Below are 113761 nucleotides of genomic sequence, written 5' to 3'. Positions count from 1 at the left end.
CCGGTGGGCCAATGGTGGTCTGGTCATCCTGCCCAAGCTGGTGACCTACTTGTTCCGGAACATCACCCGGAGCCGGAGAGTGATGCTGGAGGGATTCATACGCGCGCACTATCTTGTGTCCCCCGCCACTGTGAACACAGCCCTGCTCGTACTGTTCGCCTATCCCTTCGACGACGATGTGAGCACCTACTGGCTGCCGATTCCCGCGGTTTGCTACTTCTATCTGTATGCTCGGGATCTGTCGATGGTCGGACGCCGATTCAGCGACATCATCGGCGTCTACGTCTTCAACCTCATGCTGATTCCGATCCAACTCGGTGGCGTGGCCAAATCGATACAGCAGATCATCACGGGAGCCAAGACACCGTTCGGCCGGACCCCCAAGGTCGCCGGGCGGACGGCGGCACCCAGACTCTACATCTGCGCGCAACTCCTACTGCTGTTCTTCTTCCTGTCCATGAGCATCCTGGACGGGTTGCTCGGCAACTGGATGCACGGAATCATCAGCTCCGTCAACGCGGTGGTCTTCTGCTACGTGATCACCCGACTCGTCGGCATCAGAGAAAGCTTCGACGACCTCCGGGCCATCCCACCGTCGACAACCAGCGAAAGGCCGGCTCCGGAACGCCTGGCTGTTTGAGGAGGCTCCTCCGCCCGGGTGGGCCACCGTCGCTCATCAGTCGAGCTGCGGGCGCACCTGCTCGAAGAACAGCCGGATCTGCTCACGGCTGTCACCCTGCACCGGCCAGAAGACGAACGAGTCGAACCCGAGCCGGTCGCGGTAGTCGCGCAGCGCGTGCGCCCAGTGCTCGGCCGGCCCGACCAGCAGCTGGTCGTTGCGCCGAGGGGCGGAGTCCGAGATCGTCCCCATGACGTTGAAGACCCGGCCGATCTCATCGGGCTCGCGCCCGGCCGCGCCGGCGGCGTCGTCGATACGGCGCTGCATGTCCGGCACGTCGGCCAGGTCGAGGTACGCGTTGGTGGGCAACCAGCCGTCGGCGTGCCGGCCGGTGATGGCCAGCATCCGCGGCTTGAACGAACCGACCCAGACCGGTACCGGCGGCTCCGGCGGCGGCCCCGCACTGGCCTGCTTGAGCCGAAAGTACCGGCCGTCGTGGTCGACCGGTGCCGGGCCCCACAACCTGCGGATCAGCGGAATCGCCTCGTCCAGCGCACTGATGGCCTCCCCGACGGTGGGCCACGCCCCGCCGAACGCCGGAATGCGCTCGTACGGGCCGCCGACCCCGATGCCGAGCACGAACCGTCCGGCACCTGCCTGTTGCAACGTCGACGCCGACTTGGCCAGCATCGCCGGCGGGCGCAGCGCGAGCGGGGTCACGTTCGGCGCCACCAGCACCCGTTCTGTACGCGCGAGCAGCAGCGACAGCAACGGGAACGCGTCCAGTTCTCCGGGCAGGTACGGGTGGTCCGAGACCGTCACGAGGTCGGCTCCGGCCTCCTCGGCGATGGTCGCCGCCTCGAGTGCCTCGGACAGCCGCCGCTGAGACGCCGGCAGTGCCACTCCGAACCGTGCTCGCCCCGTCATGTCGCCTCCTCGCATCGTGGCGCATCCGCTCTCCGTCAGTACACGACCTCAACCAAGATCGAGGTCAAGCCGCCGTCCGGCTGCGCCCGGCGAGCAGCGTCTGGGCCGTCTCGGCGACGCGTCGCCCCTGGTGGCGGGCGGCGTCGAGCACGGCGTCCCCGAGAGCGCCGTCCTCGACGCTCGCACTGACGCCGTAGGGGTTGCCGCCCGCCCCAAACACGGATTCGTCGGTGTAACCCGGCGGCACGATGAACGAGCCCCAGTGCATGAACGTCTGGTAAAGGCTCACCAGCGTCGTCTCCTGGCCGCCGTGCGTGTTGTGCGCCGCGGTGAACCCGCTCGCCGGCTTGTCCGCGAGCGTTCCCTCCTGCCATAGCGGGCTGAGCGTGTCGAGGAACTGCCGCAGCTGGGCGGCGACATTGCCGAACCTCGTCGGCGTGCCGAACAGGAACCCGTCGGCCCACTCGAGGTCGTCGTGCGTGGCGAACGGCACGTCCTTGGTCGCCTCAAGGTGCTCGGCCCACTCGGGAACACTGCGCACGACGTCGTCCGACGCCAGTTCGGGCACACGTCGCAGTCGCACCTGCGCACCCGCCTTCTCGGCGCCCTCGACGACGGCGTTGGCCAGGGCGTGGACGGTGCCGGTCGAGCTGTAGTACACGACGGCGATCTTCGGGTCGGACATGACAAGCGCTCCTTGGTGCAGTCGGAATCGATAACCGGAAGAACTTCCACATAGAATAATCGGAGACTTTTCCGGATACAAGCCCGGTGGTGCGCTGCCACCGTCGTTACGTCCTAGGCTGCTCACCGAACCGGCCACTGATCGGGACGGAGGCGCACGATGACCGGACCGGGCGATTCCGCGCGAGCCGCTGACCTGCCGGGCGCTGACCTGCGGATCGCTGACCAGCCACGTCCCGAACGCGCCGACGCCGCACGCAACCGGCGGCTACTGATCGACGCCGCCGAGCGGCTCGTCCGCGAGCACGGCGTCGCGGCGCTGTCGATGGAGGCGGTCGCCGAGGCGGCCGGCGTCGGGGTCGGTACGGTGTACCGACGCTTCGGCGACCTCGCCGGGCTGGCGTACGCGCTGCTCGACGCCCAGGAACGCGTCTTCCAGGAAGAGGTGCTGCACGGCCCGCCTCCCGTCGGCCCCGGAGCCCCGCCGGCCGAACGGCTGCACGCCTTCGTGCACCGCTACGTCGAGCGGCTCGACAATCATGGTGAACTGCTGACCACCGCCGAGACCATGCGCTACCAGGCCGGCGCCTACCGTCTCCAACACCTGCATCTGAGCACCCTGATCAGCGAGATCGACTCCGGCCTCGACGCGGAGTACCTCGCCGGAGCGATCCTGGAGACCCTCGCCGGGCGGCTGTTCGTCCATCAGAACACCGACCGGGGGTTCAGCGCCGAGCGCATTAAGGCGGGGCTCGATCAACTGCTGCGCGGCATCACCGGCTGACCGCCCGCCGACCGGCGTCGTCTAGCCTCGATCACATGAGCGAAGCAGCGCCCCGACCGCGCCTGGCCGAACTGCTCGACCTCTCGCCGCACCCGGAGGGCGGCTGGTTCCGCGAGACCTGGCGCTCGCCCATGGAGTTCGCCCCGGACGGATACGACGGCACCCGGGCCGCGGCCACCTGCATCTACTTCCTGCTCCCCGCCGGTGAGGAGTCGCGGTGGCACCGGGTCCGCTCGACCGAGATCTGGCTCTGGCACGCCGGCGGGCCGCTGTCGTTGTTCCTGGGCGGCACGGGCGAGACGCCCGACGCCGAGCCGCACACGATCACGCTCGGCGGCGACGTCGCGGGCGGGCAGGAACCGCAGGCGATCGTGCCGGCAGGTGCCTGGCAGGCGGCCCGGCCCGCCGGCAGCGACGACGTCCTGGTCTCGTGCGTCGTCTCGCCCGGGTTCGACTTCGCCGACTTCGAGCTGCGGTGACCGCTCAGCCGTCGTCGCGTCCCCATGGCGTGTCCGCCCACGGGTCGTAGTCGACCTCGAGCGGTTCCTGTGGCGGCCGCTCACTCTCCGGGACGTGCTGCAGGTTCACCCGGATGCGGTACCAGAGCGAGCTGCGGCCGCGCATCCCGTCGACCAGGATGTCGGCCGGCTCCAGGTGCGGCACCACGGCGGCATGCCTGGACTTCCAGCGCTCCAGGCCCGCCAGCGCCTCGTCCTTCGTCTTCGCCCGCGCGATCTCGACCAGCGGCATCGTCGACTGCCGACGCCCGGCGCCCTTCGGCGGCTTCTCGGCGGGGCCGAGCCGCTCGGCCAGCGCGAGCAGGGCGTCCAGCCCGCCAGCGGTGCCGTCGATGCCGGCCCACGGGTCGCCGATCGCCGCGAACCGGTCCAGCACAGCCGGCAGCGTGAACGCCGACGGGTCACAGCCGGGCACCTCGTCCCAGGTCAACGGCGTCGACACCCGCGCGTCCGGTTTCGGGCGTACCGAGTACGCCGACGCGACCGTGCGGTCCTTCGCGTTCTGGTTGAAGTCGACGAACACGCCCTGGCGCTCCTCCTTCCACCATTTGCTGGTGGCGAGGTCCGGGACGCGGTTCTCCACCTCACGGGCCACCGTCTCCGCGGCCAGGCGCACGTCACGGAACTCCCACCGCGGTTCGATGCGGGCGTAGATGTGGAACCCGCGGGATCCGGACGTCTTCGGCCAGCCGGTCAGGCCGTGATCGGCCAGCACCTCCCGCACCACCAGCGCGACGTCCACGATCTGCGGCCACGGCACTCCGGGCACCGGGTCGAGGTCGATGCGCAGCTCGTCCGGCCGGTCGAGGTCGTCGGCGCGGACCGGGTGCGGGTTCAGATCAACGCATCCGAGGTTCACAACCCAGGCCAGCGCCGCGGCGTCCCGGACGACGACCTCGTCAGCGGATGTCCCGGAGCGGTACCGAAGGGTGGCGACGTCGATCCAGTCCGGCCGCTTCTCCGGGGCCCGCTTCTGGAAGAACGCCTCCTTCTCGATCCCCTTGACGAACCGTTTGAGGATCATCGGCCGGTCGACGACGCCGCGCAGCGCCCCGTCGGCCACCGTGACGTAGTACCGGACCAGATCGAGCTTGGTGAGCCCGTGTTCAGGAAACACGACCTTGTCCGGGTGCGTGACGGTGACCTCGCGTCCAGCGACCTCCACCATCCGCGACGTCGACACGCCCTCACCATAAGCGACCCGCCCCTGCGCCCCGCGTCGGCGGCGTACGGTGTCGTGCAGTGCCAGGTCGAGAGGAGGGTCCGCCGTGACCGGCGAGTTGCGCGACCTGGACCCACCGGCCGGTGGGTGGACTACCGACGACCTCGACGAGCTGCCCGAGAGCCACCGTCGCTACGAACTGATCGACGGCACACTTGTCGTGTCGCCGTCCCCGACGAACGTGCACCAGACGCTCGCGGCGCGGCTCGGCGTCGCTCTCGAAGACAACTGCCCGCCGGAGTACGACGTCACGCAGGCGGTAGAGATCCGGGTGAGCAAGCGGCGCTCGTTCGTCCCGGACCTGCTGGTGACGACGGCCGACGCCGCGGCCGGGCAACCGGCAAAATTCGCTCCCGACGATGTCCACCTGGTGGTCGAGGTGGTCTCCCCCGGCGAGTTCGACGAATCCGTCACCACGGACGAGCCGTGGCCGGTCGACGTCGCGATCTCGCGCATCACCCCGCGGCACTTCCGCCCGGGATCCGCCTGACCCGTCATCCGGCTGTCGGGGACGCTTCCGACGATCACGGGATGTGCTGCACACCCAGACGGTGGCGGAAGGTCCAGTACACCCAGCTCTGGTACGCCAGCACGGCCGGCACGAACGGCACGGCCACCCAGGTCATGACCGTCAGCGTGTAGTCCGACGAGGACGCGTTGTCGACCGTCAGCCCGTCCGCCGCCGACAACGTCGACGGCAGGACGTCCGGGTACAGCGACGCGAACAGCATGGCGCCGAACGCGACGACACCGGTGAAGGTCGCCGCGAAAGCCCGGCCCTCCCGGCCGCGAGCGTTCGCCACGGCTCCGGCGGCGACCGCCACCACCGCCGCGGCCGCGCACACGCCCGTCACCCACCGCGAGGCGCCGGCGTCGGCGTAGCCGAGAACCGTCCAGCCGCCGAACACGGCCACGACGGCGGCTGCCGGTAAAGCCAGCCGGCCGGCGAGGCGGCGCGCCCGCGTCCGGATGTCGCCGACCGTCTTCACCGCGACGTAGTGGGTGCCGTGCAGCAGCGACACCGTCAGCGTCAGGACGCCGCCGAGCAGGGTGTACGGCGTCAGGATGTCGTTACCGGCGCCGGCGAAGTCGTGGTTCGCGTCCAGCGGGAGCCCCTGTGCGAACCCGGCCAGCAGCACGCCCCAGCTGAACGCCGGCACCAGCGAGCCGGCGAAGATCACCAGGTCCCAGCGCCGGCGCCACCGCTCGGTGTCGCCCTTCGCGCGGTACTCGAACGCCAGGCCACGGCCGATCAGGGCGAGCAGGATCAGCACCAGCGGCAGGTAGTACGCCGACCACGCGGTGGCGTACCACTCCGGGAACGCCGCGAACGTCGCGCCCACGGCGGTGATGACCCAGACCTCGTTGCCGTCCCAGACCGGCCCGATGATGTTGATCAGCACCCGGCGCTCGGTGTCACCACGAGCGAAGCGCCTGGTGAGCAGGCCGACGCCGAAGTCGAAGCCCTCGAGGGCCAGGTAACCGATCCACAGGACGGCCACCAGCACGAACCACACCGTGGCGAGTTCCATCGCGCGCTCTCTTCCTCCCGTGGCATCCGTCAGTAGGCGAACGTGAGCGGCCGGTCGGCGTCCGCGTCGTCGGCGTCGTCCGCCCGTCCGGCGCCGCCGGACGCGTCGTCGCTCCCGCCCCGCTCGCCCCACCGCGCCTCCGCGGACACGTCCGGCAGTCCGGGTCGCGCGTGTTTGAGCAGCAGCCAGACCCACAGCCAGCACAACCCCGCGTAGAGCACCGTGAACGCGGCCAGCGAGGCGGCGACCGTTCCCGCGCCCACACCCGGGGACACCCCGGCGCCGGTGCGCAGCAGGCCGAAGACGAGCCATGGCTGTCTGCCCATCTCGGTGAAGATCCAGCCGAAGGCGTTCGCGGCCAGCGGCAGCACCGGCAGCGCCGCGGCTGCCCACAGCGCCCACCGCGACGTGGGTGCCCGTCCTCGTCTGGTGGACCACAGCAGCCAGAGCGCGACGGCCGCGGCCAGCCCGCCGGCGGTGATCATCATGCGGAAGGTCCAGTACGTCACCGGGATGTTCGGTGCGTACTCGCCGTCGCCGTACTGCTCGGTGTACTGCTCCTGCAGGTCGTTGATGCCCTCGACCTCGGCGTCGAACGAACCGGTGGCGAGGAACGACAGCAGCTGCGGCACCTCGAGCTGGTACACCGGCTCGCGCCCGTCCAGCGTGCCGATGGTGAGCAGCGAGAACGGCGCCGGCTGCTGCGACTCGTACAACGCCTCGGCGGCGGCCATCTTCATCGGCTGCACCTCGGTCATGACCTTGCCCTGGGTGTCGCCCGTCACGGCGACCCCGACGCCGCCGATCAGCACCGCCACCGCACCGATGCGCAGCGACGTGCGGAACGCGCCCGCGTCGCTCGACGCGTCCGGCTCGGCCAGTTCCGGCTGCCGCGCCCCGCGGACGAGGTGCCACATCGACACCGCGCCGACGACGGCGCCGCCGACCATCAGCGCCGCGAAGATCGTGTGCGGGAACGTGATGAGCAGCACCTTGTTGGTGAGGATCGCCCAGATGTCGGTCATCTCGGCCCGTCCGGTGGCCTCGTCGATCTCGTAGCCGACGGGGTTCTGCATGAACGAGTTCGCCGCGAGGATGAAGTACGCCGACAGCAGCGTCCCGACCGCGGTGACCCAGATCGTCGCGAGGTGCACCTTCGGCGGGATGCGTCCCCACCCGAAGATCCACACGCCGACGAACACCGACTCCAGGTAGAACGCCAGCAGCGCCTCCATGGCCAGCGGCGCGCCGAACACGTCGCCGACGAAGCGGCTGAAGTCGCTCCAGTTCATGCCGAACTGGAACTCCTGGACGAGGCCGGTGACGACGCCGACCGCGAGGTTGATCAGCAGCAGCTTCCCGAAGAACCGGGTGAGCCGCAGCCAGCGCGTGCTCCTGGGGGGAGTGGCGCGCATCCAGATGGTTTGCATGATCGCGACGAGAAACGCCATCGAGATGGTGAACGGCACGAAGAAGAAGTGCACGACGGTGGTGATCCCGAACTGCCACCGCGCCAGCTCCAGTACGTCCATCGGTTCGCTCCCGCCACGTCTACGACGTCTCGTCGTAGATACTACGACATGGCGTAGTACTACTGTCGGTCGGTAGGATCGTCGGTGTGGTTGGACGCACCCGGCTCGGCGAACTCGAACGCGTGATCATGGACCAGTTGTGGACGCTGGACTCGCCGGCAACCGTGCGCCAGGTTCACGAGGCACTGAGCGACTCGCGCGACGTCGCGTACACCACCGTGATGACCGTTCTCGACCGGCTCGCCCGGAAGGGTTCCGTCGAGCAGATCCGGGACGGCCGCGCCTACCGCTACCGGCCCGCGGTCTCGCGCGACGAGCTCACGGCCGAACTGATGCACCAGGCCCTGGACACCGTCGACGGTTCCGACCGGATGGCGGCGCTGCTGCGGTTCGTCGGCTCGGCCAGCGCCGACGACGCCGACGCGATCCGGGCGGCGCTGGCCGAGCTGGAGAACGGCCGCCCGGAGCAATCACCGGGGCGCGCCGAGTCCGACCGGACCGACGGAACCGCCGGATCGCCACCATGACCCATTCGACCCCCACCGTCCTGCTCACGCTGGCGCTGCTGCTCGCAGGCCCGGCCCCGGCGCTGCTCAGCCGGGCCCGCTGGCCATCGCGGGTGCCGCGCGCGGCTCTGGTGCTCTGGCAGTCGCTCGCGCTGTCCGCGTTGCTGTCCGCGCTGGGGGCGGGCGCGTCGGCCGGCGCCATGGTCGTCGCTTACGACCACCCGAGCGTGGTGCTCGTCGTGCTGCACGCCAGTGCGCTGCTGCTGACACTGGTGGTGCTCGCCCGGCTGTTGTGGTCCGCGCACGTGCTGGGCATGACACTGCGGACGCGACGGCGCCGGCAACGTCACCTCGTCGACCTCGTGGCGCGCACGGACGGGCGTGCGCCCGGCGTGCACGTTCTGGACGCCGGGCGGCCGCTCGCCTACTGCATCCCCGGCCTGCCGTCCAGGCTCGTGGTCTCGTCGCCGGCGCTCGATGACCTGGCCGACGACGAGATGACCGCCGTCCTCGAACACGAGCGCGCCCACGGGCGGGCCCGGCACGACCTCGTCCTCGAAGGGTTCGGCGCGCTGCACAACGCGTTCCCGCGATTCGTACGCAGCCGCACCGCGCTCGACAGCACGTCCGGGCTCGTCGAGATGCTCGCCGACGACGCCGCCCGCCGTCGCGCCGGCGACGTCCCGCTGGCCCGCGCCCTCGTGCGACTCGCCGACGCTCCGGCCCCCGCCGGGGCGATGGCCGCGGGCGCCGTCACACCGGCGGCGCGGATCCGCCGGCTGACCGAGTACGAGCTGACCCGGCGCGAACTGACCGACGCGCCGGTCGTGACGTCGCTCGCCTATCTCACCGCAGCGGCGCTGGTGATCGTGCCCACCGTCGCCGTCGCCGCCCCCTGGCTCGCCGCCGTCGCCGCTGCCCTTTGATCATTCTCGGGAGGGCTTGGCGGCGACGACGGCGTCGAACACGTCACGCTTGGGCAGGCCGAGCTCACGCGCCACCGACGCGATCGCCTCCTTGCGGCGTTCCCCGGCCGCTTCGCGGTCGGCGACCCGGGCCGCGGCGTCCGCAGCGGACACGACCTCCGGTTCCGCCGACGCTCCCTCGACGACCAGTGTGATCTCGCCCAGCGGCGTCTCGCTTTCGGCCCAGTCGACCAGCTCGTCGAGGCTTCCGCGCCGGACCTCCTCGTGCGTCTTGGTCAGTTCGCGGCACACCGCGGCCCGGCGCGACCCGCCGAACGCCTCGGCCATCGCCCGCAGCGTCGCCACCAGCCGGTGACGGGACTCGAAGAACACCATCGTGCGCTGTTCGCCGGCGGACGCCGCGAACCACCGTGCGCGCTCGCCGGGCCGGCGCGGCGGGAACCCCTCGAAGCAGAACCTGTCGACCGGCAGCCCGCTGACGGCCAGCGCGGTCAGCACCGCCGACGGCCCTGGAACGGCGGTCACCCGTACTCCCGCCTCGACCGCCGCCGCCACCAGCCGGTATCCGGGATCGGACACGGACGGCATGCCCGCATCGGTGACCAGCAGCACCCGCGAACCGCCGCTCAGCGCCGTCACCAGCTCCGCGGTGCGCGCGGCCTCGTTGCCCTCGAAGTACGACACCACGCGCCCTGGAACCGTCGCCCCCAGCGACGACACCAGGCGCCGCAGCCTGCGGGTGTCCTCCGCGGCCACCACGTCGGCGGTCTCGAGCTCGCGCGCCAGGCCGGCCGGCGCGTCGGCCACGGCCCCGATGGGTGTGCCGGCCAACACGAGCACCCCTGCACCGTCCGTCGTCGTCACCGGTCAATCCTCTCGCATCCGGTTCATCGGCTTCTCAGGCGGCGCTCGTAGGATGACCCGGTGGCCCAGACGGTAGACGCCCCCGAGACGACGGACGCCGGCGGACTCGCCGGCACGTTGCGGGCTCGCCTCAACCGGCCGATGCCCACCGACCGCGTCTGGGGGTGGATCGGCCCGCTGCTGGTCGGGGCGGTGGCCGCGGTCCTGCGGCTGGTCGACCTCGGACGTCCGCACAAGATCATCTTCGATGAGACGTACTACGCGAAGGACGCGCTGTCCCAGCTGAAGTTCGGCTACGCCCGCTCGTTCGTCGAGGACGCGGACGAGCGGATCCTGAACGGCAACCTGGACGTCTTCACCGACGAGGCGTCGTTCGTCGTGCATCCTCCCGTGGGCAAGTTCCTCATCGCCCAGGGCATCCGGCTGCTGGGCATGGAACCCGCCGGCTGGCGCCTGGCCACGGCGCTCGCCGGCGTCGTCACGGTCATTCTGGTGGCCCGGGTGGGCCGGCGGATGTTCCGCTCCACCCTGCTCGGCTGCGTGGCCGGCCTGCTGCTGGCAGTCGACGGGCTGTCCATCACCATGAGCCGTACCGCGGTGCTGGACGGGATTCTCACGATGTTCGTCGTCGCGGCGTTCGCGTGCCTGCTGGTCGACCGCGACCGGATGCGGGAGAAGTTCGCCGCCTTCGCGGCCAGAGCGAGCGGCCCGCTCGGTGACGGTCCGGTGTTCGCGTGGCGGCCCTGGCGACTGGTGGCCGGCATCGCCCTGGGCCTGGCCTGCGGAACCAAGTGGAGCGGCATCTACGCCGTCGCCGTGTTCGGGCTCATGACCGTGCTCTGGGAGGTCGGCGCACGCCGCGCGGCAGGCATCCGCAGCCCGGTGCTGAACACGCTGCTGCGCGACGGCCCGGTCGCGTTCGTGACGATGATCGGCCCGGCGCTGGCGACGTACATCGCCTCGTGGTCCGGCTGGATCACCTCGGACAACGGATGGGGCCGGCAGTGGGCGGAGTCGAATCCGGCCACCGGGCTGGGCGTCCTGATGCCGGACTGGCTGCGCAGCCTGTGGAACTACCACGCCGACATGTGGAACTTCCACACCGGGCTGAGCAGCGAGCACGACTACGCCTCACAAGCCTGGAGCTGGCTGTACCTGGGCCGCCCGGTGTCGTTCGACTACCAGGGACTGGACGCGGGCCAGTCCGGCTGTGAGGCCGACCGCTGCAGCCAGGCCGTGCTCGCGCTGGGAACCCCGCCGCTGTGGTGGGGGGCCTGTGCCGCGCTGGTGGCCTGCCTGTGGTGGTGGTTCTTCCGCCGCGACTGGCGGGCCGGGGCCATTCTGGCCGGCGTTGTCGCCACCTGGGTGCCGTGGCTGTTCTTCACCGACCGGACGATCTTCTACTTCTACGCGGTGCTGATCGCGCCGTTCCTCGTGCTGGCTGTGACGTTCGCGCTCGGGAAGATCCTCGGCGAGCCGGACGCGTCCCCGCGGCGACGTGCGTTCGGCGCTGCCGTGGCCGGCGGTTACGTCCTGGTCGTCGTCGCGATCGCGGCCTGGTTCTACCCGATCCACGTCGATCAGGTGATCCCGTACGACGACTGGCACCAGCGGATGTGGTTCGACAGCTGGATCTGACCCGGGCGCTGCCGGGCGGCAGCGCGCCGGAGCTAACGTGGGGTTCGATGAGAGTCGCGACGTGGAACGTCAACTCGGTGAAGCAGCGGGTTCCGCGGTTGCTGCCGTGGCTGGACCAGCGCCGTCCCGACGTGGTCTGCCTGCAGGAGACCAAACTGGCCGACGACGCGTTCGTCGACCTGCTCGGCGACGAGCTGCACGAGCGCGGCTACGAGATCGCCGTGCACGGCGAGGGCCGCTGGAACGGCGTGGCCATCCTGTCCCGTGTCGGCGTCGACGACGTCGTGACCGGCGTTGCCGGCGCACCCGGATTCCCGCATCAGGAGGCGCGGGCGGTCGCGGCGACCTGCGGCGGCGTCCGGGTGCACTCGCTGTACGTGCCGAACGGCCGCGAGCCCGACTCGGAGCACTACCACTACAAGCTCGCGTGGCTGGCCGCGTTGCGCGACGTCGTCGAAGCCGGACCCGACCACGCGCTGCTGTGCGGCGACATGAACATCGCGCCCACCGACGCGGACGTGTTCGATCCCGATGCCTACGCGGGGCACACACACGTCACGCCGCCAGAGCGCAACGCCCTGGGCGAGCTGCAGGCACTGGGCCTGCACGACGTGGTCCGTGACCGCTGGCCGGACGACCGCGTCTTCACGTACTGGGACTACCGCGCGGGCATGTTCCACAAGGACCTGGGCATGCGCATCGATCTGATGCTGGCCGGCGACCCGGTGGCCGAGCGTGTCCAGGCTGCGTGGGTGGACCGCTACGCCCGCAAGGGCTCCGGGCCCAGCGATCACGCGCCGGTGATCGTCGACCTGGACGAAGCACCCGACGGCGACATCGGCCCGATGGTGCCACCCCCGTCCGCACCCGCGGTCAAGCGCGGCTCGGTGAAGCTGCCACAGTCCCGCTGATCCGGGCTCGACTACGAGGTGGTCTCCGCGGTTCGTGGCCTGAGAATCGGCGGTCACCTCAGCGATTCACGGGCACACGACGTGCTGACCGATTTCGATGATCTGCCCGTCGAACGATGGTGGGCGTCGGACGCTTTTCGTCGCCGGACATTGCACCTGGGACACAACCTGTCCGCCTACGACGCCTCGTACGTGGCACTGGCCGAAGCGTTGGACTGTCCGCTGGTCACGCGCGACGCCCGCGTCGGCCGAGCCAGTGGGCACCACGCCCGCGTCGAAGTGCTGTAAAAGCCGCCTACGTGACCTCCACCAGGCCCTCGATCAGCATCCACACGCCGAACAGGGCGAACAGCGCGGCCGCGCCGTAGCGGATCAGCTCCTCGGACAGCTGCCGATGCAACACCCGCCCGACGACGATGGCCAGGGCGTCGGCGGCGACCATCCCGATGGTCGACCCGATCCACACGCCCACCCAGTCGTGCTGGGTGGCGAGCGTGATGGTGGCGAGCATGGTCTTGTCCCCCAGCTCGGCCAGGAAGAACGCGGTGCCGACGGCGACGACGGCCATCCGGGTGGTCCGCGCGGCACGTTCCTGCTCGGCGTCGGTCAGCGTGTCGCCGCGCCACGTCCACGCGGCGAAACCGAAGAACGCGACCGCCGCAATCAGCGAGATCCACCCGGTGGGCAGCGCCGAGCCGACCCCGAATCCGATGGCCACGGATGCCAGGTGCACCAGGGTGGTGGCGATGGTGATGCCGGCCAGCACGTGCCACGCGCGGTACCGGGTGGCGAAGGCCATCGCCATCAGTTGCGACTTGTCGCCGAGCTCGGCGACGAAGACCACGCCGAAACTGAGCAGGAACGCCGCCCACAGGTCGGCCATCCACGTCCTTCCGATCACGTACCGGACCGGAAGTGCACGAGACTTCGGCCCGGCACTACTGCCAGGGCCGAAGGTCTCGCCCGCCTCTCGCGGAGGCCGCGCGGCCGGACGCCACGAGGGCGTCAGTCTGTCGACCGCGACATTGGGGGCTACTCCCCTTCGCTGTGCTCGACTCTACCGGCCGTGCCGGTCCGCGGGCCAGCTGACGTGGCTGTTCTCACATCGGTGTCAGCCGATCGGACGCCGCCCCGCGAACCACGACGACCGCGGCGATCGCGACGAGGCCAGCACCGGCGACCGCGGGCACGTTGACGTCCGTGGCCTCGGCGAGCGTCCCGGCCAGCAGTGCGCCCAGCGGCGCGCCGCCGACGGCGACGGTCCGGCTGGCGGCGCTGACCCGCCCGAGCATCTCCCCGGGCACGCGGCGCTGGATCAACGTCACCGTGTGCACGTTGACGAGCATGCCCGCGAACCCGAAGGCGGCGAGCCCCGCGGCTGTCGCCACCGCGTGCGCCACGGTGCCGATGCCCGTCAGGCACGCCACCTGGACGACCAGCGCCAGCACGAGCACCCGGACGCCACCGACCCATCGGCCCAGCCGCGTCGCCACCAGGCCGCCGAGAACCGCGCCGGCGCCGTACGCGGCGACGACCACGCCGAATGTCGTCTCCGACGCACCCGCCCACTGGGTGACGATGAGCACCAGCAACGCCGTGAGCCCACCGACGACCATGTTGGCGAGCAGATTGGCCGTGCAGATCGCCCGCAGCAGGCGGTCACGCCACAACCGGCGAAGCCCTTCCGCGATCTGTGTTCGCAGTGTCGTGCCACCCGGCGGTGCGGCGGGCACGGCGGGCCGCGGCAGTGAGGCGATCAGCGCCGCCGCGACGAGGTACGTCGCCGCGTCCACGGCGAACGGCACCGCGGGGTCGGTGGCGATCAGCACCCCAGCCACCGGCGCGCCCAGGAACGTCCCCGCGAGTGACTGCGCGGTCATCAGCCGGGCGTTGGCCGACGACAGCGCGCCGCGCGGCACGAGCGTCGGCAGAATGGCCGTCGCGGCGTTGTCGAACAGCGTCTGCATCGTCGTGAGGCTGAACGCGAAGGCCATCAGCACCGCGATGTGCGACTCACCCACCACCAGCGACACCGCGAACACGGCGACCAGGACGCCTCGGATGACGTCGACGGTCCACATCGCGCGCCGCCGGTCGACCCGGTCGGCCAGCGCACCGCCGAGCAGCCCGAACAGCAGCCACGGCAGATACCCGGCCGCGGAGACCAGCGACAGCACGAACGGCGACGTGGTGAGACCGGCCGCGACGACGGGCACGGCGACGTTGCGGACGGCGTCGCCGAACCGCGACAGCACCGCCGCCGACCACAACCGTCCGTATCCGCCCCGCCAGCGCAGTGTCGACACGGTGTCGTCGGCGGCCACGGTCATTCAGCATCTCCTCCATCCGACTCGGAGGACGGACGCTACGTGCCGGCTCCGACAGCGTCGGTTCGGCGGACTGGATCAGCTCCAGTCGATCCGCAGGGCGGTCGTCGCAGCGAACGGGTCGGCGCCACGATGCGTGGCCAGGATGGATTCGGCGACCGGCCCGGTCATCATGGTGGCCAGACCGGTGCTCACCCAGCGGTTCCACGCGTGGACGAACGCGTTCACCCGGGCGCTGCTGCTCGAGAACCCGGCCGGAACCGCGTGATAGACGATCGCATTCGGCTCGGCCGTCCTGCGCAGCCAGGCAAGCCCGGCAGCGCGCACCGCGTCGTCGTCCGGCAGCGGATCGGTGACGAACCGGGCGATGACCCACCGGGGCGCGGTCAGCGGCGCGAACACCTCGTCCAGCGCGGTCGTGAACCGGCGCGACGTCTCCATGTCCACGCCGTTGAGCGCGATCGTGTACGAGCCGTCCGCCTCGACGACGCCGCTGACGGCGTCGGCTCCGCGCTCCGAAAGCCCCAGGTCCTGCATGGCGTCGGCCACCGCGTAGCCGAACGCGAGCGGATCCGGACCGTCGGCCAACGCGGCCAGTTCCCGCCCGGCCGCCAGGCTCGCGGCACGGAGGGCGGACACCCAGCGCCACCACGCCGCGGCGGGCACCGCCGCCATTGCCACCGGGAGCCACCACAGCCCTGCCACCACCCCGACGGCGCCGACAATCAGCGCGACGGCGGTCGCCAAAGCGGCGAGACCTCGACGCGGCGGCGCCGGCCCGGCCCCGAGGTCCGGCCAGGGCCTTCTCGCTGCTTCCCGTGCGGACACCCACGAGGGAGGCTGCGGCGCGCCTGGTTCCGGTTCCCGCGGCGCGGTCCGCCGCGCCTGGCTGGTCGGGATGACGCGGATCGTGTGCACCAGCTCGTCGCGGTACGGGGTGCCGACCTGCCACAGCTCGCGCACTCGCGCGCGGTTCTGCGCCCGGGCGCACATCGCCTCGTTCTCGTCGGCGAACGTGCTCGCGGGCGGAGGCGCGTACGGCGACAGCCACGGGTCGACGTGGCCGACGCCGGAGGCGATCTCGCCGTTGTCGGTGACGGCGAAATAGCCGTGATGCTTGCGGACGAACCGGTGCCAGTCGCCGGCCCCGCCGGGGTGTTCCTCGGACACGCAGACGACGGTCCAGGTGTTGGCCACCTTCTCCGGCCACTCCGGGTCGACGCGCAGGGCCCGCCCGCGGGTCTGGACCACCGCGGTCGGCGTGGTCGCCGTCGTCAGGTCCACCAGCGTGTTCACGCCGCGCGCGTCCCACCCCTCGCCGAGCAGCGCGCGGGTGCCGACCAGCACCTGCGCGGCGCCGGTCTCGTAGAACCGGGTCACCAGCGGCACCCAGCGGCGGGAACTCCACTGTCCGGTCACGTCGACCGCGCCGACGGCGTCCGGCAGGATCTCGTCCAGCTCGATCTCGGGTGCGTGCTCGGCGACGAACGCCACCAGCTTGCGGGCGGTCCCGGCGTCGGCGGCGACGGCGCGGCCGGTGATCAGCACCGGTTCCAGCGCAGCGGTCCGTGGATCGGCCAGCAGGTTCGACAGGACCAGCCGCGCCGAACCGGCCTCGGCGTCCAGCACGCCGCGCAACCGGGCCGGTAGCGTCGCCGACGCACGTTCGTGGTCGCACAGCACCAGGCCGCGCAGCCGGGATCCGAGCGCGTCCGATTCGGCGGCCATGATCTCGGCCGCCGCGTCGGTCTTCGCCTCGCTGCGGGCGAGCACACGGTCGACCGGCGACCGGCCGCGGCGGATGCCGCGTTTGGTCAGCTGGTAACCGACGCTCGGCAGCGCCGCCCGGATCTTCTCGACCACCGCCTGGTCGTCCGGGTCCGACGACGGCAGCAGCCGCGCCGTGAGGTACTCACCGAGCAGCGCGACCCAGTCGTCCGCCGTCGGCTCGACCCGGTGTTCCTCGCGCAGGGCCGCCCCGGGCGGCAGCGCCAGCAGGCCGGCGTGGTGGAACCGTAGTGCGGCGGCCGCTCGCTCGGGCTCGTCGCGTTCGACCCTCGACCAGGCCACCGCCGGGGATTCGGCTCCGAGCCCGCTGACCGGCCGCGACACGAACCGGCGGTCCAGCCACGGCAGGAACTCCGTGTCCGCCTCGAGCAGGTCGGTGCGGAGCTCGGCGAACCGCTCGGCCTGCGCGGCCAGCCACTGTGACTCGGTCGGGGTCGGCTCGGTGAACCACGCGAGCTCGGCGAACGGCGCGAGGTTGCCTTCGCGCACCACCGACGGGATGGACGTGCTGTAGAGCGGGGAGCCGAACAGCTCGTCGACGAGCCGGGACTGCTCGGCCGTCAGGGTGTCCGGCGGCGTACCGGTCAGGCCGATGACGTGGGCCTGCGGGAGGTCCTCGAGCAGTTCGGCCAGCAGCCGCCCCCACACCTCGAGCAGGTGGTGACACTCGTCGAGGACGAGCGTGACCGGACCGGCGTTCTCGAGCGCCTCCACCAGGGCGCGCCCGTTGTCGTGCAGCCGATCGCGTAGCCCGCCGCGACGCTTGCCGCCCGCCTTCGGCAGGTGCGCACGGCCGTCCTCGTCGACCTCGGCGTCCGGGTCGAAGTTCGCCAGCGACTGGTAGGTCAGCGCGGTGACCGGCGCGGACAGGTCGCGCGCGGTGCCGGCCGGCAACGCCGCCGGCGTGAACTCCCGCCAGGCGGCGAGCCACTGGCCCTGGATCGCGGTGTTCGGCCCGAACGCCACGATCGGCCGGCCGACGCGACGCGCGGCTTCGAGCCCGACCAGCGTCTTGCCGGCGCCCGGTGGCAGCACGACCCAGGCCCGGCGCGCACCGGACGCGACAGCCGTGTCGATGGCATCGAGCGCCTGTCGTTGGTGCGTGCGGAACTGCCGCGGATACGTCACGGTCGCCCACGCTGCCGCCGGCGCGGGATCCGGCTCGGCCGGTGGCGCGGACTCGGGCATCCGCCACATCATGCCGCATTACGATCTCGACCACATCGACGCACTGAAGCGCGCCCGACGACCTGAGGCACGCGCCTCGAGCCTCGCGAAACCGGCTCCGCGCGCGACGCCAAGGCTTGCGGCCGCATGTCGAGGGGGCGACACAGCTGGCATTCGTTGCCAGCAGCGTCACCATGCAGGAAACGCTGGCCGTCTCCCGCAAACAAAACGCGTACGGCGTACGGTGATCGACATGCCTGCAGAGTCGGTCATCCCTGGACTGCCGTGCCGGGGACCTGAAAGACGTCCTCCCCTTCCACACCGCCCTCGGGTTCGAGGTGACGTGCCGCCAGCAGCGCCCGACCCCGTACGCCGGCGGCCTCCGCGCCGAGTTCGGAAAGGTCCCGACGTCGGGCATTCCACGGATGACCCGACCGCGGATCAAACAGGGCACCGCGACCAGGACGCCGCAGCGGACCTGATCACACGGATCGGTGCGCTGGAGCTGTCCACGGCCGAGTGCGACACGCTCGCCACCGATCTCGCCATCGCCGCCGAACTCACCATCGAGCTGCGCCGCTGAGACTCGCGGCACCCGTGCCGCTCGGGGCACTGTGGGTAAGGGACGAACCACGCCCGACGCCCCGGGAGGATCCCATGTCCATCGAACTGAACCACACCATCGTCGCCGCTCACGACAAGAAGGTGTCCGCGGAATTCTTCGCGGCGATCCTCGGCCTACGAGTGGGCGCACCGTACGGCCCGTTCCTGCCGGTCGAGACCAGCAACAGTGTCACACTGGACTTCGTCGACACCGACGCGGAGATCACCTCGCAGCACTACGCGTTCCTCGTGTCCGAGGCCGAGTTCGACGCCATCTTCGCGCGCATCGAGGAGGCCGGCATCACGCACTACGCCGACCCCGGACACCGCGAGCCGGGCCGGATCAACCACAACGACGGCGGGCGCGGCACCTACTTCGACGACCCGAACGGGCACAACCTGGAGATCATCACCCGTCCCTACGGCAGCGGCGGATGAGAGTGCGCTGCATCCTCACTCGTCGTACGGGCGATCCTGCGGACCGCTGCCGACGCTGACCAGACCGGTCTCATAAGCGGTGATCACGGCTTGGACCCGGTCGCGGAGGCCGAGCTTCGCGAGGATGCGGGTGACGTGCGTCTTGACGGTCGGTCCGGACAGACAGAGACGTTCGGCCAGCTCCGCGTTGCTCAGGCCGCGCGCCAGCAGACCCAGCACCTCGAGTTCGCGCGGCGTCAAGGCGCCGAGATCACGGTGCAGTGAGGCTGCGTCGCCGTCGCGGTGCGCGAATCGTTCAACCAGGCGACGGGTGATGGCCGGCGCCAGCAGCGCGTCGCCGACCTGCACGCTGCGCACGGCGGAGGTCAGCGCCTCGGGTGTGACGTCCTTGAGGAGGAAGCCGCTGGCTCCGGCCGAAAGCGCCGCGTACACGTAGCGGTCGAGGTCGAACGTCGTCAGGATGACGACCCGGGGTGCGTCCGCCGCACCGGTGAGAATACGGCGAGTGGCCTCGAGCCCGTCCAGCTCGGGCATCCGGATGTCCATCAGGACCACGTCGGGGCGGGTCCTGCGCACCGCTTCGACCGCCTCGGCTCCGGTCGTCGCCTCGGCCACGACGTCCATACCATCAGCGTCGAGAATCATCCGGAAACCCGTGCGCACCAAGGTCTGATCATCGGCGATCACCACGCGCACCGGTTCGGTCATGCCCCCTCCAGGGGAATCGACGCGGCCACTTGGTACCCGCCGGCGCCGGTGCGCCCCGCGACCAACGTTCCTCCGTACACCGCCAGGCGTTCACGCAGGCCGATCAGCCCTCGACCGTTGCCGGACGACGCGGCCTCGCCCGCGGTGCCGGCGGTGTCGACGACGGCGACGAGCAGTTCGTCGTCACCGTAGTCGACGGTCACGCCGGCCCACGCGCCGGACGCATGTTTGGCGGTGTTGGTCAGTGCCTCCTGCACCACCCGATATGCGGCGAGCTCGATTCCGCCCGGCAATGGACGTTCGCGCCCGCGCACCGTCAGATCGACGTCCATGCCGGCATCCCGAAGGCGTGTCACGAGGTTCGACAGCGACGCCAAGGTCGGTTGCGGCGCCAGCTCGGCCGCTTCGTCGTCGCCGTTGTCGGTCGTCAGCAGGCCCATGACCTGACGCAGCTCCGCCAGCGCCGCCCTGCCGCCGGATTCGACGGCCAGCAGCGCCTCGCCGGCCCGTTCCGGCGCCGCCTCCATGACCTTGCGCGCGGCTCCGGCCTGGATGACCATGACGCTGACGTTGTGCGTCACGACGTCGTGCAGTTCACGGGCGATCCGCGCGCGTTCGTCCTCGGCGGCACGCCGCAACGCCTCGGCCTGCTCGCGTTCGAACTCGGCCAGCCGAGCACTGCGTTCGTCGGCCCGCAGCTTCCAGCGCCGCAGCCCGTCGGCGGCCACGGCGATCGGCACCAGGACGATCAACGGGGCGTATTCCGCCGGCACGACGGGGAAGACCGAGTCGACGAACACGCCGAACAACACCGCTGCTCCCGCCACACTCGCCAGCGTCGGCACCCGGTACGGGCTGTACGCCGCGGCCGAGAACGCCGCGATCACACACGCGAGGAACGTGAGGCTCGGCTCGTCCGTGGACGCGGTCATGGTGGCGGCGAGCACCACCCACAGAACCGCCAGCGGGTACCGCCGGCGGAACACCAACGCGGCGGCGGCGACGACCGCCACCACGACCGCGCTCGTCGTCTGGTCGGGCGGGGACGGTGGGATGCCGGGCTCCGTGCCGACGACGAACGCGACGTCCTGGTCGCCGACGCCGACGTGGGCGTACAGAACGGTAGCGACGCTCATGGCGAACGCGAGGCCGATGTCGAAGGCCAGACTGCGGCGGCTCGGCTGCGGTCGCGGCCCGGTTGCCCTCGTCAGGGCAACCGCCACGGCACGCAGCAAGGGTCGCATCAGCTGATTGTCCACGACCACACTTCCGGCGGCATCCGACCGTGAGACACCAGGGCGTACATCCACCGACTACATCTCGCGGATGACGTGAGCCGGTGTCACCCGAACGCGGTAGTGGAAATACCCCTGCGGACAGACGTGCCCGACCGGCGGCCGCACCTAGCGTCACGGGACGAAGCGCCGAGTCACACCGACGAGAGGGCCGAGTACTCACCATGGGCGACACACCAAACGAGCCGCGTCCGGACGACACGACCGACAGCAGCACCGGCTGGCGGCGGTGGCTGAGCCGCAGACGCATCGTCGCCGCGGGGGTCGCCCTCGTGGTGGTCGCCGGTGTCACCGCGGTCGGCCTCAGCCGTGACGACCCGCCCACCGAGGCCGGAGGAGCCACCGACGAAGCCGAGGCTGCCGCGTACGAGTTCGCGACGTGCATGCGCGAGCAGGGCATCGACGACTACCCGGACCCGAAGGTCGAATCCGACGGCAGCATCTTCTTCGAGGGCGTCTCCGAGCTCGCGTCCGGCGAGCGCATGGATGCTGCGCGGTCGGTCTGCGAACCCATCCTCGATCGTGTGCGTCCCAGCGACCCCGGTGGTTCGGTCGAGCCCGGCGAGCAGAAGACGGTCGCCCCGGCCGCGGCGGGCTGGGAAGAGATCGTCCCGGGCGGCGACTGCAACTGCGCCGACGGCTCCGAGTTCAGCTTCTACGCCCGCGAGGCGGACCCGGAGAAGGTGGTCCTGTTCCTCGACGGAGGCGGCGTCTGCTGGTCGGCGGAGACGTGCCGGCCGGGCGGAGCCAACGAGTACCAGCGCACGGTCGACGGGCCGGACGGCGAGGGCGTGTTCGACTTCGCCGACGAGCGCAATCCGTTCGCCGACCACTCCTTCGTGTTCGTCCCGTACTGCACCGGCGACCTGCACATCGGCGACACCACCACCGAGTACGCATCGGATCTCACCGTCGAGCACAAGGGTTTCGTCAACGGCACCGCCGCCCTCGACCACCTGACGGCGACCTTCCCGGACGCCACCGAGATCGTCGTGATCGGCGCCAGCGCCGGCTCGACGACCGCGCCGGTCTACGCCGGGATGTTGGCGGACCGGCTGCCGGAAGCCACGATCACGTCGATCGCGGACTCGTCCGGCTCCTACCCCGACGTTCCGGAGATCAACGACCTGCTGAGCGGAAGCGGCAGCGGGTGGGGTGTGGCCGGTGCCGTCCCCGGCTGGGTCGAGAACTCCCGCGCGGGCACCGGCCGTTTCAGCCTGCCCGGGTTCGTCATCCGCAGTGCGCGACACGCCCCGGACGTCACGTTCGCCCGCTACGACCACGCCTACGACGAGAACCAGGCACGGCACCTCGACCTCACCGGAGTGCCCTTCGACGACCTGCTCACCTTGATCGACACGAACGAGGCACGGATCGAGGACGCGGGGGTGAACCTGCACAGCTACACCGCCCCCGGCGACGGCCACGTCGCGTTCGGCGACGGCTCCTTCTACACCGAGACCGTCGACGGCACCGCGCTCGCCGACTGGGCCGCCGACCTGGTCGCCGGTGAGCCCGTCGACGACGTGCATTGCACCGACTGCACCGCGGGTTGACGAACGCGACCCGTCCGCGTGGCCGGCGCGGCCGCCGCGAGCACCGCGATCGACATGACGGCGCGCCCACGGCGCGTCAGTACGTGGCCGTCGATACCAGAGAAGCCACCGCCAGCCCGAAGAACGCCCCGGGGAAGGCGATGTTGTAGAACACCCGGGCCCGAACGTGGGCGATGAGCGCGCCGACGTAGAACAACACCAGCCCGGCGGCGGCCATGGCCGCGACGACAGGCAAGTCCAGGAACCCGAGCAGTAGGCCGGCCGCGCCCGCGCCCTTGAGCGCGGCCAGCCCGGGAAGCCACGACTCGGGGACACCGACCTCCGCTCCGTTGGCGAGCACGAACTTCGCCCGTGCCAGGTCGGCGACCGCGATCGCGGCGTTCGCGGCGATCGTGACCGAAATGACCACGATGGCAATAGTCGGCATGCACACTCCCCAGTTGTTCTCGTCCGGTCACGGTCATGACGGCGCAGGGTCGGTGAATGTCAGGTGACACAGTTCACGGACGAGCGACCTGACACATCGTGCGGCTGCTTCGTCTGTACTGTCGTGAGGACTCCATCGACGGAAGCGCGGACGATGAACACGCAGGTGGGCGACCGGGCGTTGCTGCTCAACGTCGCCTACCGGCTGCTGGGGTCCGCGTCGGACGCGGAGGACGCGGTTCAGGAGGCGTACGCCCGCTGGTACGGCATGTCGCAGCGACGCCGAGACGACGTGCACGCACCCACCGCCTGGCTCGTCACCACGGTGAGCCGGATCTGCCTGGACCTCCTGAACTCGGCGCGGGCGCGGCGCGAACGCTACGTCGGTGAGTGGCTGCCCGAGCCGGTGTCGGCCTCGACGTTCTGGACCAGTCACGCCGCTCTCGAATCCGTGGGCGATCCGGCGGAGCGAGTCTCGCTGGACGAGTCGCTCAGCATGGCGCTGCTGGTCGTGCTCGAGTCCATGACACCTGCCGAACGAGTCGCGTTCGTCCTGCACGACGTCTTCGGTTATCCGTTCACCGACGTCGGCGACATCGTCGGCCGCTCACCCCAGGCCTGCCGACAGCTCGCCTCGGCAGCGCGACGGCACGTCCGTGAACAACGTCAGCGGCGCGTCCGCCCGGAAGACCATGCGCACGTCGTCGCGGCCTTCAGGACGGCGTGGCAGGCGGGCGATCTGACCGGACTCATCCGGTGGCTGGACCCCGATGCGACCGCGATCGCTGACGGCGGCGGTCAGGTGAGCGCCATGCTCAACCCGGTGCACGGCGCGGAGCCGATAGCGAAGCTGCTGCTCGGTGTCGGCCGGCGGCAGCACGACCTGACCATCGACACGACCACCGTCAACGCCGAGCCGGGCCTCGTCGCACGTGATGCCGCGGGATCCGTCCTGGCGGTCATGTCCGTCGCCGTGCTCGACGACCACATCGACCGCATCTGGGTGATGCGGAACCCGGCCAAACTCACCACCTGGCGCTAGCGCAGCCGTTGTTCGTAGCACGGCGACGCTCGAGGATGTCGGCAACGCGTCGCGAGCCGACTTCGATACCGCCAGATGCACCGGGCGAGCGGATCAGCCACGAAACGCAACCTGCGGTATCGAAGTCCCCGATGGACACGATGCGGCCGATCCTGTGCCGGCGTGTCTGCACGCCGACCGGAGAACGACACCACCAGCGCCATTCCGGGCCTAGTATGACGACGGATGCGGTTCTTGGTGCTGGGGCCGGTGGGCGTCTTCGCAGGCGGACGCCGGATCACGCTCGCGCGTGGGCAGCAGCGGACCATCCTGGCGATGCTGCTCGCGGGCAACGGCGAGGTCGTCACCACCGACCGGCTCGTGGACACGCTCTGGGGGTCGGCGCCTCCGCACACCGCCCGGAAATCGCTACAGAGCCACGTTTCCCGGCTGCGCCACCTGCTGCTGTCGATGGCGCCCGGTGAACGGGACCCCCTGGAGAGCGCGCCCGACGGGTACCGCATGGATCTCGCCGTCCACGAGTTCGACGCACACCTGTTCCGGGACCTGGTGGAGCAGGCGAAGCTCTGCAGCGACCCCCGGGAAACGCTCAGCCTGCTCGAACGTGCGGAAGGCTGCTGGGACGGCCCCGCGTTCGGCGACCTGGCCGCACACCCCGGACTGGAGGCACCGGCCCGCCACCTCGACCAACAGCGCAACGCGGCAGCTGCCGAGCGGCACGAGACCCTGCTCACGCTCGGCCGGCACGACGACGCCGCCCGGGCACTGTCCCGGGTCGTGGAGGCCGAGCCGTTCGACGAGCGGGCCCACGGACAGTTGATGCGCGCCCTCGTCGCCACCGGCCGGCGGGCCGAGGCGCTCGCCACCTTCCGGCAGGTGCAGACCCGCCTGCGCGACGAGCTGGGGGTCGATCCGTCATCCGAATTGCGAGGGCTGCACGAACACATCCTGCGCCAGGACACGGAGTCCTCCGTGCCCGCGCCTCCCCCGAACCGGACGGCCGAGCTCGTCCGGCGGTCGGACCCCCTGCTGGGCCGCGAGCGCGACCTCGAGACCGTGGGCACCTGGCTGCGGAGCGCCTCGCTGGTCACGCTCACCGGGCCCGGCGGCATCGGAAAGACCCGCCTGGCCGAGCGCCTCGTCGAGCACACTCGCGACATCTGGCGCGACGGCGTCATCTCCTGCGCCCTGGCGCACGTGCGGGACGCCGAGGGCGTCGGTGGTGCGCTCATCACCGCGCTGGCGATCCAGCCGTCCGGCGGGCACTCGGTGACCGACGCCCTGGTGTCCGGGCTCGGCGACCGGCACCTGTTGCTGTTCCTCGACAACTGCGAGCACGTTCTCGATGCCGTGACGCCGCACGTGGAAGCGATCGTGGATGCCTGCCCGGGCACCACGGTGCTGGTCACGACACGCGAACGGCTGCACCTGCGGAACGAGCGGGTGTGGCCGGTGACTCCGCTCGACGTCCCACCGGAAAACGCACGGCCCACCGACGTGACGGCGACCTCGGCCGGCAGCCTGTTCCGGATGCGTGCCTTGGCCGTGGACCCGGCCTTCCGGCTCAACGACGCCAACGCGGGCGCCGTGGCAGAGCTGTGCCGCCGCCTCGACGGCATGCCGCTGGCCATCGAGCTCGCTGCCGCCCGCACCCGGGCGCTGACGCCTGCTGCGCTGGCGCAGCGGCTCGACCAGCGCTTCGCCGTGCTCGCCGGCGGACCGCGACACGAGGGTGGGCGCCACCGCACGCTCGAGGCGGTGGTGGCGTGGTCGTACGAGCTTCTGGCGCCGGAGGAGGCCGACCTGTTCGACCGCCTGGCCGTGTTCGCCGGTGCGGTGCCGCTGGCGTCGGTCGAAGCCGTGTGCTCCGCCGGACACCTCCCGCACACAGCGATCGCGGGCCTGCTGGGCGAGCTCGTCGACAAGTCGATGGTCGTGGTGCAGCGCGACGGAGAGGACGTGCGCTACCGGCTGCTCGACACGATGCGGGACTTCGGCCTGCGAAGGCTCGAGGACCGCGGTCTCGCCGATGCGCTGCGCCGCGCCCACGCCGCCCACCACGTGACGCTGGCCGAGACCCAGGCCCGCCGGTCTCGTGGTCCCGAGGAGCCGGAGGCCGCGGAGGTGATCACCCGGGCGATGGACGACCTGCGCGCCGCGCATGCGTGGGCTGTCGCCGCAGAAGACGTGGACACCGCGCTGCGGCTGCCGGCCGCGCTCGCCGACGAGGTCTTCTTCCGGCTGCGCGACGAGGTGACCACCTGGGCACGTCGGGCGGTTGCCCTCGCGGGGGCGGGCGATCACCCGGCCCACGCAGGGGCACTGGCCACGGCGGCGTGGGGTGCTACCAGCCGGGACGAGTGCGAGCGAGCTGTGCGTGAGGCGCAAACGTCGCTCGCCGAGGTCGAGCCGGGCGGCGCGGTGGCGTTGCTCGCCCTGGGCGCGCTCGGCACGGCGGCCCTGTATCAAGGACGCCTGGCGGAGGTGCTCGCGCTCACCGATCGCCAGGAGGTGCCGGCGGTGGCACTGGACGACGACTTCCGCCTGACCTACGCATGGGTCTGCCGGGTCCTGGGCCACCTCTACCGGGGTGAGACCGAGGAGGCCGCCGCCGGAGTCCCCCAGCTGCGGCGGATCGCCGAGCGTTCCGGCAGCCCGACGATGCGTGCCTTCTCCCGTTACTGCGACGGCGAGGTCCACCTGGAGCGGGATCCGGACCGTGCCACGGCGAGCCTGGAGGAGGCAGTTGCCCTGGCCCGCAGCGTGAACAATCGCCTCATCGAGGGCGTCTCGCTGGTGTGCCTCGCCTCCTCCCAGGGACGCCGCGGACAGGTGCGTGAGGCGTTGCACGCCTTCCGGGACGTCGTGGTGCACTGGCGCCAGGTCGGTGATCACACCCACCAGCTGACGGCCGTGCGCAACCTCGTGGAGCTGCTCGCCGAGATGGAGGCCGACGAACCCGCGGCCGTCCTGTACGGGGCGGTCACTTCGGGCGACACTCCCACGTACGGCCTCGAGGCGCAGCGCCTCACCCGAGCGTGGCAGCGGGTCGAGGAGCGTCTCGGTCACGAGACGGCGGATGCACTGGCCGAGCGTGGCCAGCGGCTCGGCGTGCGCCGCGTGGGCGACGAGGCACTCGCCCGGCTCGACGTCCTGCTGGAAACCTGAGGCACAGCGGCGCGACGCCGCGGCGTGACCACCTCCACAGCTCTCCTGCAGCCGAGCCGCAGCCCGGCCACAACCGGCGGCTCGCATCGTGACGGTGTTCGTCACCATCACACACCGAGGAGTCGTCATGATGCTCTCGCGCAAGACATCGACGTTCGGCCTGCTCACCGGCGTCCTCGTCGTTCCGCTGGCAGCCTGCGCTCAGTCCGCCGGAGGGGCGGCCCGACCGGCCGAGGAGCCGCCGGTTCCGGCCGTGCACCAGGAAGCCGCGGTGAACTGGCACCCACAGCAGAAGCCGGCCGGCAACGAGGGCAGGGTCGAGGACGCGTGGGTCGCCCTGACACGCCACGAGGGAGGAGCGTCGTACCAGTTCCACGCCCGCGACCTGGAACCCGGCCATGCCTACACGCTGTGGCTGATCACGGTGAACGACCCGGACGCGTGCGAGGGCACTCCGTGCACGGGGCCGGAGCTCTTCGACCCGGATGTCGACGCGGACGCCCAGGTGCGCTTCGGCGCCGGGCACGTCGTGGGCCGCAACGGCCGGGCCACGTTCGCCGGACACGTGAAGGAGGGCCCGCTCACCGGCTGGCTGCCGGACCGCTCTCTCGACGACGCGACGAGCGCGCAGTTCCTGTTCACGCTCAACGACCACGGGCCGGCTCTCGCCGACCACATGCCCGGGATGATCCACACCTACCGCGGCGGGTGCGCCGACGACAGCCCGTTCCCGTCGATCTTCCCCGCCACCGCCCTGGCCGACGGCGAGCCCGGCCCGAACCAGTGCCTGCTCTCGCAGTCCGCGGCCTTCCCGACGCCGTGATCACCTACAACAGATGGGAAGCACCATGACCACTGTGACTCCAGCACCGGAGATCAAGGACCAGGCGGCGATCCTGCTCGGCCAGGTGGCCGGATACACCGGGCACCGCACCGTCGGGATCGGCCTTCGTTCGGGGCTCGTCCGTGCCCTGGCCGACGCAGCGACAGGCGCGACTGCCGACGATCTGGCCGCGCGCACAGGTCACGATCCGTTCTACGTGGGCGTGTGGTGCCGTTCGGCCTTCGCCGGCGGCGTCTGTGAGCGGGACGGCGACACCTACCGCCTGGCACCGCACATGGCGACCCTGCTGCTCGACGAGAGTTCCCCGGCCTACGCAGGCGGCATCTTCGCGGTCTTCGAGCAACACGAGCTCTTCGACCGTTTCGAACAGGCACTCGGCACCGGGGAGCGGCTGTGGTGGAACGACTGCAGCCCAGCGTGGATCGACGGGGTGTCCAAGTCGGGCCGCCCCTTCTACACCCGGCTGGTGCCCGGTGGGCTCGAGCAGATTCCGGGGTTGGCGCAGCGACTGGCCGACGGCGGTGTGATCGTCGACACCGGCTGCGGCGCCGGGCTGGGACTGGTACGGCTGGCCGAGCACTACCCCGCCTGTGAGCTGATCGGGGTGGACGGCGACGCCCACTCGATCGAGTTGGCCCGGCGCACCGTCGAGAAGGCGGGCCTCGCCGACCGGGTCCGGTTCGTGACCGAACCGCTGGAGGAGTTCACGATCGACCGCCCGGCCACGCTGGTGGTCAACAACATCACCATGCACGAGTGCCGAGACATCGACAGGGTCACCCAGCGGGTCGTGGACGCGCTCGAGCCGGGCGGGCTGTTCGTCATCTCCGACTTCCCGTTCCCGGACGACGACGAGGCACTGGCCACGGTGCCCGGCCGGGTGATGGCCGGCATCCAGTTCTTCGAGGCCCAGATCGACGACCAGCTGCTGCCACGCCGCACCTACGACGCGCTGCTGCAGCGGCACGGGTTCACCGACCTCGGCACCGCATCGTTGACCCCTGTGCACGCTCTCACCTGGGGCCGCGTCTGAGCGTGCCGGGACCGCGAGCCGGGGAGACGAACGGCGCCGCACCTCGCGAGGGAAGCGGCGCCGTTCGCGTGATCGCCCGGTCCGACACCGAAACCGTCCGGCAGGATCAGATCATCACGGCTGATCGGTGAGGTAGGCCAGGACGGCTCGCACGCGGCGGTTGTCCTCTCCTGGCGGCAGGTCGAGCTTCGTGAAGACGTTGGCGACGTGCTTGGAGACCGCGCCTGCCGACAGAACGAGCTGCTCGGCGATCTGGGAGTTGCTGAGTCCACGCGCCATGAGCTCGAGCACTTCACGTTCGCGGGCGGACAGAACGTCCAATGCGCCACGGCCGCCCGAGACCAGCAGTGCGGCGACCTCCGGGTCGACGACGACACCACCCGCGGCCACGAGCTGGAGGGAGTCGATGAAGTCCGCGATCCGCGCTACTCGTTCCTTCAGCAGGTAACCCAGGCCACCAGCGCCGTCGGCCTCCGGCCCCGCGCGCCTCGATCGACCGTCGAAGAGTTCGCTCGCGTACGCCGGCGCCACGTACTGCGAGAGCACCATGATCCCGATCCGCGGGTGCTCGGCGCGGATCCGCACGGCAGCGTCCAGCCCGTCAGCAGCCATCGCCGGCGGCATCCGGACATCGGTGAGGACGACGTCGGGCAGGCGTCCGTGCGCGACCGCATGGTCGACGACCGCTTCGAGTTCCGGTGCGGTTGCCGCTCGGCCGAGTACCTCGTGTCCCTGCCGCTCGAGCAGCCCGGCCAGGCCTTCGCGCAGCAGAGCGGCGTCGTCCGCGACGATGAGCCTCATCACCCGGCCGCCTGCGGCCCGGCCGGTGCGCCCACCACGACACCCGGCTCACCCTCGGGCAGCAGGAGCGGCACGCGGGCAGCGAGAGAAGTGGGACCGCCCGACGGGCTGGTGACGTTCAGGGTGCCACCGAAGGCTGCGAGCCGTTCCGCCATGCCGGCGAGCCCGTGACCGGGCCGGATGTGGGCGCCGCCGGGTCCGTCGTCGACGATGGACAGGTGGAGCTGGTGATCGGCGCCGAGCAGGACGGTGACCTGCGCGTCGGGCGCGTGCTTGGCGACGTTGGTCAGTGCTTCGGAGACGAGGAAGTACGCGGCGGCCGCAACCGCGTCAGGGATGGACGGGAGCGGGTGCGGGACGCGGACCACGGCCCTCAGCGTCGAACGGTGTGCCAGATCGCGGACGGCGGAGTCGAGCCCCAGGTCGGAAAGGACCTTGGGATGGATGCCCGCAACGGTGGTGCGCAGCGTGGCCAGGGCAGACTCGGTCGCCTCCTGCGCCTGGGTGAGCAGGTCGGTCGCCTGCCTGAGTTCGCGGGTCTCGTGACCCGTGGCGCTGAGCAGCAGCACCGCCTCACCGATCTTCAGCGACGATGCGACGATGTGCTGCTGCGCGCCGTCGTGCAGGTCTCGCTCGATCCGGCGGCGCTCGATCTCGAAGGCATTGACGATCGCCATCCGCGAGGAACGCAGCTGGCCGACATGGTGCGCCCATTCCGGCCCGCTCCGGGGCGGCACCACGAGCGACTTACGCCGCTCCAGGGCAAGCTGAAGCGCAATGCACAGTCCCAGCCACGACGCCACGACGATGAGCATCGGGATCGGTGCCCAGGTCCGTGCCGAGGCCGCCCAGAGACAGATGACAGCACCGACGCCTTCTCGCCACCCCGTACATGATCGTCTTCCCGGTGGAGACCTTCGGCGTCGTGCTCGTCCTCGTCACCGTCGCCTGCGGGCTGTTGCTGACGCTCGCGGTCGCGGAGGCCTGCCGGCCTCTCCAACGCGCCGTGCTCGAACAGGCCCACCGCCGCAACGACTGAGGAACTCCAAGGCGACGGAGCTCGCCACGATCGTCGACCTGACGTGCCACGGACCACACCGCCACCGGCGTCGACCCGGATAGGCTGGAGAGCTCGGCCAACCCGGATTCGCACCGACGTGCAACGGGAGAAGAGATGTCCGACACAACTCGGCCTCCGGACCGGAGTGCCCAACACGATCAGCGCCTGGTGACGGTCAACGGAGTCAGGCTGCTGGTGCGAGAGGCCGGTAGCGGCGAACCACTCGTGCTGGTGCACGGGGGCTTGGACGACCACCGAGTCTGGGAGCCCGTCGAGCAGGAGCTCGCGGGCAGCTTCCGCGTGATCACCTACGACCGGCGCGGCCATTCCGGCAGCGAGAACGGCCCCGAGCCCGGACTGCGCAGCGACGACGAGGACGACCTCGCCGAGTTGATCCAGTCGCTGGGCCTGGCGCCGGCGAACGTGGTCGCCAACTCGTTCGGCGCCTCCATCGCACTCGGGTTGGCGGCTCGGAGGCCCGAGCTGATCGCCACGTTGTGCGTTCACGAACCGCCGCTGCTCGATCTCGCGGCGGACGATCCGGCGGTCGCCGACGTCCGCAGGTCCTTGCAGGCGATCCGCGAACGGATCGAGCGTGGAGATGCCGAGGGCGCCGTCCACGACTTCATCGACAACGTCGCGCTGGGCCCGGGGGCATGGGAGACGATGAGCCCCGAGGAACACGCGGAGACGGTCGCCGCCGCCGGCACCTTCGCCGAGGAACTTCGAGACCCCGGTTGGGCCTCACTCGATCCCGCCGCACTCGATCCCACCCGGTTTTCGCTGCTGCTCACGCGGGGTGACGAGAGTCCCGTGTTCTTCACGACGATCACGATGCGCCTCGCGGACACGGTCGGAGCGGCGGCGCCGCACATACTGCCCGGCGCTGGCCACCTCCCACATCTGACCCATCCCGCGGACTACGCGTCGACGGTCGCCCGGTTCGTCCCGGCCAGAACGACCGGACCGTGAACACCGACGTCTCGCTCGGCGCTCAGCTCGCGTCGACCAAGGGGGCGTACGAAAGGCCGCGCAGGGCTTCGGGGTCCGGCTGTCGATGGCCGAGCAGCTGCTGGATCAGAGTGGTGAAGAGCCAGGCCTTGTAGTCCGGAACCGTCCAGCCGGCGTCCAGGACCAGGCCTCGGTACACGTCGTGGCCACACAGCACGACCACGATGTCGGTTGCCCGTCCGACATCCAACTCGGAGCGGAGACCTCCGAGCTCGGCGATGCGAGCCACGAAAGCATGCTGGCCGGACCTGCGGTTCGCGGCGACACCGCGCCAGTACTCGTCGACCTCCGGGTCCGCCGCGGCCGCCGCGTTGACGGCCGGCCACAGCACCGCGACCCGCTCGTAGATCCCGCTCCCGTGCTCGACGACGAGCGCGATGGTCCGCTGCGTGGACGGCACCGCCATCGCCTCACGCATCCACGCCCGGCGGCTGACCGGCACCGGGTCGTCCTCTCCGGCAGCGGTCACCTCTGCGACCTCGCAGAGCAGCGCCCCCTTGGTCTTGAACGTGTAGTAGACGGTCTGTACCGCGACACCCGCGTCGGCGGCGATCTGCTTCATCGTGGTATCGGCGTACCCCTGCGAGACGAACAGCTCGCGCGCGGCATCGCGCATCCGTCTCCGGGTCTCCCGGGCGCGTTCTGCGCGAGTGCGGGCCTTGACGTCGGTCATGTTCCGGAGTCTACTAAAGGCATCACTAGTGTTTACTCTAGTCAGGGGGTTCTCATGGCGGTCATCCGCAACTCCGTGGTGATCAGGTGCACGCCGGCCGAGGCGTTCGATTACCTGTCCGACCTCCGCTCGGAGCACGAGTGGAACCCCGACTGTCAGATGGTGGAGAAGCTCACCGAGGGGCCGATCGGCGTGGGCACGACGTACCGGGCGAAGTGGAGGCACGGCGGCCCGCCGATCGAGCCCGAAGTCGTCGCCTACGACCGCCCGCACATGTGGAGGACCCACAACGGCGGCCCGCTCGAGGTGACCTTCACCGGCCGGGTCGAAGGCGTCGCCGAGGGCACACTGCTGTCCATCGAGTTCGCGCCCCGGCCACACGGCTGGTTCCGGCTGGCCTTCCCACTGTTCCTGGTGTCGATCCGCCGTGCTGAGAAGAACCACATGCGCCACATCCGCGAGGCACTGGAACGGCGCTCCCAGTCGCCGTCGAGAACCTGAGACCAGCGACGCACCACCAGTCACGCCCGGCCGGCACCGGACCACGACGTCGGGCGTGAGCCGACTTCGATACCGCCCGTGGCGCCCGACGGTCGGAATCAGCCGCGAATCGCCTCCGGCGGTATCGAAGTCCACTGGTCGGGTCTCGTCATGCTTGACACTTTTCCGAGCGTTACCGAATGTCGGGGCATGTCGAGAACGACAGCGCCCGGCATGTCCGGCATGACGCTTCAGGTATCCGTGCCCAGCGAGGCCCGCGCCGCGGCGCGCGCGTTCTACAGCGACCTCTTCGGCCGCCCTCCGCAGTTCGAGCCGCACGACGACTTCTTCGAGTGGGCACCGATCTCCGGTCAGGAGTGCTGGCTCCAGGTCGTGGCCCGCACCCCTGCCCAGCCGTTGCAGAACCGGATCAGGTTTCGGGTGAACGACCTGCTGCAGGCGACGGCGTTCCTCGACGAACGCGACATCCAGCACTCCGAGCCGTCACAGCTACCGGGCGTCGTGGCGTTCCTCGACTTCCACGACCCATGGCACAACCGGCTCGGCTACTACGAGGACCTCGCCCCCTCCGGAGCCGGCACGACCTATCCGGGCACCTCCGTGCAAGACCAGGTGCTGTTCACCCAGCACGAATAGAGGACCGAAAAACGCCTCACGACGCACGATCCCGGCGCCGAGGACCGGCGGTCGCGAGGGCGTGATCTCGGCGCTTCGGGGCGCAGCCCACAGGGCGAATCGTGATTTATTAACGCATCCGCAGGATAGCGACCATCCGGCCGGACCCGGACCATGACGTCATGATCCATGCCCCCGGGGTTGCGAATGTGTGAGCGACCCAGCCCGCCAGATGACGACGCCGGCTCCGATGCGGACGCACCGACGGATCCACCCGACGAGCCGGAAGCCGGTACGGACGACGACGCGGGACCCGGCCGCGAACCTCACGACCCCTACCGACCCCTGTAGCCCCGGCAGACGGGCACCGTGCCGCGCGCCCGTCTCGATGGAGCGTACGAGAGGACCCCCGGATGAGACTCCTACCCGTCTTGACGTCGCTGGCCGTGGTGGCCGGACTGACGGTGGGCGCGCCGCCGTCGTCGGCCGCCCCGAGCCAACCTGACCCGAACACGCGGACACAGCAGGACTCGGCCGCCGACACGCCTGCCCCCGACGAGAAGATCGAGCCGAGGTTGCAGCGGTCGCTGAAGACCGACGAGGCCGACTACTGGATCCGGTTCGCCGACGAGGCCGATCTGTCCGAGGCGCGGCAGATCGACGACTGGGCCGAGCGCGGCCGGGCCGTCTACGACGCGTTGCGCACGTCGGCGACGAAGGCCCAAGCCGATGTCGTCGCCGAGCTCGACGAGAACGGCGTCGACTACGAGTCGTACTGGGTGAGCAACGCCATCCTGGTCCAGAACGGCTCGGCCGAGCTGGCGACCGACCTCGCGCTGCACTCCACAGTGGCGGAGATCAGCGAGGCCGAGGAGTTCGAGCTGGAGGAACCGAAGGTCACCGATACGGCGACGTCCGCCGACGCGACCCCCGAGTGGGGCGTGCGCGACATCAACGCCGACGACGTCTGGGCGACCGGGATCACCGGCGAGGGCATCACCGTCGCGGGACTGGACACCGGTGTGGACGGCGATCACGCCTCCCTGATGGACGCGTACCGCGGGTACGACCCGGCGACCGGCAGCTTCGACGACGACTACAACTTCCTCGACGTCGCGGACGTCTGCCCGGACGGGGCCGGCCCGTGCGACCTGGACGGGCACGGTTCACACACGATCGGCACGGTGCTGGGAGACGACGGAGAAGACAACAAGATCGGCGTCGCCCCGGCCGCGGAGTGGATCGCGGCGAACGGCTGCGAGACCTGCTCCACGGAGGACATGATCGCCTCCGCGCAGTGGATGCTCGCGCCGACCCGCGCGGACGGCAGCGACCCCGACCCAGCCAGGCGCCCGCACGTCATCAACAACTCGTGGGGCTCGGAGGCGCCGACCAACGAGCCGTTCATGGAGGACATCATCACCGCCTGGAATGCCGCAGGCATGTTCTCGGTGTGGTCCAACGGCAACAACGGTCCGCAGTGCCAGACGTCGGGCAGCCCGGGGTCGCGGATCCTCACCTACTCGGTGGGTTCCTACGGTGAGAACGGCGAGATCGCCCCCGGTTCCTCCCGCGGTCCTGGCCAGGACGGCGAGATCAAGCCGAACATCGCCGCGCCCGGAGTTCAGGTCCGGTCGGCCTGGCACGACGGCGGCTACAACACCATCGGGGGCACGTCGATGGCGGCACCGCACGTCACCGGCGCCGTCGCGCTGCTGTGGTCTGCTGTACCGGCCCTCGTGGGCGACATCGCCAGCACCCGCGCCCTGCTCGACGACACCGCACGCGACGTCGACGACACCACCTGCGGTGGCACCGCCGACGACAATCCCACCTGGGGCGAGGGAAAGCTGGACGCCCTCGCGCTCGTGAACGCCGGCATCGAAGCCGGCGGAGCCGGTGACCTGACCGGCACCGTGACCGGCCCCGACGGCGAACCGCTCACCGGCGCCACCATCTCGGCCGAGGGCACGCACGCGCGCACCACGACGACGGGCGAGGACGGCACCTTCTCGCTGCGGCTGCTCGCCGGCGACTACGAGGTCACCACGACGAAGTTCGGCTACGTCTCCTCGACCACCGACGTGACGATCACCATCGACGAGGGCACCACGTCCGACGCGACCCTCGAGCCTGCCGAGCGGCACGACGTGACCGGCACGGTCGTCACCGACGACGGCGAGCCGGTCCCCAACGCGGACGTCACGGTCGAGGACACGCCGCTGTCCACCGTCCACACCGGTGACGACGGCACGTTCGCGATCGCCGACGTTCCGGTCGGCGACTACACCATCGCCGTGAAACCGAACGCCTGCTTCTCGCCCACCGACGTCGCGCTGACAGTCGACGGCGCGGAGTCCATGACCGTCCCGGTCGAGCTCTTCGTGGACGGCGGCGGGTACAGCTGCGCCGTGTCCGAGGGGGACTACCGGCGCGGCACGGACAAGGTCGAGTTCAGCACCTACGGCGTCTGGGGGGACGTGGATCTGCCGTTCCCCGTCGCGTTCTATGACGGCTCGTTCGACTCCCTCAAAGTCGGGAAGCGGGGCCTGATCACCCCCGAACGGACGGCGAAACCTGGCGGGCCGGAACGGGCGGTCTTTCCCTTCTACACCCACCGCGCGTTGGACCTCGGCGAGGGCGGCATCTACACGGCGGCGACCACCGTGGACGGTGAGGACGCGTTCGTGGTCGAGTACCGCGACGTCGTCATCGAGGCCACCGACAACGTCACGGAGGCGGTGATCAACTTCTCGGTCACGTTCACCCGGTCGGGCACGGTGATCATCGGCTATGGCGACGGCGTGGGCGCGGACGGGCCGCTCAGCGCGGGCTCCACGGCCACCACCGGCATCCAGGGTCCCGGCGACGTGGCCGGGATCCGGTTCTCGCACCAGGCGCCCGTGCTGCACGACGGGCTCGTCGTCACCTACGACATGCCCGACTTCGGCTATCTCGACGCCACAGTGATCGACGAGAACGACGGGTTGCCCGTGGAGGGTGCCCAGGTCTCGATCGCGGACGACAGCGGCGTCATCGAGAGCCTCACCATCGACGCGACCGGAGCCTTCCACCGTCAGCTGCCCACCGGCGATTACACGATGACCGTCTCGGCGGACGACTACGAAACCGCGACGTACGAGTTCTCGCTGGACGAGCTCTACGCGTCGACCCAGGTCGAGGCCAGGCTCACGACCGGCATCACCGACGTGACCACCGACGGCCTGGACGCCGTGCTCGGCACCGACCAGAAAGGCGCGGGGTCGCTGACCCTCACCAACTCCGGATCCGCCCCCGTCACGTTCGACCTCGCCGAGGTGGGCCGCCACCCCGAGCTCGACGACTCGGAGGTCGTGACGCGCACCGCCGAGGGCGGGCAGACCAGCATCGACCTCGAGCGCTGGGCAGCCGACGCACCGGACGCACCTGATGCACCGGACGGGCACGCGCCGTCCGACGCGGACGACGGCACCCACAAGCCCGCCGGTAACGCCGCGGAGACCGAGGACACCTTCGGCACGCTCGCCGGCGGCGACGTTCTCGCCCGCTTCAAGCCGATCCCCGACGGCGAGGGCGAACCGACCGGCCTCGGCTACGACGGTGACGTGTGGGTCCACGACTACGACTCGGAGACCAACACCGAGTTCACGGTGACCGGCCAGAAGACCGGTAAGGAGTTCGCGGCGGCGTGGAACCCCGACTTCAAGGCGTTCGACATGGCACTCGACACGCTGACGGGCGACATGTGCCAGATGGAGGACAGCCCGGCCAGCTACATCCACTGCTTCGACCGGGAGACCGGCGAGAAGACCCGCGAGATCAAAGGCGAGTGGTCCAGCATCCAACTGACCGGCCTCGCGTACAACGCGGACCGTGACGTGTTCTACGTCGGCGGCCGGCGAAACGGCCGGATCGGCACGGTCGCCGGCACCTCGCACGAGACACCGGGCGCGCTGCTGTCGCACTGCGTTCCTCCCGAACGCGCGGTGATGGGCCTGGCCTACAACGCCGCGTCGGACACCATCTGGTACTCCGACCGGGACAACTACCGCAGCCGGCTGTGGCAGATCAATCCGGACGACTGCTCCCTGGTCAATGCCTGGTGGTTCCCGGACACGAAAGGCGGGCAGGGTGGCGGCCTCGCCACCGACGTCACCGGAGCGCTGTGGGCCGTCGACCAGATCGCCGACGAGGTGCTGCTGGTCGACGTCGAGGACGACCTGACCACCGACCTGCCGTGGCTCTCGTTGTCCGCGACGGGTGGCACGCTCGACCCTGGTGAGTCGATGACGGTCGACGTCTCCCTCTCCACGCAGAACGCCGATCCCGGCGTCCTCGCCGCGAACATCCTGGTGACGTCCGATGCCGGCCGTCAGTCCAAGGAGTACGTTCCGGTGACGCTCACGACGACCGAGTACCAGGTCGGCGTGAACGCCGGTGGGCAGGCGTTCACCGACGGCGTCGGCTTCGCGTGGTCCGCGGACCAGGCCTACGCCGAGGGATCGTGGGGTCATCAGGGCAAGACCAGGACGATGACCACCGACGATGCCGTGGACGGCACCACCGACGACGCGTTGTTCCAGGCTCAGCGCGCCGCCCGGGGTCAGGACACGACCTACGTGTTCGACGACGCCCCCGAGGGCACGTACGTCCTCGATCTCGGCTTCGCGGAGATCCGGCACGCCGCCGAAGGCAAACGCGTCTTCGACGTGCTCGTGAACGGCGAACTGACCCACTACGCCTACGACGCCGCGAGCAACGTCGGCACGGCAGCCGCGGACGTGCGCACCACCGTCGTCGAGCATTCCGGTGGTCCGTTGACGGTGGAGCTCAGGGGTTCCAAGGGGATGCGCGCCCCGAGCATCGCGTCCCTGCGCGTGACGCTCGACCCGCGCGGCGCCGCCGAGACACCCGACCCGGAGCCCGAGCCGGAGGAACCGGAGGAGGTACCCGTCGTACCCGCGGGCCGTTCGTACGAGATGGAGGTCACGACCGGCCTGTACCGCGAGGGCACGACCAGGACGGGCTGGGCCGGCTCCTTCGGGTGCGGAGTGCTGTGGTTCGAGTTCGACTTCCCCTTCTACGACACGACGTGGGACGGGGTGTGCGTGTCCCCGACCGGCATGCTGACCTTCGATCGGAGCCGGACCAACGCGAACAACAAGGACCTTCCGACGCGTGGCGCCGACGCGATCTATCCGTTCTGGGACTACCTGCACATCGACGACGAGGGCGGCATCTACATCGGCACGACCGAGGTGGACGGCCTGGACGCGCAGGTCATCGAGTACCGCGACGTCACGTTCGACGACGCACCCGAGCAGCGGGTGAGCTTCTCGGTCACCCTCGTGGCCGACGGACGCATCCAGATCGGGTACGGAGACGGCGTCGGCGGCGAACACCCCTTGACCAAGGGCGCCTCGGCGACGGTCGGTATCGAGAACCTCGCCGGAGACTCCATCGTCCATTCCTTCGACGAGCCCGTGCTGACGGCCGGCACGGGTCTGGAGTTCACCCTCCCGGCGTCGGGGATGATCGAGGGCGCGGTCACCGACGCGAACGACGGCGAGCCGGTCGCCGACGCAACCGTCACGCTGACGACCGCAGATGGTGACACCCGCACGGCCACGACCAACGAGCAGGGGCTCTGGAAGGCCCAGATGCTGCTCGGCGAGCACACGGTGGAGGTCTCGAGTCCCGGTTACGTCGCGACCACCGAGACGGTCACCTTCACCGAGCGGGGGCAGTCCGAGACGCTCGACACGGAACTGGCCACGGGCGTCGCGGAGGTCAGCGGCGACAACCTCGACTGGCTCCTCGGCCCGGACCAGACGGCCACCGCCGAGATGACCGTGACCAACACGGGCTCGGCCCCGCTCGACGTCACGGTCGCCGAGCATCAGCGCAGCGACGGGGACGGGCCGGGTGAGCCCGCCGACCTGCCGTGGCTCTCGCTCACCGGCGACGCTGTCGCGGGCGAGATCGAGCTCAGCGTGGGTGAGTCGACCACGGTCACGGCGACGGCCGACACCTCGGCCGTGGAACCGGGCCTGTTCACCGGAGCCGTGCTGGTGTCGTCGAACGCGGGCAGGACGCCGGACCAGCCGGTGCCCGCTCGCCTGGGCTCGTCGGCCTACTGGGTCGGCGTCAACGCAGGCGGCCCGTCGCTCACCGGCACGGACGGCTTCGTGTGGTCCGCGGACCAGGCCCTGGCGAACGGGTCGTGGGGTCATGTCGACGGCACCGCCGACTCCACGAGCGCCGACATCGCGGGCACCGAGGACGACGACCTGTTCCGCACCCAGCGGACCGGTCGGACCTTCTCCTACGTGTTCGAGGACGCACCCGCCGGCAGGTACGTCATCGGGCTCGGCTTCGCCGAGATCGCGAACGTCAAGGCCGGCGAGCGTCCCTTCGACGTGCTGGTGAACGGCGAGGTCGTGCTGTACGACCACGACGTTCAGACGGAAGCGGGTGCACTCGCCGCCGACACACACACCGTCACCGTCGAGCACACCGGCGGTGACCTGACGGTCGAGCTGATCGGCGAGAACGGGGAGCGCGACCCGATTCTCAGCACGCTGAAGGTCCTGGAGGACCCGCGCCCGGGGACGTAGCGGTCCTCGGCAGTTGACGAAGGGCCCGATCGGCGCCTCCGGGATCTCCCTGATCCCGGAGGCGCCGTCGTCATGGGTTGTCCAGCCTGCGTGTCAGCGAAGGATGACATGGCGGTCGACAGTTGCCTTCCCAGTCACCCCGGGCACACACACCTCACCCAGGGGAAGATCGAGGGCGTTCCCCGATGTGTCCCGTCGCCTGCTCGGGCCAGACTCGTCGCCGACGACCCACTCACCGGGAGGACTGGATGAAGCGAGCGTTTCGGGCGTTGGTGGCCACGACGACGGCGTTGGCGGTGACCGCGGCACCGGCCGCTGCCACAACTGCCGCGCCGGATGAAGCCGACCGTGCCGAGCTGCGGGAACGGCTGGACGGCGTCGTTGCCGCCGGCGCTGTGGGCGCCCTGGCGGAGGTGCGTGACGAGCACGGCGTGTGGCGTGCCACCAGCGGCACCGCCGAACGGGACAAGCCGCGGACCGTCCCGGTCAACGGCCGATTCCGGGTGGGCAGCATCACGAAGACGTTCGTCGCCACCGTCACTTTGCAGTTGGTCGACGAGGGCCGGCTGCGGCTGGACGACACGGTGCAGACGTGGCTGCCCGGAGCCGTCCCGGACGGTGATCGCATCAGCGTGCGCCAGCTGCTCGATCACACCAGTGGGCTGTACGACTACCAGGACACGCTGCCGATGCCACCGGAGTCGGACTTCATCCTGGACAACCGCTGGCGAACCTGGGACCCGACCGAACTGGTCGAGCGCGGCGTGGCCCACCCGCCGGCGTTCGAACCACCGGGCAGCGACTTCTCGTACTCGAGCACCGGCTACCTCCTGCTCGGCCAGATCATCGAGGCGGTCACCGGCCGGACCTACGGCGAGCAGATCGAGCGCCGGATCATCCGGCCGTTGCGGCTGCACGGCACCTCGGTCCCGGGGACGTTCCCGCGGATTCGCGGGCCGCATCCGCACGGCTACCTCCCGGTGCTGCGCGACGGCGAATTCGACCTCGTCGACTTCACCGAGATGAATCCGTCGTTGTTCGGCGCGGGCGGCGAAATGATCTCCACGACGAGGGACCTCAACCGGTTCGTCGACGCACTGCTCGGCGGGCGCCTGCTCCCGGACCACCTGCTCGACGAGATGCGGACGCCGGGCATCGAGGGCGGAACGTACGGTCTCGGACTGGCCTGGCAGGACACCTCGTGCGGAGTCCGCGTCTACGGCAACGACGGCGACGCCCTGGGGTACCAGTCCTGGTCGTACTCCACACCGGACCGGCGCCGTCAGGTGACGATCGCGCTCACGCCCGACTTCAGCGGTGAGACCGACGCCGCCGTCGACGCGTTCCTGGACGAGGCCTTCTGCGGCTGACTCGTGCGCCTTCGGCGCCGGATCGGGTGATCCGGCTTCTGACGTGGGTGGAGCTGAGGGGATTTGAACCCCTGACCCTCTCGTTGCGAACGAGATGCGCTACCAGACTGCGCCACAGCCCCGTGCAGACCGACGTGACTTTATCACCCCGAGGCAGTGGATTTCGAATCGGCGGGGCACGGCCACGACGGCGCACGGCGGGGCCGGAATCTCCTCCCGGCACCCGCTGTTGCCACCAGTGTGAAGGCGATGACGTACGCCCGCTACGGCGGTCCCGAGGTCCTGGAACTCACCACCGACCGGCCGAAGCCGAAGGTCCCGCCGGGTTTCGCCCTCGTCCGGGTGGTCGCGTCGGCCGTCAACCCGGTCGACTGGAAGCTCATGGCCGGCGGCCTCGACCCGCTCATGGACGTGCACTTCCCGGTCGTCCCGGGGTGGGACGTCGCGGGCGTCGTCGAGGAGCTCGGCGTCGACACCTACCAGTTCGAGGTCGGCGACGAGGTCGTCGCCAACGGCCGCCGCGACGAGGTGCAGCACGGCACGGCCGCGGAGTACGTGTCGTTGCCGGCGCGGGTGCTGGCTCGCAAACCGGCGTCGCTGAGCTGGGAGCAGGCGGCCGGACTGCCGCTGGCGGGCCTCACCGCATACCAGACCGTCCGGCGCCTCGGCGTCGGCGCCGACGACACCGTGCTGATCCACGGCGGCGCGGGCGGCGTCGGCCAGACAGGCGTCCAGGTGGCCAGGGCACTGGGTGCCCGCGTCATCGCCACCGCGAGCGAGCGCAACCACGACCACCTGCGCGCCCTGGGTGCGGAGCCGGTCAGTTACGGCGACGGGCTGACCGAGCGGGTCCGTGGCCTCGCGCCGGACAGCGTGACGGTGGTGGCGGATTTCGTCGGTGGTGTCCTGGACACGACGCTGGCGGTGCTCGCGCCCGGCGGCCGGCACGCGTCGATCGCGGACGCCGAGGTCGAGCAGCACGGCGGCCGCTGGATCTGGGTGGTCTCCGACGGCGCCGACCTCGCCTCGCTGGGCGAACTGGCCGACGCGGGCAAGCTCACCGTAGACGTGTCGTCGACATACCCGCTCGAGCGGCTGGCTGATGCGTACCGCGAGAGCATGGGCGGGCACACCCGCGGCAAGATCGTCGTCACCACCGGCGACTGAGCGGGTCGCGGTGTCGAAGCACGGTTTCAGCCGTGATGGGGGCGTGGTTACTGGTGCTATCACCCCACTAGCCACGCCCCCATCACGTCGCTCGCAGCGGAGGGGCAGTCAGTCGCCGACGGCGCGGCGGTGCTCCGGAAGGTCCGACACGGCGGCGTCGCTTTCCGCCGCGGCATCGGACGTGTCTGCCGTCGCGGTGCCCGGCACCGCGGTGTCCGGCGCCTCGGGTGCCCGCTCGTCCGGGGCACGACGCGGCAGCTCGACCGAGCCGACCGGGTCGAGACGACCGGACGTCCACGACCCTTCCTGGCCGAGGTCGATCCGGCGGCTCTGGCGCGGGGCCTTCGCCTTGGTGAGGTAGGTCGGCAACGGCACCGGGACGGGCTGCCAGCCGTCGGCGTCGTCGGCGCTCTCGACAGGGTCCGGCAGGACCAGCCGGCGCCCGGAGATGCCGTCGTCCACGGCGTGCTCGCCCTCGTCCGCGGAGTCGTCGTCAACGGCATGGGCGGCGCCGCCGGATTCCGCCGGAACCCGTCGTGCGGCCTCGCGCCTGCGTTGTGCCTGCAGCACCGCGGCGCGGCGGGCCAGCACCAGGAACACCCCGGTCAGCCCGACCGTCATCGCCGGCGTCCAGGCGGGCGAGATCCCGGCCAGCGCTGTCACGGCCGCGACGGCGGTCGCCACCACGAGCACCGCGAGAATCCGCCGCCGCCGTAGCGCCGCCGCGCCGAAGAGCGCGTCCAACTGGTCCGGGGTCAGTTCGGCGGGTTCTTGTGTTCTCGCCGGCCGGTCGGTGTCGGCCGCCGGGGTCTGGTCGTCCGGCGCCTCGCGCTGGCCCTCGGCGGCCCGGTGTGGCGCGTGGATGGACCCCGAACGTCGCCGCAGCACCCTGACGCCGCGCGCGGTGTCGGCCTCGCGGGCGCGTTCGACCTCCTCGTTCCGGCGCACCCACCGGGGCACCAGAAACGCGGCCCACGCAGCGACGATCGCCGCGTAGATGAGACCGCTGTACCCCATGCCACAGACGCTACGGCGTGCACGATGTCACACGGCGGAACTACATCGGTGTGTCGCCGGTAACGGGTGTGACGGGTGTGACGTTCAGGTCGTGCGGACGGCCTGCGCGCGGATCTCGATCTGGACCTTCTGCGACACCAGCCAGCCACCGGCCTCGAGGGCGACGTTCCAGGTCATGCCGTACTCTTCGCGGTCGATCTCGCCGTTGGCGGTCAGCGCGAGGCGCTCGGCGCCCCAGGGGTCGGAGGTCACCCCGTCCACCACGACGTCCAGATCGAGCGGTCGGGTCACTCCCTTGATCGTCAGGTCTCCGCTCACCGTGAAGTTCCCGGCGGAGCCACGACGACGCCGCACCATCGTCCCGTCGACGAGGGCGAACTTCGGCCCGGTGTCGCCGCCGGCGACCCGGCGCGACACGTAGTGGATCTCCGGGAAGGTCTCGACGTCCAGGAAGTCGGCGCTGCGCAGGTGCCCGTCGCGGTCCGTGGCGCCGGTCACGATGCTCGCCGTGTCGAGCCGGGCCTCGGCGGTGGTCTCGAGCGGGTCCTCGGCCACCCGGACCGTTCCGGTTACGCCCTCGAACCTGCCGCGCACCTGCGTCACCATCAGGTGCCGGGCGACGAACCCGGCCGTCGTGTGCGCCGGGTCGACCTCGAAGACGCCCGGTGTCGGTAGTTGCGTGCCGCGCCACATGCGCACGCCGACCGGCTCGGCCATGACCATTCCCCCGTGTCGTTCACCATCGCGTCACCGCGAAGAAGATACCGGGACAATAATCCCACAAACAACGATCGGGTCTCACATCTGTTCCCGCCGAGCCACACGGCCGTCGACGAATCCCCGCGTCAGGGCGGCGAGAACCGTTGAGCACGATGCCGCGAGAGCAGCCCCTCGGGGACGTCCTCGACCGTCAACGCGAACGAGCGATGGTCGCGCCACTCGCCGTCGATGTGCAGCAGGCGCGGCTTGACGCCCTCTTCGCGGAACCCCAGCTTGTCGACCACGCGCAGGGACGCGCGGTTCTCCGGGCGGATGTTCACCTCGAGCCGGTGCAGCCCGACGGTGAAGAAGCAGTAGTCGACAGCCATCGCCACCGCTGTCGGCATGATGCCGCGCCCGGCCAGGTCGACGTCGAGCCAGTAGCCGATGCTGCCCATGCGCGCCGACCCCCAGACGATGTTCGACACGTTGAGCTGCCCGGCCAGCCGGTCCTCGTACGTCACCGCCCACGGCAGCGCCTCGTCGGCGCGCCCCTGAGCGGCGTGCAGACGCACCATCTGCCGGAAGCTCATGGCGAACGGCGGCGCCGGCGGCGGAGGCGTCGCCTCCCACGGGCGCAGCCACTCCTCGCTGCGCGCGCGGATCCGCGTCCACGCCCGCATGTCCTTGCGCTGCAACGGCCGCAGCCCGACCGGACCCTCGTGCAGTTCGACCGGCCAGCCGAGGCGCCCGGAACGCCGCGACCTCACGTCGCGCCCCTCGGGTGGTCACCGCCGTGAATCTGCTCCACGGCATGGGTCAGCACCGTCGACAGCACCACCAGACCGTCCCGGACGCCGCCCGTCGACCCGGGCAGGTTCACCACCAGCGTCCGTCCCGCCCGTCCCGCGACCCCGCGCGAGAGCGCCGCCGTGGGCACCCCCTGGGCGATGCCGTGCGCGCGGATCGCCTCGGCCAGCCCGGGCACCTCCGCGTCCAGCACCCGGCGGGTCATCTCGGGCGTCACGTCCGTGGGGTTCAAGCCGGTCCCGCCAGTCGTCACGACCGCGTCGTACCCCTCGGCGACGGCGTCGCGCAGCACGGTCTCGACGCCGTCGCCGTCCGGCACGACCACCGGCCCGTCGACCGACGCGCCCAGCTCACGCAGGCCGTCGACCACCAGCGGACCGCCGCGGTCGTCGTACACGCCGCTCGCGGCCCGCGACGAGACCGTCACGACCATCGCTCTCACCGACGCCGCCAGGTTCCCGAGCGGCCGCCGGTCTTCTCGTCGACCCGGATGTCGGTGATGACGGCGCCGCGGTCCAGCGCCTTGACCATGTCGACCACGGTCAGCGCCGCCGCCGACACCGCCGCCAGTGCCTCCATCTCGACGCCGGTGCGGTCCGCCGTGCGCACGGTCGCGGTGATGTCCACGGCGTCGTCGGCGACGGTCAGGTCGACGTCCACGCCGTGCAGCGCCAGCGGATGGCACAACGGCACGATGTCCGGCGTGCGCTTGGCCCCCTGGATACCGGCGATGCGAGCGACGGCGAGAGCGTCGCCCTTCGGCACACCCTCGCCGCGCAGCGCCTCGACGACCTGAGCCGCGACCAGCACCCGCCCCGACGCCGTCGCCGTGCGGACCGTGACGTCCTTGGCCGAAACGTCGACCATCCGCGCCGCGCCCTCGTCGTCGACGTGGGTCAGCCGGCCGTGCCGCTCGGCCGCAGGGGTGTCGCCGGGCACGCTCACTCCCTCCGCCGCTCGAGCAGGACCGTGTCGACCACCTGTCCCGCGGCCACCTCGGTGACGTGCTCGGGCACGACGATCAGCGCGTTGGCCGCGGCGAGATCACCGATCAGGTGCGACTGCTGCGCACCGAGCGGACGTACCTGGTGCGAGCCGTCGTTGGCCGACTGCACCTGGGCGCGGGCGAACTGCCGGCGTCCGTCGGGCGAGTACAGCCGCTCCTGCAGCACGGCCTTGACACTCGGGCGGTGCAGACGCGGCGAGCCGAGCATCTTGCGGATGGCGGGACGGACGAAGACCTCGAAAGACACGAACGCGCTGACGGGGTTGCCCGGCAGCGTGAAGATGGGCGTGGCGTCCTCGCCGATGGTGCCGAACCCCTGTGGCTTGCCGGGCTGCATCGCGACCTTGTCGAAGTTCACCGTGCCGAGTTCGGAGAGCACCTCTTTCACGATGTCGTACGCGCCCGCGCTGACGCCGCCCGTGGTGATGACCATGTCGGCGCGGATGAGCTGGTCCTCGATCAGGCCGAGCAGACGCTCCTTGTCGTCGGGCACCGGCGGCACCCGGTAGGCGATCGCGCCCGCCTCACGCGCGGCGGCCGTGAGGCTGTACGAGTTGGAGTCGGTGATCTGGCCCATGGCCAGCGGATACCCCGGCTCGACGAGCTCGCTGCCGGTGGAGATCACGACCACGCGCGGACGCGGCCGGATGACCACCCGGTCGCGTCCGACCGCGGCCAGCAGCCCGATCTGGGCGGCGCCGAGGTACGTCCCGGCCCCCAGCACGACGTCGCCGGAGACCACGTCGCCGCCCGCGCGGCGGATATGCGCGCCCACCTTCGCCGCGGCGCGGATGCCCACCCGGGCGGTGCCGGCGTCGGTCTGCTCGACCGGGACGATGGCGTCCGCACCCGGCGGCACCGGCGCGCCGGTCATGATCCGGGCGGCCAGGCCCGGCCCGATCGCGTTGATCTCGGTGTCGCCGGCGGGAATGTCGGCGACGACGGGCAGCTCGACCGGCTGCTCCTCGGAGGCGTCGGCGACGTCCTCGGCACGCACCGCGTAGCCGTCCATGGCGGTGTTGTCGAACTGCGGCAGGTTCCACGGGGCGACGACGTCCTCGGTGAGCACGCATCCGTGCGCGTCGATCAACTGGAAGTCCAGCTCGCCCAGCGGCCGGACCGCGCCCAGGATGTCCGAGAGATGATCGGCGACGCGCTTCACGAGCCGCTCCGCGTGTCGTCGCCGTCGGTCTCCGGGGGCAGCGAGGCGACGAACTCGCGCAGGAACGCGCGGAAGTCCGCACCCAGGTCGCTGCGCTCGCTGGCCAGGCTGACGGTGGTGCGCAGGTAGTCGAGCCGGTCGCCGGTGTCGTAGCGGCGGCCGCGGAAGACCACGGCGTGCACGCCGCCGCCCTCGTCCGCCGGGCGGCCGGCGAGCGTCTTGAGCGCGTCCGTCAGTTGGATCTCGCCGCCGCGCCCGGGCGGGGTCTCGCGCAGGACGTCGAAGACCGCCGGGTGCAGCACGTACCGGCCGATGATCGCCAGGTTGCTGGGCGCCGACGCCGGCTCGGGCTTCTCGACCAGGTCGCTCACCCGCATGACGTCGTCCTCGGCCGGCTCCACCGCCGCGCACCCGTACATGTTGATCTGCGCCGGGTCGACCTCGATGAGCGCGATCACGCTGCCGCCGTAGCGCTTCTGGACGTCGAGCATCGCCGGCAGCAGCGGGTCGCGCTGGTCGATGAGGTCGTCGCCGAGCATGACGGCGAACGCCTCGTTGCCGACGTGTTGCGCCCCGCACAGCACCGCGTGCCCCAGTCCGCGCGGGTCGCCCTGGCGCACGTAGTGGATGTCGCCCAGCACCTGCGACTTCTGCACCCGCCGCAGGCGGTGTTCGTCGCCCTTCTTCTCCAGCGCGGCCTCGAGCTCCCACGCGCGGTCGAAATGGTTCTCGATGGCGTCCTTGTTCCGGCCGGTCACGAGCAGCACGTCGCTGAGCCCGGCCTCGACGGCCTCTTCGACCACGTACTGGATCGCCGGCTTGTCGACGACGGGCAGCATCTCCTTCGGCGTCGCCTTGGTCGCCGGGAGGAACCTGGTGCCGAGCCCGGCGACAGGGATGACCGCCTTCGTCACCGCGGCCGCGCCGCCTGGTCGCCTGCTTCCGGATCCGGTCTGCTCCGCCTGACGGTCACGCTCGTCGCCGCTCATGGCGTCACCCTACAAAGCCCACCGCGGCGGCAGAAGTGCATCCGCGCGCGCCGTACAGTGGGGTCGTGTCGACGTCGACCCCCGAGGCCAAGAAGGCGCTGCGCGCACGCATCCTCTCTCGCAGGGCCGCGCTCAAGGCGGGCGAGCTCGCCCGTGCCGCCGCGTCCATCCGCGACGTCGCGCTGGCGGTGCCCGAGGTCGCCGGCGCCCGCCGGGTCGCGGCGTACGTCTCGGTCGGCAGCGAGCCGGGCACCGGCCCGTTGATCGAGACGCTCAGCGACACCGGCGTCGAGGTGCTGCTGCCGCAGCTGCAGCCGGACGGCGACCTCGACTGGGCGCCGTACGAGGGCCCGCAGGCCCTGGTGACCGCCGCACGCGGGCTGCTGGAACCGGCCGGATCACCGCTGGGCGTGAACGCCGCCGACGACGCCGACGCGCTGCTGGTCCCCGGGCTCGCGGCGGACCGATCCGGCGGGCGGCTGGGCCGCGGCGGCGGCTCGTACGACCGGGTGCTGGCGCGGCAGGGCGGGCGGCGCTTCACCTGCGTGCTGCTGCACGACGGCGAGGTCATGGACATCCCGGTCCCCCGCGAACCGCACGACGTGCCCGTCACCGCCGCCGCCACCCCGTCCGGCCTGCACCGCTTCCGGTAGTTCTTCTCCCCTACCCGATGATCAGGTGGGCACGCGGGGCTTCAATGAGCGACGGTGATCGCGAGCTTTCCCAGCGAGCCGGCCCGCAGATCCGCCAGCGCCTGCGGCGCCTGCGCGAGGGAGTACCGCGCTGTGACCGGCACCCGGAGCCGTCCCGCGATCACCTCGCCGGCCAGCCGGTCGAGCGTGTCGCGGGTGGGGTCGGCCATGATGGTGCTCACCGCGACACCGCGTTCGTCGGAGTCGGCCGGCACGTGGTGGACGGTCGAGACGAAGCGGCCGCCGTCGGCGACCAGCTCGGCGACGTTCTCTCCCACGCCGGCCAGGTGCAGGGCGACCTCGACCCCACGGGGCGCCACGTCGCGCACGGCCGCGTCGAGGCCCGTGTAGTCCACGACCCCGGTGGCGCCGAGCCCGGTGACGAACTCGGTTTCGTGGCCGGGCCGTGCGGTCGCGATCACCCTCGCGCCACGCGCGGCGGCGAGCTGCACGGCCATGGCACCCACGCCGCCTGTCGCCCCGCACACCAGCACCGTGTCGCCCGGCCCCGGATCGGCCGCCGTCACGGCGTTCGCTGCCGCGGTTCCCGCCAACGCCAGCGCGGCGGCGCCCTCGGGCTCCAGGCCGGCCGGGCGGGTCGCGACGCCGTACCCAGCAGGGACGGCGACGTACTCGGCCAAGCCACCTTGGCCGAGAGTGGGGCGCATCACCACGCCGAAGACCTCGTCACCGACCGACTGTTCGGACACGTCCTGCCCGACGCCGGTGACGACGCCGGCGAAGTCCTTGCCCAGTACGACCGGGAACTCGTACTCGTAGGCGCCTTGGAGGAACCCGCCCAGGACACCCAGGTCGAACCCGTTGACCGACGAGTGCGAGACGCGCACCACCACCTCCCCGGGACCCGGTTCGGGGGCGGGGACGTCGAGGAGAGCTGCGGACTGATCGAAATCGGTGAAAGCGACGGCGCGCATCTGCGTGGAATCCCTTGCCTAGGTACGAAGAGTATGTAACGCACTCCTTGTGCGTGCCTCCAGTCTCCGCGACCATGGCCAGATGGGGGAAGAAGGCACTTTGGATCGCCGACCGCACACCGATGTGCGTGGGGTGCGCCCCGAGACCGAGCCGATCGGCCACGACACCCCTGCGTGCCAGCTGCGTGACGTGCTCGACCGGGTCGGCGACAAGTGGAGCGTCCTGGTGATGGCGCTGCTCCGGGACGGCCCTCGCCGCTACGCCGAACTCCACCGCGCGATCGACGGGATCTCCCAGCGCATGCTCACCCGCACGTTGCGCGGCCTCGAGCGCGACGGGCTCGTCTCACGGACCGTGACGCCCACGTCACCGCCGCGGGTCGATTACGACCTGACCCCCGTCGGAGAGACGCTCTCGGCACAGGTCGGCACGCTGATCGACTGGGCCGAAGAGCATCGGGGTTACGTCGCCGCCGCGCGCGAACGCTACGACGAGTCCGACGTCTCCCCTCGCACCGGTCAGCCGTGACGGACGGAGCGGGCTCGCGCACCGAGGAAGCTCGGTGTCGCCAGAGCGACCATGTGGAAGCTCGGTGTCGCCGGACCGCGGCGAGTGGCGTGCGTCGACGTCAGTCCGGCGGGCGCGACTCGGTGTCCGGAGGCGACAGCGTGAACGTGTGCTCGGCGGCGTCGCGCACGGCGTCGGAGCCCCACCGCATCGGCAGCGTCCCGCCGGTGCGCCAGAGCTCGGCCTGGTCGCCGTAGTGCTCGTGGTACGGGTGGCCGCTGACGCCGGTCAGGTCGATCCACCGGGACGCGCCCAGGTCGCCGAGGTTCACGATCATCCGCATCGACGGCGCCCACACCGTCTCGTAGCCCTCCACCGTGTCCCAGCCGGTGGCCTGCACGATCGAGGTGCCGCCGCCGACCTCCAGCGGGCCGCGGTTGAACAGCGCCTCCACCGGCCCGATCCCTGAGGTGCCGAAGGTCTGCTCGGTCAGCGTCAGCGCGTGCAGGCGGCCCCACTCCCACTGCGACGCGTCCTTGCCCTGCAGGGCCGTCAGCTCGTTGCGCGCGTCGCGTACCGCCTCGATCAGGATCAGGTCACGGTTCTCGTCGACGCTCTCGGAACGGACGTCGTCCCAGTACGGGTCGTCGGGTCGCTCCAGGAGATTCCGGACGACCTCGAACCAGCGTCCGTCGCCACGCGGCCAGGTGTCCTCGGGCAGCTCGTCGTGGAACGTCAGCTCCAGCAGGTTGCGCCACACCACGTTGAAGTAGGCCGCCGCGGCGGAGTCGGCGTCCATGGCGTGGTCCCAGCCGTCCAGCAGCCGCAGGCCGTCGCCGTAGTAACCGTCCGGCGCGTCCAGCTCGCTCAGGTACGGCACGAGGATGTCGGCCAGCTCGCTGTGCGTGTCCATCTGGATGTCGGTCATGACGTCCGCGGTGATCGGCTCCTCCGCTTCGATGGCCGAGGACAGCAGCTCGTCGATGCGGCCCGCCCGCTGCCCGGCGTCGAAGTCCGCGGTGAGCAGGAACGGGTAACGGTCGCTGGTCACCGGCTGGTTCGCCGTGACGATGTAACCGTCCTGCGGGTTCAGCACACTCGGCAGCTCGTCGAACGGGATGAACCCGGCCCATTCGTGTTCGTCCGTCCAGCCGGGTACCGGGTACCGGCCGTCACCCGAGTCACGCACCGGGATACGCCCGGGCGCCTGGTAACCGATGTTGCCGTTCACGTCGGCGTACACCAGATTCTGCGCCGGCACCTCGAACCAGGACGCGGCGGCGCGGAACGACGCCCAGTCGTGCGCCCGGTTGAGCGCGAACAGGGCGTCGGCGGTCCGGCCCGGGTCCAGGGCGGTCCAGCGCAGCGCCACCGCGTACTCGTTCTCCGCGGGCGGGCGATCGTCGCCCACCGCGCCGGCCATGGCGTCGCCGACGTCGGCGATGCGTTCGTCGTGGTCGGACAGGACGGGGCCGTGTCGGGTGGAGCGGACCGTGATGGTGACGTCGTCACCGCCGGCCACCTCGATGGTCTCTTCGCGGGTCTGCATCGGCTCCCAGCTGTCGCCGACGCGGTAGGTGTCGCCGCGGACCTGCTCGAGGTAGAGGTCGCTGACGTCCGGTCCCAGGTTGGTGAACCCCCAGGCGACGTCCTGGTTGTGCCCGATGACCACGCCCGGCAGGCCGGCGAAGGAGTAGCCCACGACGTCGAACGGGCATTCCGGGCCGACGTCGCGGCAGTGCAGTCCCACCTGGTACCAGGTGGACGGCATCGTCGGGGCGAGGTGCGGGTCGTTCGCCAGCAGCGGAGTGCCGGACTCGGTGTGCGTGCCGCCCACCACCCACGAGTTCGAGCCGATGCCGTCGCCGGCGCCCAGCAGCGCCGGCGCGGAGTCCAGGAACGCCGCCGCGGACTGCAGCGAGTCCACCGACTCGACCGGGACCGGGGAGCCGTCGGCACCGGTGATCGCCTCCGGCGGGCGCGGGTCGACGTCGCGGTCGTCCACGATCGGCTCGCTGATCTCGGCCTGCCCCGGGTAGAGCTGTTCGACGCGGTCGATCGGCAGCTCCGCCGCCAGCAGCGCCCGGGAGATCTCGTCCTGGAGATTGCCGCGCAGATCCCACGCCATCGCCTTCAGCCAGCTCAGCGAGTCGACCGCCGTCCAGTCCTCCGGGGAGTCGTCGCCGCCGGTCAGGCCGAGCAGTGTGTACGCGAGGCCCAGGTCACCACCGGAGTGATGGTCGAGCCAGGCGTTCACACCGTCGGCGTAGGCCTCGAGGTAGCGGCGCGTCTCCGGCTTGATCAGCGGAAGTTCCTGCTCGGCGGTGCGCCGCCACCCCAGGGTGCGCACGAACGTGTCGGTCTCGACCTGGTCCGGGCCGAACAGCTCGGACAGCCGTCCGGCCGTGACGTGGCGGCGGAAGTCCATCTGCCAGAACCGGTCCTGGGCCTGCGCGTATGCCTGGGCCCGGAACAGGTCCTCGGGGGTGTCGGCGTAGATGTGCGGGATGCCGTGCTGGTCGCGGACGATCTCGGCGTCGCCGCTGAGCCGCGGCACCGTCGCCGAACCGTCGTACTCGGGGAACGGCCGGCGCACCGACCAGATGCTCAACACGGTCGCCGCGATCAGCGCCAGAACCAGCAACCCGGCCACGGAGGAGAGTGCGATGACGATCCGGCGCCGAGTCACCGGATCAGGGTAGGCGACGTGACGACTGACGTGGGAAAGCAGGCCTGTCGCCTTTGACGCCAGCAAGAAAGGCTAAAGCCTTGCTCCGTAAACTGAAAGGCCATAGCCTTACGGAATGCCGTACGTGCTGACCGTCGACCAGCGTGGCAGCAGGCGCGGGCGCGATCTGGTGGACGAGGGCATCGCCGTGCTGCGACGCCGGATCCCCGCGCCGACGCTGCCGTTCGAACGGACCGCCGGCGACGAGTTCCAGGGCATGCTCGCCGACGCGGCCGACGCGGTGGACGCGGCCCTCGCGCTGGTCCGCCACGGCTCGTGGAGCGTGGGCCTCGGCGTCGGCCCGGCCGACGAGCCGCTGCCGGCCAGCACCCGCACCGCCCGCGGACCGGCCTTCGTGCACGCGCGCTCGGCGTTGGACGAGGCCAAACAGCGCACGCACCACGTCGCCGTTGTCGGAGCCGACGAGTACGCTCACGACGCCGACGCGGTGCTGTCCTTGCTCGCGGCGGTACTGGCACGACGCACCGACACGGGCTGGGAGGCCGTCGACCTCATGGCTGAGGCACACACGTTCGCCGACGCGGCCGAGCGGCTGGGCGTGAGCCGCCAGGCGGTCGGCCAACGGCTGGCGGTGGCGCTCTGGCAGCAGGAGCGGGACGTGCGCCCGGTCGTCGCCCGGCTGCTCGCCAAGTCCGAACGGGCCGCTGGGCGCACACGATGAACGTCGCCGCGATCATCCTGACGGCCGCCGCGGCGATCGCCGGTGGCGGCTGGTGGCTGCTGACCGAACGCCGCACCGCACTTCCCGGCACCACCCACGTGGTCACCGCCGCGGCCGTGCCCGCGCTGCTGCTGGGCGTCGCCGCACTTGCCGGGCTCGCCGGCGAGGAGGCCGGCGACAACGTCGTGACGCTCGCCAGCGTGACCGCGGTGGTTGCCGCGGCCTCCTGCGGCGGCATCGTCGCGACGGCACTGCTGCGCCTCGCCGACCACAGTGGCCGCGGCGCCGAGCAGGCCGTGGACGACGTCGACGCCACCGGGGCGAGCGCGCCGATCGACACCCGCGCCGCCACGGTCGCCGCGGTGTCCGATCCGCGGACGCTGCGCGGCGGCGCGGCCATCGGCGTCCTCGAACGGGTCGCCGTCACGGCCACCCTGCTGGCCGGCTGGCCGGAGGGTCTGGCGCTGGTCCTGGGCATGAAGGGTCTCGGCCGGTTCCCCGAGCTCAACCGTCCGCCGGCGTCCGAGCGGTTCATCATCGGCACGCTCGGCAGCGTCCTGTGGGCCATAGCCGCCGCGGGGGTCGTCCACGCCCTGCGCACCTGATCCCGCGGGCGTCCACGTGGACAATCCACCCCCGGAGGGCGCATTATTGGCAGTCGAGGGCCCTGAGTGCTAACACGCCGCTCTCACCCGAACCCAGGAGGAACCACGCGTGCCCACGTATCAATACGCCTGCACCGAATGCGGCGAAGAGCTCGAAGCGGTGCAGAGCTTCACCGACGACTCCCTGACCGAATGCCCCGCGTGCAGCGGCCGGCTGCGCAAGGTCTTCTCCGCCGTTGGCGTCGTGTTCAAGGGCTCCGGGTTCTACCGCAACGACAGCCGTGCCGGAAACGGGTCCTCCTCGTCCGGGGACTCGTCCGCGAGCAGTGACGCCTCGTCCTCGAACGGCTCCGGATCGTCCTCGAGCGACTCGTCGAGCGGGTCCTCCGGCGACAGTTCGTCGTCCGGAAGCTCGTCCGGCTCGGACTCGTCGAGCTCGTCCGGTTCGTCGGGGTCATCGGGCTCGTCCGGTTCCGGTTCGTCGGATTCCGGCTCCACCAAGTCGACCGCCGGGTCCTCCGCGGCCTGACGAGCGTCACCCGACGGCCACGGCGGCGGATCCGGCCTGTGGACAACCCCCGGCGAGGGTTCCTCCCGGTCTAGCGTCGTCGGCATGAACGACGTACGCGCCCTCGCTCACCGCCTGGCCGGCACCGCCTCGTGGCACCGTCGCCTGCTCGCCGGCGGACTCGCCGCGGCCGCCGTGGCGCTCGCCGTCGAAGCCGCGTCACCGCCGGCTCCCGATCAGGAGAAGGTCACCGTCGCCGAGCGCGACCTCGCCGGCGGCACGACCATCACCGCGGACGACCTCACGACGGCGAGCATGCCGCCCGACGCGGTTCCTGGCGGGGTGCTGGGCGACGACGCCGTCGGACGCGTGCTCGCAGGTCCGGTGCGCGCCGGCGAGGCGATCACGGACCGGCGTGTTCTGGGACCCGGCCTGCTCCGCGGCTGGGGAAGCGGGCTGGTCGCGACGCCGATCCGGCTCGCCGACCCTGGTGCGGCGGCGTACCTGCGCCACGGCGACCGCATCGACGTGCTCGGCACGGCGCTGAACGGCGCCGGGCGAACCGACGTCGTCGCCTCCGGCGTGCCGGTGCTCGCCCGGGCCACGGGCGACGACGACACCGCCGCTACCGGAGCGCTGCTCATGGTCGCCGCCACGCCCGGCCAGGCCGCCGATCTGGCTGCCGCGGCGGTTTCCTCACGGTTGTCGTTCACCCTCGGCGCGGCGCCGTAGAGACGCCGACGCGATCGCCGGACTTCACGACATCGCAGCGGAGCCCGCGGCCCGTGACGGCGCGCTACCGGCAACGGATTTCGGCTAGGGTGTGGCCCCGGTCGGCATCGAACCGCAGGAGGAGCAGCCGTGCTCAAGGGTTTCCGCGACTTCGTCAGCCGAGGCAGCGTGGTCGAACTGGCCGTCGCCGTCGTCATCGGCGCCGCGTTCACCCAGATCGTCACCGCCGTGGTCGACGGGCTGATCAACCCGCTGGTCGCGGCGATCTTCGGGCAACCGGACCTGACCAGCGTCGGCAACTTCACCATCAACGACGCCGACTTCTCCATCGGGCTGATCCTCGCCGCGGCGTTCAACTTCGTCGTGGTCGCCGCCGCCATCTACTTCGTCATCGTGCTGCCGATCAACCGGATGCGGGAACGCCAGGCCGCGGCCGACGAAGCCGCCCCGGACGAGCCCACCGAGGACGTGCTGCTGCTGCGCGAGATCCGCGACGAACTGCGCCGTCAGCGCCCGGACGCCGAGGTCTGATCCGCTCGGCCGTCACGACCAGTGCGGCGGGCGTTCGGCCAGCAGCCGGTCGTCGTCGGCGTCCTCGGGGTCGCCCCACCCGCGGTGCTGCTCGTCCGACGTGATGTCGGGCAGCACGTCGAACTCGTCGTCGCGCTCCGGTCCGGTCGTCATACCTGAAGTCCTTCCGGCAAGTCCGGTCTAGTCGAGGTCGCCGGCTTCGATCCGTTCCAGCCGGCGCTCACGGACGAGGCTGTCGACGTCGATCTCGGGCACCCCGAACTCGTGCCACAGCGCCGCGAAAACGCCCGTCACGTCGCGCTGGCTGAGGATGCCGACCAGCTCGCCGTTCTCGATGATCGGCAGGTGACGGATCCAGTTCTGCGCCATCAGCCGCGCCGCCTCACGCACCGGCGTGTCGGAGGGGACGGTGATGAGCTCGCGCGTCAGCACGCCCGTGATGGGCTCCGCATCCGGGTCGGCGCCGCGCGCCAGCGCCCGCAGCACGTCACGTTCGGTGATGATGCCGACGATCGAGCCTCCGTCGACGATGACGAGCGAGCCGGTCTGCTGCCGCCACATCGACTCGGCCGCGGTCCGCAACGTTCCGCTGGTCGAGTCGGTCACAGCCGCACTGGTCATGATCTCGGCGACACGCAAGACGATCCGCCCCCTGGTTCTACGCCGATGGAAGACCCCCAGCGTAGAACACGCGAGACCGCCGGTGAGGTGTCTCGGCCAACGTGTCGGACGATCATGACCGAGACCCGGTGCCGGCGGTGGCAACATCTGCTGTCCCCGGGCGGGTGGGCGCTGACGGAGTCCGCGGCGCCAAAGTCGTTGGCCGGCCTTACCTTGGGGATCTGAACGCACTTCAGTGAGAAAAGTGACGCGTCACAGCGCGAAACCGGCGCCATCCGTCGATTTTCTCACCGAGGTGCGCTCACGTCCCCGCCGGACGCACCAGCTGGAATGCTAGAGGACGGGCGCTCCGGCGCGGGCCACCCGCACCGCGTGCCGCAACACGTCGGCGGTACGGGCGTCGTCGACGGCCAACTGCAGCTCCGCGGCGAGCACGTCGACGAGGTCGTCCTCACGCCGTGCGGTGCCCGCGTCCTCGGCCCATCGGGCCAGCGCAGCCAGCTCGCGTCCGGCGTACTCGCTCACCGAGCGGCCCGCGGCCAGCAGCGGCCGCACCGGCTTCGTGCCGGTCGTCGTGCCGTCCGCAGCCGTGTCCTGCCCGGCGCCCGCGTCGTCGTCGGCCGCCGTGTCCGCCGCGTCGCCGGCCGCGCCGGCGGTGGGGTCGGGGTCGTCCCCGGTGTCTCCGGTGTTCTCGGTGTCTCCGGTGTTCTCGGTGTCTCCGGTGTTCTCGGCCTCCGTGTCCGCGGCGTCGGACTCGGCCTCGAACGGGTCCTCCGGCATGCCCGCGACGACGTCCGCCTCGGCCGCAGCCACGGCCCAGTCGTACGCGTCGGCGTCGGAGACCGCCTGCTCGTACGCGGCCACCAGCCGCCGGACCTCGCCCTCGGGGTCCGCGGCCCACGCCGCCGACCACACCCGGTGGACGTTCCAGCCCAGCCGGCGCAACTGCGCCGGGCGCAGCCGCTCACGCTCCCGGGTTCCGCGGCGCGCCGCGTAGGCGGGACCGTCCGTCTCGACCGCCAGCACGAACCGGTCGCTTCGGACGGGGTGGCGTACCGCGACGGCGATGCCGTTCGGGCCGCCGTGGCCCACCACGACCGCTGCGACGCCGGCCTCGCGCAGCCGCTCGGCCACCACGCCGGCGAACGCGTCGGCATCACGCGGCGGCGTCGAATGCGCCTCGACCGCGTCGGGGGCGCCCGGTCCGTCCGGTTCGACGGTGCTCGCGCCGTGCTGGACATAACTGAGGAACCGGCCAAGCGCCTGAGCCCCCGCCGAGGTCAGCCGCCGCGGGCTCAGGTCGTCGGCGCTGAACGTCGCGACCACGGTCATCCGCTCACGCGCGCACGTCGCCGCCGCGGTCAGCCTGCGCTCACCACCGGGGCGGCCCAGGGCGCCGAAGCGGTACAGGATGCGCCCGTCGACGGAGCGTCCGTACCCGAGGCTGAGGATGATCGCGTCCCGGGCGTCCCCGCCGACCTGCTCGACGTTCTTGATGAAGAACGGCTCGGCACGGTCGCCGCGGAGGTAGCCGGCGACCTCGGGCGCGCGGATCAGTGCCCGCCGCAGCGCCGCGTCGAGGCGTTCCGCGTGCCGCGGCCCGAGCGTGACCACGCCCAGACTCTCGTGCGGGCGGGTGCGCACGTGCTCGAGCACCAGCTCGACGACGCGGTCGACCTCGGCCGTAGCGCTGTCGACGGGGTCGTCCGCGTCCGGCGCGGCATCGACCACATCCATGACCAGGCGGCCCTGGCCGCCGACGCCGGGGACCGTCGTCAGCCGGCCCGCGTAGGTGGAGTGCGCGGCGAAGCCCACCAGCCGGTGGTCGCGGACCCGGTACTGCCCGGTCAGGAACCGCTCCGGCAGCACCCCGCGGAGCAGGTCGACCACCGACGCCGGCGGATCCTGGCCCCACGGCCCCTCGTGCTCGTCCGGGTCGGGCGCCGGCTCGACCGCCGTGGTGAACGGCGGGCGCGCCACCTCGTCGTCGCCCATGAGCACCAGCCGCTCGGCCCGCGCGATGGACGGCACCGCCTCGGCGACCGCGAGCCGCCCGGCGTCCTCGATGACGACCACGTCGAACAGCTGCCGCGGCGGCAGTGCGTCAGCGACCGTCAACGGGGACGCGACCCAGCACGGCACGGCCGACAGCGCCACCTCGGGCGCCTGCTCGACAAGTTCGCGCGGTGTCGGCGGCAGCGAGTCGGCGCTCGACTCGGTGAGCACGGCCGCCTGCCCCTCGTACTCCTCCGCGACGGCGGCGAAGTGGCGGTGCCGGCCGTGCAGCACCCGGCGCGCCGCGCTGCGCTGGTCGTCGATGTCGAACGCACAGAACTCCGACACCCGGTCCTCGAACCGCCGCCGATCGAACCAGGTGAGCACGGCGTCGGTGCGGCTCCAGTAGTCGAGCAGGGAGCGGTACCACGTGTAGTCGAAGATCTCTTCGATGTGTTTGGGCTCGACGTCGCGGCTGCGCAGCTCGGCCAGCAGGTCGTCGAGCCCCGCGGCGGAGAGCTCGGCCTGCAGCTCGTAGATGCGCGGCATCGACCGCAGGTTCTGCTCGTCGGCGATGAGATCGTCCAGCCTCGCCGCCGCCTCGCCGACCGGAAGCTCGGCGAGGTCCCCGGCACGCGGGTGCGCCTGCGCGAGCGTGGCCAGCTCGGCGCGGACGGCGGCGGCCGCCTCGACGGCCGCGGGCAGGTGCGGGCCGGTGCGCGGCGCCTTGCCGTCGCGTGAGCGTGCCTGCCAGGTGGCGAGCTGCTCGCGCGCGGCCAGGAGCTGGCGGTGCACCTGGGCGCGGTCCTGCCGCCCGATGGGTCCGGTGGTCTCGGCCAGCCGCTTGCGCAGCCGGCGCCGGGCGAGGAACCCGACGGTGGTGTCGCTCTCGGCGCGATACATCCGGTCGCCCGTGGCCACGGCGAGCTCGGCGAGCGGCTCGTCCCAGATCCGCGCGCCCAGGGCCTCGACGGTTCCGGACACGGAACCGAGAAGGTCGACGACCTCGAGGCACTCGGCCACCGTGTTCGGCCCGGCCAGCCCGACCTCGACGGCCGAGCGGGTCGCGGAGTCACGCAGACTCGGCAGCACGTGCTCGCGCAGGCCGGTCACGGTGGTCATCAGATCGTCGGCCGCCTGCACGGACGGCACGTCGACGCCGTACCAGGCGGACGTGTCGCGGTCGAGCCGCAGCCCACCGAGGTCGGCGAACTCACGCAGCCGCGCCCGCACGGTGTCTGTGCTGTCGGCCTCGGCGAGCACCTCCGGCGTGACCCGGGCGGTGCTGCGTCGTTCCTCCGGAGCGGTCGCGACATGGACCATGGCGTCGTACGCCGACGTGCCGGACGGACGGCGGACACGGTGGATCGCGTCGCGGTAGGCGTCCAGGTCGGCCGCGGCCACGTCGGCACGGCCCCCGGCGTCGGCGTCGTCGGCCGCGGGGGTCTGGCGGGCCAGCTGCCGCGCCGTCTCGCCGATCTGCTCGACCGCGGCCGCCGGAGCGGTCCGGTCGAAGTCCAGGACCACGTCTCGCAGTCCCGCGGTGTCCAGCCGGTCGACCAGGCTGTCCAGCGTGGTGCGCTTCTGCCCGACGACGAGCACCCGCTGCCCGCGCCCCACGAGCTCGGAGACGACGGCCGCGACCGTCTGGGTCCGCCCGGTTCCCGGTGCGGCCTCCACCCGCAGGTGCCCCCCGCCCGCGGCCACCGAGACGATGGTGTCCTGCTCGGCATCGGTGTCGAAGACCCGGAACCGCTGCTCGGCGGCGGCGCCGGGCCGCGCCACCGAGTTCAGCGCCGGAGGGTCGCCGGCGAGCGCGGCCACCGCCTCGTGGCTGTACAGGTCGCCGCCGCTCGCGGAGAGATCACGCGAGAGGGTCAGCGGCGCCGTGCTGAACGTCGCCAGCACGGCGCGGTGCGCGATCGAGAACCCGTCCACGACGTGCGGCGGCGCGAACTCGCGCAGCCGCTCGACCACCGTGGCGTAGCGCAGCCGTCCGGCCGGGTCGCGCAGGTCGTCGGCGTCGAACCGGAGGCCGAGCTGGGTGTCCAGGGCGTGCAGCAGGACCGGATTGACGAACGGGTCGTCGGCGACGGTGACCGAGAAGTCGGTCTCGGCGGGGTCGCGAGCCGTGACCATCGCCGACCGGAGCACGACAGGGGCGCTCGGGCGACGGGCCGCGAACGGGTTCGCCCAAGTGGCGACGCCGACCGCCAGGTAGCAGACCGGGAGGCCGCGTTCCTCCGCCAGCTCCCGCGCCTTGTCCCGGATGGCGCGCACCGATCGCAGCGCCGTGCTGCGCAGCGGCTCGTACGGGAAGAGCTTGGAGACCAGGACCCGTTCGCCCGCAAGCAGGGCCTTCCGGGCCTCCGCCTCGGCCGCGGCGAGATCGAGCGTGCCCACCTTGAGGTCGCGATACGACAGCAACGGATCGCGCCCGCCCAGCGCGGACACGTCGGCACTCCACTGGTCGACGGCGCGGCTCACCAGCTCCGCACGCGTCGGAGCCGGGTCGGCGGCGTCGGCTCGCGCCGCACTCACGGGCGATCGGGGGTCGGGGCCGGATACCTCACGGGGCAGAGGTTAGTGCGGAGCCGCCCGGATGCTGTGCAGACAGGCCGAATGGGTCGAACACGGGGGCATCCGAGTCGCGCCGGGCGGCCCGGCACGCCGCTGCCGGGACCCATGTCCGTCCACATCGTGATCATGACGGTTTACAGTGTCGCGGTCATCGAACGCAGGACGACGCCGGCACGCTGGACGGCGACTCGACGAGACGAGAGGCGCACGAGTGAGACTGCTGGAGGAGATGCCCTCGACCGCCGCCCACCGGCGGCCGGCCCGCCGCCCCGGGCAGACCCTGGCGGCGTTGTCGGCGTTCCTGGTCACCGCCACCGCGGGCGGGGTTGTGCTGGTCACCTCCGGCGACGGGGACGACCTGACGCTGGAGGACTGGATCGCCTCGGTCAGCAGCGTGTGCGCGAGAGTCGCCGAGGAACACCCGGTGATGACCGAGGACACCGCGGCGCGCACCCATGTCGGCAACGTCTCGGCCGTCGGTGCCGCGACACGGGCGCTGGCCTCGGCCGTGCGCGACCTTCCGGTGCCGAACAGCGACTCCGCCGTCACCGGCGCGGTCATCGCCGGCGACCGGGCGCAGGACGCATGGGACACACTGGCCGGCTCCGCCACGGTCGGTTCCGGTGAGCTGACCGAGGCGGCGGAACTCACCGCCGCGTTCGTCGCCGAGGTGAACAGCGCCGGCGCCGACTGCACGTCGCTGAGCTGACCGCCGTCGATGTGGACCGCGATCGAAACATGATCAGCGGTATCATCGGCAGCATGACGTCCGTCGTGTTCGCGTGGTGGCCGCCGCTACAGGCGGCCTGAGCGAACACGTCCTCACCGGTCGCCGCGTCGGCGGCCGGTCAGCAGTGACAGGTCCGTGGCACGCGGCGGCCCGACCTCCGGAGCACTGCCACCATGACCGTCACCACGACTTCGACCTCCCTGCTCGCCGACGACGACGCCGTCACAGCGGCCCCGAGCCGTCACCGCGTCCTCACCGGCGACCGCCCGACGGGCCCGCTGCATCTCGGGCACTACTTCGGGACGCTGCGCAACCGCGTCCGTCTGCAACGCCTCGGCGTCGACACCTTCCTCGTCGTCGCCGACTACCAGGTCATCACCGACCGGGCCGCACCGGGCGAGATCGCCGCGAACGTGCACGAGGTCGTCCTCGACAACCTCGCGGCCGGCATCGACCCACGGCGCACGACGATCTTCGCGCACAGCGCCGTGCCCGCCCTCAACCAGCTCATGCTGCCGTTCCTGGCGCTGACGACGGTCGCGGAACTACGCCGCAACCCCACCGTCAAGGACGAAGCCGCGAGCGCCGGCGTCTCCTCCCTGAGCGGCCTGCTGCTCACGTACCCGGTGCACCAGGCGGCGGACATCCTGTTCTGCCACGGCACGCTGGTGCCGGTCGGGCAGGACCAGCTGCCGCACGTGGAACAGACCCGTCAGATCGCGCGCCGGTTCAACGACAGCCACGGCGGTGAGCAGCCGGTGTTCACCGAGCCGCAGGCGCTGCTCTCGCCCGCGCCCAGGCTGCTGGGCATCGACGGAACCAAGATGAGCAAGAGCCGCGGGAACGCGATCGACCTGCGAGCGTCCGAGGACGACACGGCCCGGCTCGTCCGCCGCGCGGTCACCGACGACGAGCGGGTCATCACCTACGACCCGCAGACCCGTCCCGGCGTGTCGTCCCTGGTGCTGACCGCGGCGCTGGCCACCGGGCAGACGCCGGAGTCCGTCGCCGAAGGTATCGGGCCCCAAGGCTCCTCCGCGCTCAAGGCGCTGGTCACCGAGGCCGTGAACGAGGAGCTGCGTCCGGTGCGCGCCCGCCGCGCCGAGTACGCCGCCGAGCCGGGCCTGGTCGAACGGGTCCTGCTCGCCGGCGCGGAACGCGCGAACGCCGAGGCCGACCGAACTCTGCAGCGCGTCCACACCGCGTTGGGTATGAAGTACTGAGACCATCACCACGGGGCGGATCGGAGACGGCGATGGCGTACGACACCACGGGCGGACTGACACTGGACATGGCGACGGAGGTGCTGGCCGCGCAGCCGTTCAGCTCGCTGCTCGGCGCGCAACTGACGACGTTCGGCCGCGGCGAGGCCACCCTGGAGCTGGACGTCCGCGACGACCTGCTGCAGCAGAACGGCTACCTGCACGGCGGGGTGCTGGCGTACGCGGCCGACAACTCGATCACGTTCGCCGGTGGCAGCTCGCTGGGCCCGTCGGTGCTGACCAGCGGCCTGACGATCAGCTACCTGCGGCCGGCGCAGGGCAACCGGCTGCGTGCTCGTGCCCAGGTGATCCACGCCTCGCGCCGGCAGGCCACGTGCCGCTGTGACCTGCAGATCCTGGATGACGACGGAGTGCCCACCCTGTGCGCCGCCGCGCAGGGCACCATCATCGCCTCCGGCAACTCGGGCCACTCGGCGGCGCACTGATGGTCCGGCGCGAGCCAGGTGGTCACCTCCGACGGGCCAGGTGTCCGTCGAACCGGTAACCTGGTCCGGCGCGCCCGCCCTCGTAGCTCAGGGGATAGAGCATCCGCCTCCTAAGCGGAGTGTCGCAGGTTCGAATCCTGCCGAGGGCACCACCTGCGAAACGTGGTCATGATGGCGTCGCGATCGGGAAGATGCCCACGACGTCGGCGCGGCGACGGATCTCGCGATTGAGCCGTTCGTTCGGCCTACTGCCCGTCGCCGGCCGCATAGCCGATCAGCTACCGAGGCTCGTCGCAGGCGGTCTGGGACACATCGAGGAGCTGCAGCATCGCGGGAAGCAAGTCGCTCGTCAACGGATCTGAGGTGTCCCCGTCGATCGCGCCCTCCAACGCGAGGATTGTGTATCCATGTACAAGTGACCACACTGCGTGGCTCGATACCCGCGCCGGGTTCGCACCGTCCGGTAGCTGCGCATCCTGGCCGCGCAGGCCACGGTCCAGGGCGCGCAGCGCCCGGTGCTTCTGCTCGATCAGATCTGGATCATTGAAATCGAACTGGGACGTGCGCCACATGAGGTCGAACAGCGCGCGGTTGTCCCGGGCGAACGCGACGTATTCGGCCGAGAGTGCCGCGATCCGCTCCCGCACGTCGCGTCCGACGAGCTCCACCGCCTCCACCTGGTCGCAGAGCCTGCGGTAGGCACGCGTGGCAAGCGCGCCGAGCAGCCCGCGGGTATCGCCGAAGTGGTGCTTGGGAGCGGATTGCGACACTCCAGCCCGCCGTGCGGCCTCGCGCATGCTGAACCCGGCGACTCCCTTCTCGCAGAGCACCTCGAGCGCGCTGTCCAGTAGTGCCGCGCGCAGATTGCCGTGGTGGTAGCGGTCGGCCGACGCAGGCTCTGTGGTTGCCATCAGGATCTCATCTTGACAGTGAGCAGACCGGCTGTAAACTGCTCAGCGTCAAGATTCGAGTCGATAGTGAGGTGGGTATGGTGGACAGGGTCTTGGTCACGGGCGTTTCCGGGTTCATCGGCGGTCACATCGCGGCGGAGCTGCTGCGGCGCGGATATGCGGTGCGCGGGTCGGTGAGGTCGCAGACGCGGGCCGCCGAGGTGCGCGCCGCTGTGACAGCGGCAGGCGCGGACGACACGTTGCTGGAGATCCGGCAGCTCGATCTGCTGTCGGACGAGGGATGGGCGGCTGCGGCCGCGGGCTGCCGGTTCGTGCTGCACGTCGCTTCCCCATTCGTCACGACGAAGCCGAAGGATCCGGATGACCTGATCCGACCCGCCGTGGCGGGCACGACGCGGGCAGTTGACGCGGCGCTCGACGCAGGCGTGGATCGCGTGGTCGTCACCTCGTCTCTGGCGGCGGTGCAGTACGCCCCGGCGAGCAGCGATCACATCTTCACGGCATCCGACTGGACCCCGCCCGATCGCCGCGACCTCGGTGCCTACGTGACGTCGAAGGCGCGGGCCGAGCGTGCGGCGTGGGACATCGCCGACCGTCGCGGCGCGCGCGACCGGCTCGCCGTCATCAACCCGGGCACGGTCATCGGGCCCCTCCTCTCCGACGATCCGGGCACATCGGTCTCGGCGATCCAGCAGATCATGGCCGGAGCGCTGCCGATGGTCCCGGACCTGCGGCTTCCGTGGGTACACGTACGAGACACAGCCGATGCGCACATCGCGGCGATGACTTCAGAAACGGCGGGTGCGACACGCACGATCGTCGCGACCGACCCGTCCTCGCTCATCGATGCCGCCGCGGTGCTCCGCGAGCGGCTGCCCGAGGAGAGCAAAAAGATCCCCAAGCGGGCCATGCCGACCTGGCTTACCTGGCTCGCGAGCGTGTTCGAACCCCAGCTGCGCGACAACCGATGGCTGATCGGCTCGGCACAGCGTTTCGACCACACGCCCGTCGAGGCGCTTCTGGCCCGGCCGCTCCGCTCGATCCCCGACACGATCGAGGAGACCGGACGCAGCCTCGCCCAGCGCCAACTCATTTGAGGCCGGGCTGGAAGCCACGACAGATGCGAACCAGCCCGGCCTCACATGCATCCGAAGACCCGCAGCTCACGACGCGATCCCCTTATTGTAGATGCTGTACGAGCCACGCCGAGGGCACCACCGCACATCCCCGGATGGTCAGGCAGTTCTCCACTCGCAACTCGCATGCGGACGGAGCGCGGACACGTTCGCGGCCCGTCAGTCGAGATCGAACTCGTTGCCCTCGATGTCCTGCATCACGATGCACGACTCGTTGTCGTCATCTGCGGGCAGTAGCCGCACACGTACCGCGCCGAGCGCGACCAGCCGAGCGCACTCGGCCTCGAGCGCGGCGAGGCGCTCTTCGCCCACGAGCCCGGTGCCGACCCGCACGTCGAGATGCACCCGGTTCTTGACGGTCTTGCCTTCGGGAACGCGCTGGAAGAACAGCCGCGGGCTTACCCCTGAGGGATCAACGCAGGCGAACGCCGAACCCCGGTCCTCCGCCGGCAGCGAGCGATTGAAATCGTCCCAGGTAGCGAACCCGTCCGGAGGCGGCGGTACGACGTACCCCAACACCTCGCACCAGAACCGAGCGACGCGCTCAGGTTCCGCGCAGTCGAAGGTGACTTGGAACTGCTTGACCGACGCCATCGGTCGACCATAACCGCGCGGGCTGGTCACCGAGACACCGGATGCCATCGCCCTCGGGCCGTGGCGTCGCGGGACATGACACGCCCTAGCGGGGCAACTGCTCGAGCACACCGTCCAGCGACGCCGGGACCCGGTCGAGATCGACCGCCTCGGCCAGCAGCCGGCCGTACCGGATCTTGCGCCCCGCCCGGGTCCCGATGAACCGTCGCAGCTGGTCGTGGGTGTTCCGGCCGCGGTGCGCGGGCTGGTTCTGCAACACGCGGAACGACGACAGTTCGCCTTCGTCGGCGACGAGCTCCAGCACCGTGGCCACACCGACGGCGCGGATCAGCTCGTCCTCGAGGTCCCGCACGCAGACGAAGAAGCCGAGGGCTTCGAGCTCGCCTCGCGTGCTGACGTCGCCGAGCCCCGCCGACGCCAGCCCGTTGCGGAAGAACCGCTCCTCGGCCTCGTCGTACAGCCCGGCCACCTCGAGGCCGCGGCCCGCCGGGCCGAAGTGTCGCAGGTAGTGTCCGACGTTGGTGGCACCGCCCATGGCCACGACCGCGACGCCGTCGCCGGCGAGGTCCCGGCCGCGTCGTGCGGCGAGGCTTTCGAGCGCGGATCGATCGCTCTCGCCCTCGACGAGCACCACGGTCGTGACAGCCAGATCGATATCCACGGTCTGCTCCGGGACGTTGATGTTCCGGGGTCCAGCCTCTCACCACCGCTACCCGTGGCCAGCCGTCGGCGGGCGTCGTCTGCACGCGGTATGTATACGTCGAGTGACGGAGACGCATTGTCGATTGCCGACGGACGCAACGGCCCTGCGCGGCCGCGACGATGATGCGATCCGTGACTGCCGGTCCGGCGGCTGCGCAAGACGACGCGGGAGGAGCAAGACCATGGATGACCAGCCAGCGCAGAACGGATTCGACAGGGCCGCAGCCGTCACTCGCTCGCTGCTCGGCTACGGAGTGCTCGCCGGCGCCGTCTACCTCGTCGTCGGTGTCACGCTCGGTCTGACCCGGGACGGATTCGACTTCTCACAGCATGCGCTGAGTCTGCTGATGCTCGGCGACTTCGGATGGATCCAGCGGGTGAACATCATCGTGGTGGGGCTGATGGTCATCGCCGCGGCGATCGGTTTCGCGCGTGCCCTGGCCGGGTCGGCCGTCGCATCACGAGCTGCCGGGCTGGTCGGCGGCTACGGCGGCTGTCTGATCGCGAGCGGGGTCTTCCCGCCCGACCCGACGGCCGGCTTTCCCGAGGGCGCGTCGAGCGACGGCACGGTGAGCGGGGTGCTGCACCTCGCGTTCGGTGCGATCGGATTCGTGGCCCTCGCCGTCGCCGCCGTCGTCGTGGGCGGCTGGTGTGCGCGTCGCGGCGAGACGCGCTGGACGCGCTACTCGTACACGAGCGCGGTGGTGATCGTCGTCGGCTTCGTGGCAGGGGCCGCGCTGGCCACCGAGACCGCGGGCGTCGTCGCTCTCTGGGTTGCCGTCGTCGCCGGGTGGGCGTGGCTGGCCGCGTTGTCCGTCCACCTGTACCGAATCATTCCGCATCCCGACGCCCATCGCCGTCAGTCGACGTAGACCCGTCGCCACCACGGACACCTGCTCACGTACCGTAAAGCTCCAGCTCGGGAATTGGAGGAACCGTGCCACGGGTCGAGCTCTCCGCAGGCGGCATCGATTACCAGGACACCGGCGGCGACGGTCCGGTTCTGGTGTTCACTCACGGGTTCCCGATGAACGGGAGCCAGTGGCGCAAGGTCGTACCTCGGCTGGCCGGGTACCGGTGCGTACTGCCCACGCTGCCGCTCGGTGCGCACCGCACACCGATGAAACCGGACGCCGACCTGACGCAGCGCGGTATCGCCCTGCTGCTCGGGGAGTTCCTGGAGGCGCTGGATCTCACCGATGTCACACTGGTGATGAACGACTGGGGCGGCGCACAGTTCCTCGTGACCGAGGGCGAGGCCGGCCGAGTCGCCCGGATGGCCATGGTGGCCTGCGAGGCCTTCGACAACTTCCCGCCCGCACCCGCACGGCCGTTGACAGGGGTGGCGAAGGTCCCCGGCGGCGTCTGGCTGCTGATGCAGCTGTTCCGCCTGCGGTTCTTCCGGCACGACAAGAGGGCCTACGGCGGGCTGACGCGGCACGGCATCCCCGACGAGGTGCTCGACGACTGGTTCGCCCCCGCGACTGCCAGTAGGCGGATCCGCCGCGACCTTGCCAAATTCGCCACCTCCGCGCCGCCCCGCGAGGTGCTGCTGGAGTGGAGCGAGCGGCTGCGCGACTTCGACCGGCCCGTACTCGTGGTCTGGGCCACCGACGACATGATGATGCCGCCTGAGCACGGTGAGAAACTCACTGAGCTGCTGCCGAACGCCCAGCTCGTGGAGATCGCGGACTCGGGCACGCTGATCCCGGAGGACCAACCCGAGGAACTCGTCCGGGTACTGACGGCGTTCCTGGCCCAGAACGGCGCGGAACCGGTGCGGCCGTAGCACTCACCCGGCGGCGAGCCGGGACGCGGCCCATTCCGCGTCGGCCGAACCGACCCCGGTCCAGATCTCCCCGGCCGCCTGCCAGTGTCGCCGTGCCTCGGCACGGTCGCCCAGCCCGTCGAGCGCGTCGCCGATCCCGAGCTCGGCGCGCGCCTGCTGGTACGGCAGACCTACTGCCTCGGCCGAAGCGAGCGCGGCGCGAAACTCGGTGGACGCGGGCCCGTGCGAACCGTCGAGCCGGTACAGCTCGCCGAGTGTGATCCGGACGTCGGGTTCCATCGTGCGCTCGTTCGTCCGCTCGGTGATGGCGAGACAGCGGTGCGCATGGCCGTAAGCGTCCTCGGGGCGGCCGAGGTGCCAGTACACGCGCGCCAATGGGGACAGGTAGGCCAGCAGCAGGTTCGTCCCCTCCTCGAGGCCGATCGCCCACGCGCGCTCGAGGTGCTGGCGCGCTTCGTCATGGCGGCCGAGCCGCTCGCAGGCGAAGCCGGCCATCGTCTCCGCATCGCCGATAAGCCGACGGTCGCGCCCGACGGCGTTGTTCAGCGCCTCGGCGGCGGCCACCAGCGCCCGCTCGGGCTCACCGAGGTAGAGCCGGGCCTGACCGAGGTACGTCAGGGCCGCACTCTCCCAGAATCGGCCGCGGTCACCGAGCCCGCGTGCGAGCTCGAGTGACCGGTTCAGGTAGTCCAGCGCCTCGGTGTACCGGCCGAGCCAGGTACAGGTCACACCCACGTTGTCCAGCTGCAGCATCTGCTGGATGTCCGTTCCACCACGGCGGTAACAACGGTAGGCGCGATGCATGTGCTCATAGGCGTCGGACAGCCACCCGATGCGGCGGTAGGTTGCCCCGAGGAACCGGTGAGCGTCGGCCTCGGCCACCGCATCGTCCTGCTGCTGTGCCGCATCCAGTGCCGCACCGTAGATCACCAGCGCCTGGTCGTGGTGTCCCTCGTTCTTGAGGTGGCTGCGCAGGCTCTTGGCCATGTCGATCGGCACCGACGACCGCCCGGTGTCGGCAGCATGCCGGGCCACCATCGCCAGGTTGGTCCGCTCGCCCGCGAGCCAGTCCGGATCGTCGCGCACGGCGCGAGCCGCGGACACGGCATAGTGGTCGCACAACCGGTCCAGCGCCGCGCCACGCTCCGCCGCGTCGTCGACGCACCGGCACCTGTCCAGAGCGTAGGCACGCAGCAGGTCGTGCATCCGGTAGCGGCCCGCCACCTCGTCGAGCAGGTGCGCCCGGAGCAGAGCACGAAGCCGGGAACGAGTAGCCGTCGGATCCGCGCCGAACAGCGCTGAGCAGGCACGAAGGCCGAGGTCGTAGCCGGGGTGCAGTCCGAGCAGCCGGAACGCACGCGCGACGTCTGGCGGCAGTCTCCGGTAGGACCAGGAAAAGACCGTACGGACCGCGGTTGCCTCGTCCCCGCCGGCGTCCAGGACGTCCAGTGCGGACCGTTGGTCCGCGAACTCGGCGGCGAGCTCGGCGATCGGCCGGTCGGGGTGCGCGTTCATCAGTTCGCCCGCGATCCGCACCGCGAGGGGTAGGCAGTCGCATCGGTCGATGAGCTCGGACGCCGCATCCGGCTCGGCCCGGACCCGGGGCCCAACCAGCTGCTCGAGCAGCGCGAGCGCATCCACCCGGGACAGTCGGTCGAGCAGGATCCGGTGCGCGCCGTCTCGCGCGACCAGGCCGACCAACGAGTCTCGGCTGGTGACGAGGACCCGACAGGTCGCCCCGCCCGGAAGCAGTGGACGCACGTGCTCGGCGTCGGCGGCGTTGTCGAGCACGATCAGCATCTGTTTCCCGCTGACGAGGGTCCGGAACTGCGCGGCTCGTTCGCCGGTCTCTGCCGGGATCGATGCGCCGCCGACCCCGAGAGCACGGAGGAACCCGGCCAGGGCATCGCCGGAGGGCCGGGGTGGTTCCGGGCCGAACCCGTGCAGGTCTACATAGAGCTGCCCGTCGGGGAAGCGCTCCCGAACCCGGTGCGCCCACTCCAGAGCGAGCGCTGTCTTGCCGACGCCGCCGGTGCCGGAGATGGTCGCGACCGTCAGCTGGGTCCGGCCGTCGAGTGGATCCCGGAGCAGACGGTCGAGGGTGACGAGCGGTCCACCACGACCCGTGAAGCCCGACACGGCACCCGGGAGCTGCCGTGGCACCGGAAGCGACGGCTGCTCACCCGTCGGCTCGACCGGCTCGCCGGCGAGGATCCGCCGCTCGACGTCGCGTAGCTCAGGACCCGGTTCCTGGCCGAGCTCCTCGACGAGAACGTGACGGGCCCGACGATAGGCGGCGAGCGCGTCGCCCTGGCGTCCGCTGCGGTACAGGGCCGTCATCAGTAGCGCGTGCAGCCGTTCGTGCAGGGGGTGCCGGCGGACCTCCTCGACGAGTTCACCTACGACGGCGGAGTGCCGTCCACGGGTCAGTTCGGCGTCGTACAGGTCGGTCAGGCCGCCGAGCCGCCGTTCGGTGAGCCGTTGCGCCTCGACGGCCAGCGCTGGCACGTCGAGTCCGGTGTACGGTTCGCCGCGCCAGAGGTCCGCCGCCGCCCGTATCCGCTCGACGGCCCGCGCCGGATCGGTCGCGAGCAGCGCGTGGCCCTCGTCGAGCAGCACCTCGAAGCGCTCGACGTCGAGCTCACCAGGACGGACCCGAAGCCGGTAGCCGCCGGGTTCGGCGGTGAGCCGACCTGGGTCAGGCAGTTTGCGACGGAGCCGGTGGACACCAAGGTAGAGGTTGGCCTCGGCCCGGTCACCGGGACGCGCGCCCCACAGCGCGTCGGTGAGCGCGTCGCGCGACACGACCGCGTCGGCGTGAAACAACAGCACGCCGAGCAGGGTCCGCTGCAGCCGGCCGGACACCCTGATGTCGTCCCCGGCGTGCCGGACGACCAGCGGACCGAGTACCGCGAACTCCACGTCTCCAGTGTGGCCCACCTCCTTTCGGACTACGCGATGGCCGACACTGCCCCGAGGGTCAGGTACACGCCACCCGTGGCCCTTCGCAGGTGGTGCTGGGCGCGGGGCGATGAACGCAGTCGTTCGGAGAGCCGACTGGCGAGGACGGCGTAGCCACTGTCGACCAGGGCGGCCAATCCGACGAACAGCGCGCCCAGGCCGGCGAACTGCGGCGCCGCCGCCTTCGAGGGATCGACGAACTGCGGCAGGAACGCCAGGAAGAACAACGCGGTCTTGGGGTTCAACAGGTCGATGAGCACCCCGTCGAGATACGTCCGCAACGGACCCGCGTCGTAGGCCGCCGCGCTCCCTCGGAGGAGCGCATCGCGTGTCTTGCGGAACTCCCGGCTCGCCAGCCAGATCAGGTAACCGCCGCCGGCGACCCTGGTCGCGGTGAGTGCGGCTTCGGAGGATGCGAGGAGGGTGGCCAGCCCGACCGTCGCGGCCAGCACGTGGAGTGAGGCGCCAGTCTCGAGGCCGAGTACGGAACACAGCCCGGCACGACGCCCCTGCTCGATACTGCGTGCGACCACGTACACTACGGACGGGCCGGGAACGGCGAGCGTCACGAGCGATGCGCCGACGAACGCGAGCAGCATCGGCGTACTCGGCAGGAGCGCGGTCATGCCGTGGCGGCGGCACGCGGGTCCGCGATGGCGGCCAGTACGTCGTGACGAGACGCACCGGAGCCGGTCGTGAATCCGTCCGATGCGGCGAGCACCGTCCTGACGCGTTCCCGGATCCGGGGATCGCCGTATACCTCACGCGGAGTGACGGTCATGCTGATGAGCGACATCAGGGCGCGGAACACGGTCGGGTCCAGCATCGCCGCCGCCCGCAGCTGTCCTGGCTCGACCCGCTCGCCGAACTCCGGCGTCAGTGCCGGCGGTTCCCCGGCCAGCGCACGCCGCATGTCGCAGACGCGGGTGGAGTCCACGTGCAACTGCTCGACGAACCAGGGCGTGACGTGCTCCGCCGTCGACGCCGCCATCGCCCGGGCCTGCTCTTCGGGGTCGTCCGGATACTGCCCGAGTGCCGTGGCCAGGTCGGTCGCGCCCTGCAACGCCATGGACAGGCCGCGCCCGAGCGTCGGGTTCGTCGTACACATCGCATCCCCGATGGCGTGGAGCCCGAGCACCACCGGCCTTCCGTCCACGACCAGGTGCGTGAGGGTGTCGTGTAAGCCGCCCATGGTGTGCACCGGCGTGATCGGATCCGCGACGGCCAGCCATGGACGCAAGCCGGGAACCGTACGCAGCGCGGCGTCGTGCGCGTCCGGGCGCCGCAGCGCGCGCAACGGCGCATCCGCCAGCAGGGGGCACAGCACGGTGCTCAGCACACCGTTGTCCGCGGTCACCGCCCCGAACGTGAAGTGCGGCAGCGGCGCGATGACCGAGATCCGGCTCGGCGCGGGCCGGGGCGCGTCGCCGCGCAACCGGTAGTGTCGCGAGTGGTACGCGATCCCGCACGGGGCGGCCGTGCGCTCCGGACGGCGAGCTCCCTCCGCGACGAGCCACTCCCCGACCGATGACCGGCGACCCGACGCATCGATGACGACATCGGCGCGACGCTCGCCCGCCTCGGTGCGCACTCCGACCACGCGCCGAGGATCGCCGTCGCTCACGACGAGTCCTGTCACCGGCGTACGCCCGACCAGTCGGACCCCCTGCTGCTCCGCCGAGGCGCCCCGTAGCACCCAGTCGAACGTGGAGCGCCGGATCTGTAGTGCGGTCAGCTCCTCGTCCCCGGGGTGCCGCGACCGGTCGGTCAGCGTCGGAGGCATCCGGTCGGTCACCGGCGACTCGACGGCCCCGGCCCGCAGGAGCCCGGCGTACACGTCGGGCAGCCGCTCGAGCAGCAGGCTGCGGGCCAGTGGCATCACCTGGTGCAGATGCACGAGGTGGGGCGCGGTCCGTCGAAACGATGTCGCCGCGGCAGTCTCCACGTCCACTGCGGGTTCCAGGTCGTCCCGGTCGATCACGTCCACCCGGTGACCGTCCCGGGCAAGAAGAAGCGCCGCTGCCAAACCTGCGGCGCTGCCTCCGATGACGACGATTCGCATGCCGGTGACTCGCTCACATCGTCGCGTCGGTGTCGGATTGCGCGGAACTGCGTGGTGTCGTCATCACTGTCTCCCGTGGGCGCATCGGATGACGCCACAGTCGCGGAGAGATCTTTCTTCTTCCTTTCATCACGCCGTACGCGCTCCGACCGTGGCCGACCGGCGGTTCGATCCGGCTCAGGGAGGCCACGCCACACCGGCATCAGGAGTGCCCGGGCGCTCCGTCCAGCCGAGCGACGTGGTGATCGAGGAAGAGACGGGAGACGAGTTCGCCACGCGATCCGGTACCCGACTTGGTGAAGATCGCCTTCAGGTGGTCCTGCACGGTGTACGCGGACAGGTGCAGCCTGTCCGCGATCTCGGCCGTGCTCAGCCCTCGCGCCACCAGCGCGGTGATGGCCCGCTCCCGCTCGGTGAAGCCGTAGGCGCCGGCGATCGTCGCGGCGAGCATGAGGCCATGAGCCGGGTCACCCCCGACGGCGGCCACACCATCCGGCACAAACTCGACGTCCTCGCCGGGCACTGCGCGGAGGTCGGCCGGCCGTACGAGCAGATCGACAAGACCGTCGCCACCCGCCTCGAGCCGCACGAATCGCCGCAGGCGTTCGCCGAGCGATGCGGCGCCCTCGCCGAACTCGGGATCGACCACGCCGTCGTCGTCACGGCCGGCCCGTGGACCGAGGAGACCGTGGCCACACTCACCGCGGCCGCGCGGGAGCTGGAGCACCCGGAATCACGCCAAGAAGCCGGCTAGTTGCCTGTGCGTCGCGGATGGACCGAGCCGAGCGGACCCCGTCCGCGACGCACAGGCAACAAGAGCCCCACCAGGCTCACGGAACCGGCTGGGGGAGATCCCCAAGACGCGGGCGGTGGAGAGGATGGGCCGTGGGACCGGCACTCGTTCACATCCGGTTCACCGGCGCGCCCGTACCGTCCAGCCGCATGAACCGACGTGTGGGAGCCGCGATGGCGGCGCTGGCGGCGCTGACCGCGTGTACGAACGACGCCGACACTCCGGACCCACCCGCGACCTCCACCCCGGACACCAGCGCGGTGGTGACGCAGTGCCCGGACGGGCTCGCCGACGCGCTGGCCGCGTGGGGCGAGGCCGGGTTCAGCGGTTCGATCACGGTGTCCACCGCCGGCGAGTTCGACTGCCGTGCCGCCTACGGCCTGGCCGACCGCGCCACGGCGACGCCCAACACCCCCGACACGGTGTTCAGCATCGGCTCGGTCACCAAGGCGTTCACCGCCGCCGCGGTCGCCGATCTCGTCGACAGCGGGCAGCTCGATCTCGGCGATCGCGCCGGCGACGTCGTCGACGGCCTCGACGGCGCGGTCGCGTCGGTCACCGTCGAGCAGCTCCTGCGGCACACCAGCGGCCTGACCGGCTCGCACGGCCAGGACCACGAGCCGCTGGACCGCGCGGCCGCGGTCGCCGCGATCGCCGAGCTGGAACTCGCCTTCGAACCGGGAACGGATCACCTGTACTCGAACGCCGGGTACACGCTGCTGGCGTTGATCGTCGAAGAGGTCTCCGGGTCGGGATTCCGCGAGTACCTGGCGTCGCGGGTCCTGCCGCTCCCGGACGGTGACGTCGCCGGCGGGTTCTGGGACGGCGAGCCGGCCGCGCCCGGACCGCGCGCCGTCGGCTACCTCGACGGCGGGCCCACGGAGGCGACCGGCGACTTCGCCGGGCCGCACTGGGCGTTGCGCGGCAACGGCGGACTGGCCATGACGACGCCCGAGCTCGCCGTCTGGACGCATGCGCTGTTCACCGGTCAGGTGGTGGCTCGCGGTGCCGCCGGGGACGCCGGGTGGGTGTCCCACGACGCATCGAGGTACGGAGAACCGTTCCTGACCGCGGCGGGTGGCGGCGGTGACATCGGGCACGACGTGGTCGCCCTCTGGGTGCCGCGTACCGAACAGGTGATCACCGTGGCTTCGAACACGCCGGCGATCACGGCGGAAGAACTGCTGCAGGCGGTGGGCCCGGCGCTCGTGACCGGGGAGCCGGTGCCGGCACCCGACACCTCTGCCGTCGCGGCCGACCCGGAGGAGCTGGCCGCGGCCGCCGGCCGGTACGAGCTGCCGACGGCAGGTTCGTACACGGTGGCCGTACGCGATGCCGGGCTCGCGATCACCGCGCACGGCCCCGACGCCGTCGCCGCCCTGTTCCCGCCGCCGCGCGGTGTCACGTCCGACGACGCGGCCGCCCACGAGGACGCCGTGCTGTCGCTGCTCGCGGGCGAGACCCAGGAGGGCAGGGACGAGCGCGCGCTGCTGGCGTCGGACATCGGCGCGATCCGGAACGTCGACCTGGCCGGCACCATCACCTCCGAAGGCGAACTGCGCACCTACGTCGTCGTCACGGCGGCAGAAGAGACGATCATGCTGTGGTACGCGCTGGACGAGCACGGCGGGATCGCGGGTGCGGAGGGGCCGACCGATCCACCGACGCTGCTGGTCCGGCCGTCCAACGACGGCGCGTTCCGGCCGGACGACCCGGCCGGCGGCGGCGCCGCGACGACGGTGCGGTTCGAGGACGGCGACATGACGGTTTCCGGACCCACTGGCCGGACGACCGCGCGATCAGCACCGTGACCCGTCGGGCCGCTGGGAGACTTCGCTCATGCGCATCCTGCTCGTGGAGGACGACGACGATCTCGCGGAGGTCGTCGCGCTGGGCCTCCGGAACGAGTCGTACGCCGTCGACGTCGCGGGCACGCATGACGCGGCCGACGAGATGCTGCGCACCACCACCTACGACGTCGCGTGCCTCGACCTGGGCCTGCCCGACGGCGACGGGCTCGACCTGCTGCGCCGGCTCGGCCACGACCCCCAGCTGCGACGTCCGGCACGGGTGCTGGTGCTGACCGCGCGCGACGCCGTCGACGACCGGGTCGACGGGCTGGACGCCGGCGCGGACGACTACCTCGTCAAGCCGTTCGACTTCGCCGAGCTCGTCGCCAGGCTGCGCGCGCTCGGCCGGCGCTCCGACCAGCACGGCTCCACCCTGCGCGCCGGCGACCTGACCCTCGACCCCGCGACACACCGGGCGTGGCGCGCCGACGTCGAGCTGGACCTCACACCCCGGGAGTTCTCGCTGCTCCGGTACTTCATGCACCACCCCGGCCAGGTGCTGTCGGCCGAGGACCTGCTCGAGCACGTCTGGGACGCGAACGCCGACCCGTTCACGTCATCGGTGCGGGTCATCCTCAGCCGGCTGCGCAGAAAGCTGGGCCGTCCCGCGGTGATCGTCACGGTCTCCACCGTCGGCTACCGGCTGGAGGCGGGCTCGTGACCCGGCTGTGGGGCTCGCTGCGGGTGCGGCTGGCGCTGCTCGGGTTCCTGGCCAGCTACGTTCCCGCGTTGCTGCTGTTCGGCGTGGTCCTCGCGACCGACGTCGACACCCGGGTCGAGGAACGGGACGGCGCCGTCGTCACTCACGAGACCACCGCCGAGCGCTCGCCCTGGCTGATCGGGACCGTTCTGGCGCTCGCTCCGGTCGCCGCCGCCGGGGCCTGGTGGTGGGCGGGACGGGCGGTCCGCCCGATCGAGCGGGTGCGCTCGGTGGCCGAGGAGATCGAGGGCAGCGATCTCGGCCGCCGGATCGCGCTCGACCGCGCCCCGCGCGAGGTGCTGGCCCTCGCCGCGAGTTTCGACTCGATGCTCGACCGGCTGGAGGAGTCCCAGCGGATCCAGCAGCGGCTCATCGAGGAGACCAGCCACGACCTCCGGGTGCCGCTGTCCGTGCTGACGTCGAACGCCGAGGTGATGCTGGCCCACCCGAGCCCGACCGTCGACGTCTACCGTGCGGGCCTGCAGCGTTCGCGGAAGGCGGCCGAACGGATGCGGGCGACGCTCGACGAGCTGCTCGCCGACGCGCGCGGCCGCGCCCGCGCCCTGCACCGGCGACCGGCCGACCTGATGGACGTCGTGCGTGAGGTCACCGAGCAGGCCGCAGCCGTCGCCGCCGCCCGCGACGTCGAGATCGCGGTCAGCGGCCCGTCTCCGGCGCCGAGCAGCGTCGACACCGCGACCGTGCGGCGCGCGGTCGCCAATCTCGTCGACAACGCCGTGCGGCACGCACCCGGCGGCTCGGCCGTGCGGGTCGACGTCGAGGTCACCGCCGCCGACGCCGTCATCGCCGTCACCGACCACGGCCCCGGCATCCCGGCCGGTGAACAGGCGGACGTGTTCGCACGGTTCTGGAGCGGCGAGCGCGAAACCGCCGGACACGACTCCGCCGGCACGGGACTGGGGCTGCCGATCGCCCGCCAGGTCGCCGAGGCGCACGGCGGCTGGCTGACCCTCAGCTCCCCCGGACCCGACGGCGACGGCTGCGTGTTCCGGCTCAGCCTGCACCACTGACCCGCCGGGACTGAAACCGGACGAAGCCGTCGTGAAACCGGCGTGATCCGAGCTCCGCCCACGATCGACGCAGTCGTGGCCGCACCGGCCACGCAGCGACGAGCCGAGGGAGCACGACCATGACATCCGAAGCCGCCATCGCGGTGACCGGGCTGCGCAAGTCCTACGGCGACCACCTGGTGCTGGACGGCATCGACCTGGACGTCACCACCGGAACGATCTTCTCGCTGCTCGGGCCCAACGGCGCCGGCAAGACCACCGCGGTGCAGATCCTGTCCACGCTCATCGGCGCCGACGCCGGCGACGTCCGGGTCGCCGGCCACGACCTGGCCCGGGAACCGGACGCGGTACGCGCGGCGATCGGCGTCACCGGCCAGTTCTCGGCGGTGGACAACCTGCTGACCGGCGAGGAGAACCTGATCCTGATGGCCGACCTGCACCATCTGGGCAAGCGGGAGGGGCGGCGCAAGACCGCCGAGCTGCTCGAGCGGTTCGACCTGGCCGATGCGGCCCGTAAGCCCGCCACCACGTACTCCGGCGGCATGCGCCGTCGACTGGACCTCGCGATGGGGCTGGTCGGCGATCCGGCCATCGTGTTCCTCGACGAGCCGACGACCGGTCTCGACCCGCGGGCGCGGCACACCATGTGGCAGATCGTCCGCGACCTCGTGGCCGGCGGGGTGACGATCTTCCTGACCACGCAGTACCTGGACGAGGCGGACGAGCTCGCCGACCGGATCGCGGTCCTCGACCAGGGCCGGCTGGTCGCCGAGGGCACGCCGGAGCAGCTCAAGCGCCGCGTCCCCGGCGGGCACCTGCGGCTGCGGTTCGCCGACGCGCGCGGGCTCGAGTCCGCCACCCAGACGCTCGGCCATGCGACGGGCGACGACGACGCGCTCACCCTGAAGGTCCCTAGCGACGGCAGCCTGCGTTCGCTGAAGGCACTGCTCGACCGGCTCGACGACGAGTCGATCGAGGTCGAGGAGCTGACCGTGCACACGCCGGACCTGGACGACGTGTTCTTCGCCCTCACCGGCCACCCCACCGCCGACGAAGAGAAGGTGACCGTCCGATGAGCACGATTACCCTCGCGCTGACCGACTCCGCGACGATGCTGCGCCGCAACCTGCGCCACGCCGTCCGCTACCCGTCCGTCACCATGATCGTCGCCGGCATCCCGGTGATCTTCCTGCTGTTGTTCGTCTACGTCTTCGGGGACACGCTGGGCGCCGGCCTCGGCGGCCCGGTCGCCGGCAGTGACGACTACGTCAACTACGTGGCGCCGGGCATCCTGCTGCTGGGGGTCGCCGGCGCGGCGCAGGGAACGGCGATCTCCGTGGCCATGGACATGAACGAGGGGATCATCGCCCGGTTCCGCACCATGGCCATCTCCCGCGCCTCGGTACTGACCGGGCACGTCCTGGGCAGCATGGTCCAGACGATCGTGGGCATCGCCGTCGTCGTCGGCGTCGCGTTGCTGGTCGGGTTCCGGCCGACGGCCGGGCCGCTCGAGTGGCTCGCGGTCATCGGCCTGCTGACCCTGCTGATCTTCGCGCTCACCTGGCTGTCGGTCGCGCTGGGCCTGGTGGCCAGGAACGTCGAGTCCGCGAGCAACCTGCCGATGCCGCTGATCCTGCTGCCGTTCCTCGGCAGCGGGTTCGTGCCCACCGACTCGATGGCCACCGGGCTGCGCTGGTTCGCCGAGTACCAGCCGTTCACGCCGATCATGGAGACGTTGCGCGGACTGCTGCTGGGCACCTCGATCGGCAACGACGGCGTCGTCGCCGTCGGGTGGTGCGTCGGCATCGCGCTGGTCAGCTACCTGTGGGCGAAGAAGCTGTACAACCGCGACCCGTCACGCTGACGGCCGCGTCCGCAGCGCCTCGAGCGCGGCGGCGCGCAGCTCGTCCAGGTCGAGCCCGGCGTACGCCGACACCCCGTCGGCGTACGCCGGGCCGTCGGCCTGCTCGGCGGCCGCCCGGCAGCGCGCGGTCGACATGGTCGGCTGGAACCGTCGCGGCGCGTCGAAGCGCTCCGCCAACGCGACCACTCGCGGCGCCCAGGTGCTCGCGGAGGTCTCGCCGGTGTGCCGTCCGTGGTGCAGGTGGACCATGGCCAGCGCCATCAGCAGCCCTCCGCACGCGGCGCGCTCCAGGACGTGCGGCGGCGGCCGGTCCGTCGGAAGCGTCAGCATGCTCGACAGCTTGTCCGGCAGCTCGCCGACGATGTCCTGGACCAGGTCGACGCGGTCGTTCCGGGCGTGCGCGACGACCGCGATGGCCTCGACCTCGGCCACCCAGGACCGGCCGGCGCCTCCCGGATCGGCCGCGATGTCCGCGGCGGCCGGACTGCGCAGTTCGTCGACGGCGCGGCGCCACAGCCGCAGGCCGGCAGAGACGTCGCCGCGCACGAGCGCCGTCTCCGCCCGGACACCGATACCGAACGTGAGCGTCTCGATGTCGTCGTCCGACTGGTGCGACGCGGCGAGCTCCAGCCACCGTGCGGCCTCGTCGACGGCGCCCACCTGCAGGTTGGCGAGCGCGAGCGCCCAGCGGAAACCGACCTCGTCGGAGCGCGCACGCAGATCGGCGTCCAGTGCGAGCGCGGAGGTGAGGTGATGCACCGCGTCGGCGCCGCGCTCGAGCTGCATGCACAGTTCACCGGCCCTGGAGTGGGCGAGCATCCGCATCATCGCGCTGCCGCGGGGGCCGAACGCGTCGAGCATGGCCTCCGCGGCCGTGAACGCGCCGTGTACGTCGCCCTCGGTCTCCGCGAGGAAGCTGGCGAGCGTGTTCGCGACGCCGGCGAGCAGCGGCTCGTCGCTGGCGCAGAGCGCGCGCAGCGCCGGGCTCTGCGACCCGCCGATGTCGCCGGCGGCCGCCAGCACGGCCGTCGCCGCCCGGATCAGGGTGTCCGGCGGCGCGGCCGGCAACCGGCGCGGCGCAACCAGCACACGCATCGCGTTGGGTCCCTCGATGAGGTACGAGACCACCGCACACAGCGTCGTCGCCGTGCGGGTGACCTCGACCATGCCGGGCTCCGGCCGGAAGTGCGACAGCAGCCGCGCGGTCTGGGCAGTCGTCGACAGGATGCGCACGAAGTTGGAGTCCACGCCCCACAGCCCGACGAGCACCGCCGTCGTCGCCGCGACGGTCGCGCCGTCGTCGCGCGCGAGGCCGTACCGCAGCGCCAGCGCGAGGTTGTCCTGCTCGGCCCGGATCCGCGCGATCATCGCGGCCGGGTCGGCGCCGAGCGGGCCCTCGTGGTGCTCCAGGCCGAAGTCGCGTGCCCATGCGAGCAGGCGATCGACCACCAGGTCGTCCTCCCCGGCGGTCCGCCGGCGGGCGGCGCCGAACTCGCGCACCGTCTCGAGCATCGAGAACCGGGTGCCCGTCTCGGTGTCGGCCACCTTGAGCAGCGACTGGTCGGCGAGATGCTCGAGAGTCGCGACGACGTCGGCGTCGTCGAGCAGATACCGGGCCGCGTCGGCGGTGAACCCGCCGGGGAAGACCGACAGCGCACGCATCGCCGCCTGCCCGGCGGGGTCCAGCAGGTTCCAGCTCCAGTCGACGACGGCGTGCAGCGTGTGGTGCCGCCGCGGCGCGTCCCGGCTGCTGCCGCGCAGCAGGTCGAAGCGGTCGTCCAGCCGGCGGGCGATCTCCGCGACCGACAATGCGCGTACCCGCGCCGCGGCGAGCTCCACGGCCAGCGGCAGACCGTCCAGGTTCCGGCACAACTGCTCGACCTCGGCCGCGGGCAGCTCGACGCCCGGTCTGGCCGCCCTGGCGCGCTGGGCGAACAGCTCCGTCGTCGTCGCCAGCTCCAGCTCCGGCAGCTGGTGGACCGCCTCCGAGGAGAGTCCGAGCGGAGCGCGGCTGGTGGTCAGCACCCGCACGTCGGGGTGCATCGACACCAGCGCCCGCACCAGCTCGGCGGCGCCGTCGACGACGTGTTCGCAGTTGTCCAGCACCAGCAGCGTGGGAACGGTGCCGAGGGCACCGACGATGCCGGTCAGCAGTTCCGCCGGACCGGTCACCGCACTGATCGAGGCCCGGCGAGACTCCCCCACGCCGAGCGCCGAGGCGACCTCGCCCGCGACGTCCTCGTCCCGGCCGACACCGGCGAGCCCCACGACGTACACGGCCCGTTGCTCGGCTTCCCGGCTGACCGCGTGCGCCAGCCGCGTCTTGCCGAGCCCGCCCGGCCCGACGACGGACGTCACACGAGACGCGCGCACCAGCTCCGCCACCGCTGTGACGTCACGGTCCCGCCCGAGCAGGGGGTTCGGCTCGTGCACGACGCCGTGCCGGACCGGCGGCGCGCCGGCCCGCAACAGCTGCTGGTGCTCGGTCTGCAGCGCGGCGCCGGGGTCCACACCCAACTCGTCACGCAGCGAGCGCCGGTACGCCTCGTACCGGGCCAGCGCGGCCGCCGGACCGGACGTGTCCGCCTCGCAGCGCAGCATCTCGAGCAGCAGTTCCTCGTCGCGAGGGCGCTCGGCCACCAGCTCGGCCAGCGGCTCCAGTGCCTCGCCGCGCCGGCCCAACCGGGACAACGCCAGCGCACGGGCACGGAGCAGGCTCCTGCGTGTCGCGACTCTGTCGGCCCGCAGCGCCGACACCGGGTCGGCCTCCGGGGAACCCTCGACGCCGCGCTCGCCCCACAACCCCAGCCCGGACTCCGCCTCGGCGAGCGCGGCCGTGTGGTCTCCGGCGCGGGCGTGCGCAGCCGCCGCCGAAGCGTGCAGCAGCACGGCCGACGTGTCGACCTGCTCGTCGGTCAGCGACAGCCGGTAACCGGTGGGCGTACTGGTGATGAGGCCGGATCCGAACTGCGTGCGCGTCCGGGAGACGAGGATCTGCAGCGCCTTGGCCGGGTTCTCCGGTTGCTCGTCCGGCCAGATCCCTTCGACGAGCCGCGCGGTGCTGCAGCCGGCGTGCAGGTCGCCGGCGAGCAACGCCAGTAGACCACGCAGCCGGTGCCCGGTGATCTCCCGCCCGCGGTACGACACCCGCGGTAGCAGCGCCAACTCGATCGTCACCAACCGTACGGTAGCCCGCTGTCGGCCACGGGCGGGACATCGCGGCCAGACGCCGCCACGTCCGGCCGCCGGGGCGGCGTTGATCACGATTCGATGCGACACGGCGCGGCCACGTGGCAGCCATGCCCGGGTCCGTGACACCGTGACCCGCTATGGGGTGCTCGTTCTGCCACAAGACTCAGGACCAGGTTCGCCGACTGATCGCGGGTCCGCCCGGGGTGCACATCTGTGACGAATGTGTCGAGCTGTGCACCGAACTCATCGCCGAGGAGCTCACCGCGGCCGACGGCGCGAGCACCACACTGCCGACGCCGCGTGACATCGACGACTTCCTCGCGCGCTACGTCATCGGCCAGGACGCCGCGAAGAAGACGTTGTCGGTGGCGGTGTACAACCACTACAAACGCGTCCGTTCGGGCGACACGGCGGCCGAGCAGGACACACCGGACGACGCCGAGGTCGAGCTGGGCACGTCGAACATCCTGCTCATCGGCCCCACTGGCTGCGGCAAGACGTATCTGGCCCAGACACTGGCGCGCATCCTGGACGTGCCGTTCGCCATCGCCGACGCCACGGCGCTGACCGAGGCCGGCTACGTCGGCGAGGACGTCGAGAACATCCTGCTGAAGCTGATCCAGGCCGCCGACCACGACGTGAAGAAGGCCGAGACCGGCATCATCTACATCGACGAGATCGACAAGGTCGCCCGCAAGAGCGACAACCCGTCGATCAGCCGCGACGTCTCCGGCGAGGGCGTGCAGCAGGCGCTGCTGAAGATCCTCGAGGGCACCACCGCCAGCGTGCCACCGCAGGGCGGACGGAAGAACCCCCAGCAGGAACTCATCCAGATCGACACCACGAACGTGCTGTTCATCGTCGGCGGCGCGTTCGCCGGGCTGGACGAGATCGTCGAACGACGGGTCAACCGCGGGGGCATCGGCTTCAGCGCCGCGACCACCGGAGCCGCGGAGCAGGATCCCGAGCAGTCCCCGCAGGTCGTGCCGGACGACCTGGTCCGCTACGGGTTGATCCCGGAGCTGGTCGGCCGGCTGCCCGTCGTCTCGACGCTCGAGCCGCTGGACCGCGCCACGCTGACCCGGATCCTCACCGAGCCGCGCAACGCGCTGGTGCCACAGTTCCAGCGGCTGTTCGAGCTCGACGACGTGGAGCTCGAGGTCACCACGGACGGTCTCGACGCCATCGCGGAGCAGGCCATGCTGCGCGGCACCGGCGCCCGCTCCACCCGCGCGATCCTCGAGACCGTGCTGCTCGAACCGATGTACGAGGCGCCCAGCACCGACGACATGACCCGGGTCGTCGTCGACCGAGAGGCCGTCCTGGCCGCCGTCGCAGCGCCGCAGCCCGACGAGCAACGGACACCGCACGAGCGCAGCGCCTGATCACACCGCGCTCCGACATTGTCGGTGGACGGTGCGAGGCTGTCCGTATGCGCTGTTCGATCAACGTCCCGAACTTCGGCGACTTCGCCGACCCCGCTACGTTCGCCGAGCTGGCCCGTACCGCCGAGGACGCCGGCTGGGACGCCCTGTTCGTCTGGGACCACGTCCTCGAGGAGAAGACCCGGCGCCGCCACATCGCCGATCCGTGGATCCTGCTCGCCGCGGCCGCGACGGCCACCCGACGGTTACGTCTGGGAACGATGATCACGCCGGTGCCACGTCGCCGCCCACAGAAGCTGGCCCGCGAGGTCACCACTCTGGACCGGCTCAGCGGCGGCCGCACGATCCTCGGCGTCGGGCTGGGTGCGCCTCTCGAGGACGAGTACGCGACGTTCGGCGAGCCGGACGACGCCCGGGTGCTGGCGCGCCGCCTGGACGAAAGTCTGGACGTGCTGGCCGCTGCCTGGTCGGGCGGACCGGTCGACTACGAGGGCGAGCACGTCACGGTGCGTGATGCCACGTTCCTGCCGACGCCGGTACAACGGCCCCGGGTGCCCATCTGGGTCGGCGGGCGCTGGCCGCACCGCGCTCCGCTGCGCCGTGCCGCACGCTGGGACGGGTCCATACCGCTCATGACCGGCGGGTTCGATGCGGTCCCGTCGCCGCTGGACGAGGTGCGGGACTGGCACGACACGGTCCGTGCGATGCGTGCCGAAGCAGGCCGCGAGGACGAGCCGTTCGAGTTCGTCGTCGGTGGCGCCACCGAGCCGGCCACCGCTCCCGACGTGGTCGGTCCCCTCGCGGACGCCGGGGCGACGTGGTGGGACGAGCGGGTGCCGTTCCACGACGGTGTGTTCGACCGCCTCGACCCGATACGCCGCCGGGTCAAGCAGGGGCCGCCACGCATCGACCGGAACGCGTAGCCCGGGCCACGTCGGCACCCCGTCAGCGCGAGTTCCGCGCTCGCTCCCACAACCGCGTCGTGACCGTCGCCGCCGGCTCCTCGGTGGCCGCTCGGTACCCGGTGCCCGCCCACAGCGACATCCGTTCCGGGTCACCAAGGGCAGCCGCGGCAGCCCGCAGCGGCTTCGTCATCTGATCCACCATCGGGTAGCCCGCCGGTGCGTCCGGGTGCGCGTCGACGAACCCGTTCCGCAGACCGCGCGCCCAGCGTCCCGAGAACGCGCGCGTCAGCGTCGTCGTGTCGAACCGCGCGTCGGCGAGCGCGTCCTTGTGCGCACGGCGAGCCCCGGACTCGGGCGTGCGAAGGAAGGCGGTACCGAGCTGGACGGCGACGGTTCCGGCGCGCATCGCGGCGGCGACGTCGTCGCCGGTCATGATGCCACCGGCCGCGACCACCGGGATCGGCGACATCGCGGTCACCGCCGCCAGCAGCGCCGGCAACGGCGTCGGGTCCGGATCCGCCTCGGGGTCGAACGTCCCGCGGTGACCACCGGCTTCCGGGCCCTGAACGCACAACACGTCCGCCCCGGCCGACACCGCCGCCGCTGCCTCGCCGGGCGAGGTGACGGTGACCAACACCGCGCTTCCCGCGGCACGCAGCCGCTGCACGACGTCGCGGTCCGGGACGCCGAAGGTGAACGACACGACGGGAACGGGGTCGTCCACGAGCAGAGCCAGCTTGTCGTCCCAGTGGTCGTCGTCACCGGGATCGGGTTCGGGGAGGTCGGCGTCGTACCGAGCCGCTTCGGGTTCCAGTTCCGCCCGGTATGCGGCCACCGCGGCCGGGTCGGCCGGCGCCCCGGGCACGAAGACGTTCACCCCGAACGGCGCAGTGGTCGCGCTGCGCACCTGCCGGATCTGCTCGGCGACAGTGGCCGGCGCCGCGTACCCGGCAGCGAGAAAGCCGAGCCCGCCCGCGTCGCCGACGGCCGTCGCAAGCGCTGGTGTGGACGGTCCTCCCGCCATCGGCGCGGCGACGATCGGCACGGACAAGTCTGTGATGTCGAACATTCACGTACTCTCGCATTTCGAACTTCGCGCCCCGGCGTGCCAGGCTGCTGAGAGCGTCGGCCGTGGATGTGCCGGCCGTGCCCGCCGGACGCTCCGGCGGCCACGAGGACACCGAAGGGAGATTCTCTCGTGCCAACGTCCCTCATCCTGGCAGCCGGCGTGCCCGTGGAGGCCGTGGCGGATGCCTCGGTCATCCGGGCCAATCCGGTGACGGAGTGGTTCGACGACAACTCCAGTGCCCTCATCTCGGGCGTCATCAACATCGTCATCATCGTGGTCGTGGCCCTGGTGTTGCGGGCCGTGCTGAGCCGGGTCATCGACAAGCTGGCGAACCGGATGGTGGTTTCGCAGCAGCGCACTCGGTCGCGGTTCGCCGGGCGCCTGGTCGAGCCGTCGCAGAACTCCCGCGTCGAGCGGCAGCAGATGCGCGCCGACACCATCGCGTCCGTGCTGAAGAGCGTCGCCAGCTTCGTCGTCTTCGGGGTGGCGATCGTCACCATCCTGAGCCAGGTCGGCATCAACATCGGTCCCATCCTGGCCAGCGCCGGCGTCCTCGGCCTGGCTGTCGCCTTCGGCGCGCAGAGCCTGGTCCAGGACTTCGTGTCCGGCATCTTCATGATGTCCGAAGACCAGTACGGCGTCGGTGACGTCGTCGACGTGGGCGACGCGGTGGGGACGGTCGAGGCCGTCAGCCTGCGAGTCACCAAGATCCGCGACCTCAACGGCGGCCTCTGGTACGTGCGCAACGGCGAGATCATGCGCGTGTGCAACATGAACCAGGACTGGGCCAACGTCGTCGTCGAGCTGCCGCTGGACTACTCCGTCGATCTCGAGGACGCCAAGCGGGTCATCCAGGCGAGCATCGACCAGTTCGCCGACGACGAGCAGTTCGCTCCGCAGATCCTGGAGCGCCCGGACATCGCCGGTGTCGTCGCCATCGGCAACGGCGCCGTCACGGTCCGCGTCATGGTCACCACCCGTCCCGGTTCGCAGTGGGCGCTCGGCCGCGCGCTGCGCGCGCACCTGAAGGCCGGCCTCGATCTGCACGGCATCAAGGTCGCCTACCCGGTGCTGCCCGTCACGGGCGCCGGCGCGGCCCAACAGGGCTGAGGGGACCCGGGCTCGTCGGCGACAGCACGTCCGACATCCCGCCGAAGGCCGAGCCCGCCATCCGCGCGCTCGGGCCGTCTCATGCGTGAACGTCGGCCTCCCCGACCGGCGATTCGACGACGTCGCCCTGCCGCGCCGGCTCGCCGGTGGCTTCGGCCAGGATCTGCAGCCCTTCGGCGGCACGCACCCGCTGCTCGGGGGTGAGCGTGGTGAGCAACCGGCCGACCTCGGCGCGGCGCTGCTCGAGCACGCGCTCGACCATGGCGCGCCCGTCGTCGGAGATGACGAGCTCGACCGCGCGCCGGTCGTCCGGCACCGGACGCCGGGTGAGCAGACCTTTGCGGTGCAGCCGGTCGCACATCCGGGTGGCGGTGGACGGGTTCACGCCGAGGTTGACGGCGAGATCGCGCAGCCGCTGCGGCCCGCGAGTGGTGAGGACGACGAGCAGGCGGTACTGCGGCAGTGTGACGTCGTCCCCGCCTCCGGCCAGCGACCGGGCGGTGATGGCGACCAGGGCGCGGCTCCCCCGAACGACTGCCTCGACGAGTGCGTCGTTCTCGGGCGATCCGCTCGACGTTCCGGGGCTCACGCGCTACATTATTGCACAGAGCAACGTTTGCCTACGGCAACAGGGTGGTGGTCCACCGTGCACGAGACGTACATCACGCACGATCGGTACACGTTCAGTTGCCCCGACTGCGGGAACCGCTGGTCGGTGACGTACGAGGCCCGCCACAGCCAGGACCCCGACGGCGCCGAGCTGTGCATGTGGTCCCGCGGCGGCCTGCCGAGCATGTCGCCCGACGCGGGCATGCCGTGCGAGGTGTGCGGCAGCGTACGGGTGACCGCGACGCGAGAGCTGCAGCCCTCGGGCTAGCGCGGCGCCACCGCCCAGCCCCACGTCGGCATCGGCTCGGTCAGGTCGGGCTCGACACCTGGCGCGGACAACTGCACCGCCATCCGCGTCCCCCACTCCAGGTAGCCGACGAACGCGGCCCGGAACTCCGGGTCGGAGGGCAACCCGACCTCGTCCGCGGCGTCGATCAACAGCTGCATCCAGCGACGCCGCTGGGGTTCGGTGATCCCCCTGCCCAGATGCCGCGTGATCATGTGAGCGTGCCCGCCCCGCGCCTCGGAGTACACCGCCGGCCCGCCGAACACCTCACCCAGCCAGCGCGCCACGTGGTGCGGATGGCCGGGATCCATGTCGCGGAACAGCGGCGCGAGCTCGGGGTCGGCGAACACCGCTCGATAGAAGACCGCGCAGAGTTCGTCCAGCGCAGCAGCGCCACCCGCCCACGAGTACAGCGACGGCGTCGCAGCGCCGCTCCCGTGTACCCCCACCGGCTCGTAATGGCGCATCTCCTCGATCGCGCCCACGTACGGCTGGATCTCGGCGAAGAACGCACGGAACGACGGGCCGCGGCGGAACCCCTCGAGATGGGCTTCGACGGACGTCCAGGTGATCCTCAGGACGAAGTGCTCGGGATCCTCCATGCACCGGGTGAGCTCGTAGTCGACGCACTCGGGAGCCGCGGCCAGCGACTCGGCCGCGCGCCGGTACGCGGCCACGAACTCGGCCGCGTCGTGGTCTGATATCCGGTAGGGGATGTATTCGATGATCACGCCTGTCATCGAACACCGGATCACGACAGCCGACAAGTACGCACTTCGTGGTGCGGGGAGGAACGAGAGTCGTGAGCACGGCACGGACGAGGTACTACTGCGCGGTCGAGGTCGCGATGGACGTGCTCGGCCGGCGCTGGACGCCGGTCGTGCTGGCGCACCTCAAGGAGGGCGCGCACCGCTATGGTGAGCTGCGGCGCCGGATGCCGGACGTCAGCGAGAAGATGCTCACCCAGCGGTTGCGCGAACTGGAGCGAGCCGGGTTGGTCGAGCGCACGGTGCACGACGGCGTACCCGCGCCGGTCTCTTACCAGCTCACCACCCACGGCCGGGCGCTCGGCCCGGTCCTGCAGGGCTTGCACGACTGGGGCACCGAGCGCGCGACCCGGCTGGGCATTCCCATCGAGCCCGTGGCGCCCTCCGACAAGACCGATCACCCCACGCAGGGCAGCCAGCCGTAGGTGGTGCGCCACCGCCACCCGCCCGCGACCTCCGTGTCGGCCGTCATGCCCGCCTCGGCCGGCCCAACCGCCGCCTGGCCAGCAGCGGCCCCACGCCGGAACGCCACCAGGCGGGCCAGTGCCCCGGGCTACGGAGAACCGCGCGCACCATCGGCGCCGGGTCGAAGAACGATTCGCGGCGGACGACGGTGCCGGTCGGTGTCAGCGCCAGCTGATCGACGACCCGCACCTCGAGCGGCGTCCGCCCGAGAGTGGCGGTCAGGCGCAGCTCGATGAACAGCCGGTCGGCGCGGCCGGCCCACGTGAGCACTTCGCCGCGCAGATCGGGCAGCAGCTCCAGCAGCCGCTCCGTCTCCTCGCGCCAGGACGTCCGGCCGCGGCCGTCGCGCAGCATCGGCTGCACCATCTCGACGTCGTCGGCCAGGAATCCGTCCCAGGCGTGCGGCCCCGGCGCCGCCCACCCGCGCGCGAACTCGTCGACGACTTCGGCATGCACCTTCGCCCAGTCCGTCACGGCCACACCCCCGATGTCTTGCAACGGTTGCATGAAGTAGTCGTCGTATGCTCGCAGCCGCTGAACATTTCGTGCAACGGTTCCACGAAACTTGGGCATCGAGTGGTCTTGGAGTGGTCATGGACCCGCGCAGGCGCCGCACGACGGACGTGCTCATCGCGGCCGCCGAGGAGATCTTCGGCGAGCGCGCGGTCGACACGGTGACGGTCGGGGAGATCGCACGCCGGGCCGGAGTAGCGGTCGGCTCGATATACAACCTCTTCGGCTCCAAGACCGGCCTGTACGCGTCCGTCGTCGAGCGCGCACTCGATGCCGACCTGATGTACATGGACCGGGCGTACACCGACGACCGCGGCCCGGTCGAGCAGATACGCGCGGCCGCGGATCAGTACGCGACCTTCTACGTCGACCATCCGGAGTACTTCCGGATGCTGGCCTTCCCGGCCGATCCCGGGACGTATCCGGCCGGCCGGGAGGTCGCCGACCGGCTGGCGCGGCGCGTGGACCAGCAGAACAGCCGGCTCGCGGACGCGTTACGACGCGGCATGGACGCGGGCGACCTGGTCGCCGGCGACCCCGAGGAGCTGGCCACCGCGCTGTGGGCGTCATGGAACGGGGTGATCAGTCTCGGCTGGCGCCCGGACGGCCTGCGCCGCACCGAGGCGGAACTGCGTTCGCTGCTGCGGACGATGACCGAGGCACTCACGCACGGGCTGGTCCCGCGGGCCGGTTGACGGTGCGGTGATCACCGTTCAGGCTCGAGGAACACCACCGGGATCACCCGGTCGGTGTTGGACTCGTACAGCCGGTATCCCTTGTACGTGGCCAGCACCCGGGGCCACCACACCGCCCTTTCGTCCGGCGTCGCCGTGCGGGCGCGGACCGTCCAGCGCCGCGAGTCGACCTGCACGGTCGCCCGCGGATTCGCGACCAGGTTCGTGTACCACTGCGGATGCTGCGGCCTCCCGCCCCACGAGGCGATGACCACGAGCGCGTCGCCGTCGCGCAGGTACAGCAGCGGGACGGTGTGCGGCCTGCCGGTCCTGGAGCCCGTCGTGGTGAGCACGAGCATGTCGTTGCGCACTAGCCGCCGCCCGATCCGTCCGCCGGTCAACCGGTAGACGGCGGCGTGCAGCCGGGACAGTCGACGTGCCGTCGCGTCTCGCACCGTGCCCTCCTCCTGGTCTGCTGACCCGCGGCCCGAGGGTCTCACCGGCAGCCTATGATCCGCACGCTTGACTTCGATATCAGTAAGTGGCAGCTTACCTACTTGTGAACGACACCATCACAGCCCCGACGCCACGGTCACTCGAGCAGCGGCGCCTCGACGCCCAACGCACTCTGCAGCAGAACCATCAACTGTGGCTGTGCACCGCCGCCGGTGATCATGGCCACATGATTCCGGTCAGCTACGTCCTGGAAGGCTCGGACCTCATCCTGGCCACGGCCACGCGCAGTCGGACGATGGCGAACGTGCGAGCAACGGGGCGGGCGCGGGTAGCCATCGGCAGCACCGACGACGTCGTGATGATCGACGGTCAGGTCGCCGTCGTGCCCGTCGCCGACATGGATCCGGACACCGCGGACGCGTACGCGGTCGTGTCGCACGACCCGCGCGTCATGCCCGGATTCGAGTACCTCCGCCTGGCGCCGTCCCGGATACAGGTATGGAACGGCTTCCACGAGTTCGGCGGCCGGACGGTCATGGCCGACTCACAGTGGCTGAGCCGACCCGTCGACTGAAGCCGCCCTACGCCGTGATCGTCACGAGGTCGGCAGCGGCACGTCGAGGTCGGCCAGCCGACGCGGGTCGACCTGGACGCCGGACCGGATCAGCGCCTTGACCGCCTCGCCGACGTCCCAGACGTTGACGTTCATGCCCGCCAGGACGCGGCGGTCGCGCAGCCAGAAGGCGACGAACTCGCGTCCGTCCGAGTCGCCGCGGACGACGACGTCGTCGTAACCGTCCGGGCCGATGTCGCCGTGATACTCCATGCCCAGGTCGTACTGGTCCGTAAAGAAGTACGGCAGCTCTTCGTAGCGCACGTCGGCCCCGAGCATCGTCGCCGCGGCCGTCGCCGGCTGGTTCAGCGCGTTCGCCCAGTGCTCCACCCGTACCCGCCGGCCCAGCAGCGGGTGCGTCGCCTCCGCCACGTCACCGGCGACGACGATGTCCGGATCGCTGGTGCGCAGCCCGGCGTCCGCGACGACGCCGTCGGCCACCTCCAGCCCGGCCGCGGTGGCCAGCCCGACGTTCGGCGCCGCGCCGACGCCGACGACGACCGCCTCCGCCTCGATCTCGCTGCCGTCGCTGAGCCGCGCGCCCACGGCGACGTCACCAGCGACGACGACACGCTCGACCGTCACGCCGGTGCGCAGCGTCACCCCGTGCTCGAGATGCAGGTCGGCGAAGACCCGCGCCAGCTCAGGACCCAGCGGCTGCTGCAACGGCAGCGGCAGCGCCTCGACCACGGTGACGTCGACGCCGGCGCCGCGGGCGGCCGACGCGACCTCCAGGCCGATCCAGCCGCCGCCGACCACCAGCAGGTGCGCCACCGACCCGATGGTGTCCTTGATCCGCCGGGAATCGTCCATACGACGCAGGTAGTGCACGCCGGTCGCGTCGCCCCCTGGCACCGGCAGCGGCCGCGGCGCCGACCCGGTGGCCAGCAGCAGCTTGGCGTAGTCGTGCCGGACACCGTCGACCGTCTCGATCTGGTGCACGGCCCGGTCGATCCGGGTCACCGGCGTCTCCAGCCGCAGGTCGACGTCGTGGGCGGCATACCAGTCAGGGGCGTGGACGTAGGCGCTGTCCAGCGTGGCCGAACCGGCCAGACACTCCTTGGACAGCGGCGGACGCTCGTACGGACGTTCCGGCTCGTCTCCGACCAGCATGATCGGTCCGTCGAAGCCCTGTTCTCGCAACTCCTCGACGGTCTTGGCGCCGGCCAGGCCGGCTCCGACGACCACGAACGGGCGCTCGGCCATTCACATCACCTCTCCCGGTGATCAGCCTCGCCCCGGCACCCCTGTCGCGTCCACCGGTCTTCAGTGCTCGGGTGGCCCGGCGAGGCGTTCGGCGATCACCGTCGTTCCGGGCGCGTGCCGGCCGCCCGGGCCGGGCGCGACCGTGACGTCGGCGTCGGTCAGCTCGCCGCCGCACCGGCCGCACGCGACGACGGGGGCGGTGTCGTGCCCGCACGTGTCGTGGGTCAGCAGCATCGGTGGACCGTCTGGTGCCAGGTGCCGGTCGCCCCACGCCATCAGGGACAGCACCACGCCGTACAGGTCGTGCCCGGCGTCGGTGAGCCGGTACTCGTGCCGCACCGGTGCCCGCTGGTACTCGTGCCTGCTGATCAGGCCGGCCTCCGTCAGCCGGTCGAGCCGGTCGGCCAGCACGTTCGTCGCCACGCCGAGGTCCCGGCGCAGTTCCTCGTAGCGGTGGACGCCGAGGAACAGGTCGCGCAGCACCAGCAGCGTCCACGGGTCGGCGACGACGCCGGCGGTTCGGGCGATCGAGCAGGCGACGGTGGCGAAGCGGTCCCGGTCCATCCCCACAGCCTAGTCACTTGCCAAGAGCAAGCGACACGTTGATAGAGTCCGATCACAACTTGTTGTTCGCAAGTGACGAGCTCAGACGGGAGCATCGAGATGTATCACGCGATCGTGCGCGCCAAGGTGCGCCACCTCTGGAAGCGCGTCACCGAGACCGGCGACTACCGCCTGGCCGTCGCCCAGGCCGCTCCCGATCTGCGCTTCCGGTTCGCCGGCGACTCCGCGCTCGGCGCCGACCTGCAAGGGCGCCAGGCGTTCGAGGACTGGTTCGCACGGGCGGCGGAACTGCTGCCGGGGCTGCGGCTGCGGCCCACCGAGATCGTCGTCAAGGGGTGGCCGTGGAACACCACGGTGATCGTCCGGCTCACCGTCGACGCCACCCTCGCGGACGGCGCGCAGTACACCAACGAAGGGGTCCAGTGGGTACGCATCCGCTGGGGGCGGATGGTGGACGACTACGTCCTCGAGGACACCGCGCGGCTCGAGGAGGGGCTACGGCGCCAGCGCACCGCCGTCGGCGGCTGACCGGACCCCCGGCTCAGGACCGCAGGTACGCCAGCACCGCGAGCACCCGGCGGTGGCCACTGTCGCTGGGCTCCAGGCCGAGCTTCGCGAAGATGCTGCGGATGTGCTTGCTGACGCCCGTCTCGTTGACGACCAGCGTCTCCGCGATCTCGGTGTTGCCCCGGCCCTCGGCCATCAGCGCCAGCACCTCACCGTATCTCGGGATCGTCGGCACGACGGCGCTGCTCGGCGTGCTGTCGATCGCCGTTCCGGCCCGCGCGTCGATGCGGACCCGGCCGGTCGACGCCATCGGCGCCGGGGACTGACGAGGGGCTTAGTGTGTCACGAGCGTTGCGCACCAGCTCGTCGCGGCCACACAGTATCGTTCTGGGCTCATCCGGCCGCGTTTCCGGATCGCCGCCGGCTGAACCGGACGATGGGAGTGCCATGTCCCGACGAACGACCACCACAGCGGCAACGGCCACAATCGACGACGCCATCGCCGGACGGGTCCTCGTGCCCGGCGAACACGGATACGACGGTGCCCGATCCCTCTGGAACGCCATGGTCGACCGCCGGCCGAAGGTCATCGTGCAGTGTGCGGGCAGGGACGACGTCGCGGCGGCGATCCGCTACGCGCGCCAGCACGACCTGGAGATCGGTATCAAGGGCGGTGGCCACTCGGTCATCGGCCACGCGGTGCCCGAGGACGGCCTGATGCTCGACCTCACCCCGATGAACGCAGTAACGGTGGATCCGGCCGCCCGGCGCGCCCGGATTCAGGGCGGAGCATTGCTCGGCGCGCTTGACCAGGCGACCCGGCCGTACGGATTGGCCACCACCGCCGGCAACGTCTCCCACACCGGTGTCGGCGGGCTGACCCTCGGGGGCGGTATGGGCTGGCTGGCCCGGCAGTTCGGGCTGAGCTGCGACAACGTCGAGTCGTTCGAAGTAGTGACGGCGACCGGCGAGACCGTCACGGCGAGTGCGACCGAGAACGGTGACCTGCACTGGGCGCTGCGCGGTGGCGGCGGAAACTTCGGCGTCGTCACCGAGTTCGAGTTCCGGCTGCATCCGGTGGCCGGCCAGGCGGTCGTCGCCGCGTACGGGTTCACCCTCGACGACGCGGCTCAGGCCCTGAGGCGCTGGCGTGACCTCATCGAGTCGGCCCCGCGACAGGCGACGCTGAAGGCCTGGGTCGGCACCGACGGCGACCGGCCGCGCGCGAGCCTCGGGTTCGTCTGGGTCGGTGACCCGGACGGCAGTCGGGACCTGCAACGCCAGTTCGCGGCGATCGGCACAGCCGTCGATCGGAGCATCACCGAGCATGCGTACGTCGACCTTCAGCGCCTCGAGGACGACGTCGAGGGGCACGCCTGGCGTCGCTACTGGAAGGGCCACTACCTGCGCGAGCTCCCCGACGAGGCCATCGAGGCGTTCCTGCTCCGGGGCACTCCGGACGGCTCGGGTGAGTTGCTGCCCAACGCTTCCCTTCAGGCCTACGGCGGAGCGATCGCCGACGTCGGCGACGACGAGACGGCGTTCAGCCATCGCGATGCGCTGGTGGAGTTCGTCTCCGCCTCGCGCTGGGGCGATTCCGGCGAGGACGACGGCCGGATCGCCGCCGCACGGCGGTACGGCGCGACCATCGAGCCGTACGCGAGCGGCGCCTACGTCAACGCCCTCACCGACGAGGGCATTGAGGGCGTAGGTCGGGCCTACCCTCAGCACAAGCTGGCCGGGCTCACCGCGGTCAAGGACCGATGGGACCCCGACAACGTGTTCCACCTGAACCACAACGTCTCGCCGTCAGGCAGGTGACCCGTGCGCACCCTCCTCACCGGACTCCGGGTCACCGACCTGGACCGATCACTCGCGTTCTACAAGGCGCTCGGCTACACGGAACTCGGCCGCGTTCCCGAGACCCCGTTCGGAAGCCTGACCATGCTCCAACTGCCGGACGACCCCTTCGTCACGGTCGAGCTGGTGCACGACCCGGCGCGTCCCGTCCAAGCGGTGGGCGGGTTCAACCACCTCGCGATCAAGGTCGACGACCTGCGTGCCACCATCGCCGCACTGGCCGCCCACGGCATCGACGCCGACCCGGCCGAGCCGACCGCCGGACCGGACGAGCCCCTGGTGACCACCCTGCACGATCCCGACGGCTACCTGATCGAACTCGTCCAGTGGCCGGAGGGTCACGCCGACGGGATCACGGCCGCGGATTTTGCGGGTGAGTGACCTCCCGAGCCGGCACCGGCAACCAGGGCACCGACTCGGACCGGGTGGTTACCACAAAGTGCCTACTTCCCGTTGGAGAGTTGCTCTCATACGGTGATCTCAGTGGCTCGTCCGACGCCACTTCGTCCCGTAGAAAGGCAGCTCATGTCTCGCATCACCGTCATCGGCGGCACCGGCTACGCCGGCTCGGCCATCGCCGCGGAGGCCGCTGCTCGCGGTCACGACGTCACCGCACTGAGCCGCTCGCGCCCCGACGCACCCATCCCGAACGTGACCTATGTCCAGGGCGACGCCACCGACGAAGCAACGCTCTCGGCGGCGATCGAGGGTTTCGACATCGTTGTGGACGCCATCGCCCCTCGCGGCCCGGTCGGCTACGCCCGCGACGTCCACCGCACCATCGCGCGGGTGGCCGACCCCGCGGGCGTACGCCTGTACATCGTCGGCGGCGCCTCGTCCCTGCGGCCGGCACCCGGCGCGGATCGCTTCGTGGACGACCTCGGCCACTTCAGCATGATCCCCGAGGAGCTGCACGCTGAGATCCGTGACGGAGCGGCGTTCATCGTCGAGGATCTCCCGGCCACGCCAGCGACACTCGACTGGGTCTACGTGAGCCCGGCGCTCAGGTTCGGCGCCCAGATGCCCGCCGAGCACCTCGGCCGTTACCGGCTCGGCGACGAGGTCGCGGTCCAGCCCGAGGACGGCGGCGCGATCTCCGCCGCGGACTACGCCCTCGGACTCGTCGACCTGATCGAGAAGGGCGAGCACCACAGGGAACAGGTCAACCTCTGCCACTAAGCCGATGGCGTACTCGTCAAGCGCCTCATGGCCGACAGGGTCTGGTTGATCATGGCCGGCAGGTCGGGGTCGCCGTGCTGGTCGAGCCAGCGGGTCACCGCTGTTCGGAAGGTGCTCACGGCGACCTCGGCCGCCAGCCGGGCGGTCAGGTCGTCGACGCCACGGTCGCGGAATCCCTGCTCCAGGGCCTCGGACAGCAGCGAGAACTTGCGCAGCTCGCGCTCGCGCAGGGCGGGTTCGGCGTCGATCGCGGCCCGTCGGCGCAGCACGTAGTCGAGGTCGCGGCGCTCGAGGATCTCGGCCGCGCTCGAGGTCAGGATCTCGGTGATCAGTTCCATCGGGCCGAGCGACGGCGGGGCCTGCGCCATGAGGTGTGCCACCCGCTCGGGTACCAGTTCCTCGCCTGTGAACAACACCTCGCGCTTGTCGGCGAAGTACCGGAAGAACGTCCGGGTCGTGAGCCCGGCCCGCGCCGTGATCTGCGGCACGGTGGTCTCGGTGAAGCCCCGCTCGAGGAACAGCTCGAGCGCGGCCCGCTCGAGCCGTTCTCGCGCGCCCGGCTGCCATCGACCCATGCGGCGCATTCTAGTGATGACACGTCGTGTCGTACTGTGCCATAGTGATGACACGACATGTCATCACTATGGAGGCGAACATGACCGGTGAGATCTGGGTGCTCGGCGCGACCGGACGGGTCGGCCGCAACGTGGTGGCGCACCTGCAACAGGCGGGCGCCGAGGTGGTGGTCGCCGGCCGCGATCGCGAGCGGCTCAACCATGTGAGTCCGGACGCCCGAGCGGTTGCCGGCTCGCTCGACGAGGTCTGCGCGCAGCTGGCCGCCGAGGCGCCGACCGTCGTGATCAACACGGTGGGCCCGTTCGCGGTCACGGCTCCGCAGGTCGCGCGTGCCTGTCCGCCAGGCACCCACTACGTCGACGTCGCCAACGAACTGAGCGCGTTCCAGCTGCTCCACCGCATGGATCGGGAGGCGGCGGCGACCGGTCGCACGCTGGTTTCCGGGGTGGGGTTCGGCGTGCTCGCGACCGAGGGCATCCTGCTGTACCTGCTGGAGGCCGACGAAACGCCCTCGCGAGTACGCGTCGACGCCGTCGCGTCAGTCGCGATCGAACCCGGCGTCCTCGGTGAGGCCCTGGCCGCCACCATCGTGCAAGAGTTGGTCGACGGCGGCCGCGAGGTGCGGCGGGGCCGGATGGTGCGTGCTCGAGCCGGCGGTGCCGACGAGCAGTTGACCACCCCCGACGGGGACGTGGTCACCACCGGCTCGCTGGGCAGCGGTGAGCTTTTTGCGGCCTGGCAGGCCAGCGGTGCTGCGTCGGTGATCGGCGCCTCGGCGCTCGTTCCGGCCAACCCGGTCGTCCGAGCGGCTATGCCCGCGATCGGTGGCGTGCTGCGGCTGCCCGGCCTGGCCGGCTTCGCCACTCGGCGGCTCGCCCGCATCAAGATGACCACGGCCAAGGAGCGCCCGCGCCGATCGTCCTGGGGCCGAGCCCGAGTCGAATGGCCGTCCGGTCGTGTGCGTGAGGGCTGGTTGCGCACCGGCGAGGGCATGACGTTCACGGTCGGCGCCGTCACCGAGGTGGCCCGGCGCCTGGCCAAGGGCGAGGGCCGCCCAGGTGCGTTCACCCCGGCCGGGCTCTTCGGCCCCGAGGTGGCCCTGGCCGCCGGCGCCGAGTTCGTGGTCACGGATCGAGGGTGATCCGATCGCCGCGGCCGGAAGGTGTGTCGGCGCCCAGGCGACTAGCGACCGAGCGCTGCGTTCACCCGCTCGAACATGGTCGGGATCTGATCGCGGACCTCATCGGAAACTCCGTGCAGGGTCGTCTCCAGATGCTGCCCGTCCCGCCAGTCGGTCTTCCGACGCAGCCGGTCACCGAGGCCGGCGTCGAGAACCGACGCTTCGGCAAGCAGGGCTTCATGCGCCCGGCGATCGTCGACGATGGCACCGAGCGGCGTGTCCCACCCGATCGATCCGATGGACCCGCTCCGGCGCGTGTCCGGCACCTCCCACTCGTGCCTGCCCGGCCCGACCTCGAAGGACTCCTGGCCTGGAAGAGCGACCTGCGCCGTCGTGTTGGCCGGGACGAAGGCGTGCACCCGCAGGATGCCCTTGCCTGTTTCCGCCCACCCGGACTCGGCGAACCCGTAAGGGGTCTCCTGTCGCGCGGATGCGTGCTCGAGCCCTTCGATCGGGGTCGGCGCCATCCGAAGCCTCGCATAACCCGGGGCTGCGGGCGCGAGCCCGGCCACCCGACGGTGCAGCCAGTCCGCGACCGCACCGAAGGCGTAGTGGTTGAAGGACGTCATCTCGCCGGGGTTGATCGTGCCGTCCGGGAGCATCGAGTCCCACCGCTCCCAGATGGTGGTCGCCCCCATGGTCACCGCGTACAACCAGGAGGGAACACCGGTCTGCAGCAGCAACCGTCCGGCCGCACCGGCGTGCCCGGTCGAGCACAGCGCGTCGGCGATGATCGGCGTGCCCACGAACCCCGTCCCGATCACGTACCCGTCCCGGCGCACGATCTCGGCCAGCCGGTCCCCCATCGCCCGGGTGGTCTCGGCATCCACCAGGCCGTAGGCGATGGCCATCGCATACGCGGTCTGCGAGTCGGAGACGATCCGGCCGCCTCCCGTGACGTACTCGCGGACCCACGCCTGCCGCGCCCGTTCGGCGTAGTCACCGTAGTGAGCGGCGTCCTCGGTGTGCCCGAGCACGGTGGCCGCCTCGGCCAGCACCAAGGCGGAACGCACCAGATGCGCGCTCGCCACGATGTCGGAGTCGGTCCGAGCGCCACCCGGCTGGTCCGGCGGTGCGGCCGGGTCGAGCCAGTCGCCGAACTGGGCGCCGCCCTCCCACAGGAGTCGCTCGCCGGCGCGGGTCACCAGCACGTCCACCCACGCCTTCATCGACGGGTACTGATCGGCGAGTGCCGCCCGGTCACCGAACCGTTCGAACAGCACCATCGGCACCACGGTCGCCGCATCGCCCCATGCCGCGGCAGGCTCCGGCGGGCCGAGCACGTTGGGCACCACGAACGGGCAGACCCCGCCGGCCCTGGTCTGCTCGAGTGCCACGTCTCGCAACCACGACGTGAGGAAGGCGTCGGAGTCGAACAGCGTGGCCGCGGTCGGAGAGAACACCTGGATGTCTCCGGTCCAGCCCAGGCGTTCATCGCGTTGCGGGCAGTCGGTCGGGATGGAGACGAAATTGCCCTTCATCCCCCACACCACGTTCTCGTGCAACCGATTCACGCGCTCGTCCGAGCACTCGAACCACCCGGTGCGCCGCATGTCCGACCCCACCACCACCGCGGTGAACGCAGCCGGGTCGAGGTCCGGGTCGAACTCCGTGGGCCAGCCCTCGATCTCGGCGTAACGGAACCCGTGAAAGGTGAACTCCGGCTCGAAGACGTCCTCGCCACCTGAGCACGTGAACGTGTCCGTCGCCTTCGCGTACCGCAGTGGGCGCACCCCGAGCTCGCCGTGCTCGAGCACCTCCGCATGGCGCACCGTGATGACGTGGCCTTCCGGGCCCCGCACCCGCACCCGCAGCCGGCCCACCAGGTTCTGGCCGAAATCCAGGATCGTCTTGCCCGACGGCGTCGCGATGACCTCCGCCACTTCCAGCGTCCCGGTGCGCCGCACCGGTTCGGCCGGGTCCGCTTCCGGAACCAGGTCTGTCCGAGCCACGGAGGCGGCCGGCCAGCGTGCGTCGTCGAAGCCCACCTGATCCCAGCCCGGCAGCGCACGCCGGGCATCGATCGCCTCGCCCTGGTAAATGCTGCTCGCCGTCACCTCCCCGACAGCGGCCGCGCGCCACGTCCCGTCCGTCCCGATCACCTGGGTCGAGCCGTCCACCAACTCCACGTGCAGCTGTGCCGCGACCATCGGCTGGTCGCCGTAGATCCGGCGACCGTTGGCCTGGAAGCCGAGCTCCTCGGTCCACCAGGCTCCGGCGAACCGGATCCCGATCGCGTTCGCACCAGCCCGTACCAGGCCGGTCACGTCGGTGGCTTCGTGCACGACCCGCTCGTGGTAATCGCGCCACCCTGGCTTGAGCACCGCGTCGTCCACGTCGGCGCCGTTGATGCTCACCTGGTACGCACCACCAGCGGTGGCGTACAAGATCGCCCGTCGCACACCCTGCGGGAGCTCGACCTCGGTACGCGCCCTTCCCGGGCACGCTTCGCCGTCCGGCTCGGCGAGGCCGATGTAGGCGGCCTGCCAGTCACCGTCGGCCAGGAACGTGCTGCGCAGCGGAACGGGCTCAGACCAGTCGGTGGTGACGCCTTCGATGGAGGTGACCCGCACCTGCAGCTCGTGGTGGGCGTGCGGGGCCAGCGGCGCGAATGGCCAGTTCACGAACACCGACTCACCGGTGTCGATCCGGACCGGCTCGCCACCGTCGAGCCGCACCTCGGCCGCAGCCTGCTGCCACGGCTGCTCGGACTCCACCACCCAGCTCAGCCGAGGTGCCGGGATCTCCGCCAAAGCGGCGTCATTGCGTCGTTCCACCCGCACCCGGGTGACGCGAGAACTCATAAGAACGTGACTCCAAATGGCTTCGGCTATTTCAGCCTTTGACGGCGCCGGAGCTCCTGCCGGCAACGATTTGACGGTTGGCGAAGATGTGCGCCGGCTGCACCACGATCACGGTCGCCACGATCGGCTTCATCAACGGCACGTTCACGGAAAAGAACAGTCGTCACTGGCTGCCGTCGTCGTTTGATGGCCGCTTCGTCCGGCGATCGAGCTCAGCGCATGGACCGCAGGATCACCACGGCGGGCACACGGTGGCCGGGCCCCGGGGACGTGCCCGTCCCGCCGGGCGTTCGTGCCGGTCAGCTCAGTCGATACCGGTCCCTGCCACCCCCTTGACGTACCACTTCTGGGAGACGACGAACACGAGCAGCACCGGAAGCATCGCGATAACCGCGCCGGCCAGCGCCACAGCGGGCGAGATCTGCACGTTGGAGCCGGAGGCGAGCGGTGCCAGTGCCACGTTCAGGACCCGATGAGCAGGATCTGGTGCAGCGAGCAACGGCCAGATGTACATGTTCCAGGCCGTCAAGAAGGTGACCGAACAGTAGGTGGCCATTGCCGGGCCGGCCAGTGGCATCGTGATCGAGGTCAGCACGCGAAACCACCCGGCCCCGTCGAGACGGGCAGCATCGGTCAACCCCTTCGGGAGAGTGACGAAGAACTGCCGGAACAGCAACACTGCGAACGCACACTGCCCACCGATCGGCAGGATCATTCCGGCGTAGGTGTTGAGCAGTCCCAGCTCATTGGTGATGACATACAGCGGGATGAGCGAGAGGTTCCCCGGAACGAAGTGGGGGATGATCAACACCCCGAGGATGAGTCCCGTCCACCGAAAGGGAATCTTCGCCAGGGCGAACGCCGCGGGTATGGAAATCGCCAGCTGTACGAGGATCACGCCGAACGCGAAGATGAAGGAGTTCACCACGACACGAGGGGTGAGAAACTCCCACGCGTCGGCGAAGTTCTGCCAGATCGGGACGGACGGCAGCAAGGACGGCGGGAACTGCGACACCTCGGCTGCGGACTTCAACGAGCCCGAGAGCATGAACAGCAGCGGAACTGCCATCAACAGCCCGATCACCGCGATGGCGAGATACCGCAGCAGCACAGATGCTGTACGACTCACAGTCCTCCCTTTCGCAGAGTGCGGCGAACACCCTGGACGATGCCCACGATGGCTGCGAAGACGACGAGCTGAAACATCGACAACGCGCTTGCGTACCCGAAGTTCAGGTCGTTGAAGGCCACCCGGTAGGCGTAGAGCGCGAGGCTCTGTGTGGTTCCCAAGGGGCCGCCGTCGGTCAGTAGCAGCGCCATCTCGAACGAACCACTCAGGAAGCCGATCGCCTGCAACGCCAGGACGAGAGCTGTGGTTGGCCAGACGCTGGGCCAGGTCATCGACCACAGCTGACGCCAAGGACCTGCCCCGTCGAGCGAGGCGGCCGCATAGATGTCGTCCGGCACCCGCTGCAGCCCCGCGAGATACAGGATGATGACCAGCGGAAGTGCACTCCAGATCATGACGATCACCAGCGCCGGGAGCGCCCAGAAGGTGTCCGACAACCAGTTCGGGCCGTCGACCCCGATGACTCCCAGCGCCTGGTTGACGAACCCTTGGCGCTCGTTGTAAAGCATCGCCCACACCAGGGCCGTCACTGCCGACGACGCGATCATCGGCACGAAGAAGAGCAGCCGCAGCGCCGGCACCGCGGGCAACTTCGAGTTCACGAGAACGGCGAGCATGAAGCCGAGCAGAACGGTCGGTATCACACCGAGCAGCAAGAATTGCAGCGTGACAAAGAGTGACTGCCACATGGTCGGGTCGCTGAACAGGCGCACGAAGTTGCGTGCACCCACGTACCGAGGCGTACTGAACAGGTCCCAGTCGAACAGCCCGAGCGCCAGTCCCCCGAGGACCGGCAGCACCGCGAAGACGGTGAAGCCGATCATGGCGGGGGACAGGAACGCCACGGCCACGGCACTGTCGTGACGCCGGTACGTGGTCCCCGAACGAGCTCGCGGTCCGCGTTCGCGTCGCTTGGTCACGCTAGGCATCGACGCTCCTCGAGCGAGGCCGTTTCACGTGGTGAAGTGGCCCGGCGCAGGTCCCACGGAACCATCAACTGTCCCCCGACTCCTCTTTCAGTGTGGTGTTGATGGTCTCCTGCGCTTCTCCGTAGGCGTCGTCGATCGAACGGTCCTCGAGCAAGACCTGCTGAGCGGCCGTCACCAGTGCTTGGGAGACCTGGCTCTGCATCTTCCCGGGGAACCGCCCGCCCAGCTCCGCCGACTGCGCCGACTCGGCGAACACGGCGATGTTCTCGGGCGGGGTCTGCTCGCGCCAGGCGCCGTTCTTGATGCCTTCCAGAGTCGGCGGAATGGCGTTCGCGACCTCCTGAGCAACCTTCATTCCGCCGTCGGAGTCGTAGAACCAGGCGAGGAACGCGAAGGCCGCGTCCTGATTCGGCGAGGTCTGGGCGATCGAGAGCCCGTAGGAACCACCGCCGGCCGTTGACTGACCGTTGATCTCCGGCATCGGCACGACGTCCCAGTCCTGCCCCTCGAGCGCGCCGCGAAGTCCGGGAACGTTCGCACTCGACATGACCGCCATCCCGACGTTCCCGGAATCGAATCGCTCCGCCGGATCCGATTGTGGTTTCGCCGAGTACGGCGTCGACACGTCGCCGTAGGAGTCGAGCAACAAGCGCCACCCATCGAGCGCGGCACCACTACCGATGTCGGTGCTGTTCGTATCGAAGTCATAGATCGTGGCTCCGAATGCTCGCAGAACCGGGCCGTACACCAGTCGGTTTGCCCCGTTGTCGAGCGGGCGTTCCATCCCCAGGTACGTCCCGTCGGAGTTGTTGTGGATCTGCCGCGCGAGCTCGTACAGGTCTTCCCAACTCGAACTCGCGGTCGGGAGTTCGCTCACGCCTGCGGCATCGAACACCGTCCTGTTCACGAACAACGCGGACGAGTCGGCGCTGACCGGCAGTCCCGTGATCTGGTCGTCGGCGCCGAGCGGCCGGTACTGCCCGACGAAGCGGTCGATGAAGTCGTCGATCGTCAGCGAACCCAGCTTGCCCTCGCTGATGCCTGGGGCCAGGTCGAGCGTGACGTTGTTGTCGGCCAGGGTGTCGGCGAGAAAATCGACGTTGAACATCAGGTCCGGGAGACTGTCGCTCATCCGGGCAGTGGCGAGCTGCTGGGCATAGTCCGGCGGACTGTCGGTGGTGGCCCGCACCTCGACGGTCCGGTCCGGAAACTGTTTCGTGTAGGCCTCGGCGAACTTCTTGAAGTTCGGCTCGAGCGCGGTGATGGTCTGGAGGATGATGTGGCTGCCCTCGACCGAGCCTGCCCCACCACGGTTGTTCTGTTCGCTGCCACAGCCGGAGGCGACGAACGCACCAAGACCGGCACCGGCGGCTGCCCGCAGGAATGTCGCACGCGACATACGGATACTCATGGTTGCACTCTCTCCTCATCGTTGATGGATCGATGGGCACGCAGGTTCGTGCATCTATGGGCCACAGCGCATCCAAGGCCCCGACGGCGTCGAATGAAACGTTCTAGCGCACGCTAGAGTCGGACCCTGACGTTGTCAACTGCCGAACCCTCGGCTCGTTCAGCGTGCGAGCAGCCTCCTCGTCGCCGACAGAAGCCGCTGACCACGGGAGTCAGGTGTCCGACTCCCGTCCGTCTGTCAGGTACCGTTGGCCCAGTCGGGAACGCACCTTAAAGCTTTCATTTGTCGGTTCCAGGCCACAACGAAGGAAGGCACCGTATGCCGCGACCTGTGGGGCTCAAGCATGTGGCCGATCGCGCCGGCGTCTCGATCGGAACTGTCTCGAACGTGCTGAACCGCCCGGATCATGTGGCCCCGGACACCATGGTGCGAGTGCGCACGGCGATGGACCAGCTCGGTTACGTCCCGAACGAACTGGCACGCCAGCTCAAACGTGGCGGTGGGACGACGCTCGGCATGGTCGTGCTGAACCTCGTCAATCCGTTCTTCGCCGAGCTGGCGCACGCCTGCCAGGTCGCCGCCGAGGCCGCAGGGTTGACCGTCATCCTTGGCAGCAGCGATCAGGAGTCCGAACGCGAAGAGCGCTACATCAGCCTTTTCGAGCGTCAGCGGGTCGAAGGCATGCTACTTGCCCTGCAGGACGTTCCCACGACCAGGTTGCAGCTCCTGCACCAGCGCGGTATGCCGATCGTCGTCCTCGGCCGATCCGGAATGGAGTCCGGCGACTTCTGCCTCACCGGCCTCGACGGGTACCGCGCGGGGGCCCTGGCCGCCCAGCATCTCGTAGAGTCCGGCCACCGTCGCATCACCTTCCTCGGCGGTCCGACCAACCAGGTCAGCGACCGCTGGTCCGGGCTCGAGTCCTACTGCGACAAACTCGGTGAGGTTCAGGTGGACCGCCTGAATACGCTCGACCAGACCATCCTCGAAGGTCGTCGCGCGGGGAGCGAGATTGCCGCTCGACCACCTTCCGAGCGCCCGGACGCCGTGTTCGCCGCGAACGACCAACTGGCGATCGGCCTGCAGCAATCCGTCCTGGAGCTCGGCCTGCGCGTACCCGGGGACATCGCCGTCATGGGCTGTGACGACATCGCGCAGGCGCAGACGTCGTCGGTCCCGCTCACCACGATCCGCCAGCCGGTCAGCGCGATCGCGGCCGAAGCCATCCGCCTGGTTCGCGCAGAACGTGAGCCGGGCCATGTCCACTCGACTTCGCTGCTCGCGCCCGAGCTCGTGGTTCGTCACAGCACCGTGCAGTAGCCCGAGGCCGGCGGTCACCACCCTTGACTCACCGGTATCGACTCGATAGCGTCCCGGTCTGAATCGTTCTAGGACCAGTTTTCCGGACCATCGTTCGCTGACGCGCTGGGCACAGCTATAGCGGTGGCCCGTGAACCGCACTCACCCAACGACATGCATGCGGAAGTCAGGGGTTCCCATCCAGCATGTCTGAAACGTTCAAGCGATTCCGGCCCGCTACGGCGATCAACCCGTTGTCAACACAAGGATGTGACTCGACCATGAAGCCGACTCGTCGAAGCGCTCTGAAGATCGGTGGCGCGGCGATCCTCACCACAGCATCCCCTGCCACCAGTTTCGCCGCACCGCGCCAAACGACCCCACCGTCTCCGCCCAGCTCCGTGCACAATTGGGAGGACGACTTCGCGCGAGCCGATGGTGGCCCCGGCGCCGACTGGAACATCCTCCGGGGCGACTGGACCATCTCTGACCACCGGCTGATCTCACCCTCCGGCCCGGGTGAACGGCTTGCGGTACGCGCAGGCTTCGCCCTCGGCCGGCGTTTCACTGTCTCAGCCACGATTCGCGGCCTACGCGACGACTACTGGTACGGCGTCGCCGTCAACGTCTCCGAGAATGGTGACGGCACGCAGAACTTCTACGTGCTGCGCGTGGTGACCCGCGACGGGTCTCGCCCGCCGCACTGGCAACTGCTCCAGATGTCGGAGTCGCACGTCGCCGACGACGGTCTGCTCGCGAGCGGGCCGGTCCCGGTCGTCAAGGACCACGACTACACGATCACCGTGGGATCGAAGAGCCTGGGGGTCCTCCACGTATCGATCGAGGAGGAGGGAACGTCGCTTCTCGACAACGACCTGGTCGTTCCGCTCGACACGTTGCTCAGTGGTGGCCAGGCGGGGGTTTACACCAACGCTGGGCACATCTCGGTCGATCGGGCCAGGGGCACGACGTCCGTCCCCGAATCGTCGGCGCCCGACCCGGGCCCCCTGCAGTACATCCCCTTCGAGGGCAGTGACTACACCCTCCCGGACACCCACGACAGCGTGGTCGAGAGCAGCGTCGTCGGCCTGAACTGGTCCGGCCATCCGGTCCGGCAGGCCCTGCTGACCTCGGGCACGGACCAGTACGTCGGCTACTACGACCCCGACCGCCGGATGACCGTTGCGCATCGCCAACTCGGCGCCGACGAGTGGACCACCCAGTCGCTGGACTCCGTCCTCGGCTGGGACAGCCACAACTACGTGACCATGGCGGTCGACTCCGCCGGCCACCTGCACGTCTCCGGCAACATGCACGGAGACCCGCTCGTCTATTTCCGCACCACCAGGCCCGCGGACGTGACGTCCCTGACACGCGTGACGACGATGGTCGACGCAGCGACCGAGTTGAAGGTGACCTATCCGGAGTTCTTCCAGAACGCCAGTGGTGATCTGGTGTTCCGGTACCGGGACGGCGGTAGCGGGAACGGCGTGGATCTCTACAACGTCTACGACCCCGCGACGACACAGTGGTCCCGGCTGCTCGACACGCCGTTGCACGACGGAGAGGGCCGGCGCAACGCCTACGTCGAACGCCCCGTCCTGGGGCCCGACGGCAACTTCCACATCGCCTGGGTGTGGCGGGATACGCCCGACGCGGCAACGAACGCACTCCTCAGCTACGCCAAGAGCCCCGATCTGGAGAACTGGTATCGCGCCGACGGAACTCCCATCAGCCTGCCGATGACCTACGGTGCCGGCGACATCGTCGATCCGATCCCCATGAACGGCGGAATTCTCAACGGCAACAGCGACATCGGCTTCGACGGTCGGGGCCGCGCACTGATCGCTTACAACAAGTACGACCACGAGGGGAACACTCAGGTCTACATCGCCCGCTACGAGAACAGGGGCTGGGTCAGTCACCAGATCAGCCAATGGAAAGGCCGCTGGCTCGTCGCCGGTTATGGCACCTTGATCACCCAGGTCATCACGACCGCCCCGGAGCCACTCCCCGACGGAAACATCCGCTTCGACTTCATCTGCAAGGGCAACAAGCGGACGTTCATTCTGAGTCCTGCCCTCCGCCCGATCGCCGAGGTCGACACACCGCAACTGCCCGCGGAGATCACCGAGGTCCGCTCCGACTTCGCGGGGATGCACACGCGTCGGCGATGGGATGACGGAGAATCCGAGGACGGCCGATATCTCCTGCGCTGGGAGAGCCGGGGCAGCAACGGCGACCAGCCGTGGCCCCCACCCCATCCGGAGCCGAGTACGCTCGAGGTTTATCTCATGCGCTGACCTCGATCCTTCGCACGGGCGGGGCACCCGAGGTGCGGAAGAGTGTCGGGGCGTGCAGTACCTCAGGTCCGCGTCCGTAACCCGCCGGACGTTGTCGGTGCCGGGTGCTGGAATGGCCCGCATGACGACGCTGCAGGACAAAGCTCGGCTGTTCCGGTCGTTGCATCGCCCGGGCCGGCCGCTCGCACTGGCGAACGCGTGGGACGTCCCCAGCGCCCGACTGGTCGAAGCCGCCGGCGCGCCGGCCGTGGCGACCACCAGCGCCGGGGTGGCGTGGAGCGTCGGCGTCGCGGACGGTGACCACATCGGCCGCGACGCCGCGCTCGCCGCCGCCGAACGCATCGCCGCCGCCGTCGACGTCCCGGTCACCGCGGACATCGAGAGCGGTTTCGGCGCCACGCCCGACGACGTCGCCCGGACCGTTCGCGACGTCGTCGCCGCCGGGGCCGTCGGCGTCAACATCGAGGACGTGCACCCGGCCGATCCCAGCGCGCAGCGGCCCGCGGAGCAGCAGGCCGAGCGCATCTCCGCGGCCCGGCGCGCGGCCGACGACGCCGGGGGCGCGCTGTACGTGAACGCCCGCGCCGACGCGTTCCTGCGGTCGGTCGGCGAGCCCGGCGACCGGTTGCCCGACACGCTGGAACGCGCCGCCGCGTACATCGCCGCCGGCGCCGACGGCGTCTTCGTGCCCGGCGTCACCGACCCGGACACAGTCGGTGCACTTGTCCGCAGCATCGACGCTCCGCTGAACATCCTCGCCGGTCCCGGCGCTCCAGACGTCGCGACGCTCGCAGCGCTCGGCGTCGCGCGGGTCAGCCTCGGCTCGGCGGTCACCGGCGCCGCGTACGCCGTCGTGCGTCGCAGCGCCCGCGAACTGTTCGACACCGGCACGTACACCAGCATCGACGACCACCTCAGCTATGGCGAGCTCAACGCGCTGATGCTCGAACGGCCAGCGACTCCGCCGAACGCGTAGCGGCGTCGACGGCCTTGGCCAGGTCCGCGCCGGTCACGCGGCCGTCGCGTTTGACCGGTCGACCCGCCACCAGGACGGTGTCGACGTTGCCCGGGTGCGCCGCCGTCACCACCGCCCCGACCGGGTCGTGCAGGCCGCCGGCGAGGTTGACGTCGTCCGCGCGCAGCAGCACGAGGTCGGCCTGCTTGCCCGACCGCAGCGAGCCGACCCTGTCGCCGAGCCCCACCGCATCGGCCCCGTCCTGCGTGGCCATCCGCAGAACCTCGGCAGCGCTGAGGTCGGTGTGGCCCGCGTCGTGTCCGCTGAGCAGCGTTGCCCGCATCAACGAGAACATGTCGCCGGCCACAGTGGTCACCACGTCGACGCCCAGCCCGGTCGTGACTCCGGCGGCACGCAACCGGCCGACCACGGCAGGGCCGTGGCCCATCCGCGCTTCCACTGCCGGTGCGATCGACATCGCGCCACCGGATTCCGCGATCAGTCGGAGTTCGTCGTCGGCCAGCGTGTTTCCGTGCACATAGAGCGTGTCGCCGTCCAGCAGGCCATGCTCGCGCAGTGCAGCGACCGGACGGGGAACCGTCTCATTGCTGTCGATGTGCGTGGTCAGGCGCACGCCCAGCTCACGCGCGAGGCGCCAGTCCTCCGCGGCCAGCTCCATCGACCCGAACGAGGGCCCGTTCGGCGCCAGTGCCAGCGTCACCAGGTCGGTGTCGTCGGCGAGCAGGTCCCTCCGCGCGCGCCGTACCCCCTCGGGGCTGCGAGCGTCGGCGTCGAACACCGGGAACGCGTAGCCGAAGACCGACCGGATCCCGGCCGATCGCAGCGCGGTGACCGCGGCCTCGGTGTGCTCGGGCGTGTACTGCACGTGTGAGAAGTCCTGCAGCGTCGTGATGCCGCTGTCGAGGCATTCGAGCGCACCGACCAGGTTCGCGGCACCGACGTCGTCAGGCGTGAACGCCGGGGCCAACCGGCGCACCGCCAGGTCGAGATAGTTCGCCAGGTCGGTCTCGACGGCGATACTGCGCAGCACCGTCTGACAGGTGTGCCGGTGAGTGTCGACGAAACCCGGCAGCACGATGCGGTCGGTCGCGTCGACGACCGTGGCGCCGCCGTCGGGCAGTTTCGGGCCGACGGCGGCGATCTGGCCGTTCTCCACGAGGACCTCGGCGCCGGGACGCACGTGCGGCATGGGTTCGGTGTCGATGACGACGCCGTTGCGGATCAGGAAGCGGTCGGTGGGCATGTGCGTCACCTTCGTTCATTAGAAAGCTTTTTGAAAAGCTAATCACGAAGGGTTCTATTCTTCAAGCCATGACGGAACACCGCGATCGGGTCGCCGAACTGCTCGCCGACTGGCGCGCGCAATACCCGGAGGCCCTGGCGCCGACATCGGAACTGGCGAAGCGGATCATCGTGCTCGCCGCCGATCTGGACGAAGCGAGCCGGCGGATCCTTCCCGACTTCGACCTGACCGTGGCGGAGTTCCAGATACTCGTGGCGTTGCGTCGCAGCCCGCCACCCCACAGGTTGAAGCCGAACGAGCTGAGCTCGTCACTGCTGATGTCGTCCGGCGGCACCAGCAACGTCACGAACGAGCTCGTCGGTCGCCGGCTGGTGGAACGTGAGGACGATCCGGACGACCGCCGGAGTTCGTGGGTCCGGCTCACCGAGGAAGGGGCGCGCCTCGCGGAACGGGCCGTACGTGCCAGCACCGCGGCGCACAGTGACGTCTTCGCCGGCGCCGCCGACGAAGACGTCCGGGTGGCCACCGACGCGCTACGGCGCCTGTCCGCCGCCGTGGAGGCTCCGCGCCAGCCCACCCCGCCTCCGGCGCGCGCGACACGACCGCAGAGCGTGACGTGAACCGCGCTGGACAGGGCGAGCACTCCGGCACTGTCGGCGCGCCCTGGCATTCTTGGTGACATGTACCGGGAGCGTCCGTCGGCCGTGCGCCACACAGTGGTGTGGTCGGCACGCACCGCCGCGCGCGAAGAGGCGCATCGGGTGCTTCCCGACGGCTGCATGGACATCCTCTGGCACGACGGCCGCCTCCTGATCGCCGGGCCCGACACCTCCGGTCACGTCGCGTACTGGACGTACGACGCCGACTACGTCGGGCTTCGCTTCGGCGCCGGCGTCGGACCGCGCGCCGTGGGCGTCCCGGCACACGCCGTCCGCGACCAGCAGGTGCCGCTCGACCACGTGTGGGAGCCCGCTGACGTGCGCCGGCTGGAGGAACGCCTGGCGGCCGCGTCCCGACCCGGCGCCGAACTCGAAGCGGCGGTCGTCGGCCGGCTGCGGCGCACGGACCCACCCGACCCGCTGGTGGCGGCGCTGATGCACCGGCTGGCTCGCGACGCCGCCGTGGGCACGCTCGCCGACGACGTCGGGCTCAGTACCCGCCAGCTGCACCGGCGCTGCCTCGACGCCGTCGGCTACGGACCCAAGACCTACGCGCGCATCCTCCGGCTCGGTCGCGCACTCGAACTGTGCCGCAGCGGTAGCGCAGCCGCGGACACCGCGATCACGGCCGGGTACGCCGACCAGGCCCACTTCGCCCGCGAGGTACGGACGCTCACCGGCGTGACGCTCACGACCCTGCTGACGTAACCGGCAGCGGCGCGAAGAAATCCACGCCGTTGCCGTCCGGGTCGTGCACGGTGGCGTAGCGCTGCCCCCAGAACGCGTCCCACGGCGCCATGTGTCCTTCGTACCCGGCGTCGACCATGTCCGCGTACGCCTTGTCGACCTCCGCCGGGCCGTCGCACTCGAACGCCAGCCCCATCTGCGCGCCGTCGGGGCGCTTCCAGTCCGGGTCGAACGACCGGACGGTCTCCTCGGTGTCGAACAGCAGCCGTACACCGCCGGGCAGATTGGCCTCGGCATGCGGCGCGTTGTCCGCCTCAGCGGGAATGTCCAGACCGAGGGCCCGGTAGAACGCGAGCGAACGGCTCATGTCGGCCACGACGATGCCGACAGCTGCGAAACGTGGTGTGCTCATGCCACTCACGCTAGCGCCGTTTCAGCGGACCGGTCTTGAACGGATCGGACATGAGGGCGGTGCCCGCGGCGCCGGAGAACGGTACTCGACGTGCGACACTCGATCCTGTCCATGACTGGTGATTCGAACACGTGTCTGATAGCGTGGGTTGCATGATCGATGGTTGGGGTGACGGAGTCGACGCGCCGGACGACGGTCCGGGCGGGTGGGGCGTCGACGCCTGGGTCGATGCGCCCGATGCGCCGTTGCCGGCCTCGTTGGTGGAGCGTGATGCGGCGTGGTGTCCGGG

At 70.8% G+C, this 113761-nt stretch carries 108 protein-coding genes, 2 tRNA genes and 2 pseudogenes (1 of these 112 cut by a window edge); 60 read left to right on the top strand and 52 right to left on the bottom strand.

Features of this window, described 5'->3' with window-relative positions:
- Positions 1–640: the end of a glycosyltransferase family 2 protein gene (locus CLV30_RS08880; RefSeq protein ID WP_165358609.1), read on the top strand. The gene continues 1322 nt to the left of window position 1, outside the view; 640 of the gene's 1962 nt are visible here — the last part of the coding sequence; its start codon lies beyond the left edge, outside the window; its stop codon occupies positions 638–640.
- A 36-nt stretch (positions 641–676) separates the two neighbouring features.
- Here the strand turns inward: CLV30_RS08880 and CLV30_RS08875 are convergent, their stop codons facing one another.
- Positions 677–1546, bottom strand: coding sequence for an LLM class flavin-dependent oxidoreductase (locus CLV30_RS08875; RefSeq protein WP_165358610.1), 870 nt, complete (start codon positions 1544–1546; stop codon positions 677–679).
- A 64-nt stretch (positions 1547–1610) separates the two neighbouring features.
- Positions 1611–2231 carry an NAD(P)H:quinone oxidoreductase gene (gene wrbA / locus CLV30_RS08870; RefSeq protein WP_106536846.1) on the bottom strand — a complete coding sequence of 207 codons (621 nt, stop codon included), beginning with the start codon at positions 2229–2231 and terminating at the stop codon, positions 1611–1613.
- Positions 2232–2390: 159 nt separating this feature from the next.
- Between wrbA and CLV30_RS08865 the strand changes: the two genes are divergently transcribed.
- Positions 2391–3014, top strand: a complete 624-nt coding sequence (locus CLV30_RS08865) for a TetR/AcrR family transcriptional regulator (RefSeq protein ID WP_106536845.1) — start codon at positions 2391–2393, stop codon at positions 3012–3014.
- Positions 3015–3049: 35 nt separating this feature from the next.
- The gene (locus CLV30_RS08860; protein ID WP_106536844.1) at positions 3050–3493 is read left to right on the top strand and encodes a cupin domain-containing protein; all 444 of its coding nucleotides are present in this window, start codon (positions 3050–3052) and stop codon (positions 3491–3493) included.
- A gap of 4 nt (positions 3494–3497) precedes the next feature.
- Here the strand turns inward: CLV30_RS08860 and ligD are convergent, their stop codons facing one another.
- On the bottom strand, positions 3498–4700 hold the full coding sequence (gene ligD, locus CLV30_RS08855) for a non-homologous end-joining DNA ligase (protein WP_205740841.1): 1203 nt from the start codon (positions 4698–4700) through the stop codon (positions 3498–3500).
- A gap of 100 nt (positions 4701–4800) precedes the next feature.
- Between ligD and CLV30_RS08850 the strand changes: the two genes are divergently transcribed.
- A complete protein-coding gene (locus CLV30_RS08850) occupies positions 4801–5244 on the top strand; it encodes a Uma2 family endonuclease (protein WP_106536842.1) in 444 nt (147 codons plus the stop codon).
- Between the two features lie 34 nt (positions 5245–5278).
- Here the strand turns inward: CLV30_RS08850 and cydB are convergent, their stop codons facing one another.
- The gene (gene cydB / locus CLV30_RS08845) at positions 5279–6286 is read right to left on the bottom strand and encodes a cytochrome d ubiquinol oxidase subunit II (protein ID WP_106536841.1); all 1008 of its coding nucleotides are present in this window, start codon (positions 6284–6286) and stop codon (positions 5279–5281) included.
- A 29-nt stretch (positions 6287–6315) separates the two neighbouring features.
- Positions 6316–7818, bottom strand: coding sequence for a cytochrome ubiquinol oxidase subunit I (locus tag CLV30_RS08840; protein WP_106536840.1), 1503 nt, complete (start codon positions 7816–7818; stop codon positions 6316–6318).
- A gap of 86 nt (positions 7819–7904) precedes the next feature.
- Here CLV30_RS08840 and CLV30_RS08835 point away from each other — a divergent pair, with 86 nt between their 5' ends.
- The gene (locus CLV30_RS08835; RefSeq protein WP_106536839.1) at positions 7905–8345 is read left to right on the top strand and encodes a BlaI/MecI/CopY family transcriptional regulator; all 441 of its coding nucleotides are present in this window, start codon (positions 7905–7907) and stop codon (positions 8343–8345) included.
- On the top strand, positions 8342–9250 hold the full coding sequence (locus CLV30_RS08830) for a M56 family metallopeptidase (protein ID WP_106536838.1): 909 nt from the start codon (positions 8342–8344) through the stop codon (positions 9248–9250). The genes CLV30_RS08835 and CLV30_RS08830 overlap by 4 nt, the downstream gene beginning before the upstream one ends.
- On the opposite strand, the gene rsmI is transcribed toward CLV30_RS08830, so the two are convergent.
- Complete coding sequence (rsmI, locus tag CLV30_RS08825; protein WP_106536837.1) at positions 9251–10114, bottom strand: 16S rRNA (cytidine(1402)-2'-O)-methyltransferase; 864 nt, start codon at positions 10112–10114, stop codon at positions 9251–9253.
- A gap of 60 nt (positions 10115–10174) precedes the next feature.
- Here rsmI and CLV30_RS08820 point away from each other — a divergent pair, with 60 nt between their 5' ends.
- From CLV30_RS08820 to CLV30_RS08810, 3 genes are read left to right on the top strand one after another with little or no spacing between them, the layout of a single operon-like run.
- Positions 10175–11752 carry a dolichyl-phosphate-mannose--protein mannosyltransferase gene (locus CLV30_RS08820; RefSeq protein WP_205740819.1) on the top strand — a complete coding sequence of 526 codons (1578 nt, stop codon included), beginning with the start codon at positions 10175–10177 and terminating at the stop codon, positions 11750–11752.
- 47 nt (positions 11753–11799) lie between these two features.
- Positions 11800–12663, top strand: coding sequence for an exodeoxyribonuclease III (locus CLV30_RS08815; protein WP_106536836.1), 864 nt, complete (start codon positions 11800–11802; stop codon positions 12661–12663).
- Positions 12664–12681: 18 nt separating this feature from the next.
- Entirely contained in the window at positions 12682–12951 is a 270-nt protein-coding gene (locus CLV30_RS08810; RefSeq protein WP_106536835.1) for a type II toxin-antitoxin system VapC family toxin, read from the top strand.
- Between the two features lie 7 nt (positions 12952–12958).
- On the opposite strand, the gene CLV30_RS08805 is transcribed toward CLV30_RS08810, so the two are convergent.
- The 3 genes from CLV30_RS08805 to CLV30_RS08795 all read right to left on the bottom strand — a co-directional run bounded on the left by CLV30_RS08805 (position 12959) and on the right by CLV30_RS08795 (position 17966).
- Positions 12959–13546 carry a TMEM165/GDT1 family protein gene (locus CLV30_RS08805; RefSeq protein WP_106536834.1) on the bottom strand — a complete coding sequence of 196 codons (588 nt, stop codon included), beginning with the start codon at positions 13544–13546 and terminating at the stop codon, positions 12959–12961.
- 217 nt (positions 13547–13763) lie between these two features.
- Entirely contained in the window at positions 13764–14993 is a 1230-nt protein-coding gene (locus CLV30_RS08800; RefSeq protein WP_106536833.1) for an MFS transporter, read from the bottom strand.
- Positions 14994–15068: 75 nt separating this feature from the next.
- On the bottom strand, positions 15069–17966 hold the full coding sequence (locus CLV30_RS08795) for a DEAD/DEAH box helicase family protein (protein ID WP_106537017.1): 2898 nt from the start codon (positions 17964–17966) through the stop codon (positions 15069–15071).
- Positions 17967–18288: 322 nt separating this feature from the next.
- On the opposite strand from CLV30_RS08795, the gene CLV30_RS26350 reads away from it, so the two are divergent.
- Complete coding sequence (locus CLV30_RS26350; protein ID WP_165358611.1) at positions 18289–18528, top strand: hypothetical protein; 240 nt, start codon at positions 18289–18291, stop codon at positions 18526–18528.
- Positions 18529–18602: 74 nt separating this feature from the next.
- Complete coding sequence (locus tag CLV30_RS08785; RefSeq protein ID WP_106536832.1) at positions 18603–18986, top strand: VOC family protein; 384 nt, start codon at positions 18603–18605, stop codon at positions 18984–18986.
- 15 nt (positions 18987–19001) lie between these two features.
- Here CLV30_RS08785 and CLV30_RS08780 read toward each other — a convergent pair whose 3' ends face one another.
- Complete coding sequence (locus tag CLV30_RS08780; RefSeq protein WP_106536831.1) at positions 19002–19694, bottom strand: response regulator; 693 nt, start codon at positions 19692–19694, stop codon at positions 19002–19004.
- The gene (locus CLV30_RS08775) at positions 19691–20938 is read right to left on the bottom strand and encodes a sensor histidine kinase (RefSeq protein WP_106537016.1); all 1248 of its coding nucleotides are present in this window, start codon (positions 20936–20938) and stop codon (positions 19691–19693) included. Before CLV30_RS08775 ends, CLV30_RS08780 begins: the two co-directional genes overlap by 4 nt.
- Before the next feature lie 215 nt (positions 20939–21153).
- Between CLV30_RS08775 and CLV30_RS08770 the strand changes: the two genes are divergently transcribed.
- Positions 21154–22545, top strand: coding sequence for a pectin acetylesterase-family hydrolase (locus CLV30_RS08770; protein ID WP_106536830.1), 1392 nt, complete (start codon positions 21154–21156; stop codon positions 22543–22545).
- A gap of 76 nt (positions 22546–22621) precedes the next feature.
- Here the strand turns inward: CLV30_RS08770 and CLV30_RS08765 are convergent, their stop codons facing one another.
- On the bottom strand, positions 22622–22972 hold the full coding sequence (locus tag CLV30_RS08765) for a DoxX family protein (protein WP_106536829.1): 351 nt from the start codon (positions 22970–22972) through the stop codon (positions 22622–22624).
- A 153-nt stretch (positions 22973–23125) separates the two neighbouring features.
- On the opposite strand from CLV30_RS08765, the gene sigJ reads away from it, so the two are divergent.
- The 4 genes from sigJ to CLV30_RS08745 all read left to right on the top strand — a co-directional run bounded on the left by sigJ (position 23126) and on the right by CLV30_RS08745 (position 29058).
- Positions 23126–24013, top strand: a complete 888-nt coding sequence (gene sigJ / locus CLV30_RS08760; RefSeq protein ID WP_106536828.1) for an RNA polymerase sigma factor SigJ — start codon at positions 23126–23128, stop codon at positions 24011–24013.
- Positions 24014–24238: 225 nt separating this feature from the next.
- Positions 24239–27181 carry an ATP-binding protein gene (locus CLV30_RS08755; RefSeq protein ID WP_106536827.1) on the top strand — a complete coding sequence of 981 codons (2943 nt, stop codon included), beginning with the start codon at positions 24239–24241 and terminating at the stop codon, positions 27179–27181.
- Positions 27182–27308: 127 nt separating this feature from the next.
- Positions 27309–28004, top strand: coding sequence for a hypothetical protein (locus CLV30_RS08750; protein WP_129711007.1), 696 nt, complete (start codon positions 27309–27311; stop codon positions 28002–28004).
- A gap of 34 nt (positions 28005–28038) precedes the next feature.
- Positions 28039–29058 carry a class I SAM-dependent methyltransferase gene (locus tag CLV30_RS08745; RefSeq protein WP_165358612.1) on the top strand — a complete coding sequence of 340 codons (1020 nt, stop codon included), beginning with the start codon at positions 28039–28041 and terminating at the stop codon, positions 29056–29058.
- Between the two features lie 114 nt (positions 29059–29172).
- Here CLV30_RS08745 and CLV30_RS08740 read toward each other — a convergent pair whose 3' ends face one another.
- Both CLV30_RS08740 and CLV30_RS08735 read right to left on the bottom strand, forming a co-directional pair.
- On the bottom strand, positions 29173–29859 hold the full coding sequence (locus CLV30_RS08740) for a response regulator transcription factor (protein WP_106537015.1): 687 nt from the start codon (positions 29857–29859) through the stop codon (positions 29173–29175).
- On the bottom strand, positions 29859–30662 hold the full coding sequence (locus CLV30_RS08735; RefSeq protein WP_205740821.1) for a sensor histidine kinase: 804 nt from the start codon (positions 30660–30662) through the stop codon (positions 29859–29861). Before CLV30_RS08735 ends, CLV30_RS08740 begins: the two co-directional genes overlap by 1 nt.
- Positions 30663–30766: 104 nt before the next feature.
- On the opposite strand from CLV30_RS08735, the gene CLV30_RS27515 reads away from it, so the two are divergent.
- Together CLV30_RS27515 and CLV30_RS08730 are read left to right on the top strand one after the other, a co-directional pair.
- The gene (locus CLV30_RS27515; RefSeq protein ID WP_276320003.1) at positions 30767–30898 is read left to right on the top strand and encodes a hypothetical protein; all 132 of its coding nucleotides are present in this window, start codon (positions 30767–30769) and stop codon (positions 30896–30898) included.
- Between the two features lie 189 nt (positions 30899–31087).
- Positions 31088–31891 (top strand): alpha/beta fold hydrolase, encoded by an 804-nt coding sequence (locus CLV30_RS08730; RefSeq protein ID WP_165358613.1) that lies wholly within the window; start codon positions 31088–31090, stop codon positions 31889–31891.
- A gap of 22 nt (positions 31892–31913) precedes the next feature.
- On the opposite strand, the gene CLV30_RS08725 is transcribed toward CLV30_RS08730, so the two are convergent.
- Positions 31914–32603 (bottom strand): TetR/AcrR family transcriptional regulator, encoded by a 690-nt coding sequence (locus tag CLV30_RS08725; protein ID WP_106536822.1) that lies wholly within the window; start codon positions 32601–32603, stop codon positions 31914–31916.
- A gap of 54 nt (positions 32604–32657) precedes the next feature.
- Between CLV30_RS08725 and CLV30_RS08720 the strand changes: the two genes are divergently transcribed.
- From CLV30_RS08720 to CLV30_RS08705, 4 genes are all read left to right on the top strand, one after another.
- Positions 32658–33104, top strand: coding sequence for an SRPBCC family protein (locus CLV30_RS08720; protein ID WP_106536821.1), 447 nt, complete (start codon positions 32658–32660; stop codon positions 33102–33104).
- Between the two features lie 189 nt (positions 33105–33293).
- A complete protein-coding gene (locus tag CLV30_RS08715) occupies positions 33294–33740 on the top strand; it encodes a VOC family protein (protein ID WP_129711008.1) in 447 nt (148 codons plus the stop codon).
- Positions 33741–34132: 392 nt separating this feature from the next.
- Complete coding sequence (locus CLV30_RS08710; protein WP_106536819.1) at positions 34133–40336, top strand: carboxypeptidase regulatory-like domain-containing protein; 6204 nt, start codon at positions 34133–34135, stop codon at positions 40334–40336.
- Between the two features lie 248 nt (positions 40337–40584).
- Positions 40585–41706, top strand: a complete 1122-nt coding sequence (locus CLV30_RS08705; RefSeq protein WP_106536818.1) for a serine hydrolase domain-containing protein — start codon at positions 40585–40587, stop codon at positions 41704–41706.
- A gap of 48 nt (positions 41707–41754) precedes the next feature.
- Here CLV30_RS08705 and CLV30_RS08700 read toward each other — a convergent pair.
- Positions 41755–41828: transfer RNA gene (locus tag CLV30_RS08700), tRNA-Ala, on the bottom strand.
- 118 nt (positions 41829–41946) lie between these two features.
- On the opposite strand from CLV30_RS08700, the gene CLV30_RS08695 reads away from it, so the two are divergent.
- On the top strand, positions 41947–42873 hold the full coding sequence (locus tag CLV30_RS08695; RefSeq protein WP_170119637.1) for an NADP-dependent oxidoreductase: 927 nt from the start codon (positions 41947–41949) through the stop codon (positions 42871–42873).
- Between the two features lie 108 nt (positions 42874–42981).
- Here the strand turns inward: CLV30_RS08695 and sepX are convergent, their stop codons facing one another.
- From sepX to galU, 7 genes are all read right to left on the bottom strand, one after another.
- Positions 42982–43890, bottom strand: a complete 909-nt coding sequence (gene sepX, locus CLV30_RS08690; protein WP_106536817.1) for a divisome protein SepX/GlpR — start codon at positions 43888–43890, stop codon at positions 42982–42984.
- 84 nt (positions 43891–43974) lie between these two features.
- Positions 43975–44607: a YceI family protein gene (locus CLV30_RS08685; RefSeq protein ID WP_106537013.1), complete on the bottom strand. Its 633-nt coding sequence runs from the start codon at positions 44605–44607 to the stop codon at positions 43975–43977.
- Between the two features lie 128 nt (positions 44608–44735).
- Complete coding sequence (locus CLV30_RS08680; RefSeq protein ID WP_106537012.1) at positions 44736–45272, bottom strand: GNAT family N-acetyltransferase; 537 nt, start codon at positions 45270–45272, stop codon at positions 44736–44738.
- Between the two features lie 83 nt (positions 45273–45355).
- The gene (locus CLV30_RS08675; protein ID WP_106536816.1) at positions 45356–45832 is read right to left on the bottom strand and encodes a MogA/MoaB family molybdenum cofactor biosynthesis protein; all 477 of its coding nucleotides are present in this window, start codon (positions 45830–45832) and stop codon (positions 45356–45358) included.
- Positions 45833–45837: 5 nt separating this feature from the next.
- Positions 45838–46344, bottom strand: a complete 507-nt coding sequence (moaC, locus tag CLV30_RS08670; RefSeq protein WP_106536815.1) for a cyclic pyranopterin monophosphate synthase MoaC — start codon at positions 46342–46344, stop codon at positions 45838–45840.
- A complete protein-coding gene (gene glp, locus CLV30_RS08665; protein ID WP_106536814.1) occupies positions 46341–47567 on the bottom strand; it encodes a molybdotransferase-like divisome protein Glp in 1227 nt (408 codons plus the stop codon). Before glp ends, moaC begins: the two co-directional genes overlap by 4 nt.
- A complete protein-coding gene (gene galU / locus CLV30_RS08660) occupies positions 47564–48556 on the bottom strand; it encodes a UTP--glucose-1-phosphate uridylyltransferase GalU (RefSeq protein ID WP_106536813.1) in 993 nt (330 codons plus the stop codon). The genes glp and galU overlap by 4 nt, the downstream gene beginning before the upstream one ends.
- A 65-nt stretch (positions 48557–48621) precedes the next feature.
- Between galU and CLV30_RS08655 the strand changes: the two genes are divergently transcribed.
- Complete coding sequence (locus CLV30_RS08655; protein ID WP_106537011.1) at positions 48622–49209, top strand: 5-formyltetrahydrofolate cyclo-ligase; 588 nt, start codon at positions 48622–48624, stop codon at positions 49207–49209.
- A gap of 41 nt (positions 49210–49250) precedes the next feature.
- Here CLV30_RS08655 and CLV30_RS08650 read toward each other — a convergent pair whose 3' ends face one another.
- Positions 49251–50183 (bottom strand): NADP-dependent oxidoreductase, encoded by a 933-nt coding sequence (locus tag CLV30_RS08650; RefSeq protein WP_106536812.1) that lies wholly within the window; start codon positions 50181–50183, stop codon positions 49251–49253.
- A 133-nt stretch (positions 50184–50316) separates the two neighbouring features.
- Here CLV30_RS08650 and CLV30_RS08645 point away from each other — a divergent pair, with 133 nt between their 5' ends.
- On the top strand, positions 50317–50712 hold the full coding sequence (locus tag CLV30_RS08645) for a winged helix-turn-helix transcriptional regulator (protein ID WP_240723305.1): 396 nt from the start codon (positions 50317–50319) through the stop codon (positions 50710–50712).
- 100 nt (positions 50713–50812) lie between these two features.
- Here CLV30_RS08645 and CLV30_RS08640 read toward each other — a convergent pair whose 3' ends face one another.
- Complete coding sequence (locus tag CLV30_RS08640) at positions 50813–53380, bottom strand: penicillin acylase family protein (protein WP_106536810.1); 2568 nt, start codon at positions 53378–53380, stop codon at positions 50813–50815.
- 115 nt (positions 53381–53495) lie between these two features.
- Between CLV30_RS08640 and CLV30_RS08635 the strand changes: the two genes are divergently transcribed.
- The 5 genes from CLV30_RS08635 to mscL all read left to right on the top strand — a co-directional run bounded on the left by CLV30_RS08635 (position 53496) and on the right by mscL (position 56477).
- Positions 53496–54101, top strand: a complete 606-nt coding sequence (locus CLV30_RS08635; protein WP_106536809.1) for a hypothetical protein — start codon at positions 53496–53498, stop codon at positions 54099–54101.
- Positions 54098–54706 carry a hypothetical protein gene (locus CLV30_RS26345; RefSeq protein WP_165358614.1) on the top strand — a complete coding sequence of 203 codons (609 nt, stop codon included), beginning with the start codon at positions 54098–54100 and terminating at the stop codon, positions 54704–54706. The genes CLV30_RS08635 and CLV30_RS26345 overlap by 4 nt, the downstream gene beginning before the upstream one ends.
- Before the next feature lie 109 nt (positions 54707–54815).
- Complete coding sequence (locus tag CLV30_RS27800; protein ID WP_106536807.1) at positions 54816–55235, top strand: FmdB family zinc ribbon protein; 420 nt, start codon at positions 54816–54818, stop codon at positions 55233–55235.
- A gap of 84 nt (positions 55236–55319) precedes the next feature.
- The gene (locus CLV30_RS08615) at positions 55320–55946 is read left to right on the top strand and encodes an SAF domain-containing protein (protein WP_106536806.1); all 627 of its coding nucleotides are present in this window, start codon (positions 55320–55322) and stop codon (positions 55944–55946) included.
- A 129-nt stretch (positions 55947–56075) separates the two neighbouring features.
- Positions 56076–56477: a large conductance mechanosensitive channel protein MscL gene (mscL, locus tag CLV30_RS08610; protein WP_106536805.1), complete on the top strand. Its 402-nt coding sequence runs from the start codon at positions 56076–56078 to the stop codon at positions 56475–56477.
- A gap of 12 nt (positions 56478–56489) precedes the next feature.
- Here mscL and CLV30_RS26340 read toward each other — a convergent pair whose 3' ends face one another.
- The 3 genes from CLV30_RS26340 to CLV30_RS08600 all read right to left on the bottom strand — a co-directional run bounded on the left by CLV30_RS26340 (position 56490) and on the right by CLV30_RS08600 (position 61634).
- Positions 56490–56630 carry a hypothetical protein gene (locus tag CLV30_RS26340; protein WP_165358615.1) on the bottom strand — a complete coding sequence of 47 codons (141 nt, stop codon included), beginning with the start codon at positions 56628–56630 and terminating at the stop codon, positions 56490–56492.
- A 27-nt stretch (positions 56631–56657) separates the two neighbouring features.
- Entirely contained in the window at positions 56658–57098 is a 441-nt protein-coding gene (locus CLV30_RS08605; RefSeq protein ID WP_276320004.1) for a CBS domain-containing protein, read from the bottom strand.
- 333 nt (positions 57099–57431) lie between these two features.
- The gene (locus tag CLV30_RS08600) at positions 57432–61634 is read right to left on the bottom strand and encodes a DUF4011 domain-containing protein (RefSeq protein WP_106536803.1); all 4203 of its coding nucleotides are present in this window, start codon (positions 61632–61634) and stop codon (positions 57432–57434) included.
- A 250-nt stretch (positions 61635–61884) separates the two neighbouring features.
- Between CLV30_RS08600 and CLV30_RS08595 the strand changes: the two genes are divergently transcribed.
- The 4 genes from CLV30_RS08595 to CLV30_RS08580 all read left to right on the top strand — a co-directional run bounded on the left by CLV30_RS08595 (position 61885) and on the right by CLV30_RS08580 (position 64263).
- Positions 61885–62382, top strand: coding sequence for a hypothetical protein (locus CLV30_RS08595; RefSeq protein WP_106536802.1), 498 nt, complete (start codon positions 61885–61887; stop codon positions 62380–62382).
- A gap of 194 nt (positions 62383–62576) precedes the next feature.
- A complete protein-coding gene (gene trpS / locus CLV30_RS08590; RefSeq protein WP_106536801.1) occupies positions 62577–63626 on the top strand; it encodes a tryptophan--tRNA ligase in 1050 nt (349 codons plus the stop codon).
- Positions 63627–63658: 32 nt separating this feature from the next.
- Positions 63659–64111, top strand: coding sequence for a PaaI family thioesterase (locus tag CLV30_RS08585; RefSeq protein WP_106536800.1), 453 nt, complete (start codon positions 63659–63661; stop codon positions 64109–64111).
- A 76-nt stretch (positions 64112–64187) separates the two neighbouring features.
- Positions 64188–64263, top strand: a tRNA-Arg gene (locus CLV30_RS08580).
- Between the two features lie 23 nt (positions 64264–64286).
- Here the strand turns inward: CLV30_RS08580 and CLV30_RS27795 are convergent.
- Positions 64287–64358 (bottom strand): annotated as a pseudogene (locus tag CLV30_RS27795) (transposase); the annotation flags it as partial.
- A 31-nt stretch (positions 64359–64389) separates the two neighbouring features.
- A complete protein-coding gene (locus CLV30_RS08570) occupies positions 64390–65022 on the bottom strand; it encodes a TetR/AcrR family transcriptional regulator (protein ID WP_106536798.1) in 633 nt (210 codons plus the stop codon).
- 77 nt (positions 65023–65099) lie between these two features.
- On the opposite strand from CLV30_RS08570, the gene CLV30_RS08565 reads away from it, so the two are divergent.
- Entirely contained in the window at positions 65100–66119 is a 1020-nt protein-coding gene (locus tag CLV30_RS08565; protein WP_106536797.1) for an NAD-dependent epimerase/dehydratase family protein, read from the top strand.
- A gap of 198 nt (positions 66120–66317) precedes the next feature.
- Here the strand turns inward: CLV30_RS08565 and CLV30_RS08560 are convergent, their stop codons facing one another.
- Together CLV30_RS08560 and CLV30_RS08555 are read right to left on the bottom strand one after the other, a co-directional pair.
- The gene (locus tag CLV30_RS08560; protein WP_106536796.1) at positions 66318–66752 is read right to left on the bottom strand and encodes a VOC family protein; all 435 of its coding nucleotides are present in this window, start codon (positions 66750–66752) and stop codon (positions 66318–66320) included.
- Between the two features lie 85 nt (positions 66753–66837).
- Positions 66838–67413, bottom strand: a complete 576-nt coding sequence (locus CLV30_RS08555) for a TOPRIM nucleotidyl transferase/hydrolase domain-containing protein (RefSeq protein WP_205740823.1) — start codon at positions 67411–67413, stop codon at positions 66838–66840.
- A gap of 223 nt (positions 67414–67636) precedes the next feature.
- Here CLV30_RS08555 and CLV30_RS08550 point away from each other — a divergent pair, with 223 nt between their 5' ends.
- A complete protein-coding gene (locus CLV30_RS08550; RefSeq protein WP_106536795.1) occupies positions 67637–68326 on the top strand; it encodes a DUF998 domain-containing protein in 690 nt (229 codons plus the stop codon).
- Positions 68327–68391: 65 nt separating this feature from the next.
- On the top strand, positions 68392–69243 hold the full coding sequence (locus tag CLV30_RS08545; protein ID WP_106536794.1) for an alpha/beta fold hydrolase: 852 nt from the start codon (positions 68392–68394) through the stop codon (positions 69241–69243).
- Positions 69244–69246: 3 nt separating this feature from the next.
- On the opposite strand, the gene CLV30_RS08540 is transcribed toward CLV30_RS08545, so the two are convergent.
- From CLV30_RS08540 to CLV30_RS08530, 4 genes are all read right to left on the bottom strand, one after another.
- Positions 69247–72165 (bottom strand): AfsR/SARP family transcriptional regulator, encoded by a 2919-nt coding sequence (locus tag CLV30_RS08540; protein ID WP_165358617.1) that lies wholly within the window; start codon positions 72163–72165, stop codon positions 69247–69249.
- A gap of 29 nt (positions 72166–72194) precedes the next feature.
- Positions 72195–72830 carry a LysE family translocator gene (locus CLV30_RS26335; protein WP_165358618.1) on the bottom strand — a complete coding sequence of 212 codons (636 nt, stop codon included), beginning with the start codon at positions 72828–72830 and terminating at the stop codon, positions 72195–72197.
- The gene (locus CLV30_RS08535) at positions 72827–74266 is read right to left on the bottom strand and encodes an NAD(P)/FAD-dependent oxidoreductase (protein ID WP_106536792.1); all 1440 of its coding nucleotides are present in this window, start codon (positions 74264–74266) and stop codon (positions 72827–72829) included. The genes CLV30_RS26335 and CLV30_RS08535 overlap by 4 nt, the downstream gene beginning before the upstream one ends.
- Positions 74267–74468: 202 nt before the next feature.
- The gene (locus CLV30_RS08530) at positions 74469–74717 is read right to left on the bottom strand and encodes a helix-turn-helix domain-containing protein (RefSeq protein ID WP_106537009.1); all 249 of its coding nucleotides are present in this window, start codon (positions 74715–74717) and stop codon (positions 74469–74471) included.
- A 6-nt stretch (positions 74718–74723) separates the two neighbouring features.
- Between CLV30_RS08530 and CLV30_RS08525 the strand changes: the two genes are divergently transcribed.
- The 6 genes from CLV30_RS08525 (at position 74724) to CLV30_RS08500 (ending at position 80504) form a co-directional block, all read left to right on the top strand.
- On the top strand, positions 74724–75020 hold the full coding sequence (locus CLV30_RS08525; protein WP_205740824.1) for a hypothetical protein: 297 nt from the start codon (positions 74724–74726) through the stop codon (positions 75018–75020).
- Between the two features lie 188 nt (positions 75021–75208).
- On the top strand, positions 75209–76870 hold the full coding sequence (locus CLV30_RS08520; protein ID WP_165358619.1) for a serine hydrolase domain-containing protein: 1662 nt from the start codon (positions 75209–75211) through the stop codon (positions 76868–76870).
- Between the two features lie 28 nt (positions 76871–76898).
- Positions 76899–77570, top strand: coding sequence for a response regulator (locus CLV30_RS08515; RefSeq protein ID WP_106536790.1), 672 nt, complete (start codon positions 76899–76901; stop codon positions 77568–77570).
- Positions 77567–78640, top strand: coding sequence for a HAMP domain-containing sensor histidine kinase (locus CLV30_RS08510; RefSeq protein ID WP_165358620.1), 1074 nt, complete (start codon positions 77567–77569; stop codon positions 78638–78640). Before CLV30_RS08515 ends, CLV30_RS08510 begins: the two co-directional genes overlap by 4 nt.
- Positions 78641–78759: 119 nt before the next feature.
- Positions 78760–79716, top strand: a complete 957-nt coding sequence (locus tag CLV30_RS08505; RefSeq protein WP_106536788.1) for an ATP-binding cassette domain-containing protein — start codon at positions 78760–78762, stop codon at positions 79714–79716.
- Positions 79713–80504, top strand: a complete 792-nt coding sequence (locus CLV30_RS08500; RefSeq protein ID WP_106536787.1) for an ABC transporter permease — start codon at positions 79713–79715, stop codon at positions 80502–80504. The genes CLV30_RS08505 and CLV30_RS08500 overlap by 4 nt, the downstream gene beginning before the upstream one ends.
- On the opposite strand, the gene CLV30_RS08495 is transcribed toward CLV30_RS08500, so the two are convergent.
- On the bottom strand, positions 80496–83681 hold the full coding sequence (locus CLV30_RS08495; protein WP_106537008.1) for an ATP-binding protein: 3186 nt from the start codon (positions 83679–83681) through the stop codon (positions 80496–80498). The genes CLV30_RS08500 and CLV30_RS08495 overlap by 9 nt on opposite strands.
- A gap of 152 nt (positions 83682–83833) precedes the next feature.
- On the opposite strand from CLV30_RS08495, the gene clpX reads away from it, so the two are divergent.
- Positions 83834–85081 (top strand): ATP-dependent Clp protease ATP-binding subunit ClpX, encoded by a 1248-nt coding sequence (gene clpX / locus CLV30_RS08490; protein WP_106536786.1) that lies wholly within the window; start codon positions 83834–83836, stop codon positions 85079–85081.
- 47 nt (positions 85082–85128) lie between these two features.
- Complete coding sequence (locus CLV30_RS08485) at positions 85129–86004, top strand: TIGR03619 family F420-dependent LLM class oxidoreductase (RefSeq protein WP_106536785.1); 876 nt, start codon at positions 85129–85131, stop codon at positions 86002–86004.
- Positions 86005–86026: 22 nt separating this feature from the next.
- Here CLV30_RS08485 and CLV30_RS08480 read toward each other — a convergent pair whose 3' ends face one another.
- A complete protein-coding gene (locus tag CLV30_RS08480; protein ID WP_106536784.1) occupies positions 86027–87055 on the bottom strand; it encodes an NAD(P)H-dependent flavin oxidoreductase in 1029 nt (342 codons plus the stop codon).
- 129 nt (positions 87056–87184) lie between these two features.
- Here CLV30_RS08480 and CLV30_RS08475 point away from each other — a divergent pair, with 129 nt between their 5' ends.
- Positions 87185–88165, top strand: coding sequence for a mechanosensitive ion channel family protein (locus CLV30_RS08475; RefSeq protein ID WP_205740825.1), 981 nt, complete (start codon positions 87185–87187; stop codon positions 88163–88165).
- 79 nt (positions 88166–88244) lie between these two features.
- Here the strand turns inward: CLV30_RS08475 and CLV30_RS08470 are convergent, their stop codons facing one another.
- Positions 88245–88754, bottom strand: a complete 510-nt coding sequence (locus CLV30_RS08470) for a MarR family winged helix-turn-helix transcriptional regulator (RefSeq protein WP_106536782.1) — start codon at positions 88752–88754, stop codon at positions 88245–88247.
- A 57-nt stretch (positions 88755–88811) separates the two neighbouring features.
- Between CLV30_RS08470 and CLV30_RS08465 the strand changes: the two genes are divergently transcribed.
- A complete protein-coding gene (locus tag CLV30_RS08465) occupies positions 88812–89042 on the top strand; it encodes a hypothetical protein (protein ID WP_106536781.1) in 231 nt (76 codons plus the stop codon).
- Here the strand turns inward: CLV30_RS08465 and CLV30_RS08460 are convergent.
- Positions 89039–89800 carry a group II truncated hemoglobin gene (locus CLV30_RS08460; protein WP_106536780.1) on the bottom strand — a complete coding sequence of 254 codons (762 nt, stop codon included), beginning with the start codon at positions 89798–89800 and terminating at the stop codon, positions 89039–89041. The two genes, CLV30_RS08465 and CLV30_RS08460, sit on opposite strands and share 4 nt — an antisense overlap.
- A 107-nt stretch (positions 89801–89907) precedes the next feature.
- Here CLV30_RS08460 and CLV30_RS08455 point away from each other — a divergent pair, with 107 nt between their 5' ends.
- Positions 89908–90252, top strand: a complete 345-nt coding sequence (locus CLV30_RS08455) for a winged helix-turn-helix transcriptional regulator (protein ID WP_106537007.1) — start codon at positions 89908–89910, stop codon at positions 90250–90252.
- Positions 90253–90295: 43 nt separating this feature from the next.
- Here the strand turns inward: CLV30_RS08455 and CLV30_RS08450 are convergent, their stop codons facing one another.
- On the bottom strand, positions 90296–90799 hold the full coding sequence (locus CLV30_RS08450) for a nuclear transport factor 2 family protein (RefSeq protein ID WP_205740828.1): 504 nt from the start codon (positions 90797–90799) through the stop codon (positions 90296–90298).
- Positions 90800–90885: 86 nt separating this feature from the next.
- On the opposite strand from CLV30_RS08450, the gene CLV30_RS08445 reads away from it, so the two are divergent.
- On the top strand, positions 90886–91500 hold the full coding sequence (locus tag CLV30_RS08445; RefSeq protein WP_106537005.1) for a TetR/AcrR family transcriptional regulator: 615 nt from the start codon (positions 90886–90888) through the stop codon (positions 91498–91500).
- An 11-nt stretch (positions 91501–91511) separates the two neighbouring features.
- Here the strand turns inward: CLV30_RS08445 and CLV30_RS08440 are convergent, their stop codons facing one another.
- Positions 91512–91934, bottom strand: coding sequence for a nitroreductase family deazaflavin-dependent oxidoreductase (locus CLV30_RS08440; RefSeq protein ID WP_106536779.1), 423 nt, complete (start codon positions 91932–91934; stop codon positions 91512–91514).
- A gap of 86 nt (positions 91935–92020) precedes the next feature.
- Between CLV30_RS08440 and CLV30_RS08435 the strand changes: the two genes are divergently transcribed.
- A complete protein-coding gene (locus CLV30_RS08435) occupies positions 92021–92509 on the top strand; it encodes a pyridoxamine 5'-phosphate oxidase family protein (protein WP_342352507.1) in 489 nt (162 codons plus the stop codon).
- 21 nt (positions 92510–92530) lie between these two features.
- Here the strand turns inward: CLV30_RS08435 and CLV30_RS08430 are convergent, their stop codons facing one another.
- Together CLV30_RS08430 and CLV30_RS08425 are read right to left on the bottom strand one after the other, a co-directional pair.
- Entirely contained in the window at positions 92531–93754 is a 1224-nt protein-coding gene (locus tag CLV30_RS08430; protein ID WP_106536778.1) for an NAD(P)/FAD-dependent oxidoreductase, read from the bottom strand.
- Between the two features lie 60 nt (positions 93755–93814).
- Entirely contained in the window at positions 93815–94318 is a 504-nt protein-coding gene (locus tag CLV30_RS08425) for a winged helix-turn-helix transcriptional regulator (protein ID WP_106536777.1), read from the bottom strand.
- 99 nt (positions 94319–94417) lie between these two features.
- On the opposite strand from CLV30_RS08425, the gene CLV30_RS08420 reads away from it, so the two are divergent.
- Complete coding sequence (locus tag CLV30_RS08420; RefSeq protein WP_106536776.1) at positions 94418–94846, top strand: nuclear transport factor 2 family protein; 429 nt, start codon at positions 94418–94420, stop codon at positions 94844–94846.
- Between the two features lie 13 nt (positions 94847–94859).
- Here the strand turns inward: CLV30_RS08420 and CLV30_RS08415 are convergent.
- A pseudogene (locus tag CLV30_RS08415) lies at positions 94860–95048 on the bottom strand (response regulator transcription factor); the annotation flags it as partial.
- A 224-nt stretch (positions 95049–95272) separates the two neighbouring features.
- Between CLV30_RS08415 and CLV30_RS08410 the strand changes: the two are divergent.
- The 3 genes from CLV30_RS08410 (at position 95273) to CLV30_RS08400 (ending at position 97864) form a co-directional block, all read left to right on the top strand.
- Positions 95273–96646 carry an FAD-binding oxidoreductase gene (locus CLV30_RS08410; RefSeq protein WP_106536775.1) on the top strand — a complete coding sequence of 458 codons (1374 nt, stop codon included), beginning with the start codon at positions 95273–95275 and terminating at the stop codon, positions 96644–96646.
- 3 nt (positions 96647–96649) lie between these two features.
- Entirely contained in the window at positions 96650–97066 is a 417-nt protein-coding gene (locus tag CLV30_RS08405) for a VOC family protein (RefSeq protein ID WP_106536774.1), read from the top strand.
- Positions 97067–97210: 144 nt separating this feature from the next.
- Positions 97211–97864 (top strand): NAD(P)-dependent oxidoreductase, encoded by a 654-nt coding sequence (locus CLV30_RS08400; protein WP_106536773.1) that lies wholly within the window; start codon positions 97211–97213, stop codon positions 97862–97864.
- On the opposite strand, the gene CLV30_RS08395 is transcribed toward CLV30_RS08400, so the two are convergent.
- A complete protein-coding gene (locus CLV30_RS08395) occupies positions 97861–98439 on the bottom strand; it encodes a TetR family transcriptional regulator (RefSeq protein WP_106536772.1) in 579 nt (192 codons plus the stop codon). The two genes, CLV30_RS08400 and CLV30_RS08395, sit on opposite strands and share 4 nt — an antisense overlap.
- An 80-nt stretch (positions 98440–98519) precedes the next feature.
- On the opposite strand from CLV30_RS08395, the gene CLV30_RS08390 reads away from it, so the two are divergent.
- Positions 98520–99581 carry a saccharopine dehydrogenase NADP-binding domain-containing protein gene (locus CLV30_RS08390; RefSeq protein WP_106537003.1) on the top strand — a complete coding sequence of 354 codons (1062 nt, stop codon included), beginning with the start codon at positions 98520–98522 and terminating at the stop codon, positions 99579–99581.
- 41 nt (positions 99582–99622) lie between these two features.
- Here CLV30_RS08390 and CLV30_RS08385 read toward each other — a convergent pair whose 3' ends face one another.
- From CLV30_RS08385 to CLV30_RS08370, 4 genes are all read right to left on the bottom strand, one after another.
- The gene (locus tag CLV30_RS08385) at positions 99623–102424 is read right to left on the bottom strand and encodes an alpha-L-rhamnosidase (RefSeq protein ID WP_106536771.1); all 2802 of its coding nucleotides are present in this window, start codon (positions 102422–102424) and stop codon (positions 99623–99625) included.
- A gap of 304 nt (positions 102425–102728) precedes the next feature.
- A complete protein-coding gene (locus tag CLV30_RS08380; protein WP_129711009.1) occupies positions 102729–103553 on the bottom strand; it encodes a carbohydrate ABC transporter permease in 825 nt (274 codons plus the stop codon).
- Complete coding sequence (locus CLV30_RS08375; RefSeq protein ID WP_165358621.1) at positions 103550–104398, bottom strand: carbohydrate ABC transporter permease; 849 nt, start codon at positions 104396–104398, stop codon at positions 103550–103552. Before CLV30_RS08375 ends, CLV30_RS08380 begins: the two co-directional genes overlap by 4 nt.
- A 148-nt stretch (positions 104399–104546) precedes the next feature.
- Positions 104547–105893 (bottom strand): extracellular solute-binding protein, encoded by a 1347-nt coding sequence (locus CLV30_RS08370; RefSeq protein ID WP_106536768.1) that lies wholly within the window; start codon positions 105891–105893, stop codon positions 104547–104549.
- Between the two features lie 345 nt (positions 105894–106238).
- On the opposite strand from CLV30_RS08370, the gene CLV30_RS08365 reads away from it, so the two are divergent.
- From CLV30_RS08365 to CLV30_RS08355, 3 genes are all read left to right on the top strand, one after another.
- Entirely contained in the window at positions 106239–107213 is a 975-nt protein-coding gene (locus tag CLV30_RS08365; protein WP_211300026.1) for a LacI family DNA-binding transcriptional regulator, read from the top strand.
- A 380-nt stretch (positions 107214–107593) separates the two neighbouring features.
- Complete coding sequence (locus tag CLV30_RS08360) at positions 107594–109495, top strand: BNR repeat-containing protein (protein WP_165358622.1); 1902 nt, start codon at positions 107594–107596, stop codon at positions 109493–109495.
- A gap of 112 nt (positions 109496–109607) precedes the next feature.
- Entirely contained in the window at positions 109608–110471 is an 864-nt protein-coding gene (locus CLV30_RS08355) for an isocitrate lyase/PEP mutase family protein (protein WP_106536765.1), read from the top strand.
- Here the strand turns inward: CLV30_RS08355 and CLV30_RS08350 are convergent.
- Positions 110425–111714: an amidohydrolase family protein gene (locus CLV30_RS08350; RefSeq protein ID WP_106536764.1), complete on the bottom strand. Its 1290-nt coding sequence runs from the start codon at positions 111712–111714 to the stop codon at positions 110425–110427. The two genes, CLV30_RS08355 and CLV30_RS08350, sit on opposite strands and share 47 nt — an antisense overlap.
- Before the next feature lie 68 nt (positions 111715–111782).
- On the opposite strand from CLV30_RS08350, the gene CLV30_RS08345 reads away from it, so the two are divergent.
- Positions 111783–112334 carry a MarR family winged helix-turn-helix transcriptional regulator gene (locus CLV30_RS08345; RefSeq protein ID WP_106536763.1) on the top strand — a complete coding sequence of 184 codons (552 nt, stop codon included), beginning with the start codon at positions 111783–111785 and terminating at the stop codon, positions 112332–112334.
- 60 nt (positions 112335–112394) lie between these two features.
- On the top strand, positions 112395–113081 hold the full coding sequence (locus tag CLV30_RS08340; protein WP_106536762.1) for a helix-turn-helix transcriptional regulator: 687 nt from the start codon (positions 112395–112397) through the stop codon (positions 113079–113081).
- Here the strand turns inward: CLV30_RS08340 and CLV30_RS08335 are convergent.
- On the bottom strand, positions 113062–113472 hold the full coding sequence (locus CLV30_RS08335) for a VOC family protein (protein ID WP_106536761.1): 411 nt from the start codon (positions 113470–113472) through the stop codon (positions 113062–113064). The genes CLV30_RS08340 and CLV30_RS08335 overlap by 20 nt on opposite strands.
- Positions 113473–113761: the final 289 nt, after the last annotated feature.

Origin of the sequence: Haloactinopolyspora alba (assembly GCF_003014555.1) — a bacterium.
GTDB lineage: Bacteria > Actinomycetota > Actinomycetes > Jiangellales > Jiangellaceae > Haloactinopolyspora > Haloactinopolyspora alba.
This window is presented reverse-complemented; position numbering and strand designations above follow the sequence as displayed.

Coding starts and splice junctions, on each gene's coding strand:
- CLV30_RS08875 (WP_165358610.1), bottom strand. CDS start 1,546: ATGACGGGGCGAGCACGGTTCGGAGTGGCACTGCCGGCGTCTCAGCGG.
- wrbA (WP_106536846.1), bottom strand. CDS start 2,231: ATGTCCGACCCGAAGATCGCCGTCGTGTACTACAGCTCGACCGGCACC.
- CLV30_RS08865 (WP_106536845.1), top strand. CDS start 2,391: ATGACCGGACCGGGCGATTCCGCGCGAGCCGCTGACCTGCCGGGCGCT.
- CLV30_RS08860 (WP_106536844.1), top strand. CDS start 3,050: ATGAGCGAAGCAGCGCCCCGACCGCGCCTGGCCGAACTGCTCGACCTC.
- ligD (WP_205740841.1), bottom strand. CDS start 4,700: ATGGTGGAGGTCGCTGGACGCGAGGTCACCGTCACGCACCCGGACAAG.
- cydB (WP_106536841.1), bottom strand. CDS start 6,286: ATGGAACTCGCCACGGTGTGGTTCGTGCTGGTGGCCGTCCTGTGGATC.
- CLV30_RS08840 (WP_106536840.1), bottom strand. CDS start 7,818: ATGGACGTACTGGAGCTGGCGCGGTGGCAGTTCGGGATCACCACCGTC.
- CLV30_RS08830 (WP_106536838.1), top strand. CDS start 8,342: ATGACCCATTCGACCCCCACCGTCCTGCTCACGCTGGCGCTGCTGCTC.
- CLV30_RS08815 (WP_106536836.1), top strand. CDS start 11,800: ATGAGAGTCGCGACGTGGAACGTCAACTCGGTGAAGCAGCGGGTTCCG.
- CLV30_RS08805 (WP_106536834.1), bottom strand. CDS start 13,546: ATGGCCGACCTGTGGGCGGCGTTCCTGCTCAGTTTCGGCGTGGTCTTC.
- CLV30_RS08800 (WP_106536833.1), bottom strand. CDS start 14,993: ATGACCGTGGCCGCCGACGACACCGTGTCGACACTGCGCTGGCGGGGC.
- CLV30_RS08795 (WP_106537017.1), bottom strand. CDS start 17,966: ATGCCCGAGTCCGCGCCACCGGCCGAGCCGGATCCCGCGCCGGCGGCA.
- CLV30_RS08785 (WP_106536832.1), top strand. CDS start 18,603: ATGTCCATCGAACTGAACCACACCATCGTCGCCGCTCACGACAAGAAG.
- CLV30_RS08780 (WP_106536831.1), bottom strand. CDS start 19,694: ATGACCGAACCGGTGCGCGTGGTGATCGCCGATGATCAGACCTTGGTG.
- CLV30_RS08775 (WP_106537016.1), bottom strand. CDS start 20,938: ATGCGACCCTTGCTGCGTGCCGTGGCGGTTGCCCTGACGAGGGCAACC.
- CLV30_RS08770 (WP_106536830.1), top strand. CDS start 21,154: ATGGGCGACACACCAAACGAGCCGCGTCCGGACGACACGACCGACAGC.
- CLV30_RS08765 (WP_106536829.1), bottom strand. CDS start 22,972: ATGCCGACTATTGCCATCGTGGTCATTTCGGTCACGATCGCCGCGAAC.
- sigJ (WP_106536828.1), top strand. CDS start 23,126: ATGAACACGCAGGTGGGCGACCGGGCGTTGCTGCTCAACGTCGCCTAC.
- CLV30_RS08755 (WP_106536827.1), top strand. CDS start 24,239: ATGCGGTTCTTGGTGCTGGGGCCGGTGGGCGTCTTCGCAGGCGGACGC.
- CLV30_RS08750 (WP_129711007.1), top strand. CDS start 27,309: ATGATGCTCTCGCGCAAGACATCGACGTTCGGCCTGCTCACCGGCGTC.
- CLV30_RS08740 (WP_106537015.1), bottom strand. CDS start 29,859: ATGAGGCTCATCGTCGCGGACGACGCCGCTCTGCTGCGCGAAGGCCTG.
- CLV30_RS08725 (WP_106536822.1), bottom strand. CDS start 32,603: ATGACCGACGTCAAGGCCCGCACTCGCGCAGAACGCGCCCGGGAGACC.
- CLV30_RS08720 (WP_106536821.1), top strand. CDS start 32,658: ATGGCGGTCATCCGCAACTCCGTGGTGATCAGGTGCACGCCGGCCGAG.
- CLV30_RS08715 (WP_129711008.1), top strand. CDS start 33,294: ATGTCGAGAACGACAGCGCCCGGCATGTCCGGCATGACGCTTCAGGTA.
- CLV30_RS08710 (WP_106536819.1), top strand. CDS start 34,133: ATGAGACTCCTACCCGTCTTGACGTCGCTGGCCGTGGTGGCCGGACTG.
- CLV30_RS08705 (WP_106536818.1), top strand. CDS start 40,585: ATGAAGCGAGCGTTTCGGGCGTTGGTGGCCACGACGACGGCGTTGGCG.
- sepX (WP_106536817.1), bottom strand. CDS start 43,890: ATGGGGTACAGCGGTCTCATCTACGCGGCGATCGTCGCTGCGTGGGCC.
- CLV30_RS08685 (WP_106537013.1), bottom strand. CDS start 44,607: ATGGCCGAGCCGGTCGGCGTGCGCATGTGGCGCGGCACGCAACTACCG.
- CLV30_RS08680 (WP_106537012.1), bottom strand. CDS start 45,272: ATGCGGGCGTGGACGCGGATCCGCGCGCGCAGCGAGGAGTGGCTGCGC.
- CLV30_RS08675 (WP_106536816.1), bottom strand. CDS start 45,832: ATGGTCGTGACGGTCTCGTCGCGGGCCGCGAGCGGCGTGTACGACGAC.
- galU (WP_106536813.1), bottom strand. CDS start 48,556: ATGAGCGGCGACGAGCGTGACCGTCAGGCGGAGCAGACCGGATCCGGA.
- CLV30_RS08650 (WP_106536812.1), bottom strand. CDS start 50,183: ATGCGCGCCGTCGCTTTCACCGATTTCGATCAGTCCGCAGCTCTCCTC.
- CLV30_RS08635 (WP_106536809.1), top strand. CDS start 53,496: ATGCCGTACGTGCTGACCGTCGACCAGCGTGGCAGCAGGCGCGGGCGC.
- CLV30_RS26345 (WP_165358614.1), top strand. CDS start 54,098: ATGAACGTCGCCGCGATCATCCTGACGGCCGCCGCGGCGATCGCCGGT.
- CLV30_RS08615 (WP_106536806.1), top strand. CDS start 55,320: ATGAACGACGTACGCGCCCTCGCTCACCGCCTGGCCGGCACCGCCTCG.
- CLV30_RS26340 (WP_165358615.1), bottom strand. CDS start 56,630: ATGACGACCGGACCGGAGCGCGACGACGAGTTCGACGTGCTGCCCGAC.
- CLV30_RS08605 (WP_276320004.1), bottom strand. CDS start 57,098: ATGACCAGTGCGGCTGTGACCGACTCGACCAGCGGAACGTTGCGGACC.
- trpS (WP_106536801.1), top strand. CDS start 62,577: ATGACCGTCACCACGACTTCGACCTCCCTGCTCGCCGACGACGACGCC.
- CLV30_RS08585 (WP_106536800.1), top strand. CDS start 63,659: ATGGCGTACGACACCACGGGCGGACTGACACTGGACATGGCGACGGAG.
- CLV30_RS08570 (WP_106536798.1), bottom strand. CDS start 65,022: ATGGCAACCACAGAGCCTGCGTCGGCCGACCGCTACCACCACGGCAAT.
- CLV30_RS08565 (WP_106536797.1), top strand. CDS start 65,100: ATGGTGGACAGGGTCTTGGTCACGGGCGTTTCCGGGTTCATCGGCGGT.
- CLV30_RS08560 (WP_106536796.1), bottom strand. CDS start 66,752: ATGGCGTCGGTCAAGCAGTTCCAAGTCACCTTCGACTGCGCGGAACCT.
- CLV30_RS08550 (WP_106536795.1), top strand. CDS start 67,637: ATGGATGACCAGCCAGCGCAGAACGGATTCGACAGGGCCGCAGCCGTC.
- CLV30_RS26335 (WP_165358618.1), bottom strand. CDS start 72,830: ATGACCGCGCTCCTGCCGAGTACGCCGATGCTGCTCGCGTTCGTCGGC.
- CLV30_RS08535 (WP_106536792.1), bottom strand. CDS start 74,266: ATGCGAATCGTCGTCATCGGAGGCAGCGCCGCAGGTTTGGCAGCGGCG.
- CLV30_RS08530 (WP_106537009.1), bottom strand. CDS start 74,717: ATGCTCGCCGCGACGATCGCCGGCGCCTACGGCTTCACCGAGCGGGAG.
- CLV30_RS08525 (WP_205740824.1), top strand. CDS start 74,724: ATGAGCCGGGTCACCCCCGACGGCGGCCACACCATCCGGCACAAACTC.
- CLV30_RS08520 (WP_165358619.1), top strand. CDS start 75,209: ATGAACCGACGTGTGGGAGCCGCGATGGCGGCGCTGGCGGCGCTGACC.
- CLV30_RS08515 (WP_106536790.1), top strand. CDS start 76,899: ATGCGCATCCTGCTCGTGGAGGACGACGACGATCTCGCGGAGGTCGTC.
- CLV30_RS08505 (WP_106536788.1), top strand. CDS start 78,760: ATGACATCCGAAGCCGCCATCGCGGTGACCGGGCTGCGCAAGTCCTAC.
- CLV30_RS08500 (WP_106536787.1), top strand. CDS start 79,713: ATGAGCACGATTACCCTCGCGCTGACCGACTCCGCGACGATGCTGCGC.
- clpX (WP_106536786.1), top strand. CDS start 83,834: ATGGGGTGCTCGTTCTGCCACAAGACTCAGGACCAGGTTCGCCGACTG.
- CLV30_RS08485 (WP_106536785.1), top strand. CDS start 85,129: ATGCGCTGTTCGATCAACGTCCCGAACTTCGGCGACTTCGCCGACCCC.
- CLV30_RS08480 (WP_106536784.1), bottom strand. CDS start 87,055: ATGTTCGACATCACAGACTTGTCCGTGCCGATCGTCGCCGCGCCGATG.
- CLV30_RS08460 (WP_106536780.1), bottom strand. CDS start 89,800: ATGACAGGCGTGATCATCGAATACATCCCCTACCGGATATCAGACCAC.
- CLV30_RS08455 (WP_106537007.1), top strand. CDS start 89,908: ATGGACGTGCTCGGCCGGCGCTGGACGCCGGTCGTGCTGGCGCACCTC.
- CLV30_RS08450 (WP_205740828.1), bottom strand. CDS start 90,799: ATGCAACCGTTGCAAGACATCGGGGGTGTGGCCGTGACGGACTGGGCG.
- CLV30_RS08445 (WP_106537005.1), top strand. CDS start 90,886: ATGGACCCGCGCAGGCGCCGCACGACGGACGTGCTCATCGCGGCCGCC.
- CLV30_RS08430 (WP_106536778.1), bottom strand. CDS start 93,754: ATGGCCGAGCGCCCGTTCGTGGTCGTCGGAGCCGGCCTGGCCGGCGCC.
- CLV30_RS08425 (WP_106536777.1), bottom strand. CDS start 94,318: ATGGACCGGGACCGCTTCGCCACCGTCGCCTGCTCGATCGCCCGAACC.
- CLV30_RS08420 (WP_106536776.1), top strand. CDS start 94,418: ATGTATCACGCGATCGTGCGCGCCAAGGTGCGCCACCTCTGGAAGCGC.
- CLV30_RS08410 (WP_106536775.1), top strand. CDS start 95,273: ATGTCCCGACGAACGACCACCACAGCGGCAACGGCCACAATCGACGAC.
- CLV30_RS08400 (WP_106536773.1), top strand. CDS start 97,211: ATGTCTCGCATCACCGTCATCGGCGGCACCGGCTACGCCGGCTCGGCC.
- CLV30_RS08395 (WP_106536772.1), bottom strand. CDS start 98,439: ATGGGTCGATGGCAGCCGGGCGCGCGAGAACGGCTCGAGCGGGCCGCG.
- CLV30_RS08390 (WP_106537003.1), top strand. CDS start 98,520: ATGACCGGTGAGATCTGGGTGCTCGGCGCGACCGGACGGGTCGGCCGC.
- CLV30_RS08385 (WP_106536771.1), bottom strand. CDS start 102,424: ATGAGTTCTCGCGTCACCCGGGTGCGGGTGGAACGACGCAATGACGCC.
- CLV30_RS08370 (WP_106536768.1), bottom strand. CDS start 105,893: ATGAGTATCCGTATGTCGCGTGCGACATTCCTGCGGGCAGCCGCCGGT.
- CLV30_RS08355 (WP_106536765.1), top strand. CDS start 109,608: ATGGCCCGCATGACGACGCTGCAGGACAAAGCTCGGCTGTTCCGGTCG.
- CLV30_RS08350 (WP_106536764.1), bottom strand. CDS start 111,714: ATGCCCACCGACCGCTTCCTGATCCGCAACGGCGTCGTCATCGACACC.
- CLV30_RS08345 (WP_106536763.1), top strand. CDS start 111,783: ATGACGGAACACCGCGATCGGGTCGCCGAACTGCTCGCCGACTGGCGC.
- CLV30_RS08340 (WP_106536762.1), top strand. CDS start 112,395: ATGTACCGGGAGCGTCCGTCGGCCGTGCGCCACACAGTGGTGTGGTCG.
- CLV30_RS08335 (WP_106536761.1), bottom strand. CDS start 113,472: ATGAGCACACCACGTTTCGCAGCTGTCGGCATCGTCGTGGCCGACATG.